This window comes from Natrinema sp. HArc-T2 (genome assembly GCF_041821085.1).
Classification (GTDB): Archaea; Halobacteriota; Halobacteria; order Halobacteriales; family Natrialbaceae; genus Natrinema.
This window is the reverse complement of record NZ_JBGUAZ010000007.1, coordinates 1-115,343: the sequence shown is the minus strand read 5'-3', so window position 1 is coordinate 115,343 and position 115,343 is coordinate 1. Positions and strand designations below refer to the sequence as shown.

The following is a 115,343-nucleotide window of genomic DNA, read 5'->3' as shown; positions in this document are numbered from 1 at the left end:
CGATGACGACACTGAACTGAAAAAGGAGTACCGGGAAGAGTGCGAAGCCATCCTCCAGCGGCTCAACAAACTGGGGACAACACAGTGGCGTCCGTTCGTCATGTACGTCTATCAGGCCGTGACCGAGGCCCCTGGGAAGGATGCGTTTCTGCGAGACATCCTGAAGACGGTCGAGAACATCACGTTCCGTGTCGCGATTTCCGATCTTGTGGCGACCGTCGTGGATGACACTTACCCGAAGACCTGTCAGGCTTTCCGCGAACTCGAACAGTCCGGGAATCAGTTTAATATCGATACGATCAGTGAAACGCTTATCGAGAACATCGACAGCTCGGCGCGGCAGCTCTTCGGGGAATCGTTCATTGATGTCCTCATCACTAGCGAAAACTGGCGGAACAATCAGACGAAGCAGTTGTTCCTGAAGTTGGCGGACGAAGACTTCCGGCGCCGGAATCAGACCGGGATCACGAAGTCCGAACTCAGTGAGGATCCGAGCGAGGTCCACATCGAGCACATCCTCCCGCTCTCATACTTCCTCCCCGGCAAGGAGAATCCGTACGCCTGGCTAGAATGCTTCTTCGATGACGGGGAACGCAACATGATTGAAACGCAGATAGACTATCTGCGGAACCGCGATGCCCACCTTCTCTCCTCTGCCGACCCTGGATACGATGAAATCGAGCAGATCATCGACGGGATTGAGGAGCGGTTTGTCCGCGACCTCGGTAACATGATGCTCCTCGATGAAGAAGTTAATACGCCGATAAAGAATCGGTTGTTCTCGGTGAAGCTCCGTGAATACCATCTCCGGCACAGTAAGGACATGGACAATCTCGTCAACCAGTACTTCTCGACCTCGGACAATGTCTCGAGTGATAAACTCGAGGAGCTAATTGCTTTGGACCTGCCAGAGGATGAAACCCAGTTTTCAGAGGTTCATCCCACGGTCCAGTACTTCAATGAGTGGTGGACCTACGAACAGTTGATCGACCGGAAAGCGCAGCTCGTCACGGCCATTCTGGAATCACTGAAATTCAGAACGGAGGCTGACGAATTCGAACCGTACATGGATGACATCGAAGACTACGTCGAGGAAGACATCGAAAAACGTCTGGCAGTGCTGACTGCGTAATACCCGTTGAGCCTATTCTTCTGGGTACTTCTTCTAATCGCTGCCTCAGTTACTAATCGCGTATCTATATTCCCACATGTTCAGATACCATTTTATACCGAAATCATATGTCCGCTCACTTTATTATGTCCCCGACACATCGGACCGCTATGGCACCTTTCAGCTCTGACGTGGAGGTCATCGAGTCTACGAGTGGTGATGAGTACCAGGTCCTGAAGACGCCGGCGACCGTCTCGTTAGATTATATTGAGAGTGGATAATACGTTAGGCAAATCTAACACCGTATGGCGATTCACCACGGCCGAATTAGATGACCGTGTGTTTCGGTAATCAACTACTTACTCAGAGAATATTTAGAAAGCCGCCATACTAAAATACCCGCCAAGCAATTTGGAAGAAGTATAAATAATATGAATCTTTTTATGCTCATGTTGTGAACGAATCCCTATGCCTTCAGCGAATTTTATTCCTGATTCGCCGTCTGAGAAGACTGTTGAAGACCTAGGGTGTCTCCATCCTCAGACAGACGATGCTGAGTATCTGAACGCCATCTCTGAGAGGCAACTCCACGATTTCACGTATCGGGTGAACGAAGACATCACTAACGTCGGAAATGGAAATATCTTAGTTCCGTCTGACGTTGCAGAGATAGACAGTGAAGAATATGCGACCCAGCACTTTCCTGCGGGGCAGTCGGTTACGTTTTTTGTTGAGGCAGACAATCTGTCAGATGCAACGGCGACGGTAATACTGCAAGGATTTCAGGCAGCTACAGTGAGCGCCGAGTCCGATCGCCACCAGTTTCGCGACATTCCACGGAATGTACCGCCGGAATTCTTCGACGTGACGGTGGGAAGTGAGCAACTCACTATCAACAGTAGGGGTCGACCCGATGTTACCAGTGCTCCACCTATCGGCTTCGAATATACAGAGGAGTCGATCAACTTGGAGCCGGTTGATGACGAGACGTTCACGGAAACGATCACCGTCCCAGGTGAATCGACGCTGGCTCAGACCACGGAAGGAGGAAGCGCTGGATCCGTAACTTCCGCCGAGCTTAATAGAAATGGAACTCCGAGGAACAGTATTACGCCCTCTGATGACACTGTCGCAGAAATAGCCTACGAGCGGCAGGATTTACAGCTCGAGCTCGAGGTACAAGTTCGTGACACGCCAGACCGAGAGTTCAAGCGGATTACGTTTGAGTATAGAAATGAAACGTCAGTGCCGGATGATCCGTACCTATTCCAAAAGTACCAAAATCATGTCTACTACCCAACGATGGATATCCGGTTTGACGGACTGGAGGCCAATGTCATCCCGCAGCAGCACGCAACATCTCTCGCCGAGGAATTAGGCGAAACCGACGATTCATCTTCACCAGCCGGTCTGTCTTCACCATCTCTTCCTCAGGAAGGATACGTACAACGAAACTGTGTGCTTACTCGCTGTACTCAGGAAAACGACGACGAACACTACCTCACTACAGCGTATGGTATTATGGACTTTATCGAACAACAGCCGATTCCCGAAGACTCAGTAGCCATCGACTTGCTGGTTGAGTCGACCGAGACGCTGAAGTCTGAACTCAGAACAACGCTGAGTGATGAGGAACTCGAGAGGGCCGAGGAGGAAGGGTTAGTAGAACTTCTCAGAGGGGTGCTTCGAGCAGTACCGGATGGGCTGGACTTGCCAGGTGATCAGCCAAAACTCTACTCCTGGCAGTGGGAAGTTATCAAGCGACGCGTCAAGTACCTCAGCAACGACGAGGACAAGGCGCTCATCATGAACGTTCACACATCTGGTGGGAAGACGTTAGCGTATTTTGTTAGCGCCGCTCTTGTGACTCTCCACAAGGACACCCGTGCAATTCTCCCATTCCCAACTCGCGTTCTGAATGACGACATGATCGAGCGGGTCATCGGCTTTATGTACCATCTTCGTCAGCAACCAGAAATTGACGAAGACGACTGCAGTTGTGGGATTTGTATCGGGAAAGGTAGTCACAACGATTACGACATTCGCAAATATTTACAAGTATCGGACATGGACGCGTACATCCCTAAGTGCCACCAATGTGGGGGGAATGTTGATGATGTCCATGAATGCGTCGGCTGTGGGGGCACGAGTGTCAACACTTGGACTCAAAGTAACGGGTGGCGGGGATCAGAATGCAACACCTGTGAGTCAAACAGCGCATTCCACTTCTTGGCCTGTGATGACTGCGGCTACGAATACAGGTGGGTTCACGACGTCGCTGGAACATCACAGTATCTACCGCGGTTCACGGTCGGAACGCCCGATAAATTTGTTCACATGGCTACGCTCCAAACCCATTCGGACCACTCCACCTATTCTCGGCTTCCGTTCTTTGGTGCCCCATACGTAGAATGTGAGAGTTGTGGGCGCGCACTCACTGAAATAAATAGTTATCGACGCTATAACCGCGGGACACCTTTTGGACGGGAACCACATGAGCTAGATATCGACCCGGAATCGCTCGGTGGCATCCACTGTTCGAAATGTGACCATCGTACGGAGGCAAATTGGGAATACTCACAAGAACAACGTGATGGCGCCAAGCACGACCCAATCGGACACATCGTACTCGATGAAACGCATATGTATACCGGCTACTTTGGGACTGGGATCTCCATTGCGCTCTCTCTCTTCAAAGCCATCGCATCACGGTTCAAGTACCCAACTGACCACGAGAACATCACCCACTCCATCTCCGTTGATGCTGGAACAGCAACAAGTTCGAATCAACAGGAGCATCTGACTACACTGCTTCGTGATGCCGATACTGCCATCGTCCCAGAACCAGGTGATGAAGGTGATTATTTCGAACCACTGCCTGACCGTGCTCGGTATCGAGTACTGGGGTTGATGCCTGCCAGTTCGACGACTCTCGGTTCGTTCAGGCAGAGTATGGTACGTACCCATCAGGCACTAGAATACGACACTGCTTTCGAGACTGAATTAACTGGTCGGATTAGCCGTTCGTCCGTAGATACAGAGTATGAGGATTACACGCTCCTCCTTGGATATCTCTACAAAAAGAGTATCGGGAACAATCTGCAGATGAGTATTCGAGACCTCACCGAGTCACTTCTCGACCGTCCCTTTCAGCCACGATTTCTCTCTGGCGAATCGAGTAAAGCTGACCTCCAAGAAGCGATGAGGGATGCTCGGAGTGGAGATCTCTCGATGTTGCTCGCGAATCTCGTAATCTCGTTAGGTATCGATATCGATAAACTCAACAATATGATCCTATTCGGGGCACCTCGATCGACTTCTGAACAAATGCAAACGATAGGGAGAACTGGTAGGCGAGAAGGTGCGGGTCACGCGACGATTCACCTATTCCCGACTCGTTCCCGTGACACACATCTGTACAGGAAGTGGCATTCGATGATGTCGAACATCGGAGAATATTATAAAGAGTCGATCATCCAACCGACAAATCCCTTTGTCGCTGATCGAATGTTCGACACTGTTCTCAGTCCGTTTGTAACGTCTCTGTTAGCGGCAGAGAACAGACAACATCGAATGGATGATCTTGTCGAGCTCACTGACTGTGGCAATGATACAATCAGAGATGTCGGTGAGGAGCACGCAATCCCACAGCTGCTCAAGGACGTCTGGACTGTAATGATTCCGGACGATGATGTCTATTCGGGTCCAACTGCCGAGAAGGTAAGAAGACTCATCAAAAGTGAGACACTCAAACAGATGGGGACATACGTAAACCAGAACGGGACAGATGGCGAATGGCAGCACTACGTGAACGAAGCAGAAGACAGTACTGACGAGCAAGCTATGAATCCAAACGTCTGGTTCAGCGACCGTGCCGACCTTAATCTCCGCCATTCAGAGTCGGGCGGTGTCACAACAACGTTGGTCTCTCGGACGGAGGAGTGAACTATGACAGAGTATTCACCATTCTACACGATATTGAACCGCTATCCGGACAAGGTCGTCACTGAAAAGGGAACTAGGGCTAGGGTATTTCGAATCGAGAATGCAGATCCGTATGATCAGCCTGCGTTACGACAGACGATTGCCGACCGAATCGATGAGGAAGTTCGCTCCTGGCATCGACACAAACGAGAGATCAGAGAGCGAGAACGGGACATCCGTGAGGAACGGCGAGAATTAGACACCGATTCGACAGGGGGTGATGACGAGGGAGAGTCAGACTCTTCCGCAAATGATGGAATTTCATGGCTTGATGCCGAGGAGGTGACTCTCACCGAATCAGAAACTCCCAGTATTGAACGCGACCCAGAGGACGTAGTCGTTAACCCAAGTGATATTGAATTGGTTGAAGTAAACGAAGGCACAGAAGTCAAGCTCGAACCGTTTCCTCGGACAGCACGCTGTGAAGATGGCCACTTCGAATTAGTCGACCCAAACGATGCATTGGCCCACAGTTCAAACGAGGCATCGGCCGGCAATTTGCGCTGCCACTGTGATCGGCTCCATGATCACCAGGCGACCATCTACCCAATCATTCTAGTCTGTCCTCGATGTGCATATATCGAACACGCTGGGCCTGCTTTCGAAGCTGAAGACGAGACTGACACGCTAGGGATTCACCTCCCCGACGTACCGGGCTGGAACGAATCATCCTACGATGGGCTCACAATGCGAGACATTTCTTGTCCGGGATCGGATTGTGATGGCCATCTCCACATCCAGAATTACGATGACGTCTCCAGCACGGAATTCGTGTGCCAGGCTGATAACACCCATCGATGGGAACTTGAGGCGCACTGTCCCCGCTGTCATTTGTATGGGACGGCCGACGAACCGGAAATCACCTCAGAACTGAAACCGAAAGTATCTGATGCGACAAACACTCGACCACGGTTAATTAAGAATATCTACTCGGACAGGGGCGAAGGCTACGAGCAGTTGGATTTAGCGAATCAGGATCAACGGGGCTCCGACCCGTACCACTGGCGAATGGACGATCTCGATGAGGTTCCAGATGAAATTTTCCAAACGAACTATGCTGTTGAGGAGATATTCACTGTGAAAGATGTCGATACTGTGGCCGCGGTCTATGGATACGAGTCAGTGGTCGAATCGAGAGGAACATCCCTCGACGAGAAGGGGCGATTCATGCGGACGTTCTCAGGTGATTCTGCGCGATACCGTGCCTTCGCTGTTCCTCAGAGTGGTCGAGGGCTCGTTTTCAAGCTTGACCAAGATCAGTTATTGGATGCGGCGTACGACGGGGCGCCACCGGGAGACTACGAAGCGGTTGCAAAGGGGGAGATCCGGTATCTTCACTGGATCGACGAAGACCTCACTGACGAAACGCACGAACTCAGACTCATCCCGCTGTTGCATGCATACCTACATGCGCTCTATGAACGAGCGTTGGACGTAACCGGGCTGGAAGAGTTCTTGACAGCCAAGATTCTCATCGAGGATGGTGCGCTGGTACTGGTCGAACAACAGGACATCGGAACCGGTGGCCTAACACAACTCACGCTTGATTCGAATGGGCTCACTTTAGTTCGCGCACTCCGTGGTGTCGAAGATGCGCTGACCGAGTGTGTTCGACACTGTGAGAATGGCTGTCCTGCCTGTGTGTACGTCGATGACGCACACTGTCATCCCTTCACGACGGAGATTGAACGATACGTTCCATCGAATGCACTGCTCAACCGCGAAACCGCAAGGGAGCTGGTTCGCCGATGACGAATCCTGCGTCGTTCCCCTGGATTATTGCAGAGCTCTCACAGAGTGGGACAGTCTCGATTGAAGACCTGCACAACGAATTCGACGATGAGTACGATCTCACGTATGGCGAGGAGTATCTGAAGACGCTCAAACGGGAAGGCATCATCGAACGACTCCCGACCGCTGACGGGAGATATCAGGTCACAAGTGAAGATGCATTCGCAGCGGAGCGCGAAAAGTTTGACGAGGCGAGCGAGTACGACACCCAAGATTTCGATCGAGCCCTCGTTATCAGTGTTCCTTCTCCGCTGTTAGCTCAATTTTCCGAGGACGACTTTGATTATCCGATCCCGATGCTTCAACTCGATCAGGCTCTGCAACGAGTCCTGATAGATACGGAGGATGTCATCAGACTCGGCGTGCCGTACTTAGAAGGTGATGGACTTGATCGGTTTGCCGACGAACTGTATGCGCTCGCCGAACAGGGCGTATCGTTGCGAGTACTGACACGAGAACTCCTTGTCGACAATCCAGCCGACCGTGATCTGAAGGCCGCCCGCGATCTACTCGACAAATACGAAGACCGAATAGATAATGGCGGTACGATCGAGATCCGAGATTTCTACCATGCAATGCCAAGTGGCCGCCGCCTCGATATGAGTGTCCACTTCAAGATGGCGATTGCCGATCAAACGTCTGCGTACGTTGGCAGTGGTGAGTTCAGGCGGAGTTCGATGTATAAGAACGGCGAAGCAGGCTACTTGGTTCGGTCCACCGATGAAGCACGCTTCTGGGCACAGTTTTTTGATTTCTTTTGGGAGCAAGCAGATCAGGTGACACGAACGCGTCTTGAATCCTGATTAAGAGCCGTGATTACGAAACAGGAACAGACTAAGCATGGCGACAGCCATTGAAGTACTCCCTAGGACGAACAGTGTGGGACCAATGATGGCTACAGGAGGAATCTTCGATCCCGTTGGGAAGAGGATCACGGCAATTGAGAGACCGATGATCAGGATGAGATTCAACCGACCATAGTCATCACGACTTTCCGGTAATCCTTCGTTAGTTCGCTCATTAGGGGGACGCTCGTCGCGAAAATATAGCGCGGACGTGGTATAACCCGCCATGAGGCAGATCAGAAGAAATCTGGCGAGTCCATTGATCGTCGATCCTGTTGCGAATACAGTCGCGAACAAACAGAATCCACCCGTAACAATGCTAATGTCGCTAAATTCCAGACCATCTGCTAACGCCTTGAAATACCCACGAGTAATATAGGTAGTTCCTACGAGTCCACCAATGAAAAACAGTAGATGCGTGGGATAACTCATCGCTTCGAGGTGCTGTTGGAGGGGTAATATCTTTTGCTGAATCGAAGGAAACGATAATATGCGTCACTCTGCTATACACTAGATAGAGAGCAGTCCCTGATCAGACCAATGAGTACTATCAAGGCGAAAGACCTGATTCCGCTCGCGATCCTGTCCAACATCGACTCTGGTCGGGTCGAAGGACGAACGCGCCTCCAGAAGCTTGCATTCCTCACGCAGAAGGAACTGCAGGGCCGGCTCGAACTCGACGATGAACTGGAATTTATTCACTACAAGTATGGTCCATTCTCCCAGGAGCTCATTGAGACGGTAGAGATGCTACAGGAGAGGGGACTACTTCAGCGACGAAAAGAGACGAACCTTAGTGGTGATGAAAAGTACATCTATACCATCACCCGAAAGGGCAGGGGTGCCTTCGAGTATAACCTTGAAAACAGTAGTGACAGTGACGACATTCAAGCTATCAGTGAATCCGCTGAGAAGGTCATAAACAGTTATAACGAGCTCTCACTATCCAATCTTATCGAGACAGTCTACGACGAATATCCGGAGACTGCGGAAAACAGTGAGTGGGACAAGGCCTCTCTCACGTAATTCATTCCTCTTGATCTTCAGTTTCGGCGCTGATTTCGTCGGCAACCTCGAATTCGAGTCCACCCGCTTCATTATTAGACTCGGTCTTTGAGTCCTCTTCTGCCTTGAGTTCTGACTGTCTATAGTCGTCGTCCTGCGGTCCTTTCGCGTCAAAATCTCGTTCGAGACGGTTCATTTGAACCTGCGAAATGTCTTGATAGTGATGATAAGAGTAATCACCCAAATCACGACGTTTGATTACGTTGTCGTTTCGATCTCTGAGAATCTTCGTCGGTGAGGCCAGTAGGATATCATAGTCCTCGGACGGGGTCCCAAGCCGATGCACTGTTCCTTTGATTTCCTCTCCTTCTACCGTAATGACCGTCGCTGATTCCTCCTCTCTAAAGGTGTTTTTCGAAACAAATTCCCAGGGTTGTTCGATGTATTTCGATTCACGTGACGGTCCATCTTCGATGTGGTTCAGATACCACCCTGCTAGACCGCCACCTACCGAGGCGATTATTGACTGGACCCCGATCATCCCAATGATGGCGACGATGGGGAGTGATTCGATTGTTGTGAGGGTGACCACTGCCTCTCCATCGCACCAGTATTCGTCATTACTCCATTGGGTGACCGTACCTGTCTGGATGCCTCCGAGCAATTCAGGGAGTCGTGTCGACCAGCAGTCCCAGTTCAAAAAGAGGAGCACGAGCCCTAGTGTCCCCCCACCGAGGACACCTGATAGCGCGAGTTTGTCGACCCGCGACAGATCGTCAAGCTGAACGTAGGTTCGCAGAAATGTCTTTAGTCCAGCTAGTCCGGGAATCAAGAGAAAGAATAGCGCTCCGAGGCTAATCCCCAGCGTGCTGGCCATATACCATCTGTGGCCAGATATCCCTTAATGTATTCGTATCTAGCCCTTTCGTTTCACGATCGGTTCCGATCACTAACAGAGGGAAATGTCCGAGATAAGTTCCATGAGATCTATACCAATATTTGGCCAATTTCTTTCGACTTACTGCGATTGTTCCACCAGTTATCTCAGAGTCAGTCTTTATTGTGTTTGCTGCCCTCGGTTTGGATGTGAAAGTTGGAACATGAAGAGATTGTGAGTGTGTTCCGACTCCGACCTAACTGGACCGATGCAACACTCCCAAACTACGGCACGACGATGACAGATGGAGGATCAGTAAGTACCTAATAGGAACTGACTGAACAAACTAATTCTATTTAATTCGGCTACATCTGGACCCGTCGCGTGTTCGGCTGGCAACAGTACACAAAGCGAAAGAGAATGTCACAGCAAACGACCAGCATTCGCTCTATCGAACATGACGCTTTCCTAACAACTGTGACTGAATTTGGAGATTGACCTCAAAGACACCGATGCCCTTGCTCAGTGCAAGATCATGGACGCGTTGCAGTTTCGTCCGATCGGCGGCCAGATACGCGTGGTCGACACCTCGTTGGTAACTGATCGCTTGGCCGAGCCCCTTTCGGAGATTCTCGGTTCCTTTTACTTCGATCGCGAAGACGCGATTTGAGGGAGTGTACCCCAAGACGTCAGGTTTGTACGGGCCGATGGAAACAGAGTGTGACGAATACTGGTTGTAGAGTCGGGCATATCCTTCGTGAGACTGATGTGCATCTGGGACATGGACAAAGAAGTCATATCCGCGACTGTCGAGCCACTCTGCGAGAGACAAGAAGATCTCGGCCTCTGCCGTCAAATTTCCCATATCGAATATGGAAAAGTGTTTGATGAGAAAATTCCTTCGGCTGAGAACTATTGATTAAGCATAGAACCGTATTTATGTTCAGTAACTTGGATCGTACTCTCACCTCGGAATCGCCGGTATCGGATCAAAATCGATTTCATTAGCACTTGTTAACCGTCTTCTTTTTCCCTTCCAAGAATACGCGGCCACTATCGGTGACAACTACTGTCTTCGCACGTCCCTCAGTGTGAGTTTTTACAAAACCTTCCTGTTCTAAGCTATTAACATGGCGTGCAATCGTGCTCTTTGACTTGTCAAGCTCATCAGCAATTTTGGTTATTGATAAAGGTGTATTCAGGTTGGTTAACTCCAAGAGCAATTTTGCTTCAGCATCCGTCGTGCTACCTTGAAGATTCAGTTTAGGAAGGCGGCGTACACTACTATCTATATCACCCACCTGAAGTATTGTATCAATATGCTCCTCGCTTGAGAAGGTCGCGACTACCAAGGGAAAGAGAAGTTCACGAGCACCCCCACCGAGAATAACAACCGTTTCACCCTCTGCTGCTTGGATAAGATCAACGCAGTATAGTACGGTTTCTACAAAGTCAGTATAGGGGAGATATTCTGTACTTAGGCAGAGGTCTGGAACGACCTGTGTCAGAACTTCCTCGACCTCCTTGAAGGCGTCTTCTCCGCGACTAGAACTATTCGATGGTTGTAATAGTACTACCACGTCCTCAGCGTCAAGACCTTCACTCAGAACTGGCCGAACCACTCGCCGACTATCGAATCCCAATGGCGCAAGATATGTTCGCATACCACTGGTTACGGATTGATGTCTCGTTACTGTTCCGGAATAGTGCAACAGTGACTGCGAAAGTCGTACAGATTTGGGTCAGTATGTGGTTTGAGGAGGCAGGTAGGCGATAGTCCCCCCAACAACGTTCCAGAATACCGCAACAGTGCTTGAACTGTTGCAGAATAGATAGCTATTTCAGAATGTATTATAAATTTACTACTCGCTCGCGCATACCGCTGCCGGGTGGCACCTGCCCCTGGCACGGATAGTGACATCCATATTGAAATATAAACTGGCCGATAATTTTATGTTGTCCGGCGAAATAGAGTAATTCGATCGCATCCTCTGAGGAGGCCTGAAGCGGCCAATTCAGGTAGCTACGGCTACCCTAGTGATGTGACAATCGGCGTCCATCCCACACTCGGCGCCGAGACCGATTCCCAAGCAAACCCATGCAAGACCCACCCGACTCAAACGAACCCACGCTTGCGAACTTCATCGGTACACGGGATTCATTTCTCGTGATCCGAGACCCGCAACTCGCGAAAACAGGTTCACAAGCGCGTGCACAACTACGATCATTACCGCTCCTTTCGGAGTTCGGCCTCGACCGAGTCGCCCATCCTGGGATCTACGATAACGGGTTACGACTCATCGAGTACGAACTCATACCAAACGAAGACCTTCGAGCGGGCGGCGTGAACGAGGTCGAGTTCCCGTTGGTTCACTACGTTAGTCAAGAGATGCTGACGGGCGAATTACGGGACGAAGAGAACGTATACGACGACCAGGATGTTGTTCGGCGACTCCTCCGTAAGCGACCCGAAAACATCCCATACGTACTCGTTACCGACACGAGTACGCCTCGGATGCCGCGTCACACGCAGAAGCCAGGGAAATCGTTCGTCGACGAGTTCGAGTGCACCGTCACCGACTATAAGGGCCTGCTGAAGCGGTATCTCCAGCACAATCTTGACTCAGAGTTGCCTCTGTCGTCGACGCAGAACCTGTACTTCCACCAGATTTCGTCCAATCACAAGCAAGCCGGACTCGAGGCGGGGTCGATCCCCGATCTCTTCGACTACACGCAGATTCCGGCAGACAGTCCGGCGTGGGCTCCGCTCTACTACATCGTCCGTGAGGACGTCGATCAGGTGCTCGAGGATTACTCTGAGCGCATTCGAGAAGCCCTGCGTTCGTGGACCGAACGCGGGCCGACCCAGAAAATCGCGAACAGCATGCTCGACATGCTAGAGCGGGTGGATTTCGAAAAAGACCGACTCGACAACTACCGCTATCGCCACCAGGAGAATACATGAGCACAACGTACACACCGGCAAATACGAAGCCGGACAAGCTACTAACCGGGTTCATCTCGGTTCGAGCACCGGAACTCAAACACATTTACAATGCCATTCAAGGCGCGACAAGCGTCGACGAGCTGACCAGTAAGTTTGGACGTCCGACCGCCGACGGACTCGAGACTGACCACGTCGAGGACACAGTGCGGTTCCTGAACGCTGTCGATCTAGTCGAGAGCCCGTCGGGAGACATCAAGAGCACGGTCGAGCGAATCAACGAGCATCAGTTCAAGGGGCTTCCCTTTGAAGCGCGTCTCCTGTATCACTGTAACCAACAGGAAGGGCGACAGACGCACTTTGCTGCGGTCTATGGTGCGCTGCTAACCGAGGAGAGCAGGACAGTGAGCGTTGACCGAGACGACTTGCGTACCATCCTGAAGCGCGAAACGGACTACGACTTTAGCTGGACTGACGAGAAAATCGACATGTGGGTAACGCTGTGCGAGCAACTGGGCCTGATATCTGAGTCAGAGGACGACCTCGTCCTGAGTCCTTGCCGTGCCTTACTCCACGATGCGCTTGTGCTCGCCCCGACCGATACCAGTGAAGAGCCCAACTACGGCGATTTCGAGGTCGAAAACGGCGAATTCCGCCGTGCGCTCGACTGGATTGACGATAATCTATTCCGCGTGTACGAGGAACGAGCCGGCACCGCTCGTGTTCATCCGGTCATTGCTGACGTCCTGCGCAACATGGAGGATGACGGCATAATCTCGCTGTCGAGTCCCGGTGACTCACAGAATGCGGTCGAAATTCCACCTGAAAACCTTGACGACGACGTGCGCGGGAACCGACGCGACGCAACGCGTGTCTCGATTCACTCGCGTCCGGACGAAACGGCTTATCAGTACCCTCTCACTCAGCTCCTCACTCGATAATGAGCAAAAGCATTCAGCAACCCTCGACCGACGGCGAGATGGACCGCTACTGGGACGACGACGAGGTCGACCACTTCATCACTTCGGAAGCACACACGGCCAAAAAGACTCCTGAGCAATTTAAAGAGACCCACGTCGACATCGACCGGATCTACGCGGACACGCTCACTCCTCTCGGTGTTTCAGGTGACTTCGTCACCCAAGAAGACATCCTCGAATCTATCACAGCGTCGAATCTCGAGGATCCAAATCGGATCTTCATCGTGCGTGGGGAACCCGGCTCCGGGAAGAGCCAACTCTGTGAGTGGACGAAGTACCAGATCAATGGTTTCGGTGAGGACGACAACGGTGTTGAGGACTACGTGGCGCTTCACGTGTCCCGCAGTCAGACTCGGATGGATCAGATTATCGATGTCCTCACCGAACCACTGGATGTCGATCCCGACGTCCAGAACATCGACGATCTCGACCCGGACGACGCCGCAAGCGCTATCGTCGAGTATATGCGCGGTATCTGGTCTACTGAACACCTCACTGACCAGGAGGTTCGAGAACTCACCGACAAACGAGGCGATAAGAGCGATCTTCGCGAAATCTTCGCGAAGAACATACAGGAGTATCAGGACGCACTCGAGTCCCGTGATGAGAATCCTGACTTCAACCTCCTCACTCGCTCCGACTTTCGGGACCTCCGACTCCGACTCAGCTTCGGCAACAAACTCACGGAGAACAAAGACCTGCTCTACTCGGTTCTCAAGAACGAAGCCCACGAATATCTCTCTCGAAACCTCGTCGGTGACTTCAAGGAACAGCTCCAAGAATACTCCCAGCGGTATCAGGAGAGGGGCATTAGGCCAGTACTCATCTGTGAGGACCTCACAACGTTTAGCGTCCTGAAAGAACAACTCCTCGACCACATCTTCGAACTCAGCAGTAGCCACTACGACATCGTCCTCGGGTGGACGATCGGTTGGGAGCAGGACAACATCGACGACGCGATGACTCGCTCAGACGCGGCCACGTACATGAAAGGCCGTTCTGAGGGGTACCTGACGATGACCGACGAGAACGGCGAGGCCTACTTCCTTGACGACGAGGCCTCCGTCGAACTCACTCGATCGTACCTCAACGCCATCAAGCGCCACTCCGATATAAACAGCACCCCGGACGACGTTGAGGAAGCGTTCGACAAACTATATCCCTTCAGTGAGCGGTTCGTCCACATCGCCTATCGTCAGCTAAACGACGAGGGTAGTGATCGCAAGACGCCGCGGCTGCTACTGCTGCGGGTTGTGAAGCATTGCTTGAAGTCGACCTGGGCACCCTACGAGGCGATGAAATCGAACTCGTTCGTGGATACACCCACGTTCGAGGTCGACATGAAGTACGATCAGATCTACCAGGACGTCAGTCGTTGGTACGGTGTCCCCGTCGAGGGCGGCATCGGAGTCAAGACCGGCATCCTCGACGCCTTCGGGATCGAACTTCCCGACAGCGACGAGGCACCTGTGAAAGGTGACTACGTCGTGTTCGATAAGGGTAAAGGAAGTGCCGTTCTCGACAAGATCAAGAATCCGCCTGCGCCTAAGCACGAAGTCGAGGAGGAAGATGATGAAGAAGATGAGGTGCAAGAGGGTAGTGAAGACGAGCAAGGAGACGACAACGAAGAGGAAGACGAGATCGAGGTTATCGACGAGCCCGAACTATCGGAAGAGGAGCGCGAGCGCCAGCGCAAGTTCCAGGAGTTCCAGGATTGGGTGACTAACGGCGAAGAGTATCCGAGTTCCGACACACTCCACGATGGGGCCGTCGAGGCGCTTGAACGCTGGCACGACCCGACCCGTCTCGGGAACCCAAATGCTTCGACGCGCTCTGCGAGTGCAATCTACTACGCTCGCGGTGACAATATTCCGGTGTCCATCCAGGGGGACCAACAGCGGCAGGCGAGTATCGACATCGAACTCGAGTGGGGTGCAGAACACGCAGACCTATACACCCCGATGCTCGAGTACGGGCTCTTCGGAATGTTCGATACAACCGACACTAACTTCGATCAGCTGCGGGCGTGGGCAGACACCAACGTCGCGCAGTTCAAGCAAGAGATGCGCGCAGAGGTCGAAGACTGTCTCCCCGAGGGGCTCACCATCGAGAAGACGCTGATCTTGGGGCAGTTCTTCCTTATTAACGCCGCAAAGGGAACGAAGATCGAAGAAGACGGCCTCTCCGCAGAATTGGTCTTCGAGGACTACAAACAGGACCAGGCGTACGGAAAGCCGATCCTTGAGGAGTTCGACGACGACAGCGCGTTCGGGGAGGCATTTAACAACCTGACTAAGTCCTCGAGCCACATCAGCGACCTCATCGAGGGGTTCTTCCTGCTCAAGTCGAACGTCGTCGACCACGAGCGCCTGGCGAAAGCGCGGCGTGAGATCGCGGCCGACTTCGAAGCCCACGTTGACGACGCAATGATGATTGATGCCGGTGATCTCCCTGATGCGTACAAAATCGGTTCAACTCACAAGCAGGCGAACACCAAGGTCTCGACGGTATTCAGCCGTATCTCAGACTACGCGGCCGAACTTCAGCGTCTCACCGCCGAAGAAGATGCGTCACACATCCAAGAGGCTCTAAAGCCGGTCGAACGATGGTACGACAGCAGCCATACAGTTACGGACCTCACCGAGTGGTTTGAGACGCTAGAAAAGTGTCGCGGTGTGTTTAACCTCGGTGACAAGCAGAGTTACGAGAAGGCCCGGGAACTTCTCGGAGTTGATTCTGGCGACTCACCAGAAAACATCCAACTCGCGTCGTTCAGAGAAGATATCAAACGGTTCCAGAACATGAACGACGCGACTGGAACGACGCTCGTCACACGGTTACACGATTTCGCTCGCAGTCGTCACGAACAGGATGCTTGGAAGATATACCAAGCATTCGACTCGCTCATCGACGAACTTCAGGGTCAGGAGCACTCTACCGGTGTCGATCTCGAACACCGTATCCAGCAACTCAACGAGTATACCGAGTACGAACAGAAGCGACAGGAAGTCATCGGAATCACGGAGGACCTGTAAATGTCCAATACTCAATCGCTACCCACAGTCGTGGAAGCCCTCGAAGACAAGGCCAAGAAGCACAAGCAGGCAAAAAATACCCAGTTCTACGTCTCAGTCGCACGGCACAACATCCGCGAAGTCAACAGCGAACTTGACGACCTCGTGAAGAGCCTCGAGGACCTTCGGTACTATAAAACGGTCCTCGAGGAGGCCTTCGGCACCTCGGCGCCAACAATGACTAGCAGTGCCGTACAGACCGCTGAGAAGGCAATCGAGACAACACAAGAGGAACTGCTGGAGAACGCTCAAAGCGACGACTTCGACGATGACGAAGCCAGTCTCGGCTCGGACGATGGCAGTGGCGACCCGGAGGTTGAGCTCACCCCGGCGGTACAGAAACAGATCACACAGATTCAGTCGGCGAAGCGCCAAGTCGACAACGTCACCGAGAACATCGAGAGCCAGCTCAAATCCAAACGAGAGCAGTGGAGCACGAAGGTCAGCGCAGCCGAGGAACTCCAGAAGATTCTCGGTGGTCAGAACGGGGACTTCGCACGCACACTCAACCATATGCATCAGCTCCTGACCCGAGAGTTGATGGATCCGAGCGGATCGGCATCGAACTTCGTCTCTAAGTGGAAGAACGCAGTGGGCAACTGGGAGAGGCATCAGTCTCTCCAGAGCTTCGACGACTTCCAGAAGAAGCATAACCTCTCCGATTCGACCGTCGAGGACGTAAAGACGCTCAGCGAGTCTCGACAACTCACGTTGGCTGACATCTCGCTCGACACCCTCGAGGAGATGAAGCGCGTCGACGGATTCGCGTCAGCAGTCAAACTGAGTCTCTAACGATGAGAGACCCCGTCACCCGCGCGGAGCAGATGCAAGAAGCCTACCACGACTACTTTATCGGTCGTGGTGGACGAGCAGCGCGCAGCGTCGCCAATCGCCTCGTCGACGGTGAAGACGACCTCACGGGAATGCGCGGCCCGTACCTCCAGGCGCTTGACATTCCGAACTGGAGCAGCCGTTCGTGGGATGCCTTCGCCCGGTCAGCACATCTCGAACCCCACATCCGTCGTGCCTTCACGAAAATCGGTTTCGAGCGGCTCTACGACTTCCAAGAGCGCAGCATCGAAGCCATCCTTAACGGCGACGACACCGTCATCACAGCCGCAACGGGACGGGGGAAGACCGAAGCGTGGCTCATCCCGATCCTCAATCGCATCCTCGAGGATAAGCGGTACGGCGAGAACAGCGACGATACGAGCGTCAAGGCCACGCTCATCTACCCGACGAAGGCGCTCGCACAGGACCAGCTGAAGCGCCTCCTGCAGTACATCTACCTCATCAACAAGCAGTTGACGTCCGAACAGCAGATCACGGTCGGCATTTACGACGGTGACACGCCACGGAACGTCGGCGAGTCAGGTGCCGAGGGGTACCTCAATGCGACCTTCCGTCACTTCGAGTGCCCGGGGTACAATGATGAACTCGCCAAGTGTCAGGACTGTGGTGGCGGCGTCCGCATCCGGAACACTGGCGCTCGGTTCAAACTCATCCCTGAGAAGGCACATTGTGAAGACGACGATCCGAATGACGTCCCACTCGACTTCCTGCGCCTGACCAAAAATGACATCCTCGAGGGCGGCGTCGACATCCTGCTCACCAACCCCGACACGATAAACTACCGCCTCATCAATACCAACGCCGAAGACGAACACGAACGTTTCATCTACGAACCCGAATTCCTCGTCTTCGACGAGGTGCATACCTACGACGGCCTGTTCGGGAGTTATACGTCGACACTGATGAAGCGAATTCAGTCGCTCCGCGAGGCGCGTGACGCCGACGACCTGCAACTCATCGCAAGTAGTGCGACTGTCGAGAACGACATCGAACTGTTCCAGAAGGTCAGTGGTGCCGTTGACGCCAACCGAGTAAGCGAGTCTCCTCGCGACCTTGATGGCGACGTTCCGGAAGAGGTTCCGGAAGCATTGACGTCGCACAGCCTGTCCGTCGACCGCATTCTGCGTGCAACGGCCGCGCCGGACGACGTGGTCCCGGGTCTCGACGCGTTCGACTTCACACTTGAGGATGCGTCGAGTTACGACCGCGATCGTCGGGAGACGTTGGTGAGTGATGCACTCTTCGACTACCTCACGGAAGTCGAGGACGACCCTGGTTCACAGGTTGTCCGCTACGTCCACCAGTTGCTGTACGACGCACCGCTCACGCGGTCACAACTGCACGACGAGTTGGCGACGGCACTGGATCTCGACGCTAATGAGGCGTCTACGCTGGTATCGAACGTCCGGACCCTCGGTGAATTCTCCGGCATGCTGGAGAACCGGAGTCACGTGTTTTCCTGGCCGATTGACGGCTTTTACACGTGTCCGTCGTGCGATGTGACGTATCACTCGCCGCAGGACAACTGCCGCGAGTGTGGGTTTGACTTCGTCACGCGATCCACCTACTGTCGGCACTGTAGCGACGAGCACCTCATCGCGTGGTACTGTCCGAGTTGCGACCAACTAGAACCGTACACGCCGACCGAGCACGGGACGATCGACCAGGACGAGGAACACGTCTGCCGCCGATGTGAGAAAGCGCGCGACGACGTCGTCCAAATGGTGCGGACGACGTTCCAGCCGTTCCTCGAGTGTCTCGACTGTGGACACCAACACGAGAGAACGACAGTCCGTGACTGCCCCGAGTGCGGTTCCAAGACAGTCAGGACGGGCGATAAGACGTTCACCTGCGTTAATCCGCAGTGTGAGGCGACTCGCGAGGTGGAGCGTGTCTGCGACAACTGCGACGGAACTGACTTCGGACTCGCTACCGTCGACGGGCGATTCGATTGCCCAGACTGTGGTGCGACCTACGAACGACCTGAACAGGCTCCTGATCAGTGTGTTGATTGTGGTTCCTCACTCACCTCGACAAGATTCCTTCCGTGGGTCTGTGGGGACGACGACTGTAGCACTATCCACTTCGAGGACACTCCAGATCGATGCGACTGCGGGTCGCCTACGTTCGTAAAGCGTGGACTCCTCGAGATCCGCCACGACCAGCACTGTCAGTCATGTGAGACTGCGTTCCTCGGCGATGAAGGGTGTGACTGCGACGCACCAGACGTCCACCCGCGGACTGGCCACCACCAGGCCTACAAAACGATCGGCATTAACGGGGGGATTCACACGATGAGCTCGCAGCCGTCGGCTGTCCCGTGTCCACACCCGTACGCACGGTACGAGATCGGTCGTCGGTTTGATGAACTGATGCGGGGTCCGAGCAACCTCGCAGTGACGACCTCACAGTACATGCTGCGCCGAGTCGCCGATGACGAGGGCCAACAGGCGGCGAAACTCCTGTCGTTTGCCGACTCCCATCGCGACATGAAGGAGCTCAGTCGGGACTTCTCGGAACCCGAGGTCGAGACGCTCCTCGATCAACTGTTGATCGAGAGTGCGTCATCCCGTGATGACGGAAACCACTGGACTCCGTTCAGTCAAGTCCTCAAAGACGCGGCGGACATCGTCGACGAAGTCAACGATGCGCTGGAACCGCCGCAAGTCGCGAGGAGTGTCGAGTTCGATCTGAAGTCGCGATTGAAAGACCAGCCCCGGAAGCGCTGGGACGACGACGACGCACTTCGGGACCGACTAACTAGACGCGCACTCGAGCACACTTACAGCCAGCGCTTAGGCGAGCGGGACGGATCCCTCACCGAGGAAGGCCTGATCGACGTTCGCCTTGCCCCCGGTCTCGACGAACTCACGAGCGACGAGCGTGCTATCGTCCGCGAACTTGTCGATGAGGGCAACGACTATGGGGTTGCAAACTTCGACCACCCGAGTCCCGGCCAGTCCGCCGAAACGGTCGTCGAAGAGTTAGTCGATCGCAATATCCTCAGATACGGGCACTCGGAGGACTACGTCTCGTTCGATCCATCGGCGCTCGCGATCACGGTCGCGGGCAACGGGGACGGCATCCGGTTTGATCCAGAAACGGAGCGATACTACACGACGCTCCACCACCAGTTCGGCCTGGATACGCGGTCTGCTGTCTCGTCAGGAACGTCGCTCGCCAAGCGAGCATCGATCTCTCACCCACGGTTCACACAGCGTGCCCACCGTGCCGAATACTCGCAGACGCGAATCCTCATCTCTGAGGAGTATCTCGGGGCGACGAACAAGCGCAAGCGCCGGGAGTTGGAGTACCTCTTTCGCGAGGAGAACTATCCCCACCACCTCTCCTCGGGACCGACGATGGAGCTTGGGGTCGACATCGGCGACCTCGACGCGCTCCTGCTGTACGGGACGCCGCCGAATATGAACGCGTACCTTCAGCGAGTCGGGCGTGCGGGACGCAGCTCTCACTCCTCGATGGTCCACTCGGTCAGCCAGCGCAACCCTATCGACTACTACTACTATGACCATCCGGACGAACTCATCGACACCGACCCAACTCCCGTCCCGCTCAACGAACACAACGAGGAGGTCCTCCGCGTTTCCCTGTCGTGGGGGGTCTTGGACTACGTGGCGGCCAACTTCACCATCCCGTGGGATGTCAGCCACCACGGTCGCGCGCGGTCGATCGATGGCGGGGACACCTATCACCGTCGGAGCATGCTCGATGAGAGCGAACGCGAAGATGCCAGTAAGCTGACTCACGTGATGTCCCTCAGCGCCGACACGCTGTCCCTCGGCGCCGACGACTCGAAGCTCGACGTGCTCAGTGAAGTCGTCGACGACCACGAACGAGACATCGCCGACTACCTCGAGTCGCTTCTCGACTACCGATACTGTGAGGAGTGTGAGCGACGGTACGCTACCGATGACGACCGCGAAACGTGTGCACAAAGCGACTGTGACGGAGAAATTCGGTACGCAAAGAACGAGTTCGATCATCTCGTCAACGACGTTCTCGCGAACTTTGACGAGCGCTATATCACCGGATACCGTGAATACAAACGGGCGCTCGAAGGTGAGTTGTCCGACCTGAAACGACGTAACTCTCGGTTGCGTCGCGACCAGCAGCGGGCTGGATCAGACGAGCGGGCACGTATTATGCGTGAACGTCGTGGCCTCAAGGACCGTATTGAGGTTCTCGAAGACTATCTATCTGATCTGGGAGATGCAAGTTACTTCGACTTCCTCAGTGAGTCTCGTGAGAGCAAGTACGACTTCTCGATGCGGAGTGTTGCCACAACGGCCGGTCTAACCCTGGTCGAAGAAGGGTACAACCGGCGAAACGTCGGCGACCAGGAGAGTGGACGCGCGATGCAGATGGCGCTCTCGGAACTCCATCCCGGCGCTGCCTACCTTGACAGTGGCGAGACGTACACCGTCTCGCGTGTCCGACTCGACGACAAAGCCAGTTCAGACCTCCGCGAAACGGTGAACGAAACCGTTGGTGGAGACCGTCTAGCCGAGGAACTCGTCTGTCCGGCGTGCCACGCCTCATACGACCTCGATGCCGATGGATGCGACTGCGAAACCGATGCACCACTCAAGCAACGCCGGCTCGCGATGCTTGACTCAGTCGACGCTTACCATGACAACCTCAAACTGACCGCGGAGGGCGACGAGGCGCGCTACCTCCACAACGAGCCGAACAAACCGATACAGAACACATACGCCGAACGCGAGACGTCGATACTCGAGTTTGACCCTGAACGAACGTTCGAACTCCAGGACGCCAACGGGGAACAACTCGGGACGCTCGAGTACGGTGACTACTCGGTTCTGCTGCACACAAAGAGCTACAAGACGAAGTACAAGTCCGGTGAGGTGGATCCGAGGGATACACTCTTCGAGGTCTGTGGCGAAGAGAACTGTCCTGGCGTCATCTACCGCGACGACGATGATGAGCGTCGATGCAGTGCCGACCCCGATCACTTCCCTGATGGCCGTGGTGTTGATTCCGAGTTCATTCGCCTTGGATACCAGTACGACACTCAAGGGATTCGCGTCGACCTTGACGACCGTGACCTGTCGCACACACTATCACACGGTCTTCGGGTCGCATTGCAGTACCTCGGCGGCGTCAGCATCCGTGGCCTCGCCGAGTACGTCGGCGACGAGCGTGTCGACGTTTTCGAGTCCCAGGAGGGAGGGTCCGATGTCGCGCGACTCCTCTTCGAACGAACGGACGGTGAGTTCCGGGCGTTCGACCGTGCAATCGGACTCATGCGTGACCAGTTCGACTGTGACTGTGAGAACGGATGTCCGTCCTGTCTGTATCAGTACGGCTGCGACGTCAGAAACGATCAGCGCTCGTTCGACCGGGAACGCCTTCGCGACATCCTTGCCCGCGGTGACGTGACTATTCGGCCGGTCACGAATCACGAAATCGACGAACAGCTCACCGACTGACCAATATCCCACACAACTGCCACCAATGGACTTCGACCCACTCGAACTCGCGAACTCAATGCGCGAATCGTACGCCGAACACTACGCCGGTTCTCAGCCCCACCGAGCCGTCAAGAACCTCGTCTCGCGGTACCACGACGGGTCGGGCGAGTCGCTTGAGAGCGATCTCCCCGAGTTCATCCGGACGAAAGGACCCTATCTTCAAGTGCTCGACCTCCCCCGGATGAGCGACACCCACTGGGAGACGTTCGCCAGTAACCACGACCTCCACAACGACGTCACCGAGACGTTCTCTGAGGCGGGTTTCCGCTCGCTATACGAGTTTCAGGAGTCAGCGGTAGAATCAGTTCTCGAGGACCACCATACGCTGCTGACCGCAAGTACGGGTCGAGGGAAGACCGAGGGATGGCTCATTCCCATCCTCCAGTTCATTACCGAGGCGAAGGCAGGCCAGCACAACGATCACCCGCCAGACAGCGTTAAGTGCGTCCTCACATACCCGACAAAGGCGCTTGCGCAGGACCAGCTGAAGCGGTTGATCGACTACCTCTTCACGCTCAACCGGGGACGCTCGCCGGACGAACAGGTGACTGTCGGGATCTATGACGGTGATACGAAGCGGCGCGACCCCGACGAGCTCGCGTACCTCCAGACTACGTTCCAATACTTTGACTGCCCGTGCGATGAGTGTGACTCGTCGCTGACGGTCAGCCAGCGAGACGATGGTTCGTTCGTAGTGGAACCGATGGTGGAACACGAGGATGATCTCACTTTCGACTTTATCAAGGTCACGCGGGACGCCATCATCGAATCACCAGCCGACATTCTGTTGACGAACCCCGACACGATCAACTACCGACTATTCAACGTCAACAGCGATGATGAACAGCAGCGCTTCGTTGCTGAACCGAAATACTTCGTGTTCGATGAAATCCACGAGTATTCCGAACTCTTTGGTTCATTCACATCGACGCTCATGCGCCGGTATATTCGAGAGCGTCAGCAACTCAACGGGTACGACAGCGAGGCCGACGACGATCTCACTATCGTTGGCGCGTCGGCGACCGTGGAGAACAAGCGGACGGTCTTCCAACGTATCAATCCCTTCGTTGACCCCGACGTAATGGTTATCGAGGAAGACGAGCGCACCCTCGATGCACCGTTCCCCGTCGACATCCCTGACGACTTCGCCTCGGCAGAGTTGACCGAAGAGGAGTTGCGCAACGGAGACACAAACGCCGCGAGACGAGCACTCGATGCCGCCGGCGTAGAGGGCGGCAGCGAGGACGTCGACAATTCACTCTACGAACATTTAGTCGAAGATGAAGGAGGTCCCTTGGAATTCGTCCGTGGGATCTATGCGGCGCTTCGCGAGACCCCACTTCGACCAGTCGGCCTTCGCGACCGCCTGATCGACGAGGCTGGACTCTCCGAGTTCCAAGCAGAGACGGTAGTAACGAACTTCATGACTATCGGCGAGGTGTCGGACATTCTTGAACGTCGTGCACACCTGTTCAGTTGGCCGCTTGATGGCTACTACACGTGTATCAACTGCGGGACGGTCTACGACACTCCGCAGTCATCCTGCACCGAGTGTGGCCATCACTTCGTGACGAAGCTCTCGCTGTGTAACGAGTGTGGAGAAGAGTCGCTTGAGTCGTGGTTCTGTCCGAACTGTGAGCGCCTCGAACCACACACCGTCACGTCTGAAGAGGGGCGTTTTGAGTATTTCCAACGGCGGGAATGCCAGTGTGAGACCGTCGACGGCGAAACACCCGAGATGGTTCGAGTCTACTGGCGACCGTACTACGAGTGTACAGACTGTGGCGAGCGCCAGAAGATCGACCGCCAGCACGACTGTCCCGACTGCGGTGCTGCAATGGCCCTTGACGATTCGATGGAGAAGCATGTCTGCACCAAGCCCGACTGTGACGGGGAACTCACTGTCGATGAAGCACGGGCGCCCGAGTGTCACTCCTGTCACTCTACCGCGCTAGAGCCACTCACAGACGAGGATGTTCAGTATTGCATCGAATGTGGCGAGGTCTACGAAGACCCGGAGGGACAGGAGTGTACTACTAACGATTGTGACGGTAATCTCACTCCTAAACGGTTCCTTGGATGGACGTGCAGCGATCCCGAGTGCGACGAGGTGTACTTCGGTAATCCACCAGCATCGTGTAGCTGTGGTAAACAGAAACTCGTTCGGTCAGCGCTGTTCGACATCAGCATGGTCGACGAGTGTCAGTCCTGTGGATACGAGTTCCTTCCCAACGGCCCACGCGATTGTAACTGCGACAACCCCGAAATCAGTCGCCGGGCGAAGGGGTACAGCAACTTCCGGATGGTCGACGACAACGGTCGAGTCCGAGAGGCGAGTCAGTTCCCCGGAGGACTGCCGTGTTACCACGAAGACCGGCGTGAGACCTATGCGAAGAACCGACGATACGACTCGATGCTCCGGGGGCCAGCCAACGCCGCGGTGACTACTGGGCGCTATTTGCTTCGTTCACTAGCAGATCGTGACGATCCCGGTACCTTCGGTGAATCAAAGATGCTCTCGTTTGCGGACAGCCAGGCCGACATGAAGGAACTGGAACGGAACTTCCGTGAGCCCGAAGAGTCGTTCTTCTTCGACCAGTTGTTCATCGAGAGTGTCAGATCGGAGGCCGACGCATCGGGTTGGGCAGCGCTCTCCGACGTCGTAGAGTGTGGAGTAGACGACGCCCACCAGTACGAGGAGGAATTAGCAGGCAAGGGCGGTAATACACCGCGGATGTACGAACTCCTGACCGGCTACGACCAGTCGGTCGATGAATACCTGACGGAAGAATTGCTGTCTCGTGTCTTGGAAGGCAAGTACAGCCAGCGTTACCGTAGTAACCAGCTTAGCGACGAGGGGCTGATCGACGTTCGGTCGGACGCCGATCTCGACGACCTCAGCGAAGGTGAGCGTGAGTTGCTCATAGAGGCAATCAGTCAGAACCACCATTATGAGCCGAATCTGATCGACGACATTGAGGACGGACACGACCACCTCGATTCCCTCATCGACCGCGGTATTCTGCGTCGCCTCGAAGAGGAGGGAAGTCGGTACGTGATGGTCAACGAAGACGCAGTCAAATGCGCTGTCGTTGACGACGCGACGCCGACGAACTACAGCCCAAGCCAAGAGGCGTACGCAACCTCGCTCGAAGTCGCTCTCGGGGCGGCACCCGATGACATCGTCGAGTTCACGGCGACAATAGAGGACCGCTCGGACTTCTCACACCCACACTACTCCCTGACTGCTCAGAAGGTTTCGACATCCGACCCGATGATGCTGCTCGCACGGGCGTATTACGGCGAGACCGACCGTGACGAGCGACGAAAACTGGAGTACCAATTCCGACAAGGACGGTACCCGCACTTCCTCTCGTCCGGGCCGGCGATGGAGTTGGGTGTCGATATCGGAGATCTCAATACGCTACTCCTCTATGGAACCCCGCCGAACGCCAACTCATACCTACAGCGAATCGGCCGCGCAGGACGGTCATCAGGCAACTCCCTCATCCACTCGGTCAGCCAACGCAACCCCATCGACTACTACTACCACGAACATCCGGAGGAACTTATCGCAGCCGATCCACAGCAGGTTCCGCTCAACGAGGTGAACCGCGAAGTTCTCCACCAGTCGCTTTCCTGGGCTGTCCTCGATTGGGCCGCAACGACCCAGTGGGTACCGTGGCGCCGCGAACAGAGCGGCCTCGAAGACCTCATCGTCTGTAAGGACGAACCGATGCCGCGCACGGAACCTCGACCGAACGACATAATGACGTTCACTGGGGTGCTGTCATCTACGAACTTCCAAGTCCAGAGTTGGAACGACGATGCACCGCTCGAAGCACTTCGATCTCTCCTCGAGGAGAACCAAGACGAAATCGAGCAGTGGTTGGAAGATCTCCTATCCTTCAGTGTTTGTTCAGCGTGTGGCAGAAAGCACGCCGCAGGCTACGGAGGAGAATGCCAGCGCGATGACTGCGATGGCGTCGTCGACCCAGTTCTCGGTAAGCATGGGGACATCGTCGAAAGCGTCCTTGACGGAACCAAGGACGAACCGAGCTTCGAAGAGACGATCGTCGATCTCTATCGCGATCAGCAAGACGAAATCTACGACGACATCGACGAACTTGACGAAGAGGTGAGTGATCTGAGACGGAAAGAACGGAACACTCGTGACCGCGATGAAAAGCGACGCCTACGGGAACAGCGAGAGCAGGTCGAGCGCCAACTCGACCAACTGAACGACTATCTCGACCGACTCGAGAGCATGGACTTCGGTAGCTACCTGAATCGGGAGAGTTCCGCTGCATTCGGGTTGCGGTCGGTCGGGAGTTCGGTCGATTATCAGCTCGTCGGTGAAGACTTCGAGAACGTCAGCGACGGGTCACGCGAGCGCCGCATCGCTCTCTCTGAACTCCATCCTGGCGCCGCATATCTCTACGACAGCGAGACCTACGTCGTGACACAGGTGTACTGGGAACCGCTAGAATCTGCACGAATCACTGACGACCTGGAAGATGCGGCTATCTGTCCGACTTGTGCCACCGAGTATGATAGCGACACCCCCAACTGTGAGTCGTGCGGGACACGACTGAAGCCGCTCGTCACCAAGGTCCCGGAGAGGGTGATCGCGTACCAGCACGATCTCCCGCTCAGTTCGACGCCGAGCACAGAGCAGCTTCAGCCGTCGACAGTCTACCAGAACGACACGGAACCTCGGGGCACGTACGCACCCGTCGAGACCGACGCCGGCGACTCGTTCGAGGCGACGTTCTCCCGAGACATCGTCGACGAGAACGGGACCGTTCATGGGCAGTTCGAGTACGGTGACGTCACGCTACTCGCATCGACGAACAAATACTGGGCGACTTATAAGGACGGAGGAGCGGACCCGCTCCCGAACGTGTTCGAGATGTGTGGTGTCGACGGGTGTAACGGAGCGATCGCGAAAACCGGAGACTCGGCATACTGTACGAACAACGTCCAACATCCCGTCGATAAGAGCGAGGCAGTCCGGCCTGCAACGAAGTTCTCCACGAAGGCGGTCCGTGTCCGTTTCGATAGTGAAGAACTCGAACACGGCTTCGCTCACGGCCTCCGAGTCGCACTTCAGTACATCGGCGGCGTTAGCGTCAGACAGGTTCCTGAGTCCATCGAGGACGATGGAACGCTAGTATACGACTCCGACGAGGGTGGGAGCGGAATCACCGTCCTGTTGACGCAGGATGACGGGGAGAAATTCGAACGCGCTGTCGAACTCATGCGTGAGGCGTTTTCGCCCGACGAGTCGAAATGTAACTGCGAGAATGGGTGTCCGTTCTGTATCTACCAGTACGGGTGTGTAGAGCAGAACGATCCAGAATCATTCGACAAGGACGAACTGCTCGAGCTCCTGTCCCACGACCTCCACCTCAAACCACGGAACGATGAGTGACCCACTCCACGTCGCGGCTGACCTCCGAACACAATCACCTGAGCACCTTTGGGCGCTATCACCGGAAAGTATCTACTCTTCCCTCGCCGCAAAAGCCGCCGAAGAGCCGATACAGGGACGACTTGAACCACACATCCGAGCAGAGACCATCAGAACGAACGACGAACGAGATAGCGATCTCGTCGTCTCGATACACGAGTGGCTACTCGGCGAACTCGGCCTTATCGAAAACGGCGACATCTCACTACTGGGGATGGTGATGCTCTCCTCGGACGAGCCACAACCATTCATCCGAGCAGTCACTGTCGCTAAGCTCCAGTCCGCTGAGATGGTGCTGCGCTCGTGCAGTGAGATCGACGAGAACGTCCCGCGGCGCGAGCTTGACAGCCTACTTGCCGATGAGTGGGACGAGACCGTCCTCGCCCCTCTCTTGGGATCTCTTGGGTTCATGACCATCTACCCCGATAGCGTCGATCTCGATCACGAACGGATCGATACCTCGCTATCGGCACAGCAGACGACGTCTACCGAGACGGCTGTCGCAGAAGCTTACCGGGAAGTCCTCTCTCACGCCGCAAAATCTGCGGATGAAGCCTGTCTAGAGGACCTTGTGCAGCGATTGACTGGGACAGTTCCGAGGAGGCAAGAACTGGGGATGACGGAGATAGCGACTCTCGCCAGTACGCGGGTAATCATCGTCAATGAAACCGACGTCGAAGACGCAGTCCGTGACCAACAGCAGGAGTACGAGGACGAATCCGACAAGGTACGATCACTGCTGGTACCGTCAACTGAGTCGGACGTAGAGAGAGTCGAGTTGGACCAGCCAGTCGTGTTCGATGACCTGTCGGAGAATGTCGATCTGAGCGCCGATGAATGGGAGGCTGCTCTTACGCTCGTCGCTACTGTCGCAGCATATCCCGACCTTGCGACGTTTGACGTGCGTTTCGTCACAGAACGATGGCCGAGCGTAACGCCGTATACTCTCTACCAAGCACTTTCATCGGTTCCCGGAGTCGAGTGTGAGGTCAGCGGCGGCCTTGTCGAATTTGAGACCGTCCCGAAAACTGTTGACAGCGAGACTGTGCGCGATGAATACACGAAACACCTCGTCGAGCGCTATTCGGATATTCAGGGCCGCATAGACACACTCTCTCGAGAGACGGTGTCACTCCCACCTGCGCCTGTCGCGACCGAATCGATGGTGGCACAGGACTACGAATCGATCGACAGTGGGGCAATCGCGCCGACCTATTTCACCTACACGCTCGTCGATCCGGACGCTCTCGGGGAGAAGAAGATGGACGCCTACGTCGGAGATTCACGAGGCGTCGGTAGAGAACGTGCGCGTCTCCGCCGCTGGCACGAAAGGCGGTCGTCGGGACTTGAGCCGTACACTGCGATGACCGACCGCTTGTTCAGCCTCGGCCTCGAGCGTGACATGGAGGACAAAGTTTTGCGGATCATGACGCCATTCGACGATGACACGTTCAACGAGTATGTGGCCCAGATTCGGCGTCTCCTTGAGCACGGCTTCGAACTGCGCCTACTCACCCGTCACACGAAGGAGCCCTGGGAGTGGCGACGACTTCAGCGAAACCTACTGAGCGAAATCAAAGAGCATCGAGACCGGGTGACGGTTCGAACCTACTCGCGGTTCAAAGAACATCAGCGCGTGACGCCTGATATGGACTTTCTCGATCTCGGTGAAATCGGGATTCATGGCAAACTACAGACGGTAGGCGCATCTACGGAGGGAGCAGCACTCCTCGGGTCAGCGAACTTCATGGAAAACAGTTACGACTGGAACCCTGAATGTGGGGTCTACACCGAACGAACACAGTTTGTCGATGCTGCGATCGAATTCTTCGATATCGTCTGGGATATTTCGGCAGCAGATGAGATATCGATCGAACGACTACAAGAAATACCAGATCACCAGTTAATCCCGACCTACTACAGCTAACTCAGCCTCTCGGACTACAATTAACGTTTCCTCTCGAAAGGGAAGTCTTGATGCCACCAATGGAGGATGGCGATTCCCAAGCTTCCCAGGTGGACGACGATTCATCTGGAACCGCCGCGCATCCCACAACGCGGCAGGTTTGCCGTCCAGATACCCAAAGGAGATGGGTAGACAAAGATATTCTGCCCCTAGAACGAATAGGACATTCACATGCTGAGGGTTCGACACAAATCAGGCTATTAGTCAAGAACCCCTCACGAAGGGCAGTTCGACGGGATGGGGAGATTCATATGCGAGAGCGAGCAACCATGTCGTGGTGAATATCATCTGTGAGATTCTACGTCCCTGAATGGGATGATAACGTCGACGCTCACTACGATTTCGAGCACGACGAACATTCTGAACTCGGAAAGGACGAGCGAGAGTTGCAGTATATCTGGGACATCTTTGACTACGAAACGACCCCGATAGACGGCGTTCTCATTTCACGCGAACAAGTTGAAGAAAGTGCGACGAAGTTCGACCAACTCACATCTCACGGTGTCTACTCCGAACAATCGGGGCTCAACGTACCCGACTGGCTCCCAACAATCAGCGACTGCGGCGCCTGGGGTTACAAATCGCTCCCGTTCCCCCCCTACGGGAACGACGAGATGCTGGCGTTCTACGACGAACTCGATGTTACAGTCGGCGTGACGATTGATCACCTCGTGCTTAGCTCTGATCACGAAACCCGACTCTATCTGGATAAGCGTGCGTTCGCTGACTCTACTCTCACACCGAGTGACCTTCCCGAAGAGTTAACTGACGAAGTCGACGTTATGATCGACGAATGGCCGACGGAGTGGCCGGAATACGTCGACGATCACGATTCGACGATTTTCGATGTCTCGTCGGTCGCCCCGTTTGAGCCAGAAGACTTCGAAGGCGATCCAGCCGCCGTACTTGAACGACTACGAGACGATCCGCGGGCCGTCTACCGAGAAGACGACACGGAGTTCCGGTACCAGCTAACCCTCGAAAACGCCGCGGAGATGAAGGAACTCTACGACGCAAACGACTATTCCTTCCGTCTCATGGTTGCGATCCAGGGCTGGGATCCGATGTCGTACGCACAAGCCGCAGATCAAGTACTCGACCTCGGATACCAATATCTTGGAATCGGTGGCGTCGCGGGCACCAATGCCAGCAGGATTCGTGATATCGTTACTGGCGTCGGGAACGCAGTAAAAGAGCACGAGCGAGCCCGCAAGACGAGAGTCGACACACACGTGTTCGGCTTCGCAAAAACCGATGCGTTCGACACAGTCGGGCGAACCGGGATGTCGAGTTTCGACAGTGCGAGCATGCTTCGGGCAGCCTGGACCGGCGGCGACAACTACCATCTCGACAGCGAGCAGCGCTACGACGCGCTTCGTGTTCGGTTCGGATCGAACAGGGATCCGCTTGACAAGCGACTCCAAACTGCACTCCGTGGACAAGAGCTGCTTCACTCGCTGCGTGCCTTCGACGAGAATGAATTTATCTCACAAGCGATTCGAGAGTGGGCCGCTGAAGCAGAGCAGGCGCTCAACGACCTATCTCCCTATCTAGAAGCCCATCGACACGACGACGAGTATGATCAACGTCTCCTCCGCGATATCGAGGAGCACTTCCGCGATGACTACGACCACGGCCGCGAGCTGCGGGCAAGTTTCAGCCGCCCCTTCCGGAAAAAGATAATCAAACTACTCCGAGAAGACGATCCTGAATCGCCGGTCGATTTTGAAGAGTACCAAACATTGATCGACACTGCTCGAGAGCATTTCGAGGGAACGTTCCCGAGAAAGGCGGACAAGATCGAGCAGCGTGAGGAGTATTCAGGAGAAGTTGCGACATTCGATCAGGTTTGGCAACTCGTCGAGGATTACGCGTCGTGGATCGGCGACGAGAACTTACTCGAGGAGTACAAGACACTGCTTCGAGAGAAGCCGTGGCGAGACTGCGATTGCCGAATCTGTGAGGAATTCGGGATCGAAGTCGCGATCTTCCGTGCGAACAATCGCAACCGGCGCCGCGGCTTCCATAACACGAAACGGTTCTACGATCAGTTCCGAGAAGCACTGCCGAAAACACTCGTCATAACGCCGGCGACCGATGCGATCACGAAGAACAGTACGGTCGAAACCCACCTCCTCACGGAACGAACGGATTTCTGGTCCGATGTCCACGATCTACCGGTAGCGGAAGTAGGCGTAATAAGCGGAACTGGCGTTCACGAGTGGTGGGCCGAGCCGACAGAAACCGTTTCATACGACTCGGAAGCTATGGCAACATCCGTCGGCGAGTTCTGCGCACGTTACCAGAACGCATTCCTGTACGACCCCGAGGAGACGGTTTCGCAGGACGTGATTGAGGCGATTGAAGACAATGGATGCGTTGTCGAATCGTATGCGAACACGGAGGAACTCCGAACGGCTGTTCTCGACCGCCTCGGATACGACAGCGAGTTCCTGCCGGAGTTTATGGTACAAAAAGGGCTAATGGAGTTCTGATCATGGATATACTCGTTATCGACCAATGTTCGAACAGCAAATCATACCCGGACGAAAGCGCCGTCTTCGACGCGGCCGAGATCGACGACACAGGTCTCGATGCGCTTCGTGCTCGTGATGAAGCCGTCAGTGTACCGGCACGAAAACTCTACGATGGCCGACAGCAGCAGTACATCAGTGAAGCGGTCGACTCGCTTCGAGCCGATGGCCACACCGTCGATCGATATTTCATCAGTGCCGGATTCGGGCTCGTTGCAGAGCGTGAGGACCTCCCACCGTACAACGCCACTTTTGCAGAGATGACTGCAAGTGAGATTGACTCATGGTCGGCCTCCCTCGAGATTTCGGAGCGAACACGTGACGCAATCACATCTTCCTCTTATGATATCGTCTTCTTCGCACTCGGGAGCGATTACTATCGTGCCTTGGATTTGTCCGACATACTGTCTGCGTTGCCGGCCGACACATTCGGCGTGACGTTCAATCAAGAAGAGGTGGCAGATCAATACGAGAACGTCATCTCGATCCCAGCACGCACCGAACAAGCGAAGGAACAAGGGACGATCGTCGTCGCGCTCAAGGGGAACTACCTGAAAAACTTCGCGAACAATCTCGCTTACGACAATGAACCTGATTCACTCGACGATGTGGAATCGGCGTGCCTCTCTGAGCCGACATCGCAGCAAGACTTGACCGATTTCTAGATCCCGTATCTAGTTCTAATATATCATTTCGTGTCATAGTATGACCATTACCTTGAGGCGACCAGCTGAGCTAAAACCCGATGCTGTACCGGCAACGGGTGCTCGATCTTCCCCATGGAGAACTGCAGACTCCAGTTCTCTTTCCCGTCCGAAATCTCGGGAAGCGATCGAGTGACAACACACCAGAATACGTAGGGACGATTCCGGATCTCCCGACCGCGATGATCAACGCCCGGGCGATCAGGAACCGGGACCCAATGTGGAATCGGCTAACCAATGGAGTATCACTCCGAGAGGAGATGGATGTCCCGGAGCATACGATCGTCTACGCCGATAGCGGCGGATACGATTTCAGTCAAACAGAACCAGACACGACGCCTCGAGAAACACTCGAGACCCAACGGTTGTTCGACGCAGATATCTTCGGGACGGTGGATATCCCCCTCTCGCGGGAAAATCGAGCAGCGGAGAACCAACGCCGAATCGAACAGAGTATCGAACTCGCGTTAGAGGCAAGTGATCACCACGACGGTGACGAACTTCTGCTCGCAAGTGTCCATGGGTATGACCCCAAGACGCTTCGAAACAGCATCCAGTATCTAGAAAGTCGTGGTGATTTTGATGGCTACGCGCTTGGGAGTCTTGTTCCTGTTCGGTCAGATTACGAAAAAGTCACGAAGCTAGTATTGGCCGCGCGCACTGCGACGGACAAACACCTCCACGTCTACGGGCTTGGCGGCCTGGTCTATCAACCGCTCTTGCTGTATCTCGGTGTCGACAGTTTCGACTCATCCGCCTTCATTCGAAGCGCCGGGAATCGAAACTACCTGCTTCCCGGATTCGGCGGCGAAGAACTGTGGAATATCGACGATCTCGAATACCTTCCTTGTCCCTGTCCCGTCTGCGGTTCTCGAACGCTTGATGATATCAGAGACGATCGCGATGCATTGGTCAGACACAATCTCTGGGCCCTGGCAGCGGAGTTACGTCGGTTTCGGTACGTCGCGGCTGCTGGCAAGGATATCGAGAATTATCTCGATCTCAGATTCCAGGGCAACGAGGTGACACAACGGGCGTACAGAATCGCCAAGCAGCAAGTTCGGAGGTTAGCGTGACGTCTGAACGTCCGACAGTCCGTCCCGTTACGCTTGGCCGGCTCACAGAACTGACCCATCTCTGTGAGACAGCAGGGAAAACGACTGACGAGGTCGAAGAGGCGCTGGATATTACACATCGCCGAGCGCGTGAGACGATCCTCGAGACGACTCGAATTGGGCTTCTTGAAGAATACGATGGAGAAGGTGATGAGGACGCGATCTATCGGACGACCCCTGTCGGTGAGGAGTTTCTGAACGCAGTCCGCAACGAAGACTGGGCGAAAGCGGATGAAATCTTAGCCGTTCGAAGCCCGCATTATGGTGCCTTCACCGAGTCGTTGTCCGAACTCGAGCCGGTTGGTCCCGATGAACTGCTCGAACACCTCGAAGAGGCACACGAGTTCTCGCCCTATTCGTTCAACCAGACCGGAATCGAGGTCGTTGGCAGTTGGGGCGAACGACTCGGCGGGATTCAACGAAACGCCTTCACGGGCGACTATTACACCGTCGATCGAGAGACCGTGCCGCCGAATTTCCAGTACGTCCTCCTCGAGGTCTACGATGATCTCGAAGAGACAGCTGGTGTCGACCTGCGACAGCGCTATCTCTCGATTCCTCGGCTCCGAGAGCGAACCTGTGAACGGCTTGGATGTCCTCGAGAGGCGTTTGATCGAGGCCTCTCGAAACTCTGCCGGGAGAACGTTGGCAAACTCGAGCTCTCGGGGGCGCCACTAGACACGGAGGCCAAAGATTCAGCACTCGGCATCAAGCAAATCGAGCTCACAGACGGCGAGTCACTCGTCTCGACCTCGCAATCGACGCAACAGGTAATGGCCGGTCTCGAACAGTTCGACAAACAGTACTACTACCTCGCAGTGTACGACCGCGACATCACATTCACACCAGACCCATGAGCGAAGCCTTCGACATCACCGACGAGACGCAAGACTACGACCAGTTCGGACTCACAGGGAACCCGTTCCCGTATAGTCCCGTCCCTGCGGAAGATCCAGAAATTTACTGTGGCCAAGAGCAAGCGACGAACACGATCAGCTCGACAGTCTCAACGACCCTCTCAACGGGGAAGTCGAAACACCTCGTCGTCACTGGAAAGTACGGCAACGGCAAATCGCATACGCTCAAGTACACCCGGTCGCTCCTTCGGGATCAAGACGATGTCGTCGTTGGCTACGTTGCTCAGCCGGGAGAGGGGTTCGTCGATATCTACCACGAATTCATGTACGACCTCGGCTTCGCTGAGGTACAAAATATCGCGTACGAGTATCTCGCGTCGATCGCTCAGGACGTTACCGAGACGAACCCAGTTGGAGCGAGTGCAATGCGTTCGCTGATCGACGATGGAGATGTGCTTCTCTCCGAGATCGTTCCTGTAGCCATCAAGCGATTGAGTGACGTGACGCAGTTCGCAGACTTTGCTCGAGCGATCGTTCACATGGTGTACGAGGATACGAATCTGTACGCCTGGCAGTGGCTCACAGCTGAAGGGATTCGATACGAGCAGCGAAAAGAGATGGAGATCCATACTGCCCTTGACGACGATACAATGGGCGTGCGGGCGTTTACGGCGCTGAAGAACTTGCTGCTCGAGTTAGGGTATACGGCTGTGTTTGTCTTCATCGACGAATTCGAGAGTATCGCCCGACTTTCGTCCAAAGACGAGCAGGCGACGCTGAACAGCATTCGCCATCTGATGGATCAGAACAGCGATGGACTCTGTCTATTGTTTGGGTGTGCGCCAGAGGTGTGGCAGGATGTGATGAGTGAGTATCACGCGTTTAGCGAACGAATCGGTCAGGAAGTCGCACTTCGGCCGCTGACGAACGAGCATCTCCATGAGTTGGTCGAGGAGTATCTCAATCAAGAACGTAGACGGGAAGAATCCGGAGTCCAGCCGTTCACGGAGGACGGCTTGGACATGATTTTGCAGCGATCCCAAGGGAATATCCGTCAGGTTCTCTCCGTGTGTAGCCGACTTCTTGACGCAGCAGCACGAGAACAGCGGTCAGAGATCACCGCTGAGTTCGTCGAAGAATCGATCTGATTGGTGTCTTTGAGGTCGTACCCCGAGATCACATAGTATTCTTAGTTTCGTAATTTCCTCTCAGGCTTTCTGTTCAACAACTTCCGTCACCGCGTAGAACGGAACGGTGTCAAGGAGTGCAACAAGCAACTTGACTAGATACTGACCGACGATGATCGAGAGCAGTGCCCATCCCCACGTTGGTTCACCACCGAGTCCGAGAGCAGGGAAGATCGCAAATCCGAGTGCGATAAACACGACTGTGTCGACACCCTGACTGACAGCTGTCGAGCCACAGTTTCGGATCCATCGATGTCGACCGCCTGTTCGTGACTTGAGATTCGAGAACAGTCGGACATCCAGGTGCTGAGCAATTGCTAACGCTACAACGGACGCTAGGATGATCGATGCCGAGTCACCAAGCGTCGCCACAAATGCCGTTTGTCCATCGTAGAACGGTGCTGTCGGCATCCAAATTGCGACGAAGACCAGCGTATACGCTACAACGAGCGTGATAACAGTCCCGTTGACGACCGACGCCGCGTACTCGCGTCCGTGGTACTCGACAAGCAAGTCTGACGCTAGATAGGCGACACCAAACGCGACGAACCCTGCTGGGACCGCGACGCCACCGATCACAGGCAATTCGACCCATGTCAGTTTCGCTGCTAGTATATTGGCGAGGACGATCGAGCCCGCGAAAATAGCGGTGAAAATCGCTCGCGTGCCCTCAGTTTGCATGTAGAACCACCTTCCCAATCTGGAACATCGGTTCGCTCTCGAGTATCTGGATGCTATTCGAAGGAGCTTTTGATATTCCCTGGATCATATTTGTAGAATAGGGCTGGAGGGTATAGTCTTATTGGTTGATCAGTTAAAGAGACGGTCATTAGGACTCTGTCTCGATCTGGACGAATTCTCTGTCAGATATTCCTATCAATCTGCGAGTCCAGCAACCTCAAGCGCCGCTGAAAGAATCAAATTCATTTTGACGGAGGAGAGTCATATCTTTCCCGACCGAATCAAAGAGACGAAATGCGCGAAAAATTCTATGACACCCTGATCATATATCATCGTGTTCGATTTTCTGGCCCCAGTAGCCTGGGTGTTTCTGGACGACGAGGTCATCCTTGATCGGGATTTGACACGCTAACCGGAGTCCGGAGTCGGGACTGTGAGGTGGGAGTTTGAGACGACGGAGTTCTTTCTCCGCGGGATCAGCGACCTTGCCCTCTACAATTTCGACAGCACACGTTCCACAGATCCCGTTGCCGCGGCAGTTCGTGTATTGTGCTTTCCCGTTGTGAGGGGTGAGCTCGGCATCGAGGAGTGTTTGACGGAGGTTGTCGCCGGTGTTGGCCTCGATCGTGTCACCCTCGAATTCAATTGTGGGCATACAGAACGCTGCCACCCCTACGCACAAATACGTTTGACCATTTGATAGCGACTCGGCAGCTCAGCGATCAGAGATCATTCCCAGACTGTTTCATACTCGCAAACAGCGGGAAAATAACTCGGGTCGTCAACGACGGCACGAGGGATCGTGCCACCATCAAAGAGTGAATTTCTATGTTATCCTCAAGTCAGTAATCTGAAAGTGATCCCCTCTGTTTGGCCTTGTATCCAAGAATATCATCATATCCCTCTTTCGCGAGTAAAACGGGCCAAAATACCTCATTAGAGGAGAATTGTTCACCATCATGCCTGTAAATACCATCACCGGGCTCTAACCTTGTAAAATTCTCAGCAATGATCTCTATTTCACCACAAGTTGGTCGAGGGATAGAGTCATATACTTGATATACTGTTGGATTCGAAGTTGTAGTGTCTCCCGAAAATATATCAAAATTAGTCAATATTTGTTTAGTGATTTCATAGGCATTATCAGATGCATCCTCGTCGTTTACTTGTCCACACTCAACCGAGATCCCGTCTACGTGCTGGACCAATCCACCTGATGCATAGATACTTTGGTCTACAACCTTATCTAATCCTGTCGCTGAGGCTAATGTTTTAACAGTGGAATTTACTTGACCAATAACAGCAAATGGTTCTTGGCCAGAATGAGTCGTATGTAGATCGATCACTTTAGTCCCGCGAACTTCATTTAATATCTTTTGTGCTAATTGAGATTCGTATGAACTTTCATCTCCGCCTGGGAATGCCCTATTTAGGTCGTTTTCAATATATCTTACGTCTTTATCAATTGCTCTTTCATTAGCAACTATATATTTAAGCGGAAGATCATTTATTCCTTCTTTTTCCCATAATCTCTCAACGCCTGCTTTTGGGCCTGTCTCGTCTCCATGAAGACAAACTACAATTGAGAATTCCGCTGGTTTGGTAGCAGTCTCTCTCACTTGCATACTCGTCTGCTGCATGTAATCTCCCAGAACACTTAAAACACTAATCCAGGGATCAAGAGTTTTACTGGGATTCCCTACATAGTAGGAACATGTCCCTATCACAGTCCAGTGTATTTGATAAATTCACCTTCTTTGGAGTTCTAATCCCTGGTGTCTTTGCCTCTGCTCTTCTCTACCCTTTTCTTCCTACAGGGATAGCACCACAGCTAACCGGCTTTGTTATCTATCTGACTGTAGTCTCCTTTACTCTCGGAATGTTTTTTAACGGCCTTGGAGAACTGATAGGAGGTTCAGCAGGGCTAACTGATTCAGTAGATGTCTTCACAAAAATAATTCGAAATGAAGAGATTCTGTGGGCTAGAAACAAATCTGATATTGACAGGGCAATAGTGGATAAATCCCTTTCGCATTTGGACACTGCTTTGGATTTAGACCATGGACAAACATATAGAATGAAGCAGGGGGACGATTTTGATAAAGGAGCGATGAATGCGGCATATCAATATATGCTAAATCAAGTATGGGCAGGTGGTAATTCTCCAGCAAAAATCCATCACAGCGTTCGCATGTTATGCAGAAGCCTAGTGACGGCATGTTTTTTTGTTGGGTTCTCTACACTCATCATAATATTACTTCAACAAACTGGATTACTCCCATACGATCCAATATATATATCAGAGTCAAATTGGGTTAATAGTTGTATTATAGCTATCTTCTACGCGATTGGGTTATCGCTTGTTGTTATTGTATCTGTATATATACACAAACAGTACACATACTATCTCTGTATATACATGTTGTCTGAGTTTGTAAGGCTAAACAATTGAGGTTGAATATCACTCTCTTAATATATTATTTCAAACTAAAACAGCACGAGAAACGTGACGACATGACAGTCTGGCTCAGCCAAGAAGAAGTGAACGGTTGCTCGACTGCCGACCAAACACAGTAGCGGATCGAATTCGTACTCAGTGCGCGCTGACGGCTCTGCTCTCACGAAGTCCTTGACGTTGCTCAACGAGCCAATCCGCTACCAGTAGTCGTTCGACCAAGCATGACAAACCAGTTTTTCTGCGCCTGAGAGGGTGAGGCGCACACTCGTGTGCCTCGAGGCCACGAATGAGTACAGATCGACCACTCCAGAGCGACTCGCATCGAGACCGACCGACAAACGAGTATACGAGCGACCGAGACCGCAGCTATCCAGGAGACGTTGCCCGACTGAACGGACACGAACTCGTCGCGATCGACGAGTGCCTGCCAGGTATGGAACCAACACCGTACGAACTCAATCCCACAGATGGCTACGAGTATCGGACACGCTACTGGCGTTGCAGAAAGTGCGGCCAAGAGCGCAACCATCGCGACGAGTTCACCACCCCCTGTGACAACCCCCAGCCACCGACCGCACTCGAGGCAAGTGGATACTCGATCGACGACCCACGAACGCGCCGTGCACTGAACGAGAAGTTGGACGTCCGCTTTGCGACAATGGGCCCGATCTACGAGGTCGAGAGTGAGAGTGGTGCTACCTACGAGGTCGATATCGAGGCAACAACGTGTACCTGTCCTGATTTCGAGCAGCGCCAGCCAGACAACGGCTGCAAACATCTTCGGCGTGTCGACCTCGAGATCCGCACGGGACTTGTCCCTGCGCCGGATGGCACGTTCAGCCGCTGACTGTCGAGTGATCTCGGCACTCGAGACGGTTTCTACCCCCCGAAAGGGGTGCGGGGCCTCGAAAGGAGTCCGCCGCAGCAACCCATGAGACAAAGAGAGATAGCAATCACATCGACAGCCACTGAAACGACTCAGGTCCTGAACCGAGGAATCGCCAGATGACTGACCGCGACGAGTGCCGGATGCCGACGTGTTCGGAACCTGCTCGTGATCGTGCAGGATATGCTGGTCGGTTCTGTTCGGACAGCTGCGAGGTCCGCTACGAGCACCTCCAAGCGGACGCTCGAGATGCTGCAGTGGACGAAGCCGAGGATCGGTACTGATGCTCGAGCAGATCGATCACCGTGGCAAGCGTTTCACGATCGGTGGCGAGGACGTCGTCGACGACGTGGCTCGTGAACGATGTCGGCGGAACGAACTGCTCGAACGACAGGCTCAGCGAGAGATCCGTGAACTCGAGCGTGCGAAAGCGGTCGCCGGATCAACGGGTACAAATCCAGATGTTGAGGTACTCGAACGATGATATCGAACATTTCGGGTCTACAGGTAGTATAGAAGAAAGCCCAGAACATGGACTCAGAGCCGATATAATGCCATTTGAAGCACTGGAAGGCGGTTCGTTCAGCGTGGTTCACGTTTGATGCTTGGCGAACTATCAATGAACTGGATTAGTGCTCATCACACCACTGCGAAGGGCTGCCGACAACCACGGTCAAGCTTCGGAACTTGTAACGAGGTTGAAAAATCCGTCTATAGCTTCGGAAACGGTGGAGGGGGTATTTGGACGAAACAACAGTCGCCGATGCAATCTGTTTATTCAATAGTCACGAGACTGACCAATATCAGTGATGGTTGAGTTTTTCCGAGCAGAATTATTACTAGAGTTTTTTATGAACCACCGCAATTCGTAATGGAGCTCTCTCCGCGATCTCCAGAACTCTTGAGCGAGCCCGGACCCTCCGTCGTTTCCGGAGCTTTCAGCGACTACCGAACTGTTCCAATCACCGAAGCTCCAGACTCAATAATCAGAGATATCTGACTGAAGAAGATTGTTGTCATTAGCCATCGACTGAATGATGTCTGCCACCTCTTCAAACCGGTTCGTCGAGAGAAGAACCTCGAGAACTGCGTTTAACGGGACATCAAGCTCATACTCGTGATAACGACCGGCTGAGAGCCCTTCGTTCCGTTCATAGACGTTGATGAGGCCAAGCATATTCATATCTGAAAGGTGATCGCGAACACGCCGTTCGCTCACACTATCAGCATCAAGTCTATCACAGATCTTCACATACCGTTCGTAAAGATCGCGAGATCGGACAGGAACTTCGTTGAGCGCCTGGCGATAAGCGAGTGCACAGAGGACTGCATGCCCCTGTGTCGTGAGTTCTTGCATCCCTTCATAGAGTTGGTTCTTCTCGAGTTCGTCTTGAGCATCCCGGACGTGCTCCTCGGTCACGATATCGGCATCTTCAGCCTGAGCCAGTTCTCCAGCTTCACGAAGCAGACGGATCGCCTGTCGGGCCGATCCAGTGTCCTGAGCGGCAAAGGCTGCACAAAGCGGAACCACGTCTCCATCGAGGATGTCATCATAGAACGCTTTTTCAGCGCGTGGTTCGAGAATCGAGCGCAACTGGTTCGCGTCGTATGGCGGAAAGAGGATTTCCTTTTCAGCGAGTGTGTCCTTGACCTTCGGCGAGAGATTATCCCGGAACTGGAAGTCATTGCTGATACCGACGATCACAGGGCGAACGTTGCCGACATAACCGTTCGACCGCGCTCGAGGAAGTCCATAGAGTATATCATCGGAGTTTCCAATGTTGTCGATCTCGTCGAGGACAATGACAACGGTACCACCGAGTGCATCGAGTTCTTCGTAGAGGATATCAAAGACACGTTGCTGGGAATAGCCGGTAGTACTGATGCGGTCTCTGTTCTGGCTTGTACGAAGCTCGTTTACGAGTGCGACTGCGACCTGGTAAGACGAGGACAGGTTCTCACAGCTGACCCAGACGGTTGAGAGATCAACATCATCGTACTCGGCAGCATCGTTCTCCAAGTGCGATAGCATAAATTTCGTCGCGACGGTTTTTCCCGTTCCCGTCTTTCCGTACAGGAAGATGTTCGATGTCGGACGGTTATCGATGATCGGTTGGAGAGCTCGTTGGTATTTCTCGAGTTCCTCGTCTCGTTCACGGATATCCTCAGGCTCATACGAGTCGTCAAGCGGTTCGGCATCCGCGAACACTTGACGATCTCGCTGGAACATCCCCATGAGAGATTACAATACAACATGACATGATAAAGCCACTGCTTCCTTAGCTTCCGAAGCGTCCTAAGCTCAGATACTTATAAAACAGCCCTACACCACCATTTCCTAAGCCCTTGTACTTTATAATACACCCTCACTCCACTGTTTCCGGAGCTTTCGTTTGAAAAGGGACCCCCTCTTTCCGAGAGGGTCTATTAGAAGAACAAGATTTAAATGAAAGTGAGTAAAACAGTAACCGCACTGCCGGATCAACTACACTATAGATATATTATATGTTGCTTTCTAGTAGTTCACGATATGTGGATCATAGGATCTTCCGGTAATATAAACCTCTTTTCTAGTACTACCACCTCCTTTGTTTGAGATAGCTTCGGAAACGGTGGAGTGAGGGTTCTCGGAACGCTCCCTTAGCAAAAGCTCCGGAAACGGTGGAGGGTTGTCCTCCTTTCACTCACTGCGGATCTGTTCCGGTCTTCTCAATGAGTATCCCCAGGTGAACTACCCTGCCCTACTCACTGTCTTCCACAGCTTCTTGAGATCGGGGATACAGCACCCTCACCGTCACCGCTAACATTCGACTTACAGATTCTCACGACAACTTACGCGAAGCTTCGGAACTGGTGGAGGGGTTGAGGCTCCTCTGTCTATAGCTTCGGAAACAATGGTGTGTATTATAGATAAACCACCATCTCCGATGCAATCAGATTCTCCAATACTCTCTGTCTTGAGGTGTTCTCAGTGGCGATTGCTTCGGAAATAGTGGAGGGGACAAACGCAGTCTTACCAAACATTTATTCTGATACTGCCTCTGTTGTTTGGTAAGACAATGCCAACTCGTCCTGATGCTCCCGATTCCCTTCCACAGTACCTCGCCGAGGGTGTCCCAAAGCAAGACGACGAGAGTTTGCAGGCTCTCCAAGACTGGATCAACGAACTGCTCGCATATCGACGGGACATCGCCACCGAGGACATTGACGCTGGAGAGGACGAGTCAATCGAAACCGTCAAAGAATCGAGCGAAGGGACCGTAGTGATCAAGAAGGTAAGTTGTGGCAAAGACAACTGCAAATGTCAGCGTGGCAAACTGCATGGTCCGTACAAGTACGTTGTCAGTCGTAAGGGTGGTAGCCTCAAGTGGGATTACAGAGGTCCAATATCCGAATGAAAATCCGTATGGGTTTCACTATGGCTGCTCCTAGGATCGGCTACTGATTCGTGCGGCGTCGAACTCGTGAACTCGAGGTGCTCCCTCTGGGTCTTCAAAGGTTGTTGGACTGACAAACAATACGCGAATCTTGAGAGCACGAAAATAGGATAACGATGGCTTGATCCGTCGCGAAAAACTAACGCTGCGCTGACTGACTCTCCAAATCTTCACTCGGTCTCGAAGCCCCAGCGTTCGAGTTCTTTAGCGACGATTTCTGGCCGCCGCATCGCAGCGACATACGCAGCCTCTCGAACGTCTGTCTTCGAGACGCTGGTCCCGAGTTCGTCTTCGACCGCGTCAACGAGTTCTCCCTCAACATCCTGGACGCCGCTACGAAGATAGAACTGGACCATATCTCGCTCCTGCTTGACGTTGTCCCGCGTATAGACCCAAGGTACACCGCCATCATCACGGCCTGATTGAGGGAGCTCTGGCACGACTTCGTCGTTAGCAGCCTCGACTACTTCCTCGATAGCGGCATCGTCAGTGACCGTTTCATCCTCGGATTCCTCTTCGAGGGCATTATCGACAACGTCGTCGACGTCCTCCTTCTCGTTCTGGTCATCCGTGTTGTCGACGTTATCGCTAAACGGATCGCTGCCAGCACCTTTCTTCATCGTTCACCGACCTCTGTGATCTCTGCAGCCAGTTGCTCTAACTTCTCGAGCGTCTCCATCTCATGGTCGCGTTTCCGACCACGGTGGTGCTCAACGTAGTAGCGAGGAGTACACTGCTCTTTCCAGCAGCCTTGGAATAGCGACTCCCGAGTACGAATCGCGACCGGTGCTGGATAGCCGCGGTTACGGATTTCCTCGAGGTACTCCTGTTGGTCACTTGTTCGACCGATGCCGTTCGGGACTCCCGCGAGGACTCCGATCTCGACCTGCTCATCGCCGTTCGAGATGGTGCCTTCAAGGCCGTCGACGAGCTCTTCGAGGCCGTAGATACTTTGCATCCCTTTCCCCGTCGGTTCGATCGGGATCACTAGCGATCGCGTCGCGTTCACTGCGTTGTAGAGGTGAGGTCCCGCAGTTGCTGGCGGATCGATGATGATTGTGTCATACTCGCTGGGGACGCCAGCTTCGAGGAGCGCACGTCGCAACTGGTCGGTTGGATCAAAGTCTTCGTCGAGATCGGCGGCCATCTGCTCGGCTCGAGTCAGGAGATCACCGAGTCGCTCCATCATGTTGTGGCTTGGGACGACATCGAACCCGAAATCAGTCTCGAGGATGAGTTCGTTGAAGTCTCCTTTCGGCCGGTCGATCAAATGGCGAGCCAAGTTGTCTGCGTCGCCATCGTCGCGTGGGGCATCGACGCCGAGTAAGTGAGTCAGCGATCCGTACTGTGGATCAAGGTCGACTGTTAGGACGTTGCGACCGACGCGGGTGTGTTCGTCAGCGAGTGATGCAGCAAGTGTTGTCTTTCCAACGCCGCCAGCCTCCGAATACGTGGCATAAGTAAGCATGTATTATCGGATGAACTGATTGATTATAGTTTTTCGCTAGTCCTCCCAGGTGGGTTTATTGATTGGCCTAACCGATTAGTCTACCTAAATACACCTCTTTACCTAGACGCCGGCATAGATCATGGTGGCTTCAATTGACCGGTCTCTGTCCAACTGACTTCCCGAATACTGTTCCAAGACTGCTTCTGCTGCCTCTTTGAGCACTCATATGTAGAACAGACCGCGTCTGAAACTGACTAACACGCCTCTCGTAAAATGAAGTTTTATAGATGGGCTACTGAGTTGGCCTAACCGATTATCCTATCTGAATGGTTTGGTTCTATGTCGCGATAATCCTAAAAGAGAAAAAACCATCTGGATGGTCTAATGAAATGGCCTAACCAACTAGTCTAATCGAATACCTTCCTGAGAACACGATTAGGAAATCATTCATACAGGGAAGGGGCACTGCTAGATTGAGGTTGAACTGAGCGGAGTTCTTCGAGGGAAGTGGGAACATGCTGTTCGAAGAACTCCAAGTCGATGTAACGGGTTCTTCTGATGTGGAATTTTTGGATAGTGATCGGACGCGCACGCCAGCCTGGCTGATCAGGCCGGCGTGCGCTGCCCATGCTGGAGCAGCCTCGTTAGCGGAGTGTCGAGACCTCTGTGAGTGGTTCGGCGTCGAACGACGCCGAGCCACGATTCAGCACTGGTACCAAGCCTACGCTGATTATTACGAGCAAGACTTCACAGCACAGCCAGACCGTGTCGCGGTCGATGAGAAACAGATTCAACTCGGGAACGAAGAGAAAGCGTGGCTCTACGCTGCGATTGATGTCGATTCGAAAGTCGTACTCCATGCACGACTTTCGAAGCACAGGGGCCGAGATCCCGCTGAACAGTTCTTAGAGGAACTGAAAGAGAAACACCGCGTCGCAGACGCGGTGTTTCTCGTTGATGGCATGGGCTACCTGACTGCACTTGCCCGAACTAATCTCAGCGGCAATCTCAACTATACTGACCGCAACATCGTTGAAAAGCTCTTTCAGACCTATACGATGCGAATCGAGCGGTTCCACGAAACATGGAACGGCAGTCAGGCCAGCGCCGAGCGCTGGCTGACTGCCTACACAGCCTACTACAATCACCACCGCAGTCATCAAGCACTCGACAATCAGCAGCCAGTTGAAGCACTCAAACAGGAGGGTTCAATCTAGCAGTGTCTAGATTTCTTTAATTCCACTACTTTCACCACTACCGTTCTTCTCACTGGGTGTTGTCCGTTCCCTCAAGATGTCCGTCAATAGAGAACGTCTGACCCCTCGAGTGAGGACGAACTTGAGGATCTCTTTCCCAAATCAAAGGACGTTCTCATATTCTTCCTCAGTTAGCAAAAAGAGGTGACTTAGAACGACGAAAACGAATCCGACCGTCCCAAAGAATAGCACCTCGTGGAGTATCCACTGTTGAGGAAAGGCGTCTTTGAGTCTGAGAAGACTGAACCCTAAAGTCACGAGCCAGACAACACCACTCGCTACAAACATTGCTGTCGTTGAGAGGCTCACTTTGTCTGCCTGATCAACGGGAATCCCGTCCAGTATATTATAAACAACAGCTGATGAAGCGACGGCTAGCAGACAGAGAACAAACTCATAGCTCCGGCTCGTCGTGGCTACCAGCAGTGTGTGGTTGACTGCTGGCAGGAAAAGAAACAGCTTTGGGGTATTGAGAAGGTCGTTGAGATCGCTTGCGGACATATCTCAAAGGGGCTCCGCACTTTTTGGATCGATACGATAGACCAACTCTCGATTGTCTTCGATTGTTTCGACTGGAAGGGTTGCAAATTCCTCTTCAAGCCGTTCCAGTGCTTGCTCCGCAGTCTGTCTATTATCGCGTCCTTGAGCGCGTATATCGATGTATGGGATTGTGTATACGTGTGAATCGTACTCATATATGCGTGTTCGGGCTTGCTCTTTTACTCTTTCTGGAGTATCGTATCTTCCAACATAGATGACGAAGGGATGTTCTAGTACGATCTCCTCGTATTCTTCTTGTATCTGTTCGGGGTCCTCGTATTCAGAGGAGAGGTCGTCCATAATGTGCCGAAGAACTCCTCCTTCATCGTAGTAACCAGAGCTACAGAAGTTTGAGACAATATTAGCGGAGTCGCCAAATTGTTGCTTCAGATCGTTCTTCCATTTTTGCATCGTTCGCCGGGGAGTATATCGATCTTCTCTTTCCCAGGCAATACGGATACTTTGGCTTCTACGCAGTAGCTTCAGTTGGCGAGAAGAGAGATACGATGAGAAGTAGTCCAAAATCTCGTTGGTCTTCTCATCTTTTCGGGCCTGTTCGGCGACCTCAAATTCTTGCTCCTGTTCGTGTTTGAGAAAACGTCCCTGGTCAGCTTCCGTTGGTATGACCTCGTCCAGAATTTCTCGCTTGCCTTCCTCACTAAAGGCGTCGAGATTGAGCTCGATGACCGTTTCACCATCGACCTCAATTTCTTGGAAGGGTTCGATGCTCTCACCCTTCTCGACGATCTTTATCTCTTGCTCTGGATGTTCTAGAACATCCTGATTGTAGATCGTCTTCGGCCCCTCGTCAGCGGAGATTGTGTGTGAAAATACAGCCCTGAATCCTCTCGTAGCAACCTCGAAGACTCGGTCCTTGACTGCGATAACCTGTTCAGATCGTACCAGCCGGATGGCTGTCTCAACGAGATTCGCGTTTTCTTCTTCTCCGCTATCCGCCATCTTAGATGTCAGAACGGTGCTCTTCGACGTATTCTGAGACGGAGTTGAAATCGCCCTTTATGAATACCCGAGAACCAACACCCGTCCCGGCAAACTCCTCGAGAGTCATCGGCTCATCGCTCCCACTAGGGATGACGGGATCGCCTTCTTCATCGACGAGATAGCCATCTTCTCCGACCTCAAGTCCGAATTCACTGGCCACTGTTTCAGCCGCACTTTGGCCAAATGTGATAGTGGGGGACATAGTGTGATCTCTCTGCTCCTGTTGCTACAGGCTAATTTGGCACGGGTAATATTCTTATTGGTCTGTGGAATTGATGCAGCAGGGAGATCAGACCATATACTGGTTCACTTTCCCCTGTCCCAACAAACCATATATCGGTATACGTTACATGGCTCTATTGAATCGCTATACGGCGTTGGTATCACGGGGTTACGTACTGTTTGATATTGTAGACGAGACACATCAGGACAATCTCACGGAACTCACGATACCACTCACGCGCTCGGACGGCGGAGCCGTACGAGCGCTTGACCGAGGAATTCGTCGTTTCAGTCATTGATCGCTGGTTGTAGAGTTCGTCGTTGATGCGGGCGTTGTGAGCATGATCGTACGGAGCAAACACACGATGTTTCACGGGAGGGCGTATACCCGGTTCTCGAAGAGCATCACGCAGAGGCTGGCTGTCATAGCCCTTGTCGGCAGCAAGCATTCGCAACTCGCCCGCGTATCGGCGGGCGAGTTGCAAACACACCTCCGCATCGCTTCCTTCTCGTGTGGTTGTACAGTGAACGTCTAAGATTGCTTGCGTCTCAGTATCAACGAGTTTCGTCGCTTCGATGGTCTGAACGCAGTAGTTCGTACGGTCGCATTAGTGCTTGCTCGCCGGAGACCGCTCGTAGTAGGTTGTATCGACGGCGACGTGTGGCGATGGATCGTGCAGCTGCGCCGAGTGGCGCAGCAGCACTCGCCACACCTCCATGACGATCCTGTCGAACCACTTATTCAACGTCGATGGATGCGGCAGTTCGTCGGGATCAAGGCCGACGATCTCCAGAATTGGCAGCATTACCTCTAACCGCTCAATGATCACCTCGTAGGTCTCATCGAGGAAAATTCGCAGCCCGTGGAGGGAAATAATCGCATATTCGGCGAAACTGCCGCGCCGGAAAGCGGCGGCAGTTTCGTCCCGATCGTCGCAATAACTTTTGGCCAGCGACACCATTTCTCCAGTGAAGCGGGTAGTGACGTTCATCCAAACTGCCACTCACCCGCTTCAACTCCTTCGATTTACCGACTTATCCTGACGCCGTCTAGTGATTCAATAGAGCCGAGCAAATAGAACGGCTGCTTCGACAATCGGCTCGAAATCAAGCTGAGTGGGTGAGTCTTGTTTCGGAGGATACGCTGTACGACGAGCGGACTATTGAACGAGCGCTTGAGCTGATCGACGATTACTACGATCCCAGAGCCGTGAATTGACTGCCCCGGACTCCAGTAACGTCTTATACCAGCCAACTCGCAATTGAACTGAATGCGTAACGAGACGTTCTATAAACTCCGCTATCCCCTCGTCTTGGCGCTACTGATCCCGCCTGTCTATGCGTACTATTTGAATATGGATCTCTCAGCCGTCGGGACGTCGATCTTCTCTACCTTGGCAGGGATTCAGGCCTCGATCTTCGCGATCGTCTTTTCGGTGGTGATCTTAGGCGTTCAGCTGTCTACCTCACAGTATTCTCCCCGCCTCCCCGACCTCTTCCGTTCGGACACGATTTATCTGCGAACAGTCGGGGTATTCGCTGTCTCGATCGGCATCAGTCTCTTGGGATTGTTCGCTTACGGGTATGTAGACGACTTCTGGATAGAGCTGTGGATGTATTTTTCCGGACTTCTGGCGATTGTCTCGTTTGTTTCACTCTTCGACTTTGTCGACCGCACCCTGGAACAGAGTACTCCTGAGGGAATTCTAGATCGACTGGAGGACGATTTGACTGCTTCTCAGATTATCGATCAAGCAGAGGCGTCAAGTGATGATCATTGTGAACCGGATCCGTTCCTTGTTGTATTGTCCGTCATCAATTCACAGATCAATGAACGAGATGCTGCCGCCGTCTATCTTGGGTTAGATATCATCAGCCGACGGGTGAGCGAACTCTTAGCGGAGTGTTCTGTAGAGATGCTTGAGGAGGCCGCACCTGTCGGCGACTCATTAGAGGACCTCTGTACGAATCGACTCACGAGTACCGGTGAGACCGCTGTTGCGACGGAATTAGAGGAGGGCGCGACCGAGGTAGTGAGTTCCCTGGAGACAATCGGGCAGGCTGGTGTTGACGAATCGCTGGATCGACCCGTTCTCCTCCCTGTGCGAGGGCTCTCGGATCTCGTTCTCGATTTGGATTATGACGGTATCGATGAACGAGTGCGGGGAGAGGCGATCGAGTCATCGAAGGATGTGTTACAAAACGCTGCTGAGGCTGGTCTGTGGAAGGGGACAGGTAAGGCGACGCGCTACTTGGGATGGCAGCTGGCGAACTCGGTTCACGTCCGAGACGAGAATCAAAACTACGATCGAAGGTACACAAGCGCGGTCATCAACTACTTCCCCGGAACTTTGCGGGAACTCGTGGACTCGACAGCTGATGCGATTGATGACGACACTACAAACTGGAGTTCACCTTATCCAGGACGTGCCCACGATTCGTATTCGGAAGCTCGCGCTCTCCAAGCGGTCTATATTTCCGTTGCCGAGCTCACAGGTGCATTTCTCCGCTATGAATTGAAAACTGGTGTGAATTTCCCCGACTGGGGGCATGTCGGCTACGGCTGGGTGAAAGCTATCTCGGAGCTTTCTGATAGTGGATTAAACTCATTCAAACAGCTGTGGATCGGTACCACTCTCTATCTCGAGTACCTGTCGAACGAAACTCCAGACGGCGTCATGGAGGAGTTTAATCCGGTGTTGCGTCGTGAGGTCTCGGACGACGAGATCATCTCCGTGATTGAACAACTCTTAGCAGAGGAGATAGACCCGACCCAGTGGCTGAATTTCAGACAGACGGTTGACCCGGTTGAGATGCCCCAGACTGGGTATCAATACACATTCAATACCGATACAGATAAGTCGTTCGAGGATTGGCTCAGTCATCGGCAGGATGTCTTAGCAGCCGGTATCGGTGGTGGATTTGTCGGTCAATCTGAGTTCGCGGAGATGCTCCAAGAGGAAGCCGAATCGGCTGAGCAGGATACAGCCGAGGACGAAGATTCAGAATAAGTCAACGCACATCCCGAGAGACCGTAATGCGGTTATGGCTATTCCCGTTGATCCTCTGGTCGTTCACGCATAGCGCTGAGACGTGAGTTCTGGGCTATCGCTCCTTGACATCTCGCGATGTTGCAACCTACCGTGAAGAGCGAGATGCGGTAGAAGAACAAATGAGTAAATGCCGCACCGAGTAGATGGTGCTGGTCGCGAGACCGTCTACCCCCTGATCGCACCTCTAGTGCTATCATAGACATTACCAGAAAACACTCTTTGGTGATGAATACCGTGAAGCGTGTACACGGATATTACTATGTATTTATATATCAAGTCGTTGCCGGTTTTGCTGGCTATGATGTTCACGAGTTCACAAGACATCGGGGTATCCGAACAGAAGTTCACAGCAGTATCCAAGCTCGATCATTTCAAGCTAAACTCTCCTATCTGGCGCTCCTCGTGACAGAGGAGGCAACAACGACCGAACTCCAGCAGATGCTGGTCCTGCCGAAACTTATGCTGCTGCCGATTCTTACCTCGCTCGTACACCAGGATCTTGCGCAGCGCACGGAGGATGGCTATGCCTGCCAGTAAAACCGTAGCGCCGCTATCAACCCTCGATCTGTCCTGCTGAATCTCGATACGGCTGTTTTCGGCGGATTCGACACACAAGCCGCCCGTTCAGATTTGACGGAGATTTATGTAGCGATATGTGGTTTACACCACTTAGTCGACTTTCTCGGCTATAGAGTGTAGATTAGTTGTCCAGTGGCGACAACTAAATACATGATAACTATTAGTGACTGTCACGAAAACAGAGACGTACAGAAATGGCAGTCTTAGAATCACCAGACCCCGGAGCAAACGGCCTTCTCGAGTGGAGAACCGATGAGTAGCGAACGAATCCGCTGGTCGCACAAATCCCCCGACGAACTCCGCTCGTTTTGGAACAAGCAAATCGAACCCGACCTCCGACGGGCCGGCGTCGATCTTTCCGAGCGACCCTCGTACAGTGACCTCCTCGAGGCGGGCTACGGCGGCCTCCAAGACGCCCTGCGCGAACAACACGACATGACGCTTACGGAGTTCCTTCGCTCCGTCGGCTACTTCGAGGACGACAGCGAGGGCTACCAGTGGGGTATCGACGATGAGACGTCTATCGACGAACTCGAGTCGTATATCCGCACGCTGTCTCGGCGACGCAATCTCGCGGACAGCACAGTCGAGACGAAACGCTCGCGGCTTGCCACCTATGCGCGCCTGTATCGAGACGTGCATGGCAGCGCCGATCTTGCCGATCGCCTTGACGACCTCGAGCACCGAGCCGATGAAATCGAACACGTGCTTGCAGTCTTTGACGAGCTAGATCTGGACTTAAACAGCGAGGCGTCGAAGCTCCGCTATCTCGGGGACGTCTCGCAGTTCTACGAACATCTCCAGCGCCGTGGGAAAGCCGCGTACAATCCTGCCGAGACCATCGACATGGAGTATGGGTGGGAACGATCAGAACCCGACAACCCCACGCTGTCGAGTACGCAGGTACGGCGGCTGTACGACGTCGTCGAGAGTCCCGACGAGGAACTGTTGGTACTGGCCCTCTGTGGGTGGGGCTTGCGTCGCAACGAAGTTGCATCGTTGCACGTCTCCCAGTTCGTCCTCGAGGGTGACGATCCACACATCTATTTCGAGGAACGTAAGAACGGACCCGGGACAGTCGCGTTGCTCTACGGGCGTGAGACGCTGGCCGATCGAACCGATGCGCTTGGCAGCGCCAACCGTGAATGGTCGGGCCACTTGTTCCCCTCGAAGCGGGCCGACAGCGGTCACGTCGTCGGTGAGACAATACAGGCACGCTTTCAGCGCGTCGCCGAGCGAGCAGAGGTTCGGGTGCGTGGCGAGACGCCAACCTCGAAAATGGGCCGGCGGTTCTGGTATACGGCGTATGCGAATGCCCAAAAGCAGTTGCTCGAGAATCTCGACGCGATCGCAGCGGATCAGGGCAGCTCGGACGCGAGTGTCGTACTGAAAAACTATCTCTCGGAGACCGAACGGCGACAGTATCGCCGTGAGTACATGCGTGATCGGCTTGCGGAAGCATTCGATTCAAAATAGCCACCTGCTTCAATAGATCCAACGTATTAATATTAGAATATTAATTAGTGGTCGATCTCATACTTGATTTCGACGACGAACTGATCGCTGTCGACGATCACGATCGTCAACAGTGGCTCGTGGCTGCCCACGACGGCGACGAGTGGACTGTCTTCGAGGGGCCGATCGATGGCAAAATAGCGGCACCGTTTATCAATGTTCTACCGAGTGAATTTTATGTATGTGATTCGTGATATACATAAATGAATCCACGAGTCGAAGAACAGTTATCTCATGTTGTCGACTTATGTGAGAGGCACAATATTTCTGGAACCAATTTACTTTGGGACGATTATGTGCCGGAAAAAGTTGACCAAGAATACAATGAATTAAAACAACTCGTAGAAGATGATCCATCAGTTCATGCATCCCAATTAGAGCAGATGGTTGACAAACGGGTGGATTTAGACTTCGACGAGTTGCAGAAACTGGGCCTTTGGGATATTGATGTAGAGATCAAGCGAAATAGAGCTATCGAAGAGTATCCAGAGTTAGAAGAACATCTAGATACTGGACTCGTACAAGTTGAATACCCAGTGGAGTATAACAAAAATGGTTGGGAATACAAAAATCATTATTTAATTATGCCTCATTCTCTTTACTATAACTTTCGATTCACTCAAAACCTTTTCTCAAAGTGGAACGGAGATTTTGAACTCAGGGTAGCATTTGATCCACATTCTATAGGATTGCGCGATACCGCTCAAGAGATGTTCTTGGCAGGTCATTGGTTTGGGCCGAAGAGTTTAGAGGCAGTTCGTTCCTCATTTGAGCCAGAAGTATTGATCGTCCATGGATCTAAAAGTTATGACGAAGGTATTCAAGACAAGACAGAATTTTTATTCAAGAACCGAGGTGATGAATGGATTTTAGAAATTGAGGAACTTCTCCCGCGACGAGGAATCGGCTATAGTGTCGGAACAGAATTGCGAAACGACTACTTAGACTACTACACTCGTTACACTCATGCCGTTCTTTCTGAAGACCTTCGTAAGTGTATACATCTTGATGGTGCACTACGTGAATATCCTAGTCGGGAATCATTTATTCAACGACACACAAATAGCTCTAAACGACTTGATTGTGATTGGCCAACACGAGTTACGAATCGATATAAGTTGTTCCAATTAGATGCTTCCGACGACACGATACCAGATTTCCAAGAGCTGATCGGTCTATTCCACTACTTCTGTCCGCATATCATCGAATTCTTTGAGGGTGAAAACGAGAAAACACGTAAGATCGAACAGGACCGCGCTAGGTTTTTCCAGCGTGACCTGGATCAATTACCATAGTGTTTAGACTAGACATCTACAGTACTGTGACTCACTTTCTATACAAATTGGAGATGTTTAGCGATCCTATAGTGGTGACAACATCTTAACTTATTTTCAATCATTCTTCTAATGGCGGGTCCTGTGAGGGGATATAGACCTGCTTCAACGGGACTGTCGCCTGATATTTGGATTCGAGGTCGTCGTAGTGCTGGATCAGGAGATCAATGAACTCATCCCGGTCAATGAGCGTGACCCGCTGTTCAGCGTTCCGTGCAGCATCCTGCGCCTCACTCGTGTATCCCCCAGTCGAGACGAACAGTCCCCGCTCACCATTCCCAAGGGCTCCTGTGAACGCTCGCATGTCCGGGGAACCGACCTTCGACTGTTGGCGTTTGACCTGAACCTTGATATATGGTTCTTCGAATCCCAACGAGTCGGGGTGAGCGACTACGTCGATACCGCGGTCCTGACTGTCTCGCGTCTTTTTCGCGTGGTACCCCATCGCTCGCAAGACTGCGGCGACCAGTCCCTCGAAGACGAACGGGTCCATGTTCGCCAGAATGTCGGAGATGAGTTCATCTGCCTGATTCTCCACCTCGTCGACGAATGGTACGGTGTCCTCCTCGTCCTCGCTCTCATCAGGTGTCTCTCCACTTAGAACGCCCGTGATTTCATCAACGCAGTCGTCAAGCGAGAACACCGTGAGCGTGCTTCCGAGCGTGTTCTTCGTTGAGGTCGTGAACTCGTCGCGCGAAACGGTGTCCTTCCATTCGACACGCCTGACGTGTGGATATCCCGGTGGGTGGTCGCCTGGTTTCCACTCGTACCCGCTCGTGACCTCTCCGATGAGATACTCGCGCTCCGTCTTGTCGTAACTCAGAACCAGATGCTCCTCCTTCATCTCAAGCGCGAACCGGTTCACCTGCCCAGCGTTCTGGGCGATACGTCGACTATTGTGCTCGGAATACTCGTCAGTCGAGTTGAACCGGGCTTTCATCTCCTCGTATGACCGGACATCAGAAACATCCCCCAACTCCTCCCATCCGATAGCGACCAGAGAACGAGACTCGAATTCCCCGACTAACTCGTTGTCATTCCCGGCGCGAACCATGAACGCTCGCTCAGCCATATTATCCGAACTATTCCGAACCTCGAAATATCAAGGTTCGCACGTTCTACCACCTACGACGAGTCCGAGATTACTATACACGGAAGTTCTCGCCGCAGTTTCAGCAAGTCGCCCAGTCACTTTGCTTTACTTTCTGTTTCTCACCGCGCTCCGGGCACTCACGCCATACTGACCGATTTCGATGGGACATCGCCAGCTCACTCGCTTGCTTCTTTGACAACCCGCTCTAGTCCGCTCATTTCCGGCTGTTCGACATCCCATTCTACCAACGCGAACTCGATTATCTCCTCTTCGCGTTCTTCGATTTCATCTTTTCCGAACCCATCGTATTCGGATAGAACCCGCTGAACCCGGAGGCTGGATGATTCGTATGCCTTCTCCCTATCGCCTTCTGCAGTCTTCTTGTCCTCAAACGGGAGGTTCCCATATGTCTTGTTCCAGTATTCGCTGGCTGTCGTGAGGTTTCCAAGTCGATGGACGTAATCAACGAATTCTTCGCGTAGGTCTGCGGGAACATCTTCTTCATCAAGCTTCCGTGCGAGGATATGCTCCACCTCGAAATCTGATGAGAGGATTTGCGAGAGGTTGTGCTCAACGTGCTCATCAACCGCTGCTTCCAAACTCTGCCCGTAGTGATACAGCAGGTATCGGGTGTCTTGACTGGTAACTGAGTCGTAAAATTCTGGGTCACGTAGTTTCCGGACGAACCGTTCGTTCGCCGTGTAGTTTCTGGTAATGGAGTCAAGTCGTTCGATAGCGTCCTCAAAGTCGTATTCATCGTCTGTATGGATGCTGTGGGCGAGACGAACTAGTTTCCCGCGTCCTGTATCCGAACGGCGTCCGTCTATTGCATATACCCTGAACGCGAGGGTTTCACATGCTTCAATAATCTTGACCATCTTCTCGGGGTCGTCGTCACCGTACTCCATCTGTGCCGCTATCAGTACCGGGAGGACGTTGGCGACCCGACCCAATTCGAGAAGACGTTTGAGCGGTGCCCGGACTGGTTCGGGACGCTGTGGTGGTCGGAATAGTGCTGAGAAGGCAGACGAGGCTTCCCGGAGGTCTTGTGTGTACTCGTCTATTTCAGACTGAACCTGTTCATAGTCTCCCTGCCGATAGTCGTTCCGTAGGCGGGTTTTCAGGGTGTCGAGGCTATTGTAGTACTCGTCTGAATCGTAACCATCGTAGATTCCCCAGTGAAATCGCTGGAAACTGTCTTCATCGAAATCGTTGACTCGTTCGTGACCGTTTGATAGGACGAATAGCTCGCGGTAGATGCCTCCAAACCGCTGTTTGATTTTGGTCTCAAGTGCGCCCCGGTTACTCGACCGGTCGTCCATATACATCAGGAAACTCTTCGTCTTGTCCAGCGAGGAAAGAGGCTTACCACGGTCGTTCAGACTTTCGAAGATAGATGCTGCCTCGGAATCGTCATCCAGTTCTACGATATTGATTTTGCAATCGTAGCGCAACCGTTCAGATAGCTCCCGGACGGACATATCCGATGGGGGGTCCTCAAATTGGAATTTAAAGAACTCGTATGCGAATTCGAGACGCTCCTGTGAGGGCGTTTTCGTTTCAAGATTTGAATCCCCGAACAGGCTGTCTCGGAAGAACTCCTCATCTTGGTCCTGTGGCAATAGACGAGGTCGTTCTTCAACAGGGTAAACCAGGCTATCCTCTGACACAGTTTCATCAACCACGTCGTCAAACTGTGTGGCGACGTGGAGAAGTATGAGGGCGGTCGTAAGGCGCTGTTGACCGTCAACAACATCGTATTTATCAAAACGTCTACCCTTGTCTGTCCTGTATTCGTCATCCTGCTCGTCAAGGATGATGTTTCCAAAGAAGTGGGAGGAGTCCTCTGGGAGATATCGAAGGTCATCAATCAAGTCCTCTAATTGTGACTTTTCCCAGGAGTAGCTCCGTTGATACGAGGGAACATCGAAAAGGCCGTCCTGATACAGGGACGCAAGTGTCTCGGTACGGGTCTTCATGATTCTGCTATCAGACGATATACAGATATTTCTTACGACGCTACAGTCACTATATCCACGGTCAAAATATGAGACCTATCTATCCATACGTCTAGGTGTCTTCAGTTGTGATTGTCTGTTGTGAGACACGAATGAGTGACGAAGAACCACAGCAGACCGAGTGGGAGACCGAAGTCGGCTTGTCAGAGGAGACGACCTACGTCGCCATCTACCTGAGTCGCAAGCACGCAGAACAGTGGATGGAAGAGGCAGAAGAGCAAGGCTATGGAGTCGGTCGAAGTACCTCTACGAATTGATTCAGGAGGCACGTGCGTTTCATCAAGAGGGATTCCTTGCCTACGACAAGAACGAGTCGGAAGTCGAAGAGCTGCAACTACAGATCGAGCAGCTCGAGGAGTTCGTCACCGCATTCCTCACTGATCGTTATCAACCATTCGAGCGCCTATTGAACGAGATCACCAGCAGCGGAGTGCTCGTGGGCGTTGTCAAGGATGCTGTCGAGGAGCAGTTATTCGATCTCGCCGATCAGGGGAAAGTCGAATACAAGCAGGGCTACGGATCGCGACTCGCATCCGACCTCGATGACGGGCAAGAGGTGAGTGCATGACTGGCGACACGCGAGAAGATTTATGAAAACAAGCACGACGCAGTCAATGACTTTATCGAGCGCAAGCAGGCAATGGGACGTAGTCGCCGGACACTCAATGCCTACTCTCGCACCCTATGTGCGTTCTTCCACGAGGAGTTCCCAGATGTTGCGCTCGAAGACGTCGAAGTGCGCCACATCGAGGACTATATCAGTTCGCCCGCCGCCCGCGATCTCTCACAGAACACGAAGCGTCGATACCTAGAGTCGCTGAGGTCCTTTTTCGGCTGGGCAATGAAGCGTCCTCGGTACGAGGGGATCACCGGCAATCCCGCCGCCGTCGTACTCGAAGAGATCCCGCAGGTGTCTCGCGAGCGCCCGGACTGCGCAATGGGGGAGAATGCGAAGAAAATCTCCCACAATATCGCTGACCCGCGGAACAAGGCGATTGCAGTCGTGCTGGCGAAAACGGGTTGTCGGATTCACGAGGCACTCTCAATCGAACTGGGCGATCTAATGCTCGATGACGGCCGTGTGCGCAAGGGTGCCGGCCAGACGGTCGTCCCGATCGACGAGGAGGTGAAACACGCCATCAAACAATATCAGTTCATTCATCCGGACACCGATTCGGAATATTTGTTCCTGAGTGTTCGAGGCAACCGTGTTTCCAGCACACAGGTTCAGCGGGCAGTGCGCAAAGCAGCAGTCAAAGCGAACGTGATGACCGAGGGCGAAACCTGCTTTCACCGTAAGTCCACGCCTCAAACCTTCCGTACGGTGTTCACGACGCTCATACAGAACCAGGGAATGAGCGATCGCGTTCTCCAATACATCCGCGGGGACGCCAACAACCGGACGATGAATAACCTTCAAACGATGCGTAGCAGCCACCTATCGTTCTTTTTAGCACCTCTTGAGAGTGATAGCGGGTTTTGAAGATTGAACCCTCTCCATTAGTAAGTTCCACCGGAAATTTTTATATAGTATATTCAATAAGTGTTCTGTGTGTTCAACTCCCATGGTGAATGAACCATGCAAAATGCAGACACTATGAGTGGCTTGGTCCAACTGATCGACGCAGTATCAGTCCTCCCACAACCCGAGCCACATCCGCCTACTAGGTCCCAAGACGGACTGGTCAAGCAGACGCCCTTCGACGAGACTCGTTCTCGGAGTCCTCGAGGTGAGGTGAGCGATCGAACTGAAGCAGCCCCCGTTAGTGTGGCTCTCGAGGCGCTGTTCGAAACATTCCATACAGACCGTTACACTAATGAATACTAATTCACCGCGTAAGTCGTCAGATGCGTCGACTGAATGCCCTGATTTGTTGGCTGGGTTCCGACAAGCGTGTAGGCGAGTCGTGCCGGCAGTGACCTCACTCACAGTCTGGCTGGCCTTCATCGCCCTCGCTTCCGGGTCAGCAGCTGCCCAGTCGAATGTGGGTGACGTCTACTGTGGAACCGGTGTCGAGACCGGCATTGGCATCGTTTTCGGAGCTGTTGCTGGTCTCGGTCTTCCAGCAACGGGATTCTACGTCGGTCGAGCTGGCCTCTCGTACATGCGTGCCGGTGGGAATCCCGAAAAGAAGAATCAGGCCAAAGAGAGACTCGTGATGTCGGGTGTCGGGTTCGGGATCATCGTCCTCGCGCTGATCTCACCTGAACTGATTGACAAGGTTGGAAGTCAGATGGGATTCGGCTTCTCAGACTGTGTCAAACCATTCTGACCCATCAGAACAGAGCCTGCGGTTGCCTGCATCCCAATGACCACACCACGTGTGATCGACGTTGCCCTCATGCTTCTCGTCGCAAGCGGAGGCGCTGTGTTCTTGGCTGTCGGTGTCGCTGTTGCCGAGCCGAATTCGAGTCCAGCGATCCCTGCGGATGGGCCAGATTACGGCGTGAACGAGACACGATTCCCGCTGTTGTGGTCAGACGACCTCGATCAGCAAAACCGCTCGAGCGAGGAATTCGGGGACACAATTTCCTCTGCGCCGGAGTTTTCGACCCGGCTTGCAGGGTCGACGGACGTCCCGTTCGAGAAACCAATCGACGATGTCGAGAGGTGGAACAGCGGTGATCTCCAAGACTTTGACCCTGGTGGTGAGAAAACCTCTGTCCATCCAGAACGGGCACACCTCGAGGATGGGCTCTACATCCGGGATGCGTACACGAGCATCGTTGCAGTCCAGCCGTCGACGGTGCTGCACTCGGGGAACACGTCGGCGCGGTACATTATGCCAGACGGCGAGGTCCTTGCGATAGCCGATTACCGGGTCCGTGTCCCAGACGATGACACGAGCGGCTCTGTCCGCCATCACTGGTCAATTGCTGACACTGCCGTTGACACGGTTGTCCTACAGACAGATAGTTGGGTACTCGACGCTGATCGTGGCCATCGCTCCACGCTCGAGTATCGGGGACTGTCGGGAGCGCAGAATCTGACCGTTGAAGCGACAGTTACCGCTCGCCTTCGGCATGAAACCCGGACGTGCACGAATTACAATAGCACGATCGGATCTTGTGAGGGGTCATGGGAGACAGAGGTCGACTATCCAACCGAACAGGTAACAGCGACTGACTCCCGCCACGCAGTTGTCACACAGATCAACGACAGAGGCGGGAAGCGTGTTGCATTCGAGAGCGATGCGACTCACACTGGTGTTGTTATCCATCCGGGAACTCGCTGGTCGGCAATCGATGTTAGCAGTGATGCGCGCTTGCGTGGAAACTGGCGGTTCTATTCGGCGGGAGTCGACGGCTGGCGGACGATGGTGTCTCGGACGGAAACAGAGACGACTCGGACGAATTCGTCCGTTCGTCCGGCACAACTCCATGCTATCCCCACGCAGAAACAACCGGATATGCCGAGCAAGGCAACAGAGGATGCCGAGCCACCGCTAGTGATCGAAGAGGCGTGGGGGAGCAAACACGCTGGCCCGTCCCTTCCAAGCGAGATCGCCATTCCGACGGTTGACAACTATACGAATGCGACGTCGATCGCTGTCCGATCAGAGACGCTTCCAGCAGCGACCTTCGACGAGGTGACTGTCCACGGAATCGTTCGTGGCCAGTCAGAGACGATTTCGGTCACCGACAACGGAACCGTTCGTGACACAACCCTCGAGTTGACGGTTCTCGAGGCAAACTCGTCGGGAACGCTCGTTCAGGCAACCGTCACGGAGACGACGACCGGTGATCCGATCACGACTGGGAGAGTCAAAATCGGAAGCCAATCGGCTGCACTGAACGCGAGTGGAATTGCCGTTCTTGAGCTCGAGAAGCAGCCGTCGTCGCTCATCGATGGCCAGTACGTTCCCGCAGACTGGTGGCGTGCCGATCAGTTGTACTCAGCAGCCGAGGATCGGGCGACGGTTCCTCCGAACTACCCCAAGTTCCAGAAGCTTGTCCAGCTGTTCCTCGTGACGCTGCTCTGGTTCCTCCCGGTCGCTCTGGCTGTCTACGGCTTTGACTACCTGACTGGCGGTGCGGTCCTTGGACTACGAGACCATCCATGACAGAAAATACCAATCGAGACGACAGTGGTATCGCTCGCCGAGCAGTCCTTGCTAGCCTTGGTGTGAGCACAGCCGCCCTTGCCGGCTGTACGTCGGACACGTCCACAGACCCATCAAACAGCAGTAACAGCACGGATGGCAACGGAATTAGCGCGGAAGGAAGTGACGTCTTCGCCTCTGTCGAGATGGGTGACACAACTCTCAAGATCGAGGTTGCCGATGATGCGTCAGTTGAGTTCATCAACCTCATCGATCCGAACGGCGAGTTGTTTGATCAACAACGCCTCGCGACCGGTGAGACCACGACATCATTCGAAATTCTCGGTCGCTATGAGGACAGTGTGCCCACTGGGGACTACGAACTGGTTGCTCTCGATGGAGACGAGCAGGTCGATACGACAACAATCACGCTCGAGGCTGAGTGTACGATTACGGATGTGCTGTGGGCAGCAGAGAATCCCGACATGGATTGGGACAAGAATTCGCCTGTCTGGGACAAAAATGCAGCCGTCTTAATTGAGAATAAGGGGAATATCCCGTCGCTGCTCACTGAGATCCAATGGACAGGAGCGCCAATCAATAATCTCCTTTCGACTGAGACCAAATCGTACTACCACGAAACGCTCTTACCGCCCGGTGAGACTACCACGGTATATTCCGGTGGGAGAATTTATCGAACCGAGAGTCCACATAGCTCTGTTGATTGTGGAGAACTTGGGATTGAATCTCTAACTGTGACGGCTATCGTCCAAGTTGGTGAGAATCACTCGTATTCTCAACAGATTAGATATGGTGGTACAGACCAGTCGTGCGATCTCACTATTATCGATAACAGTTCAGACGACTCCTTGTCAGAGGATGGTGATCTCTGATGGCATGGCTAAGAGAAGAGGTCAAGGGAGCAATCGAGGATGTCGTCGAGGATATGACAGAGATGCTCCTTGGACTCATGAACACCATTTATGAGGGCATCCTATCTCCGATCGTTGGTGTTCCAGCACCGACATCTGATTCGGGATATATGGTTATCGGAACGCCAGATAATGAGCCTTGGGCTAGTATATACCAAGATGTCTATCTGAAGTATGTGATGCCTCTGACTATTATGATTCTAATCGTTGCCTTCGCATTTATCGGGCTTCGGGCAGGCTCGATTAGCGAGTATCGGCGGAAACGACTCCTGCGGCGGCTAGGGCTTGTATTTATGGCGACATTCGTCTGGTTCCCTCTAGTCTCTATCCCGTTGCAATTTATCGACGCAGTCGGAATGACAATTGCTCCAATTGACGACATGACTGCAAATTTCGAGGGGCTGATCAAAGGAGCACTGGGAGGAATCTTCGCCATTCTTGCGATGGTCGTATTGTCCAATGTGGCACTCGTCGTAGCTGGATTTATTGTTGCTTTCCGAGAAATTGGGATCCTTGTCCTGACACCAGTTATGCCATTGTTGGGTGTTCTCTGGGCGCTCGAGATTTGGCCATTCACTCCAGCATCCAACATGGCACGTCGTGTCGCTGGGATTTATCCAGGGCTGGTGCTTGCGGGGCTTCCAGCAGCGGTCTTATTTCGAATCGGCTGGGCAATTGACCTGAACACTACGTTTGAAGGGATTTACTCCGTGTTTGTCGGACTTGCACTGATTCCTGCAGCGATTATTGCGATGGTCATGACGGTCTACTGGAGTAGCCCAGCTATGCGGACGATCGCCCAGAAAGGGGCTACTGCAACGAATCCTGCAGCGGCCAAAGCTGGCGCTGCAAAGGCAAAACGGACCTCTGGAAAAGCTGTCCGTGGAGCCCGAAACGTCCACCGTGGATACGCAGATAACCAGATTGGTGCCATCACGAAAAGCGGCCAGACGACGCTCCAGAGCGGCAATTCGAAAGCGTACAAGCTTGGCTCCTCGGCTCGCTCAACGAAGGATCACGCCGGCCGCTACAACAACTTGCGGAAGTCGAAGACAGGACGGATGCGCGATAAGGCCGCTGATGACGCTCGCAAAGCTACACAGAAGGCGTCGACTCGAGCGAAGCGTGGGCTCAAAAACACGAAAGAGAAGGTCTCGAGGTGGTGAGTTTGATGAGTACGAACACTGAGGATCACGAGTATGATGCGCGAAAGATCCACCAGTCATTAGGTGGCACAACGGCCTTTTTCCAGGGCTATACGATCGGCGAACTCATGCTGTTTCTCGCAGTCGCGTTCGTCACGGTCGTTGTAGCGACGTTCATCCCATCAGCACTGACAATCCCGGTCCTGGGATTCGGACTTATGCTTACGACGCTGCTGTTCTTGCTCCACAAGGTCAAGCCCGGATATTTGTGGCTCACCGAGTGGCTCGCTGCTCGTCTTAGCTGGGCGATCAAGAACAAGGAGTACACGCACGGCGGCGAAGACAATAGCGAAGTACGGTATCTGACTCGCCTACAGCGAGTGTACCCGCATGCCATCGAACGAACGGATGGCGCACTCGTTGGGGCGATGAAAGTCGAGCCCGCGAACATGGCTCTTGAGGACGACGACGCGTGGGCGAAGGCTGTTCAGTCACTCTCGGAGTTCGCCAACTCGACTGTCGACTTTCCAGTGAAGATCTACGTCACTAGCCGCGAGGTCGATGACGACGAGATCGTCCGTGCACATCAGAACCGACTCGCTGACGCTGATGTTCGCTCACGCCCCGTGTTGAAACGGCTTCTCGAGAAATACGTTGCGGCGAATACGACTGACAACGGTGAAATCGACTCTGAGACGACCACGATCCGCGAGTACTACCTTATTACCGCGGTGAACGACGATGATATCGAGCACTTCGATAAAACGGACGACAGTGTCCTCGCCTATCTTGCTGACCTTCCTGCTATTGGACGGCTCTTCGGTCGGTTCCAAACTGACGACCTGACCGACGCTGAGCGAGAGCAATTCAAGGAAGAACATCTCGAGTCACGACTCACACAACTCCGTCGTGGTGGGTCGTCGCTCTATCGGTGTTCGATCAGCCCCCTCGATGCCTACGATCTCGCTCGGATCACGAAGGAGTACTGGACGTGCCATCCCGAAGAGTACGCCGATATCACGAATGCACTCGGGACGTTCCCAGTCGTTTCCCACGGGATAAGCGACGGTGTCCCAGCAACGCCCGATCCCGATGATGTCCTCGATGCGATGGCTGAGTACGACAGTCCGTCAGATACGGCCTCGAGCGATCGTGGTGAAGACACTATCGACGACTCGTCCGCCGGAACTGGCGATCAGCTGCCAGACACGTCGACGATGCACCAGTCGGTGGTCGCACCGTCGACGGTCGATTGGGAGACGACTTACGCAGTGATCAACGACGAGACGTACGTTCGCACGTTCTGGATTGAACAGTTCCCCGAAGAACCCCCGGATGGCCTTCTCGAGCGACTGTTACTCGATACGGAGTTGCAGACCGACATCAGCATCCATCTCGATCCGTTCGATAGCCAGTCGGCTCAGGACATGATGGCAGACTGGATCTCGGATTTGAAGATCAACCAGCATGACTCGAATAGCCTCAAATCCGAGGATCTCCAGGCAGACATCGATCAGGCGAAGTATATGCGGTCGCTCGTCCGTGCGAACAAAGCATCGTTCTATCGCGGTGGTGTGTTCATTCGCCTCGCCGCTGATAGTCAACAGGAACTCGATAATCACACGACGCGCCTGCGGTCGATAATCAAGGATGCGCCGGCGAATTGTACGCTCAAGGTTGCGAGTCGCTGGCAGGAACGCGGGCTCGCAACAGTGTCACCGCTTGGCGCGAACGAACTTGGCCGTGACCGCATGTCGACGCTGACGAACCAAGCCGTCGGCGCGATGTTCCCGTTCTCGTCGAACTACCTGATGATGGACGAGGGTATCGAGTACGGCTATCACGGCCACAACAGCTCTCCAATCCGGATCAACCCGTGGGCGCTCGAGACGGGTCACAGTGAACTCGTCGTCGGAATGCCGGGCGCTGGGAAGACGTTCGGCGACATCATGCGCCACCTTCGGATGATGAAACGCCGCACCGATACCATGCTCGTTCTCGTCGATCCAGTTGGTGGCTTCCGCGGGATCGCAGACGCGCTGAACGCAAAGACGATCACTGTCGGTGGCGATACGAAGCTCAACCCACTCGAAATCCGCGAGACGCCCCAACACGTCCTCGACTCTAGTGACGGGATTTCGCCCCTTTCAGCGAAGAAAGACGAGGTCTACGCTGTCCTCGAGAACTTCCTCGACGCTCGCGATATCGAACTCGGAACCGAGACGGGCGTCCTCTCATACGTCATCGACGAAGCCTACCGGCAAGCAGGGATCGTCGAGGACGATGTCTCGACGCACACATCGGCGAATTCACCGACAATGCAGGATGTCCACCGGATCCTCTGTGATATCGCTGAGAACCCGGACGAGCACAATATCGCGAAATCCGACTCCGCTCGCGAGCGTGCCGCACAGTATGCAGATGAACTCGCGATTGCGTTCCAGCCATTCCGTGAGGGCGGGTCCTACGAAAACCTCTCTCACCATTCAGAGATCGATATCCTTGAGGGCGACAACAAGGTCGTCTATATTGACCTCGGTCAAATCGAAGGGAGTGCATCGGGGATCGATCGCCAGACATTCCTGATGCAACTGCTGCTGTCAACGATATATCAGCAGGCGAAAAACACTCAGCGAAACGTCGAACTCGCGATCGACGAAGCCCACTATCTCTTCGAGGACCAAGCGAATCTCGATTTCCTCGAGACAGCGTTCCGGCACCAACGCCATGCAGGGCTTCGGATGGTATTACTCTCCCAAACTGCTCAGGAATTTTACGAGACCGAGCAGGCGGAGAAGATCATCGGCATGTGTCCGATCAAGGTCCTCCACAAGCTCCCTGAATTAGATGATCGGACAGCGGACAAGATCGGGCTAACCGAAGAGCAGCGCCGGTACGTCAGGGGTGCCGACGCTGGGAACGAAGACCTTGGCTACAGTCAGGCACTCGTTCGCGTCGAAGAACACGGAACGTACCCGCTGCATATCGTTGCTGACGACTTCGAGAAACGGGTTATCGACTACGAGCCTGAGGATCAGGCCTTTATCGAGCAGGCAATTCGTGACGAGCCAGCGGAGTTGCTCGCCTTCGAAGAGTTCGTCGAGAACGAAGCCCAGCGCAACGCGCTTGCAACCCGTCTCGATCTCAGTGCAGATGCGGTCAGACACCTTCTCGAGGCAGATCTCACGAAAGAGGAGGTTCTCGATGCAGTCGTCGAGCATTTCCTCGAGACAGACGGTGAGAAATCGTCTGTCCGGCCTGATGGTGGAGAATCGGGGGAGTCAGCTACTGCAGAGGATACGACTGAAACCAAGTGTGGTACGAAAGACCATGACTAGGCTCAACCAAATCAAGACGATCATAGACTCGTCGCCACGGTACGAGGCGACGCAACTCAACTTCGGAGAACACGATTCGTTCGTCCAACGGCAAGCGGATACGCCAGGCACGCTGCTTCGGATCCGACCCTACAAAGAGAACAACGGTATCGCGGATGGGGCTGGAGTCCTACAGTCGGTCCACGATGTGACGACGAACTTCCGTGGGAAGAATACGAGTGACCATCACTCGTTCGAGGTCTGGTTCGACGAAGGCAAAATCAAGTTCTACATGCACGCTGCCACCGAGGCAGCTGCGGACAAGTTCCGCCGTCGTGTCGGGAACAACTACGCCAACAGTGAGGTCTTCCCGGTCGAGGAGGGCTATGCGTTCCCCGTCATCCACTCTGATGAGCACGTTGCCGGTGCGTGGCTCGAGATGGAGAAGATCCCCTACTATCCGATTCGTCATCACAACAGCGAGGGCTTCGAGACGGATCCCTACGGCGAGATTACGAGCGAGATGCTATCGCTCGATGAGAGTACCGTCGTTACGCAGGTCGTCTTCCGACCTGCGAAACAGTCGTGGACCGACGGCGACCGGTTCAAGCACAATAGCGTCGACGAACTCGCCCATGCGCTTCGGCAGGGGACATCCGTCGGCTGGCTCAACCCTCGTACGCGACCGCCAAGCGAGAAGGACAAACAGGCCGCGAAAACCATCGAACAGCAACGTGGTCAACAGGCGTTCCACGTAAACATTCGCGTCCTCGCTATCTCGAGCGAACAGGCCGAAGCCGAGGCCCGTGCTCGTGGCGTCGCGGGGATGTTCAGGAAGTACTACAACGCCATCACTGAACAGGGCCTTGACGACAACCCTGTTTGGCATCGGCGAGAGCGCAAACGTGCCACGCAGCTTCGACAGTTCGTTCAGCGAATGTGTGATCGCGAGTGGATCGACCGGCACATGATTATGACAGTCGACGAACTCGCCGGCGTCGCACACATCCCCAATGCGGAGATTGAGACGCCGAATATCGACTGGCGATATACCCGACGTGGTGACCGTGCCCCTGCCGATCTCGGCCAATACGAACAGTCCACCAGTAGCAGCGCTTCCACTGAACACAACGTTACTAACAGAGGACACGATGGTGTTTGATCGATTCTTTGACCGCAGCAAATCCGAAGAGGGTATGAAGACCGAGCCAGCGACACAAGCTACTGGTGACGGTGACTCTCCGCTCGATTCACCACCGGCTCCCCAATCCCAACTCGGCGAGACATACGATATCGGTGAGCAGAAGACCAGTTCCATCGGAGGGAAGCAAGCTATCACCGAAACGGCTCAGGAGGGCACTGTTGCAGGACCATTTGTCCGCGAGATGTTCGAAGCAGGTGTTGAGACACCGTCTGCACCACTCTGGGTCGGCTACGATAAGGACCCACAGCGGGGCTTCCGTGAAGTTCCGCTCCGCTTTGACTCGCTTTTCCGCCATATCTGGATTACGGGCACCACTGGCTACGGGAAAACCACAGCGCTACTGAATATGATGGTCCAGTGGGCCTACTCCGGCTATGGCTTCACGTACTTCGATCCGAAAGGCCGAGACTCTCGAGAGCTCCTGCGCAAACTCCCTGAACATCGACTCGAGGACGTGGTCTGGATTGAGCCCGGTTCGACCACCCATGAGAAGACGATCGGGATGAACTTCCTCGAGGTGCCCGAGTGCGAGACAACCGAAGAACTCGAGAACGAGATCGAAAACCGAGTCGAGAACCTGAAAGCGGTCTTCGACACCTCCGACTACTGGGGCATCAACATGGAGGCGATCACCGAGTCAATGGCTCGGGCGATGATGAAATCGGAGAAACCGTTCTCGATCATCGATATGTACTTCACGTTGCTCAACGCCGAGCGGCGCGAAGATTTCGCCCTCGACGTTAAGGATCCCTACATCAGGGAGTTCTGCCTCGAGATTGCGAATATGGAGGAGGAGACGATCCGTCCCCTCCTGAAACGGATCAAGTCATGGGTTGAGAATTCGGTGATTCGTCGGATCATTGCCCATCGTGAGAGTACGATCGATTTCCGAGACATCATCGACAACGATCGGATCGTTATCGTTCGAACGCCCGTCGAGAATACAGATATCAAGAAGATGGTCACGCTCGGTGTGATGCGCAACCTCTGGAGTGCCATTCAGCACCGGTCGTACGAACGCGATACCGATCCAGACCCCTATTTTGTCCTGTGTGACGAGTTCGACGACATTGCTAGCGACAATCTTGATATCGAGTCGATGCTGGCCCGTGCTCGCTCGATGCGACTATCGGTGACGCTCGCTTCCCAGTACCCCTCGCAGTTTGATGAGGATACGCTGAAAGCGATGCAGAACAACTGTGATAACCTTCTTGCCTTCTCGGTCAACGACGTCGACGACGCCCAACTGCTGATGAAGCGGTTTCAGGGTTACACGGCAGAGAATTTGATCTCGACTGATCAGTACAAGGCCTGGACGAAACTTCCGCTCGAGGGTGGGCGCTATTCTGAGCCGGTCCTCATCAACTCGTTCCCGCCGTATCCACCGCTTCGGTCGACTGAGACTGTCGATGATATCATCGAACAGAGTTTAGAGCGCTACGGAACTGACCCGCTAACGGACGCAGAGATCCTCCAGAACCTCATCTACAGCGATGCCAATGAAGCCGCCAACCCGACGAAGATACTGGGTGAGACAATGGCCGAAGCGGTTCGAGCGATGCAGCTACGGGAGGGCGTTCGAGACGAGAATGGCTGGGTGGATGTCACCGCCGTCGACGAGGAACTCTTGATCCGCCTCGAGAATAGCCAAGCAGACATCGACTACGAGTACGAGGACCTCCCCGATGTACGTGACGCGTCGCGGTTGATCGAGGTCGAGCTACAGGATGACGACATCGTGACGCGGCTCTCCGACCATGGGGAAACGGAGGTACAGCCCGAAACGGGGGCTGTCGAATCGGCAGGCGGATCCGACCACGATGCGGTGCTTATGGATACCGAGCGGGCACTCACCGAGCGCGGATTCAGCGTCGATGTTCTCGAACAGGATGGGAGCGAACAACCCGACGCCACCGCGACGCACCCAGACCACGACGTCGTGTTCAACATCGAGGCCGAGACGACGACGCCTGACCGACCTGCAAAAGTCTTGCAGAACCTCACACGAGCGCACGAAGCTGATCGCGTCCCGCTCTTCGTCGTCCGGCCCGGTGACCCCGAGACAGAGTGGGCGACGCGACTCGAGAATATTCTCTCGCCGCCACTACGAGAGCGAGCAGACGGCACCGAGCAGTTCTATAACTGCGACGAGGTCGTGACCTTCGGCGGTGGGGCGACCGCCCACGGTGGGGTAACCGCCGTTCGCCCCCGGACGGCCGACACGAATCGGACAGTCTGGACGCGTGACGACGGTGAGCGTGTACTCTCAGACGGTGAAACGGAGTTCGCCCGTGTTCCAGACGAGGGGCCGCTCTCGAAAGACGGCGTCCCGGCCTACTACAGCTACGACCACGAAACCGGACAGTACACCGTCCACAAACCCGGCGAGACTCGCGTCTACGACTCGAAAGACGAGTTCGAGACGGAGTGGACGCCGATCAAGCGACCGTTCATTCCCGATATCGAACTCCCAGATGCGGACTATTCGCGCGACAGCTACATTGTGCTAGTGCTCCCGGAGGACGGTGCTCCCAAAATATTCCAGCAGGGGGAACTGTATACACTCTCCGAGAACCCAGACGAGGAGGACTTGTGGCCGGACGCCGCCACTAGTGAGCACGCACAGGCTACAATATCGATGGATGCCGATGAGGAGACACCATCGACGGGGTCTAGCCCACCAACGGATGGGTCGGAGGGGATCGATCCGAGTGGTGACGGTATCGAGGCGTTCGCAGCGATGTACATCAGAGAAGCTGATGGAGCGCAAGTCCCAAAGGAAACGCTGTTTCAGGCGTACTCGGTCTGGACTGATCAGCACGATATTGACGGACTAAACTCAGTCTGGTTCAGTCGGAAGCTCGGGAACGTCGTCGAATATGAAAGTGGCCGTGTCAGAGAAAACGGCGATGATTTGGTGACAGTCTACACCGGTATCGACCTGACACCAGGGGGCTCCCAGCTGCTTGATCAATGAGTTATATCAGAACTATGAACAAATATGGGTCAAGTGAATCACATGAGCAACTGACTCAGAAATCAAATCACAAATCAGGCGCGTATAGTCATCAGGGCCTTGGTTTGGGCTTCATACTACACTCTGTTCAGGGTAAAACAAATGTTCAGAGTAAACCCTCCACCCGTGTTCAGGGTAAAAACCGCATCACGGGAGCAGTGTTCAGGGTAAATCCCGGGTCAAAACCAACTAGTATAGAAGGGGTAGCCCCCGTTGGACAGGGTAGCGAACAGCCCACTGGATGTCGGTGTGTTTGTCAGCATCGTGATAGTGGATGCACGATGTCCAACTGGACGCATATTACGAGGTCGATCGATGATGTCTGAGAGCACTGTCTCGGTACTCCCCGAGGAACTACGTGAGCGCGACCAGTGGGTCTGCTGGAAAGAAGAACCTCGAGATGGGAAGCCGACGAAGATACCAGTGACGCCAGGGAGTGGTGCGTTCGCGTCATCGACGGATCCCGAAACATGGGCGTCGTTCGAGACAGCCCTCGAGTACGCCGGCACGGAGAACGCCGATGGCATCGGCTTCGTCTTTACCGACGACGATCCCATCGTCGGCGTGGATCTGGATGACTGTCGAGATCCCGAAAGCGATGACGTCGACGACACAGCACTGGACATCATCGAGCGACTCGATTCTTATACGGAGATCTCTCCGTCGGGTACTGGGTTCCATGTACTCATCAGGGGAGAACTCCCAGATGGACGGAACCGCCGTGGCAGCATCGAACTATACGACACTGCTCGGTTTTTCACCGTGACTTGCGACCGCCTCGAGGACACACCACCTCGCGTTGCACGTCGGCAGGACGCGCTGGTAGCGATCCATCGTGAGTACGTCCAAGATTCTAAGCCGGACTCAGAGCACAAATCCGGGACCTATAGCACCACTGATGAGCAGACAACAACGACGATCAGCGCAGCCGATACCAACGTCGACCTCGAGGACCAAGAGCTGCTTGAGCGAGCGCAGAATGCGTCAAACGGTGAGAAGTTCGAGCGGTTGTGGCGTGGCTCGACTGCTGGTTATGAGAGTCAGTCGGAAGCAGATATGGCGCTGTGTTGTTTGTTGGCGTTCTGGACTGGCGGGGATCAGCAGCAGATGGACCGGCTCTTCCGCCAATCGGGACTGCTTCGAGACAAGTGGGACGAAGTCCACTATGCAGATGGCTCTACATATGGCGAAAAGACCATCGAACGAGCGATTTCGAGTACCTCCGAGTTCTACGACCCGGACACTCGAGAGACAGCAACCGAATCTGTTCCCAGAACGAGCGAGTCGTCGACCACTGCCAGCCGTGGCGAATCGGAACGGAATAGGAACCGTGCGTATCTGGTCGAGAAGAACCGACTGTTGACCGACCGTGTCGACGAACTGGAGACCACGCTCGAACAGAAAAATGAGCGTATCGAGCAGCTCGAGGCCACGATCGACGATCTCAAAACCGAACTTGCAGAGCGTGACCGAGAGATCAAGCAGACTCGAGAAGAACAAGCCGGGACGACGTCCGATTGTGATACCGCTTCAGAGACATCCTCTCTGTGGGGACGATTATTCGGCGATAGCTCCAAATAACAATCGTTGGGAGGATCGTTTCTTCAATTCAGAGTAAGCTATGATAGGGACACCCGATTGGTAAGTAAGTCTGCGAACTGAACAATTTTCTCTATTGAAAATGCGGTACGGCGGCGGGGCCAGTAGACTTTGAGCCAACGAATTCCGCATTCTGGCCGATCGAGTGAACGCGGGGTTGAGCCGGTGCTAAGTGACAGCTTGTTTGCGTTCTAACACAATGCCACCTCAAAAATTTGAAAGTCGGGAAAGGATCTAGGATTCGCGGTGGTACGCGAGATCTGGGTCGGTCCCTGTTGGGAGGTCGAACGCATCGCCCATCCCAAGATGATTACTCTTTGTCCGTCCACACGAGTCCTTGCACTCTTCTGTCGGACCCCACTCCATTAACCCGGTACGGGGGAAATGCCGTTGAACGCCGACGACGCGTTCAGTGACACCGAGGGCAAGTCCCTTTAGCCGGTACTCTATCATTCCGGCGACTGTCGCGTTCGCCCCGATGACTGACGGGGCGCGAGGTTGGTCGTCCGGGTCCACGCCACCCCGGACGTAGGCGCCGTCGCCTCGAACATCAGGCGGCCGCATGGCAGTCGATACGTCGTCCTGATTGTAGACGTACGCGCACTCCATGCAGACGTGACCCGGTCCAGTGACCATCACTTCCGATTTTGCGCTCTGGGATAGCGTCCCGCCGTCGTCCATCCGAAGAATGGTGCCACCCGTGATGACGGGGATGAGGTGTGCGTAGGCGAGGTCGTCGAGGACGGTCCGTGCCCATGCGTTATCTGCTGCGTTGATGATGATGTCGCAGTCAAGGAGGGCCGGAACTACAGCGTCCTCAGGGTTTTCTTCGATGATGCTCCCTTCAACGACGCGGACCTCGAAGTCGTCCGCGGTCGCGCTCTCCATGGCGAGTTCGCCTGCGACTTCAGCCTTCGAGCGTTCGAGTCGAGCGTCCGTTTCGGTCGCTCCTTGCGCCCGGTTCAAGTTCCCATACTCGATGTTGTCGAAGTCGGCAACGACCATCTCGCCAGCACCGAGACGGGCGATGTGTTCAGAGAGTATCGACCCGACACCGCCACAGCCGACGAGGCCGACTCGGAGGCCTGCAAGGATTCGCTGGCCTGGTTCGCCCCACAGTTGCTCCGTTGAGTTCTGCGTGGCGTATTGGGGTGTCCCTCCGGCACCTGCTGGCCCGTCAGGACGGGTATCAGTTGAATGTTTTTCGACGCGTGGACCAACGACTCGAACTGCACCAGCGCGCACGGGTTCGTCAGGCTCGTCCGGCCGGAACGAACGGACATGCCAGCGAAGCTGGTTAGCTTCCGGGAGGTAGGCTTCCTCGTCGGTCCGGTCGATTGTACCGCTACTTGCCGAGACGATGGCCTTCAGCATAGGGCTGTCATCGTGAAAGTGGCGGCGGTGGAGTCGGTAGTCACGTTCGGCCCCATCGATATCGGGTTGACTCGGTTCGACACCGACGCCCGGCCCGTGGGTGTGGAAGTACACGAGACCAGCTCGGTCGGATTCGAGCGCAGCCGCCTCATCGGTCGCTCGACTTCGGTAGGAGGTGTCGAACCAAAACCGTTTGTCGAACCCGGTTCCTTCCTCGTAGATATCGCACGGGTCGTCGTGGCCACGATCTCCGACCTCAAACTCTGGGTCGGGGATAACGAGTTCGCGGAGGACGAACGTGGTTCGGTTTCGGCCCGTACTCGGCACGATTATTCCGATGACCCCGCGTTCGCCAAGTTCAGCGTGGGGGTGCTCGGGGTGCGGGTATAGAATCTCGCGGAGTTCCCGGCACCGCTCACGAGTCATCGACAGGTGTACTTCATCAGCGCCGACCGTTGCATTCACCGTTTCACGGCCATGTAATGCGGCGAGTCGGTCGGGTTCTGGTTTCCGGGTTTTGCCCTCAGTGCCGGTCTTGTCGGAGATGGCTTCGCCACCCTCTTCGTTTGTGTAGTTACCCCCGAAGGAGGATGCGCCGTCACCTCCGTTCGCGGTTGAATCGTCACCACTCATGCGTTATGGCCCTCCTTTTCGGAGAGGCGGCGGCGGATGATGCCGATGCCTTTGGTCATGTCCGTGCCGTCGCTGACAGTCATACCCTTCCACTTGTAGGACCACCACGAGAGGTCACTGTTGGATACGCCGAGGGCGTCCGCCAGCGGTTGAGCATCGGGTCTCCCGCGATGCTGACGGCTCACTGGCTTGCCGTCCGTACGGTTCACGGGCGGGTGTGTGACGAACCCATAGGGTATCCCGGTTCCGAAGTTTACGGGGACGCTCATGTAAACGTCCGTCGTGTCCTCCTTCCAGAGGTCGGCATCGAGCTCGACTTCGTTGAGCACGATGTAGACTGTGTTCTGGTTCCGGCCGAACGCCACCGGACGGACCATCGGGTCTTCCAAGCGATTCTGGAGGTGGCGCAGTCCGTTTCGGAACTTGTCGTTGAACTTCTCGTGGTTCGCGGGAATATAGGGGTCCGGCCACTCGTCGTTCAGGGGTTGGTCCGCTTCCGTTCTGTCAGGGTTGTCGTTCACTGAGCTCACGAATTGCCCCCGCCACGGGCCATCACTCGGAAATGGCTCCGGTGCTTTTCGGTGAGGTCCACAGGGTCGTCAGGTCCCCACTCTTCAACGGTAGAGTTACCATTACGTGCTTCTAGGGTGAACTCGTCAGCGTCGGGTTCAACCAGTGAGATAATTTCGCGGGCTTTCACCGTGTCAGCGTTGAACTTCTCCTTTTCGCTGCCGATGTGGACGACGTGGATGCCTTCACCCTCGTCGCCGGGGTTATGGCCGTTGTCCGCGTTCTTGTTCTTCTGCGATTCATCGGTCGGATTTGAGTTATCGTCACTCATGTGTATCACTGCCAAGATGCCCTCCCGGCAGGGGGCGACACGGAGCCACGACTAGCACACCGTTTCTACCTCCGAAGGTAGTCATAGTCCGACCGCTTGACAGCCGGAAACACGGCGGGCATACTGCGACCGAACCCCGCTCGCGCGGGCATTGACTCCGGTCGTAGTTTTTCAACCCACCGACCGCCTTGTCCGAACCGTTAGGATCCGGGGTGGTTAGTGAGACGGCGAGGCGGGGGTCGTTACGGACCTGTCTGAATTTGGACCGATAGGATATTTAAATTTCCGTGATATAAATGAACGCGAATGATGTTACCAATACACACAGAGATAACTCTACCAGAGTGCGTCCGTAAAATTACTGATTGGCGAGAACAGCGTGAACTGCCTCGCCGTCTCACTAACCAAGCGAATACACAATAGTCCCACATATAAGCTTGCCGGTAAACAGGCAGTTAAGCCTCTCTCGCTGCAAATTTCTAATGTAACGCACGCGCGTACGCGAGGGCTACTCAGAGAACGTCCACCTAATTTGGCTAGAATAGACACTAATCGTTGATTTCTGTACGCTGAGTGCATCAGCCGCCTCACTCAGTGAGTGTGATTTCATCGCATACCAGTACGCCGCTTGTGCCTTCCGCCCGGCGGTGATAATCTCGTCCGGAGTACTGCCTTCAACAGGGTGGAAGGGGCCGAATTTGTCCCAGAGGCCGAGCAGGAGACGCGCACGCATTCCCTTATTGAATTCACGTGTCCATGGTTCCCCGCTCGAGTAGTGAAACGTGATATGGACCGGAATTCGGTCGAAGGTATCTAGTGAGACAGGTGGGTCAACCGTTGCAGTGGTCGTTATAGTAGTCCCTGCGGGGCTAGGGCCGATTTCCGTATCCGTTCCTCCGTACACTTGGCCGATATGTAACACTAATTGATAATATGGCTTTCGCTCCCGAGTTTACTACGGCCTACCTACGTGAGTACTTGGAACCCCATTGCATAACGGGGACTCGTCAGCAGAGATCAGCCGCTAAGATCTGTCATCCTCCAGTTTAGAAATCCGCATGAGCGAGTGTGCCTCGCAGAAATAGTGAACATGCTGACCGCCGCGATCGATATCCGTTCAGCCGTTTTCAGGTTGCACCATACCTCCGAACTTGTCGGCAAAGAATGAGCACACAGATGGCTACGTTCACAGCCACCAACCAGATGTACGCCCTACTATATCACACGAACCTCCCGAAACTCGTTGACGAGGGCATCGTCACGTTCGACAGCGAGGACAAGACTATCGCCCGGGCGGAACACGTCGAGCAGGCCATCGCAGTGCTTGCGGGCGCAGGCGGCGGTCTCGACTTCGAGTACCGTGGGTATCGTATCACCGTCTGCGGCGACGGCTGGGTTCAGGTCGCCGAACCAGCCGACCGATAACTGTCCTGTACTTACCGTTCGTCGGGTAAGCGCAGAGAGGGTATGTGAACCGTTCTGTAACATCCTCGAACGAACAGTACAGCAAGTACAGGGAGGCGTTGAGCACGTCCGATTCTTTGTTCGTCAACTCACTCCTCGCGATCACATAACCGCTCGGACAACCGATCCAACTTCTCCTGAACAGATTCACGGCGCTCTCGCGTTGCGTCCGGTCGGTACTCCATCGACACGACCTCACTATCCTCGAGCGTCACCGACAGCACGCCACCGTCCGTTCGGGCGGGCTCTGGGAGTCGATCAGCAGGGATATCCACTTGCTCGATCACCTGCTCGTCCTCCTCGAGCAAGATGACAGCAATCTCACCGTCTTCAATTCGATCGACAACACCAGTGTAGGTCCCATCCATCTCTCTCATCCCATAGCAGGAGCGACAGCTCCATCAATCCCACTGGCCACACTGCCTGCGACAAGCGGAGGGGGTGCCAGTGCATTCATCTCGTCGTCGGAATCAGGTGTCTCCGCGAGGATATCCGCTGGGTTCGTCGAGAACGACTCACTCGTCTCGACAGCGATCGACGTCCCATCAGTCCGCACTACGATATCGCCGTGGACCCCAGTCCAGTACGTTTCGATATCCCGATCGGCAAACCGTTCGAGTACCTCGTCACTCGGATGCCCGTACTGTGAGTCGTAGGCACTCGAGATGATGGCTGTCTCAGGAGCGATGGCATCTACGAAGGCTTCACTCGAGGAGGTCGATGAGCCGTGATGGCCGGCTTTGTAGATGGCGCTCTCGAGGTTGCTTCCCCACTCGTCGACCAGCCGCTGCTCGACGCCAGTATCGACATCGCCGGGCGCTAAATACTGGAAGTCGCCAAACTCGAACGCCAGCACCACACTGTTATCGTTAACGTCACTCCCAGCGTCCCCAACAGGCGGGTTCATCACCTGGGCAGAGATGTCGCCCTCAAGCGGTAGCTCATCGCCGCTTTCGACGATGAGCAGCTCGACGTCGTACTCGTCGACGGTATCGAGATAGTTCTCATAGGTCGCTGAATCCGATGGGACACCCGAATCGTACGCAGCCCCAACGCCCTCACCAGTCGTCTCGAAGTGCTCGATCACAGCGGCGTGGCCACCGATGTGATCGGCATCGGCATGCGTCGCGACCAGGTGGTCGATCCGATCGATCCCCTGGGCCTCGAGATAGGCGATGACCTCACTGCCGTCCTGTCGCCAGTCACCAGTATCGATCAGGATCGTCTCATTGGCTGGCGTGATGATGAGAGTCGAATCGCCTTGTCCAACGTCGATGTGGTGAATCTCGAGTTCGCCCTCGACAGCACTCTCGCCGTCTCCATCGCTCTCGTCACCAGTGCCGCCATCTACATCGCCGTCCGACTCAGACTCATCGAGATTGATATCGCCGTAAGCGTGCTCGAGCACGACTTGGCCATTGGCGTCGACGAACCGAACCACATCGCCATCGCCTCGCCAGATATTCACGTTGTACCCCCAGTACAGTTCGGTCTCCGTTGAGTCGCCTTCACCGGTCGTTATCTTCACAGTCTCCCCGGACTCGAGGATAAACTCACTTGGAAACGAAAACGGTGAGAGGCCGCCATCGACCTGCCCATCCTCTCGGTCTCGGAGTTCAAACCCGGACAAATCAACGGGCTCATCGGCGGTGTTCTGGAGGACAATGTACTCCTCATCGGGTGATACGTCCGCAACGTTCAACTCGACGACTTCGATAGCATCCCCAACCGACTGCGAGTCGCCGATCGCGTCCTCGGCTCCTTCGGTGCCGCCCGCACATCCTGCAAGAACGACGAGGAGCGTCACGAAGACTACGAGGATCGCTCGGTCCATACCTGTTCATGTCAAAGGAGCTGTTTGAGTGTTCCGTCCAGTAGAATAGTACCGTCAACGCCCGACTGGAAGCCACGTTACCGAACGAAGCGTCCGTGATTTCGGTAGAACATCCCACTCTTTTTATCCAAAGCCGCGGCCAACGACAGCGATGCTCTCCAATCGACAGGAGGACCTCCTGATTGCGGTCGCTTTGGCAGAGTTCAGCTACGAGACCGAAGATGTCGATCCCGACCTTGCCAACCATGCGTGGCAACTGGCTGCGGACCGACTCGTCGCGTGGGATGTCACCCCGGCTGAGGCCGTCAGAGCACTCAATATTGGAAACCACTGATACTGAACGACAGTAGTATCGTGTTTTCTACCTTCTGCAATTTATGGTGGGAAGATACTAATCACTCCTTCCCTGTACTTGTCATGAGTTTCGTGAGCAGTTCAGAATAAGTCGTGAAAATCACAGAGGATACTGAAGAAATGATACGGACACCCGACCTCATCCACCCAGGAAACTATTCCTCGAAGTAAGAATTATATCGGTAGCCGCGCAAGATCGAGTATGTCCAATACAGAGTCTCCAGACGGCCCCCCATCCTTTGAGGATGCGTTTCGTGACGATGATGTCGAACAACGCATCTACGGGACAATCCTTCAGACCCGCGAACCTGCAACGGCGAGCGCTATCGCAGAGCAGGCCGAATGCGACCCGAAGACAGCTCGAAAATATCTGGGCTGGTTCAGCGACCTCGGAATCGTCACGCACCACGATGGCCATCCGACGACCTACGAGCGCAATGATGCATACTTCCAGTGGCGGCGCATCAATCAGCTCGCTGCCGAGCACACCATCGACGAACTCCAAGAGCACGTCCGCACGCTCACGACACGGATTACAGATTACGAAGAAACGTACGATGCCACAACGCCGGCAGCCGTCGACGCTGTCGATGCTGCAGAGACAAGCGACGAACGGACGATCGACGATGTGTATAGCGACCTTGCCGACTGGGCGACCGCTCGAGATGAGCGCAAGCGCTACGAACGTGCTCGTCAGCAACGTGCTGGCGCTGAGACCGACCAAGCATCTGGGTAATCTCATCGATGACGCCGCCTGCAGGAGATGGACGTAGCCCCGCGCCTATCGACCGCCCAGTGCTCGAGTTTCTTCAGGCACGCCTCCAAGCCACGGCACAGGTCGCTCGAGCGACGATCACGGATTCGAGTGGACATCTTGAACTCTATGTAACACTCGCACCATCGTACTATCCTGAAACCGTGGAAGAGGCGAGTCTCACTGTTCGCTGGTACACGAACGACGACTTCAAAATCCATTACCGAGAGGTGCATCCAGACCACGCCTGGGAGTGCCGGTGGGACCGGCATCCGAACCCTCACAATACGCGAGACCACTTTCATCCTCCGCCCACTGCCCCGACACCCGGTGAGGACAGTTCGTGGCCAAGCGATCATCGGGATGTACTGCGGGTCGTCCTTGACAAGATCGAAGAACGAATTACCAGGTTGTGGGACGAGTAAGCCATCAGTGATGGCAGTTTTTCTGCGCCAAAGTGGATTCATCCGCTTCCAACGTTGGCATCTCGTACGTGATCACCGGCCGGGACGGTCCTCAGGGCCTCTCGATCAAAGGTGAACTCGAGGAGTACTACGAGAACGAGATCCACCCTGGGCGGCTTTATCCGAATCGTGATACGGTCATCGACAAAGGGCTCGTCTACAAAGGCGAGGCCGACAAGCGAACGAACCACTACACGATCACAGTGCGTGGTCAACGCGAACTCGAGGACCGTCGGGAGTGAGAAGATCAGTATGTGGTGAGGGACTCTCAGATTTGGAGTGAGACGGCCCTGACCACTGAGCGTGCGCGCTGGATCTGATCTCTCGAGCGTTCCATCATGACCACAGTCTCAGGATGGCGTGAATGGAACGAGAATCAGCTAGTGGTATAAAGAATCGACTAGTTGGATTACCTTACATCTACGTACGTGTGGAATAACAAATATCATCTCGCCTGAATGGCTGGGCCATGGACGACCTCACAGGATTCCAACGAGACCTGCTGTACGTGATCGCGGGCGCTGACCAGCCATCTGGACAGGATGTCAAAGACGAGATCGAGCAGTACTATGGTTCAGAGATCAATCACGGGCGGTTGTATCCCAATCTCGATACGGTTGTGAATAAGGACCTTGTCGAAAAAGGACAGCTCGACAGACGCACAAACTACTACGCGATTACAGACGAGGGAGAACAAGCGATTGAGGATCGCCGTGAGTGGAAATCCCAGTACATCGATTAAATGGAGATCAGAAGTGGTCTGAATTCTTGCTTTGTTCTCTTGAGTCGGTAAGTACAGAACATAGAATTATCATGCAGTGAGACACAGGTCCCTACTATGACAGAGGGAAAAGAGCCGAATGAAGGCATGCTCCCCTGCATGGTATGTGGGGAACCACTGAACTACCTCAATACGCCCGATATGGAGACTCACACCCCCGAGAAGCCTCAGAACGTATCTGAGTACCGAGATTGGGTAGCAGAACACTCTGGTCTTGATCGAGATCATCCAGCAGTTGATTCAAACCAGTTACTCAAACCCCAACTCTGGCGGAAAAACAACCACCTCTTCGAAGGCTGGCGGGATTGGGAATAAGAGATCCGAAAAAGCGAGAGGTTTGCAACTGTAGTGTGTGGAGGAGTCACTGAACCAGCTGTGATGGAGTAGATCTCACTGAGCGGCTTGCAATCACCGCTTTCGATAATAGGTGAAAGCCCCTGGCACGCTCGAGTCCCGCGCCTCGCTGCGCTCCTCACAGGTTGCGGTGCTTGCGTCGGTGGGGTTCCTCGAGCGCGCCAGCCCCTTTTGATCCCACCCACGTGGATTGATCGGGCTGCTGTTGCGTTGGTTGCCCGCTCTTAGTATTCGGCCCGCCCCGCTCGCCGCGTGCCGCCCTCCGCGTCGCTCGCGACCGACCATTCCGGGCTGCGGTTCGCTCCTGACGTCGCTCACCGTTCCGGGCTACAGTGAATCTGGTCTCGACGCCAGCATTAAGCGCGTTTTCGGTTGCGCCCCTCGCGGGCTTTCGCGTTCCAGCGCTTGGTGCCGCCTGCGCTGTCGCGCGCCACACCGCGGCGCGCGTTCTCGTCGACAGTCGCGCTGGACACGGATCCGCAGTCCGGGCCGGACACGAGAAACGGCTTAAAGCTGGCCGCTCGCTCCGGGCGGGTCGCCGAGGCGCTCACACCGTTCGCGCCTCGAGCCCTGCCTCGCTTCGCTCGGCAGGACGCCGCGCGGTGCTGGTTGGAACACCGCATTCAGGCGCGCTCTCGCTCGCGCCCAGATGGGCGCTCGCGAAGGCGCGAGCGCGAGCGCGCAGATGGATCTAGTCGTCGGTGTCGTCGGAAAACCGCGATGTAGTGGCATCGCGGTGGCAGGCGCGTGAGCGCCTTCAGAGTATACTGCAATGTCTAGTAACAACTCGAGTAGCAAGGTCGTTACGGTCGATGAACAGGCATTCAAACAGGCGGATGAGCAGGCAGTCGATGAAGACGGCTTCCCGGTCGTCGACGAGACGCCGGAATTCGAGGCAACAGTCAAGCAAGGGGTCCAAGCAAAGGTGGATGCGAACCACCCAGACGGCATCGTCGATACGAGCGATGAGCGGATTCACGGCGCGACCCTCGAGCAGGAAGAGCGGATTCGAGCACGAGAGGACGAACTCGAACGAATCAGTGCCCAGGCCGAGATAGGAACACAAGAAGGTCGAGAGAAGCGGACACGAACGATCGCTGCGAACCAGAACAAAGCGCGGCGTCTCGAGTTCCAAAAACGGGCGGCAAGCGTGGACCCAATGGCGGACCCGGAGCGGGCGGATCCCCGGACAGAACTCACCCAGGAGCAGTTGGCGGCCGTGAACAAGCAGTCGATGCGACTCGCGAAGCAGTTGGATAGCTGGTCTCGAGCGGCGATCAGCCGTCGGTTGAGTGAAGCCGTCGTCGGTGGCCAAGACCTGACAAGTGCGGTCGTCAACGTGTTCGAGGAACTGCAGACGGCGCCCGGACACGTCATCCCCATTGGAAAACTCGAGGAGGTTTCTCGAAAAGAGGTGAGCATCGAAGGGCGTGTCGAAACCCTGTGGGATCCCTCGCATCCAAGCATCGCACAGGTCGGGCTCATCGCAGATGACAGTGGACAGACACGCGTGACGATCTGGAAGTCATCAGACGCGCCGTGGATTGAGGAAGGTGAGCAAGTGCGCATTCACAAGGCTGCCCGAAACTGGCACGAAGGCCGTGTTTCACTGGCCGTGACCGGGTGGTCGACGATCCACTTCCCCGAGCGCGGCCGCTGGTGGGAATAGCCGGGGTGAAGCCCCTTTTTTGCTGGTGTGAACGCAGTCACCGCCACCCCCCACCACCTCCACGGTCCGGGCTGCTTACGGCCAATGGCCGTTGCGCTGCCGGGCTTTCGCCACAGCATCAATCTGCTCCACACTTTGCCATCACCTAGTAGTTAGTAACACGACTTCTCTATCAGAAATATGACTGAAACTGAGTCGAGCAATTCGGTAACTACATCTGCGTATTGACCGAAAGGTCTCTCCTCGATTAGGTCTGCGAGTGAGTCCGCTTCGAAACAATAAAATATACCAGCCCAGAGGGCACTGCAAGTAGGCCAATAGTAAACCAGACACCCTCATCGGACAAAATTGAGAATAGCGGACGAGATGGCTGCATTATTGCTATCCCCACGATACTGCCACTAACAAACATCAGTAGAAAAAACGCTGTGCCAAGAACAGGCCGTTTCCGTAGATACTCGTTCACTCTATTGGTCATGTTTATAGTCATATGTGTGTTGTTTGCGTAGTAAAACGTTATGCCGTACTGAGCGCTAACTCTTCGCGCTGTACTTACCGCCGGTTCACGGTTTCCTGTCCGACTCTCTCCGAGTTCTCGGACACAACCCCGCGGTAACTACATGTGCGAATAAAATATTGCCACAGAAAACATATATAGATCGGTTACAGTAAATGATTGGAAGATGATGAAGAGGACTACTATTGTCACCCCACTTGATATCGTCACCTTTCTCGCAACTACCGTTTTGATCTGGGGGATAGAGTCTGTACGCACAGTCCCGCTACATCTTACGGGGTTTACTCTGGACCTCATTTTCTCTGTTTTCTCATTTCGATTCTCTTCCAGTGGGGCTGCTATGTTACTCTTCATCGTTGTGGGGATCATCTACAGTGCTCTCCTTTCGGCAGTTGTGGTGTTTCTCTTCCGAAAAACCAGAAAGTCATTCATGTAGTATCTGATCAAATTTCTGTACTGAACAATACATACTGCACTGAACGGTAGGTACTTCGCCTGTACTTACCGCGAGTTTCGCAAGGAATCCTGAATAAAGGAACCATGCTACGGTCTACTTCGAGATAGGTTTCTCCACCCCACGAGCAGGTGAGGGGCAGTCGGAGTTACTCATTGCCCCTCGTGAACACCATGACTCTCAGAGAGATCTACCAGACAACGTTCGACGAAGACATCCAACCCGACTCAAGAACCAGTCCATGTCCCAAGTGCAATGGCCGAGTCACCACCAACGCAGTCGAAACTCGTTGTGAGGACTGTGGACACCTTATTGAACCGCAACAATACCAGACCCAGAAAAGAGTCAATCCTACTTAAATAGAATGCTATTGAGAAAAACTACACAAGTATTGGAACAAGATATTTACTGGAGCAACAACATAGATTTGGATAATGCCAGAATGTGATGGCTGTGGATCTCATGTCACAGAGAACTACTACCGGGTTTTCGCCGTTGATGGAGATCTGCCAGCGTGTATCCATTGTGCCAGCAACCGTGAAGCCCGAGAAGCAGGACTCCGCCAGCAATAGCGTCTCAGTAATCTCATTTTCAGATCGTCTCTATCGAACTGGACCTGATCAAGACGTGAGACCATACAACCCACTACCCAATCAATGACTGATCGCGATTCTGACTTTGAAGAGCTTCGTCCGACCGGCGAAGCGTCGCATATTCCAGATGAGACACTCAGCAGGGATGATGACCGCGAACCTGATCGACAGCGAATTGCGACGGCGACGACTGGATATCCGGACACTCCAACGGAAACGGATACCGAGTGTCGCTCCTGTGGCTCACCGATTCCTGCTGATCAGACCAAATGCTTGTTCTGTCTCACCAACCATCTCGAGGACTCCTCTTCTGAGACAGACGCACCAGCAACAGAGTGGACACTGCTTGGCGTCGTTCACATGCTTGTCGAGTCGTCTACGTTCTACGGTGCCGTCGCGAAAGGCGCGGCCGCCGCGACACTCCTTGCCTCGAATGCGACCGAACAGGCTGTCGACGACTGCACAATCATCTACGATCTCGAGGACGAGCCCGCAGCCCAATTAACCGATCGGTGGCCCGTGCTTCCTGCTGCAACACAGATTACGTCCACTGGCGGTGAGCAACTTCTCGCGGCTGCCCGCGATCGAACAGCGTGGACTGACCAATCAGCGGTGGAGAGCGACTGTGAACCAACAACCTATCTCTACGACGAGGGTGGGTCCGGAATTCGCGATGAGCAGCGACTTGCGACGCTGCTCGACAACGCCGGTGATGATGCGTGGCTAGTTCCTGCGATTGCCCTCCAGCAGGCACCTCAAGAACGTGAACCTGAGCATCAGGATAGTGGCATTCCAACCAAACAACACCTCGAGTGTCACCAGTGCGGACGCACAACCGAGCATCGATTCAGCGAGCATGAATCAGTTCCCGACGAAACCTGGACCGGCCACGCAATCTGGGAGTGCCAGGTCTGCGGGACGCCGTGCTATGGGCCGAGTCCAGAGTGAATGAGATGTGGAACATGATCGCTTAGCAGTAGATAGTAGCACTGTTTCTTTATTCAGAGTGAGGCGTGAAAATCGCGGTAAGTACAGGGTGTGTCTTGTTTGCAGAGAGACGCGACAAAGGGCGGCACAATAGCATATTCTGTAAGGAAAATTATTATAATCTTACAACACCAATCATTGATTGAAATACTATGCCTGAAGCTGGTTCTCCTCTACAGCCCGGAATGACCCAATGGAAGTACGCTCTCATCGGTGGGTTGTGCTCTCTTCCATTCACCACCTTCAGTTACTGGCAAACAGGATCCGAACTCTCGCTTGGAGCGGTGTTTTTCGGTGGTATTCTTGCCGGCTATCTGATCGGGCGTGTGAACGGTGAAATTAGCGGAGTTGGGGTTCGGGTCGGGATTGTTGGCGGACTTCCAGTATTCTGGGTTGTTTTCGATCTTCTTACAACCACATTCCACTTAGCCGGCCCAGTATGGTTTGTGGCGAGCGCGATCGGTGCCACGATTGTGTTTGCAGTCCTTGGATTCGGAATTTCAGCGCTCACCGGTGAAGTGGGAGTACGGGTTGGGCGTTGGCTGGCTGGTAACCAATATGACTAATCGACTACTGTGGGAGATGGTTGAGACGGCGGGGTTCAAGAAACACCGTCCGATGACATCGGTCAAGAGATAGTTGGGGTGCAGGAATTCACTACATGCTATCAGATCATATTTATCTGCGCCGCGATCGGCTGAGGCGCATCCAATGGATCCACGCAACACACCAGGATACAGACTGCATCGTGCACTCAGCCAACTCAACGATCTCGAGAGAGATCAGCTGACTGACGCAGACAGAGAACGAATCGAGACAGCAACGGCGCTCTTGGAGGAAGTGAGTCTTCTCACTCGACCAGAGCGTGGTGGACCTACTGATATCCACAGTAAATCCTAACCGAGCGGGTCATAGAATCGGTCACGGACCCATTTGACGCTGTAGTGAACAGTCAGTGAAGGTAGATCATGACCGATCGGTAGCCAATCTTTGTTAGTCGTATAGGCTCCGGAAGTGCCAGCCAGAAGCGGCGACTAATCCACTACCGATCAGAAAGAGGATGGCTCTGGCTATGGCGAGGCCACCATCTGCGGTCCAGTGGCTACCTACTCCTTCGTATTTTTTGTGCATATAGTAGTCTCCCTCATATTCGAGAACCTCGTGCCGTTCGAACGGCTCAATCACCTCGCCGTAGACTGTGACCGATCCAGTTTCGATGGCTTTCTGAGTCTCTTCTGGTTGTTCACCTGCAGGGACAGCGAGCTGTTCAACTGCCGTCATCGCACTCACCTCCTCAAGTGTAAGTATAGTCGTATTGTTTTCAGCACTTTGTTTGGGAATATAGGTTCCATTTGCAGTCCTAACAACGGAGTACCACGGTGGATCATCATTATATACGGGAACAGTAGATTCTACAGAATCCTCTTCAAGGATCTGTTCCTCTAATACACATGGTCTGTTACCAGGACAGTCCAAGACCTTCTCCGAGAGGCCGAACGCTTGATTCGCCATTGACTTGTTTTCAATCTGTTCAACATGATATGTTCGCTTAGCCCCACCACCATCTGGATGGAGATAAAATGGATTGAAGATTAATCCAATACCTATAAGGAAAACACTAAAAATTGTTATAACATACAATCCACGTATATAATCCATGAGAAGAATGTCAAAGCGACTTAATATAACTCTTGATGTTCAGTACTCACATCTACTCACCAGCTGATTCAGTCAAAAGGTGTTGAAACAAATCACTTGTAAGTCATTTTATGATGGTATACTAACTGGTACTCAAACTCGAGTTGAGGATCCAAGTTTCCGAAGGCACTCGCGGTCATTTCGAAGCTATCGACGAGTCGAGCGGCCTGACGACCACTGTCAATGCCACTACCGATCCGGATCGCTCTACTCCATGAGACAGACGCGTTGCACCGTGATTTTGTGCGCCGATAATGGCTGCCGGCGCACTGAGTAAGGACAGACGAGTACTGACCAGAGCGTCGGCACAGTGAGGTATCCCAGATGCATATGATCATTTATTCGTTGGTAGAGGCATCGACAGCAGACGAGGCACTGTCAACCGGAAAGACCGTGTTCGATCGACTGGTTGGCGCGGAGCCGCATTCCTGTGCGGTGTTCGACTACTACGTCACTTTCGACCAAGAGGAGACGACAGTGGCTGGAAAAGCACGGCGGGGCGACCTGCCGACGGCTGCGCCCGTTACGTCCGACGAAGGTGAAGAACTCCTCGAGCGGGCCTGGGAGACCACGACGGAAACGTTCCAACGAAATCTGAATCGGGTGAAGCAAGCACTCGAGGAACACAGCGACGGCGAGATCATGCGCGACGAAGGCCTCGCTCGGCACGCTTTCCAGCAGGTCGGTGCCTCCCGTGGCCCGTCGATCTGTCTGTATGATCAGCACGCGACTGGGATCCGCCATCGCAGACACCTCGATCGCCTCCTCGAGGACACTGACGAGCGCGAGACGTGCTGGATCGTGCCGGCAGACGTCCATTTCTGAGTACTCATGCCCCGAATCACCAACTGGACACGAGAGAGTCGAACACCCACGCTGGCATATCGAAACACGGAGACTGGAGCGCGAGCAGTCCTGCATCGTGCCCCGGACTCCTACGCGTACAAGTGGCGGGCAGCGATCCTCGTCGACGGCTATCCAGTGTGGTCGCACGGCTTCGAGACAAAAGAAGCGACCAGCGTTCGGGATGAACTCCGGAACCGCCCAGCCCCTGAACTCGCTTGTCCTGAGTGTCCAAACAACGACGTCATCGTCGGCCAGAAATCTGCCACTGGTGCGAAGGTCAAACGATGGTTCGACTGTCCAGACTGTGGCTACGAAGCCCCCTCGAAAATCGTCTACGGTGCAGAACGCTAACAGCAGGTGGGAGCGAGAGCGCAAGCTAATCGCTCAGAATCGAGTTCGTCACTGACTGCAGCGGATTTCACGATTGCTTTATAGTAGGAGTCGAGTCGATCAACTAGGTGCATTCCCTGTGAGTGCCGGTTCTGCATTAATTTCCCTCGTCGTGATCATCTTAGGGCTGGGCGTCGCTTCCCAAGTGTTAGCCGATCGCTTGGAGATTCCCAGTGTCCTCTTTCTGATTCTCGCAGGGGTCGCTGTTGGGCCTGAAGGACTCGACATTATCGGATTAGAATCACTCGGCGGACCTGGACCCCTCTCAGCGATCGTTGGACTGTCAGTCGCGATTATCGTCTTTGAGGGTGCCTTCCATCTGAAACTCACGAAGCTCCGACAGACACCGCGTGAAGCGATTCGGTTGATCACGGTAGGCGCACTTATCGCTCTCGTCGGGACAGCTGTTGTTGTCCGATTCGCACTCAATGTCTCATGGGAGCTGTCGTTTCTCGTCGGTTCACTCCTCATCGCGACCGGGCCGACGGTGATTACACCGATTTTAGATGTGGTGCCGGTTCGAGACCGCGTGGCGGCAGCGCTCGAGACGGAAGGGATCGTCAACGACGTCACGGCTGCGATCTTAGCAGTCGCCGTCTTCGAGATGGTCGTCTCCGAGGAGAGCGAACTGCAGGTTCTGGTCGAAGAGTTCGTGTCTCGGCTCGGGATCGGTCTCCTCATCGGTGTCCTGACAGCAGGCGTTCTTTGGTATCTGCTCACCCACGTCGATCTCTCGCCGTCGAACGCCGTCCGAAACTCGCGCCTCATCGTTCTTGTCGGAGCACTTGCCACCTACGGAATCGCAAACGCGATTATCACGGAGGCAGGCATCGCGGCAGTTGCGACAGCCGGGCTGCTCCTCGGGAACGCTGGCGTCCCGTATGAGGAGGAAATTGCGGCGTTCAAGGGCGATATCACGCTGATCGTCCTCTCATTTGTGTTCATATCTCTCACGACACTTCTTTCGTTTGAGGACCTTCTCTCACTCGGGGTCGGTGGTATCGTGGTTGTCTTCGTTGTGGTAGCGGTCATCCGACCTGTCGCAGTCCTCCTCTGTACGTACGGCGAGCACTTTTCGTTCCGCGAGCAACTATTTATGAGTGGAGTTGGTCCTCGCGGTATTATCCCAGCAAGCGTGGCAACACTCTTCGCACTCGAGCTCCGGTCGTCGAACCCCGAAGCAGCGACCGTTCTCGTCGGGACCGTGTTTCTGGTGATTCTGACAACGGTCGTTTTCGAAGGAGGGTTTGCCAGGCACATCGCACAAGCACTCAAGGTACTACCAATGCGCGTAATCGTTGTCGGCGGCGGTCGTGTCGGTCGCGGCCTCGCCGAACGGCTGGAGGATCGTGGTGAAAACGTGATCATTATCGACAATGACCAAGAAAAAGTCGAGGCAGCACGGAACGCTGGATTCACCGTCCACCATGGCGATGGAACGGACACGTCCGTCCTGCAATCTGCGGGCGCGGCGAACGCGAAGATCGTCGCCGCAGCGACGGGTGACGACGATGCAAATCTCCTCATCGCCCAGCTCGCAAACTCGAAGTTCGACAATGAGACGGTCATCGCTCGAGTGAACACACCAGGGAATGCCGACGCGTTCGAAGACCTGGGTGTTCGAGCGATTGCAGCTGATGAATCGATCGCTCAGTCGATGGATAATGCGATCGAACGACCAGCCCTCTCGGAGTGGATGACTGAACTCGGACGAACCGGTGACGTTCAAGAAATCGAGGTGACGGCCGAAAAACTGGTCGGAAAATCGATCCGCGAACTCGACCAAGAGCTCCCAGATGGCGTCTTAGTCGCACTCGTTAGTCGCAATGGTGAGTCGGAGGTCCCTGATGCAGACTTGACGCTTCAACACGGAGACCACCTCACGTTCGTTGGCCGCCGAAACGCGGTTCACGAGGCACTCGAGCAGTGCCACCCGCATCTCCGTACCTAACCGTGGACTCAACACCCAGTGAGAGAACAGGACTTTAGCCAGGTATGACAATTTGAATGATATTCAGCGTGTCCAGAAGCCACCAGTGAACAGCACAAGCACAGGAATGATCTCGAGGCGGCCAATCCACATGAGAAAGACCATCACGAGCTTCGAGCTATCCGGAAACTCGAGGTAGCTCCCAAACGGGCCGAGCGAGCCGAACCCAGGACCAATATTGCCAATCGTCGCGAGACTGGCGCTGAATGCTTCGAGCGGCGTCAACGTGTAGCCGATACGGCTGGCATCGAGCGCGATGAACAGCGTTGCGATGGCGAAGATGAGGAGATACATGAACGTGAAGCCGAGGACGCCGCGGATCGCGTCCTCGTCGACGACGTTACCGCCGAGACGGACTGGTCGAACGACTTCGGGGTGAGAGGCTGTCAACAGTTCCCGTCGGAGGACCTTGAAAATGATCACCCATCGAACCACTTTGACGCCACCGCCGGTCGACCCGGCGCAGCCGCCGACTAACATGGCAAACAGGAGGACGATCTTCCCCGTCGAGGTCCACTCGACGAAGTCGCTGGTCGCGTAACCGGTTGAGGTCAGCAGCGATCCGATCTGGAAGGCGCTCTGGCGTAGCGAGTTCCCGAGGACGCCCTCGGTCACGCCGCCGAGGCCCGATAGCGCTGGCGCGGCACCGGCATAGAGCATTCCAGCGAGGAGGACGGTCAGCCCGGCGATCGCGGCGATGTAGGCGCGAAACTCGGTGTTTCGAACGAAGCGATGACCGTCACCGCTGAAGACGTGCCAGAACAGGGCGAAGTTCGTCCCGGCGATGATCATGAAGGGGATTGCCGTCCACTGGACGATCGCAGAAAAGGCCGCGACGCTGTCGGCCTCTGGGGAGAACCCGCCCGTCGGGAGCGTTGTGAACCCGTGGGCGATGGCGTTGTACAGCCCCATGTTCGGTGCCATCCCTGCAAGATGAAAGCCATAGAGCAGCGCGATATAGATAGCAGTAAAAGCGAAGTAGACGAGCCAGAGGATCCGTGCCGTCTCGGCGATCCGCGGGGTCAGTTTCTGTAGCTCCGGACCCGGCGCCTCCGACTCGATGAGTTGGGCACCGCTGACGGCGATCTCTGGCAGGATCGCGACCATCAAGACGATGATCCCCATCCCGCCGAGCCACTGCGTGAGCTGTCGCCACATCATCACGGCGTGAGAGTGGCGCTCAAGAGAGATCTCCCCGAGGACGGTGGCCCCAGTGGTCGTAAAGCCAGACATCGACTCAAACAGCGCGTTGACTGGGTCGGCAAGCGTCGATTCGGTTCCCCAGCCAGCGAGCACATACGGGACCGCGCCGACGGCGGCGACGGCGAGCCACGAGATCGCGACGAACAGCATCGCCTCCCGGATCTGCAGGTCCGGATCGAGGTCGAGTTGCTCGAGGCCGTGGCCAACGGCGATCGTCAGTGCGATCGTCGCGACGAACGGGAACACCGGGTCGCCGTAAATGAGCGCCACGACGATTGGGATCACTAACGGAACGGAGAGATACTTGAGGACGGTCCCGACGAGCGCGAAGCTGGCGCGCCACTCAGTTCGGAGCCGCATAGAACCCCCCACTCACGGAGTCACGTCTGGACACGGTTGTAACGGCATTTCGCTAAGGCCGTAATGAATCCATCGTGACCGACGCGCTGCCCGGCGTCCTCAATCCGGCCGCCGCTCGCTCCGTGCGGCGGGATGGTATCCGACAGTATCACCACCGCGAGCGCCGATTCTGAGCTCGTGGCACCGACGCGAGACGGGTACAGGTACTTTATACGAACCGTGCGTAGTGTGACCTATGAACGTACAATTGCCAAGTGTTCGCCACCCACACTCGTTTTACGACGTGTTCGGTGTCGTCGCTACAGCGGTGGCAATCATGGCACTTGTCCTCACGGTTCGACATGGATCGGTCGTCCGGATCGAGATGGTCGTATTCATGGCGATCGTCTTTCTGTGGGCTGGGTGGGCGATCGAGCGAATCCTGGCTGAATCGGAGGAACAGTCGAAGCGACGACGACAGCGACCTCCCTGGGATCAGTAAGTGGTGACGGCCGTCCGCCGAACGAATTCAGCTGACTGTCGCTCGAGGCCGGGAGATGGGGGCGAGCAGTGCCGAAGCGGTATGTTTTCATCCGAGACGCGACAAGCTTAGCACAATGTATATCATCGTCGTCGGTGCGGGCGATATCGGGATTCCGCTGATCGATATCGCGACTCGATCGGGAAACGAGGTCGTCGTCATCGAGAAAGATCCCGAACGCGCGGATCGGGCCGCCGGTGAGTACGACTGCCTGATCTTAAACGACGACGCCACGGCCCATGAAGCGCTCATCGACGCTGGAATCGGGAAGGCTGACGCCCTGATCAGCACGACCGACCGGGACGCGACCAATATCATGGTCTGTCTGCTCGCGCAGGAACACGAGGTACCGTCGATCGTCTCAGTCGTGCACGACCCCGAGCACATGAACGTGTTTCGCCAGATCGGCGTCAACACCATGGAGAACCCCCAGGAACTCATCGCGGAGTACCTGTATCGGTCGGTTGCTCGCCCCGCTATCGTCGACTACATGCGAATCGGCGAGGAGGCGGAGGTCTTCGAGATCCGAGTCACTGAAAACGCGCCGATTATCGGAAAAACGATCCTCGAGGCCGCGAATGAAGAAATAATTCCCGACGATGTGCTGATCGTTGCCATCGAACGTGAAGGACAGGAGCCGCCGATTACTCCAAAGGGAAGCACGACCATCCAGACCGGCGATCTGTTAACCGTCTACTCAGGATTTGGTGCCGAACCCGAACTGACAAACGTGTTCGGCCATTACGAGGACCGGGTGAAATGACGCCTGAACCGAACGACGATGGACTCGTGACTTTCGACAACTCCCCTCATTGAGGACATAAATTCAAACGAATTACTATTTAGACGTGTATATCAACCGAAACCGGGGGAAAATAGACAAGGCGACGGAAACAGTCGGCTGAGACTTGCGGCTGATGTTTCGGCGCTAACTGAATCTTGTACGTCTCGCTGCTCAAATCCCTTGATCTGGAGCGCGTACTACGCGATTCCAGAAGTGCTTATACTACGGTAAATTATGTATGAGATGAATGATAATATATAGATGATTGCACCAGCAGATGTGAGAATCGACCGTCCCACGACAGCGATGAAAAGAATCATCAGTGGACCAATAAGCAGCAGTACATCGAAGACCCGATCCTCAGCACCTGCCCCAAGGAGTTCTCCAACGACCGGGAGGTCGCGAAGATTCATTGGTATATTCCACCCCGGCGGAAGATTGCCCGAAGCGTCACTAGCACGGGGATGATCTCGAGGCGACCGATCCACATATTGAACAAGAACATGAGTTTCCCAAGCGTCGGAAGCGACTCCGGCCCGGTGATGCCCGCGGAGAGGCCGACGTTGCCCTGTGCGCTTGCGACCTCGAAGATGACGTTTTCGAGGGTGTACTCCCCCTGTGGAAGTATTAGGAGAAGCACAAACATCCCAATGCCAAGGAAGACAAACCAGAGAAAGCCGATAATGGCCGCTTCCTCGAACTCTTGGCGGACTTCCTGTTCGTTGAGACGGCGACCGTTGATTTCCAGCCGGCGGACGGCTGTCTTTGGATAAAAGACATCCATGATACGGAAGCGAATTCCTTTTAATAGCGTGAGCGCCCGGATGAGCTTGATTCCGCCGACTGTCGACCCAGCTGCACCGCCAACAATCATCCCGAAGACCACCGTGAGTTGGGCCTGTGCTGGCCACCGGCCAAGCGCGACATTCGTCGAATCGACTGCAGTTTGGAAGCCAGCGCAGGTCGCCGCCGAGACGAATTGGAAGGAGCTGTACCGAAACGCCGTAAACAGGGTATCATACGTTTCGGTGACGTAGACGAGCGCGGTAAGAGCGAGCGTGCCAGCGCTCATGTAGATGAATACCCATCGAGTCTGGAGATCCGTATAGAGATTTCGGAGGTCGCCTTGCAGGATGAGATAGTGCACTGGGAAGGCGATACTACCGAGCAGCATGATCGGCAGGAGTGCGAAGTCGATAGCGGCGCTGTCGTAGGTGGCGATCGAGTTGTCGGTAATCGAGAATCCACCAGTTGAGAGTCCTGTCATCGCGTGGTTGATTGCGCCCCAGAGAGGCATCCCGACAACCCAGAGTAACAGGATCGAGACGAACGTAAAGAGGAGGAAGATCCACCAGATCGTCTGCACCGTGGAGACGATACTCGGATGAATCCGTTCGGATCGCGCTTCGCTCTCATAGAGCGTCAGTGATCCACTGCCAGGGCGGGCGAGGATCGCCGTCGTCAGGACGATCACGCCGACGCCACCGACCCACTCGATGAACGATCGCCACCACTGCAGCGTCCGTGGTAAGACCTCCTCGTTGTCGGTCATCGTCAGGCCAGTCCCGGTAAAGCCGCTCATACTCTCGAAGACGGCGTTGAGTGGATTGGTAAACGCCGCGAGTGTCTCCGTCTGTGCCGGCGTCTCGAGGACTGGTAGTCCAAGCTCAACGGTCCACGCAATGAGGAGGAACGGGACCGATCCGAAGAGCGCGACACAGAACCAGCCCGTCGCGGCGATGATCATCCCGTGTAACTTCCCAGGCTGGGTCGCCTCCCGAAACGTCGATGTCAAGAGGTAGCCGATCCCAAGCGGGAGTAACCCGGAGACGATGAGAGCCGGCATCGCCCAGTACTCTCCCCAGACAAGCGGGATGAGCAGCGAGACAAACAGTAACCCGGCCAGCGCTTGAAATATGCGCCCCAAGTCTCGGCTGATTGTTTCCATCGCATCGTTCATACACATCCCACCTTCATCGTCGAATTTTTATTTGCATCGATGTACTGGCCATCCATTTTAAGCGATATTTCTGACATAAATGGTTTAGAAAGTACAGATTACCGCTTCGACTCCTCATTTCGGTTGTCATTTAACTCGGTCTTCAGGATGACCGAACACGTCAGTCAGTTCGGGGTCAGCGCCGAACGCCGAATAGACGGTCAGCAGATCACCGGCTTGGATCTCCATCCCTCCTTTCGGAGTAAGTGGTGGGTCCTGTCCTTCGCGTTCGATCGCGACGATCAGGACGTCGTCGGGGAGGACCCTTTCCTCCGCTGCCTCGACGATCGTTTTGCCGGCGATCGGGGCATTTTCGGTGACAGTGATCTCGAAGACCTCCGCCTCGTCGCCGATTCGCATGTAGTCGACGATCGCGGGACGAGCAATCGCCCGGTAGAGATATTCGGCGATGAGTTCTTGCGGATTTTCCATCGTATTGACGCCGATCTGGCGAAACACGTTCATGTGTTCTGGATCGTGCACGACTGAGACGACTGCTGGAACCTCGTGTTCTTGGGCGAGCAGACAGACCATGATGTTGGTCGCGTCTCGGTCGGTCGTGCTGATTAGGGCGTCTGCCTCTTCGATCCCGGCATCCATGAGTGTCCCATGGGCCGTCGCATCGGCATTGAGAATCAGACAATCGTACTCACCGGCAACTCGATCAGCCCGTTCTTCGTCGTTCTCGATGACGACGACTTCGTTGCCCGACCGAGTCGCGATATTGATCAATGGCGTTCCGATATCGCCTGCTCCAACGATGATAATATACATGTATACTCACACCTTGAGTCGCTGCACGATTGCTTCCCGAATCGACATGGGAGACTCCGCTGGCCCACGTGCCATCATGACTGTTCCGTCCGTTTGTTCGCCAATGCTCTCCACAAGGGAGCCATCGCCTTTTCTACGGCATGGATACCTGTGACGCGGTAGAACTGATAGCGTTCGAAGATAGCTGCCATGTCCCGTGCGTTCGCCTCGGTGGAAACTAGAACAACGTGGAACAACAATAGATTCTACAGGAGATTGCATTAGCAGATCACTCTTCCAGATCGCCGAGAAATGACCAGTTGAGGGCTTCTTCTCCATCTGGATGTCTCTCTCGAGTCACGTGGTAGAGGGAAACAGGGGGTGAGTCACTGTCCGAATCACCCGTATCAGGAGACCGCATTTTGACTAATGTGTATACTTCCTCATCCTCAATGGCGAGAACATCACCTTTCGCTTCTTCGCGGATCTGTTTCTCTATCGGCGGATGAGCTTCTTCAAGAATCTGTTCGACGTATTCGTGTACTGTGCGAAGTTCTGGCGGCTCAAGGGTGTCAAGTTGCTCAACAAGGGCATCTGGGAGCCGCTCTGAGAGAGATCGTTCGTCGTCTGAATTGCTCATACATGGACCGCTATTCTGGAAAGCAAAATAACTTCCGCTAGATTTACGGATGCGTTTCTTCAACCCCAGAATTCTTTCCTATCGTTTATCGGCCTTGAGATACCGTGTCCGCCGTGAAATCCCTACTTCTCCATCAAACAGTATCACGTATGTGGGATGGTTGATGCTGTTTCCAATCGAGAACAAAGGTCAAGTTAAAAGCCAAAAGGGAACCAATTATCTCATATAAGTATGTCCAAAGGTATCGATGAGATAGACGAGGAGATACTGTATTATCTTACGCAGGAGGGGCGTCATACGTCTGCACCTGATATCGCTGAGAAAGTAGATGTCTCTGCTCCGACTGTTCGTAATCGGATTCGCCGTCTCGAAGAAGATGGAATTATTCAGGGCTATCATGCTCATGTGGACTACGAACAAGCCGACGGTCGATTAACAAATCTATTCACCTGTACCACGCCAGCGACTGATCGGCAGGAACAGGCCCAGCGGGTTCTCGATGTTCCAGGCGTTATCAACGTCAGAGAGATCATGACTGGCAAAGGAGATCTCCAAATCAAGGTAGTTGGTATGGATACTGATGACCTCACACGCATCGCACAGGATATTACAGCTCTTGGTATCGAAATTGATGATGAGGGCCTTATTCATCGAGAATATGTCCGCCCATACGCTCAGTTCGGTCCCCGGGAAAAGGAACCAATTTCGCCAGTAACCGGTGTTGCAGGTCTTGCTGGAGATGCAGATGTAATCGAAGTCATTGTGAAGGAGGGTGCACCAATCACTGGCAAAACGCTTCAACAGGCCAACAAAGAGAACCTTATCCCCGCAAGTGTACTGGTAGTGAGAATTGATCGAGGCGATCAAGCCATTACTCCAACAGGAGAGACCACAATCAGGGAGGATGACTTCGTTACGATTCATTCGCGATCGGGAATCACTGATGATACCTTAGAGGTATTCACTGGGTGAACTATCCCACCCTACCGCTCGCCTGACGGCTCGCGCTTGAAGGAAGTGCTTCCTGCTTCCAAGACGCGCTTTGCAGGGGTCGTTCCAGACGGATCAACAGCGACGAAGTGCGTACCTCGGTTCGTACTTGTATTCGAGCATTGGAGAAACGTACCCCACGCTGCACTAACACGGTTGTGGCTGTTCGATGGGAGCTCCATCAACCTATTCGCGTTGAGATCTTCGACCGCCACGAGTCGTACTCTCGAGCGTAGTGATGCGACAGTTTGTGCAGGAAATCGTGCCACTTCCCTTCGGTCGGCGCTTGCTGAGAAAAAGGCATTAGCGCCTTGATTAAGGTTATTGGGGTACCCAACTGTTATGCTGTGTGTTGTCTTCCTTCTCTTGTATGGGCAGTACACCTGATTCCTCCCATGGTAATCTTCTTGCACACGTTCTTGTTCCGGTCGCAAACGAGAACGATGCCGAGAAGACAGCGCTGGCGCTTGAACCGTACGATCCAGACAAGGTGACAGTACTTCACGTCGTCGAAAAGGGAGAGGGCGTTCCGGATAAGACGCCTGTCGAGCAATCCGAAAACATCGCTGCAGAATCATACGCCGCTGTCCGCAGGGTCTTTCCTGATGCGAACGACCACACTGCCTACGCTCGCGATGTCGTCGCTGCTATTTTCGAGGCTGCTGATGAGGTAGATGCGAGCGCTATCGCGTATCGTTCCCGTGGTGGAAACCGACTCATGCAGTTTCTATCGGGTGACCACTCGCTCAAACTCGTTACCCAAGCCAATCGGCCCGTCATCGCACTACCGCGGACAGATGGAGACGAATCAGCTGAGTGATTACACGCTAAGTGTCTCAACGGCGGCCAAACAGCCGATCGCGGAGCGAACGCGACGATGGGCGTTCGGTCAACAGAACCGGTGTGTCGAGTTCCTCGATGACATCAAACACGAGTGAACCCTGAACAATACGTGACAGGAGTCCACGCTCTGTCGCGCCGAGTATGACGAGATCGTGATCGGCACTGATGCGTTCGATCACGGTCTCGGTATCACCAGTCTCGATGTGTAAGTCGGCATCCGACAACTGATGGCTGTCGGCCCAGTCACGCAGGAATTCACGCCCTTCCGCTTCTTCTCCCTCGTTGACGACGTGTAACAACGACACTTCGGTATCGAGCGTTTCCTGCAGTGCGAGGGCTGCCTCTGCGGAGAGATCCGACGACGCTCCGCCGGCAGTGGGGACGACTATATCGGTCGGATCGAACTCCGTTGCGTCTAGGACGAGAAAATCACACGGCAAGTCGTGTGTTAGTTCATCAAGGGTACGTTCGGCACGCCCACCCGCAAACTGCGTGCCGCCATAGCCCATCACGACTCTGTCAGCATCGTTCGATTGCGCTGCATCGTACACTTCTTCGAGACTGCGATGGGACAGGATCGTCTTCGTCTCAATGGGCACATCGAATGCCGCTGCGTCTTGTTTGGCGGCGTCGAGAAGCGTCTCCGAGGCAGCGTTAAGATCGCCGTTCTCGGCGGCAGCGGTAAGCGTTGTCTGGTCTGGCACGGTGACGATGTGTGTTGCGAGCACACGCCCGCCTTCGTGTTCAGCGATCGCACTGGCAAGTGTGATAAGCGCGCTCTCTGTTCGCGGGTTGGCCAGTGCGACCATGATCGTCGGCCCGTCCGATCCACTCGGCGCAACTGCGTCGGCAGCCCCGACAACGCGATCCGGCAGTTCTTCTTCACGGCTTCGAATGTAGTGCGAGAGTACACCCTGTTGTGACGTTTTATTGCGGGCGTAGAGGAAGTACCAGAGAACAGCAACGACGACGAACGCTGCAGACAGTGCAATCTCCAGATTGTCCATAAACGCGACGAGTCCGAGCGATAATACCGCGCCGAGGATCGGCGTGATGGGATAGAACGGAACCCGGAAATCGGGATCGTACTCCGGGACGTCCGCCTCTCGGAACACGATGAGCGCGACGTTCATCAGCGCGTAGACGATGAGGTGGAGGACGCTTGCTGCTTTTGCGAGTACCTCGAGGTCTTTCCCTAAAAATGCAATAAATACGATGATGAGCCCACCAGTGACGAGAATCGACCGATAGGGCGTCGCAAAGTTCGGATGAATCTCGTTGAGCCAGTTCGTGACGATCTTGTCACGGCCCATCGCGAAGTTGATGCGCGCTGAGGCGAGGATTGAGGCGTTCGCCGACGATGCCGTCGCCAACAGCGCACCAACGGTCATCAGGGCTGCTGCCGCAGCAGCGACACCCCCGACGGGGCCGATAGAGGCGGGAAACGCGACCTCAGCAGCCTGTGCGACCGGTGCATCTTGACTGAGGTCTGGCCACGAGATAACCCCGAGCATCGTCGTCACGAGGATCGCGTAGATGACGGTCACGATCCCGACACTCCCGATAATGGCGATGGGGAGGTTCCGTCCCGGATTTTTCAATTCCTCGGCGACAGTTGCGATCTTCGCGTAGCCGAGAAACGACACGAACACCAGTGCAGTCGCCGGCAGAATCGCACCTGTCCCGAACGGTGCAAGGCCGCCCTCGTTAGCCAGTGTCGCGTACTCGAACGAGGAAAAGCCCGCGAGTGAGAACGCAGTGAGAATCGCAAGCAACGTGAACACAATGATCGTCTGGATGCTCCCGGTCTCCTTGGCTCCAATATAGTTGACGCCAACAAAAACACCGCCGGCAAGGAGCGCCCCGAGCTGGATCGGGCTGAGGAACGCAACCTCGGGTAACGGGACAAAAACGGCGAGATACTGCCCGAATCCAATACAGTAGAACGCGGAGGCGAAGGCAAGCCCCATCCAATCACCCATGCCCGCGATCGATCCGAACATCGGCCCGAGTGACTTGTTGATGTAGTAATATCCACCACCCGCTTTCGGCATCGCAGTCCCGAGTTCAGAGATGGACAGTGCGTTTACCATCGCAATCAGTCCGCCGACGACGAACGACACGACGACGATCGGCCCTGCTGCGTTGGCGGCAACACCGGGTAAGACGAAAATCCCGGCACCGATCATCGTTCCAATACCGATTGTCATCGCAGAAATGAGGCCGAGGTCCTTTGCCAGTTCCTCGTCACCCTCGCCGTGGCTCATACCGAGCAATTGAGCACCACTCATATAAGAACCCCGGTATGATTTCTCTATCAGTAATATATACCCCATGTGATTACTGATTAAGTAATTCACATTCAGAGCATTGATATAAAGTACCACAATACTAGACGGGTATCATGGACTATCGGCTTGATGAAATCGACCGGCGCATTATTTACGAATTGATGCATGATGCCCGGAATACGTCCTCGCCAACGATCGCTGACCAAGTGAACGTCTCTCCTGCAACGATCCGAAATCGAATCAGCCAACTCGAGGAAAACAATATCATCCGTAAGTATACCGCTGAGATTGACTTCGAACGAGCAGATAGCCACTTGACAAACCTCTATATTTGCAACGCACCAGTCTCCGAACGCAAAGCACTTGCACAGAAGGCGAGTGCTGTCCCAGGTGTCATCAATGTCCGTCAATTAATGACTGGCCGTCGAAACCTACATATCATGGCTGTTGGTGAAAATACAGAACACCTTAGACGAATCACTCGCGCACTCTCCCACCTGGGTATTGAGATTGAAGATGAAACGCTCGTGGAGTCTGAAAATCATAGTCCTTATACATTATTTGGCCCTGACGAGGAAATTTCGGCCAAGACGGCAGCAGATTTTATTAGCCTTACTGGAGATGCAAACATTGTTGATGTGACTGTGCAGGCTGATGCCCCTATTGTCGATCATACACTTGAAGAGGCAGTCCAAAACGATATTCTTGATGATGACTCACTGGTCATCGCTATTGAACGCGGAGATCGCGTATTGACACCTCACGGAACAACCGTTATTCAATCAAATGATATCGTCACAGTGCTATCCCATAGCGGTGACACTGAACACACACTTGACGCATTCATCGCTGAAGAAGCCACTTGAAAATTGACTACAGAAATCCGGTGCTTGCTACGGGTAGCACGCCTCTGGGAAAGGTGTCTGCCTCTAGTGGATTGCTCGATCAAAAAACGGGGACGGTTGGAACTGTACTACGACGAACACTCGGAGCAATGCAGGGCCCTCCAACAGCCACTACGATAATGCTGAAGACATCTTTTTGAATATACGACGAATCTATCTCGTATGCCCGAACAAACTGACAAACACTCCGAGTCAAATCATCGTTGGCTAGTATACACTATGTTTTGTGGCATTCTTCTCATCACTATCTCAATAGTTTTACAAATTGTTGGGTATCCATATTCAATATCAACCTCTACTTCAAATGGGATTGGATACATAGGTATCTTTTTATTTCTCATTTCATTTCTTATTCAAATTACCCTCGAGTGACCCCATTATCCAGATAGAACAATCTTAGTGCTCGGTGTGGTTTCCCTCACCCTATAATCCAATATATTCAAAAATGCCGTGTGAATATTTATTATAAGTTATAAAGAACAGATTTTGTGTGAAATTGTTAGACTTCTATAGTATGAACAGAGCAGGGATGTTTAGTACAAGTGTGTTTAACTAGATCTCATGAAGTGTGAACGGTGTGGGAAAGATACCTCCGTTGAATGCCACGACGTAGACGGATTTTCTGGGTATCTTTGTGAGGAGTGTGAAGAAGTATGGAAAACTCTTTTAGATGAGTGAGATTCTATGGTAGTAGAAACAAAGGACGATAATGTGTGATATATTTTTGAGGTTTATGTCTGATACCCTTATAGTTTATTTTAGAACACTGAACCCTATGTCTGTCCTTCGTTGATTTATGTGAATTTCCTGTACATACCGCAGAGAATAGCTATTCTCTCGCTCACAGAGATTCTCAACAGAGCAGCACAGTTTTTCGTGCCTCAACAGGAGTAGAGGCAACATCCAATGAGCGACACGCCAGAACACACACAAGACTCGAGCAGACTCTCACCAGCACAGCGGCTTGAGGCACCGAACACGCGACTCATCGATGCCGGCATCGAAACGATCAACGAGATGGATACGCTGCGAGCTTGCATCGCCTACGAAAACAAACATCAGCAACGTGTTCCGATCCTCCGCCGACTCGAGAGACGGGCCAACGAACTCCGCTCACAGGACGACGATGACTAACTCAACGCTATTGTTAACAGATTACAGGACGTCCGGCAACACCCCGTCAACCCCTTACTCTGTACATGATGCCACAAAAGCCATCAGTAGTCATCCTTGTACCTCCGTCCCTGCCCGGAAGCTTGTGAGGTCGTCAATACGCTCTTCGAGTGCTTCGATTTCCTGTCGCAGTTCCTCGGCTTCTGTCTCCTCGCTGGCGGCAAGTCGGTCCTTCAAGCCCTGGAGGCGCGACTCCTTGACGTCGTCGTCGACCTCCGCCTTGCGAACGTACTCGCTCTCATTGATCTCGTAGACATCCGACTCGGTGAGTGTCGTCACCTCGAGTGCTTCATCGATCTTCTGGCGATCAACGCTCATAATGTGCTCACGGTCGATCCCTTCCGCCTCGAGCAGGGAGATGACTTCTTCGTCATCTTTGAGCGAGCGGTTACGGCGACTCGTACGCTGGACGGAGCCGTACTGACCGGCAACAGGACGGTCGTGATGAAGCCGTGAGAGAAGCACATCGGCGACTTCCTGCCGAAAGTCGTTGGCATCACGCTGGACATCCGACAGCAGCGTATAGAGATTTACCAGTGTGGCCGTCTCCAACTCAGGCAGGTCGGTTACATCGTGGCGCTCGAGTGCATCGATCAGTAGCAGCGCATCTGAGTAGACGTCCAGACCGTCTGGTTCGGTGCGGTCGTCGTCGGTATCTGGTTCATGTGCTGTGTCGGCCAGTTGGGTCGTCGTCGGTCCGTCTGTCTCGGTGATCACACCCGCGTCTTCGTCGATCTCGAATCGGGGATGAACGCTCAACACCGCTGGATACGGGTCAGCATCTGGCGGCAGCCGGTCGAGATCGAACCCATCGTGCGCAGTCTGTATCTGATGATACAGCGACTCGAACTGATCGCGTTGGAGCGGGCGCTTCTCGCTGGACTCGTCGAACTGGACGATAATGCGGTGTTCCTGGATATCTGTGATGTGAATGTGGGAGTGCGACAATGGTGTGATCAGTGTCGCGTCCGCCGGCAGCTCATCCAGATGCTCGAGAAGCGTGTGCCAACTGACGCTGAATGGCATACATGATAGTTGCGTGCCGTCCCGACTAAACCTTGTTCTCGACGGGTATCAGAGAACTCTCTCACTGGTTTGATCCACCGACTGCTGCGGTGAATTAGCCGGTAAGTAGATGTGCATAGATAGTGGTCCATATTATGTTATAAAAACACACAAAAATTAGTTCGCCGTTATGTTATAAGTCGGTTGAATATTCATTACTTGACTATGGGAAGCGATGCGGAGGAATTCAAGGAGAACCTGAACTCGTTCAAAGAATTCAGCGACGGTAATGGTGGCCACTACCTGATGATGCAGTTTGAGGACGACAGTGGCCTCGTATTTGAGAAACAATCAAGCGATGGCGGCCTTGCAATAGCGGAAGTTTCACCGGTATATCGAGGGTTGATGGATTCAATGAGAAGTATCGCAGAAGGAACCGACTTTGAGGTCAATGAGGATAGAAACACTCAGCAAAACCTGCGGGAGTTGATGCAGGAGTAGTAATCGTCTTTCCACGCTCTCTTCTTCCACATAATCGGGTCTCTTCCTTTCTAGAAGTTCGTATGTTAATATTCTCAGTCGCTAGTATAGCTGTTGAGTTTTGTCATCACACTATCGAAATTCAAAGCCAATCGCCGTCTTCGAAAGGATGCCGTGATGTATTCTACAGTTACTGTACTTGTCGATTCAGGAGACTCAATATGGGCCGTGTGAACAGTTCGGTGGCTCACTCTACGGAGAGAACTTCTCGAGCAGGGCGAGTCCAACACCATGGACGAACCCGTGGACGTATCCCACCCGGTACGGAGAGTCGACATAGCCGTAATTAGACGCCAGAGCGTCCACAGGATTGTTTGTGCGCCGGTGATGGGTGCCGGCGCACTCGCGCCGAAGAGGAGAGATCGATGTCAACCCGAAGTCAACTCCGATTCGTTCACCGAAACGAGTCTGCAGCAGAACAAGATTCAACCAATCGCATCGCACAGGTCTACCGGCATTCCGATGGCTATCCTGAAAGCGTCCTCCGTGACCTTGCCCAGCTCAAGTACCTGCTCGAGAAGACACGAACCGAACGTGGACCCAGCTACGCCGCCGCGCAGTTCATCTTCCTCGAGATGCTTTCGAGTATGAGCCTCTACGTGGACGAGGGACGTGAGCGACGCATTCGCGCTGATCAGCCGGATGATTTGCTGGACCCGTCGAACATGGCGCATCTCGAGCAACCGCTGTTCCTGCTCGGCCACGGTGTCGAAAATCCCGTCAACGGCATTCATGGAGATGAGGAGTACCTCTACGTCGTCGAACTGCCAACGCGAACCCCATTCAATGATCCGGCAGAGTGGACCGTCAAGGTGAGCGACCACGCCGGCTTTCCGCGGTGGGACGGGCCGACAGACGAGGCGTTCAAGCGAGCGTCCTGGCAGTTTCATGGACCGCTGGAAACTGCTCTCGAGGAGCTATAGATCGAATTTGCAGAACGATTGATTGGCTCAGATTACGCCACTGACAGCGAGGAGCACGACGATCACGAAGAGCGACACGAGAAGAGCGCCGGCCAGCGGCTTGTTCTCCATCGCCTTCTCGTGGAGTGGCATCGCTGCATATTTTGTGCGGAACGCCTCGAGGTTGTGGTCGTCGTAGAAGTATTTCGTCTTGAGCGCGAACCGTTCGGTGACCGCACAGCCTGTACAGACCGGTTCACCCTCGAGTCGCTCAGTTCTGATGTGACTGCCACAGGCAATCGCGCCACAGTTAGCACAGTAGGTGTATGTCTCGTCGCTGCCGCTCGTCTCACAGTGGACACAGCGGTGGATATCGTTCTCGAGAGTTACTCGTGACGGTCCCGCTGCATAGTACTCGTAAGGGTACGTGTACGCCTGCAGTTCGGTTGTCTGTCGGACTTCAGGCAGATACACTGGTTCGATCGATTGAACCGAGATATCCGAGAGGGTCGGCTCGCAGGTCTTGTTGTATGTGACGTTGTTATCACCGGTGTAGGTCACTCTCGTCGTGTGATAGTCTTGCAGTCGGTCGACGGCCCACTCCTTGTACTCGGTCTGGGTCTGTCCGAACCGGCGTTCGGTGACGTGATCAAAGACCTTCTCAAATCGATCCTCGTCAAGGTCGACTGTCGTATGAAGATTCTCGGTGACGAGCGACGTGACATTGTCATCGGCTACCTGTGGATAGCCGCGTTCCGCATGGACGACGAACCGTGTTCGCTCGTTGATCTGGTGGATGACACCCACCGATGTCTCGAAGACCGCATTCGTATCGGCAGTAATCGAGACGACTGGACGGAACGTCACTTGCGAATGTGGCTCCGGAAGGTCGGATGCCGCGATGTTCTCGATGTCGCGGAATGCCTCTCGAACAGGTGCATCGACAGTCGCCGCCGAGTCGTAGGGACGTAGCGTCTCGTCACAGAGGATCTCGATGCGGCCGTTATAGAGGTCAAGGCCGATTTCATCAGCAATCTCGCGGAGTTCCGTGCCGTCGATCAACTCGATAGGATATGGATCGCCGTTCTGCTCAAGGCGGGTAGCGTACTCGTGGGCAGGACTGGTAAACCGACCTGGCGTGACGACCATTCCGCGCTTGGGTCCGTCGAAGTCAAACGTCGCAATGGCCGAATGCAGTTTCTGGACGACCGGCCGTCCGACAGTCCCTGTATGCTTACACTCGACAACAATCGCTCGCCGAGTCCCGTCGACAACCTCTTCCATCAGAATGTCCCGCCCCTCATCAGCCGTTTTTGCGGCCTGCCGGACGTTTTCGTAACCGAGGTTTCGGAAGACGTCCTCCATCAGATCCTCGAATTCGAACCCAGAGAAATTATCCAAGACTGCCATTTCAGAGATATCCAGAACACATTACTCAATTATTAAATATGTTCTGAGTCGCTCGAGTGTATCAGATAGCTAGGAGAGGTGTTGGGTATTTACCCAACATGCTTTTGATGTTGGGGAACATCCCAACAGATGAGGGATGGGTCATGAACTCACGCATCGGTATACCCACGTCGAAGCCGGACTTGTCGAAAATGTCGTCATACGACGTACGACCGATACAAACACCTACCCGTCCGGTTGGAAATACACACTTCACTTGGGCACGCTACAAGACCTGACGCTTATCCGCTACGACAACGCCCACGAAGATACCAAAGGCCATGAACTCCACACCGCTGCTGGCGATACTGATCTCGAGTTTCCTGGAATGGAGGAACTCCTCGTTGAGTTCTGGGCCAATGCTGACGAATACTGGGACACCACTGGTGGCAATCCACCACGTCCCTATTGAAAACCGCATACACCACACAACCGATGACCACACTTCACATCACCGTCGGCGATCGAGCACAGGTTCGTAAAGACACTCTCCAGTTCATCCAAGACGCCGAAGCTGATGAACTAGATCAGAGTGATGAGCAGGCAGTCCTCCAGTTCGGTACCTACGACGATCTCGTTGACAGTCTCACACCACTGCGTCTAACTCTCATCCAAGCAATCGCCAAAGAGCACCCCTCGAGTATGCGTGAAGCTGCACGGCTCGTCGATCGCGATGTCTCTGATGTCCATGCAGACCTGAAGCACCTCGAGGTGCTGGGTATTCTCGAACTTGAAGAAGGCGGCCCTGGTGGCGCAATACAACCAATCGTCCCCTTCGATAAAATCGAGATGCATATCGACTACCCCCTCCTTGACGACGGCGACGTCGACAGTACTCCCGCCAGCGCAGATTAGTCGCCCGGTTCTCTCATTTGCCAAGCGATATGAAACCATCGCAGAAGTTGGATAGCGGCGGATCAGGACGGCGTACGATGCATACCCGGCGCGTCGCTCTTGAACAAGAGTGGAACGCCAGACGATGCGCTGATCAAAGTGGAGACTCCGGCGTCCGCTGACTGACGACTCTCTAGCTGCTCGAGTCCAGCGTCTTTTTGAGACCCCCTGAGGGGCGGCGGTCTTCTCGAGTTCAGTTCGATTCGATCCGATTCGACTCGAGAAACAGTGATCAAACATGGCTACAAGCAGCAGCCCCCGGGAAACGTTCGACGATTCGGACACCCGGCACGATGAGATGCACAGCACGATCGAAGCATGGATCCAAGACCTCGTCGACGAGGTCGATAACGCCGTCTCGAGCGAGCAGTTCACAGAGTGGTTAGATGTCCAGAGTCGCTTCCATGACTACTCGCACCGAAACACGCTGTTGATCAAACTTCAGTGTCCAGAGGCAACGCGCGTTGCCGGCTATCGAACGTGGCAAAACGAGTTTGACCGACACGTCAAAGAAGGGGAGACGGCGATCTGGATCTGGGCACCCATCATCGCAAAGCAGTGCCCCGACTGCGGAAACTCGCCGTCGTACCACGAGCGCAGTGACTGTGAGTATAACGAGACATCGCCGGACAGTTGGGAGAAAGGACTTGTCGGCTTTCGGCCAGCGCCTGTCTTCGATGTTTCGCAGACTGACGGCGAGCCACTGCCCGACCTCGAGACGGAAGCGAGAGGTGACGCTGACAAGTTGGTTTCCGCACTCCTCGAAGCAGCAGACCCACTCGAAGTAGATGTAGAGATCGTGCCACCCCAGGACTGGTCGCACGGGAGTGCCAAGGGCGTCTGTGAGTACCGCCCTCAAGAGCAGCCACGCGTCACCGTCCGTGATCGCGAGAACGACGCTGACCTCGCCGTCACGCTCGTTCACGAGTACGCCCACGCGCTGTTACACAGTGGTGTCGACGACGAGGCTGAGCGATCGAAACGTGAACTCGAAGCCGAAGCGGTCGGCTACATCGTTGGGCGGTACTTCGGGTTGGATACGAGCGGTTCAGCGTTTTACCTTGCCGCGTGGCACGGTGACGAACCCGAAACGATCCTCGATCGGCTTGAGCGAATCAGTTCGACCGCCCAGGAGATCATCGATATCGTCAGCGAGGTGGTCGACGATGAGTGATCGACCGCTTCTGCTCGAGATCATCACTGCACTCGAGGAACAGGGCCTCGACCGAGACGAGTACCAACTACAGCGGATGATCGACGCCGAAGCCCTCGAGCGGCTTGTAGACTCGACGGGCCCACAGACCGATACTGATCTCGAGGTTTGATTCTCGATTGATGAACTCCGTGTGATAGTAACACCATCCGATATGGCCGTGCTCAAAACTTCGTAGAACAGGCTACCAAGACAAGAACGTCAAAGGATTCCCAGATTCCACGTGGACTATTGGCTACTCCGCAAGCGAATAGAGCTTCTGACGGGCGTCTCGAAAGGACACTCGTTGCTCAACTAACTCCTGTTCCTCAAGCCGAGAGATCGCATATCGAACAGTCCGAGATGAAAGTCTGGTTTCCGTGACCAGTTCTTTTTGTGTGCCCTCGCTCTCGTATTCCAGCGTCTTGTAGACCAACTTCGCACTCGGTGGCAAGTCCTCGAGCCGTTCTTTTGCGCTGCTCACTGTCTGTGGTACTTCTTCGAAGTAGATGCTATAGGTCGTTTCGCTTCGACAGTTCGACTCGCTCCTGGAGAGCACCGGGAGACTACGCCAAGTCGAACCGGAGTTCATTCCTGTTCCCAAGTGACCGCACGGTGTGATTTCTGTGGTGCCAGATGGGTGGACACCATGACAGATCATCCGACGTTATCGGAGTTCGCGACGAACGAGACAACCGACTCGAGGCCGGCCAGTCAGCCATCGACAGACGAGACCGTAACGATGACCGCTGACGAGCGGGTCGCAACGTACCTCATCGAGGATCAGATGGCGGATCTCACAGACGCGATTCGCGAAGCTGTCCAAAACGGCATCGACAGTCCTGGGTCATCCCGTGTGTTGGTCAGCATCTCACCCGAGCGATCGATCATCCTCGACGACGGTGCTGGCGTTGACCTCGAGTCGACTGAGGGACGACGCAACTTGTCGGTGCTCGGCGCAGGAAGCAAGCAACGGTCGGACGACGAGACAATCGGCGAGTGGGGGATCGGCAAGGGTGCGATCATCGCGAAGGGTGCCGTTCGTATCTGGAGTCACGACACCGCACTGTGCTTTGACTACCGAGATCGACGCAACTCTGGGCAGTGGGCAGACGTCAGCGGGCGCGATGGCCAGCTTGTGGACGCTGAGCATCATCTCGAGGGGATGCTCGTCGAGATCGATCACTACGAAGACGAAGTGCCAGACCCGGACAGCTACCGCTGGCGGCGCTACGTTCGCGACCTTCGCAAGCGCTTCGCGTATGTGCAGTCTCGAACGAGCGTCTCGGTCGTGATCAACGGCAAGCCAGTCGACAACGGCGATCCACTCGAGGTAGTGGCGGACTCTCCACATCCGTCGCTCACTCGTGAAACTGAGGATGTAATCCTCGCACTCGAGTACACACCCCACGACGGGCTCGACATATACAGCAACGGACTGTACGTGACGACAAAGCGCGAGTACGGACTCGGCGGGATCGTCGTCTCGAAAGGGAACTTGACGCTGAACTTTGCGCGTAACGACATCCAGTCCGGCTGTGATCGATGGCAACGGATCGACGACGCACTCGAGCAGGCACGTAACGACCTGTACGCGGACGTCTCGGACGACCGGCTGACTGCTGAGAGTCGGGAAGTGATGATCGAGGCGATGGCGTCCGACGGCGATGATGCATCGGACGTGCAGTGGACCGATCGCAAGCTGTTCCAACTGGCAACGGAGTCCCGCATCAGCCTCGAAGAGATCCAGGCGGCCCCAAAGATTGGATGGGCTGACGGTGCCCAGAAAGGTGCAGACAAACTCGTCGAGCGTGGTTACGTCGTCCTCGATACGAGTGATGCGGCGACGCAGCGGCTTCGCGATCTCGCCACTGACGAGGACACATCGATAACGGTGCCAGAGACGTTCGATGTTGGCGAGCAAGCAGAGTCAAAGGGCGTCTGGACTGGCTATCATCGCATCGAGGATGAGTCGCAGTTGAACGCTGATCAGCAGCGGTATCTCCGCTTCGCTCGAGTGCTCGCACGAGAGCTTGGGATTGAGCGGGACGTGTACTACGGCGAGGCGAGTGCCGATGCTTGGACTGACGGCAGGACGTACATCGTGATCACCGACTCGGCGGTGACGAGCCGCCAGCGTGCCGTCTGGATGCACGACCTGTATCTCGTGATGTTGCACGAAGCAGCTCACGAAACCTCGAGTCGTGATCGTCCCTCGCATGGACATCACTTCGAGAGTACGTTTCGGTCGCTCGTGGAGGATCCAGATAATCGAAGTTCGTTCGCGAAGCTTGTCCAGCAGGTCGTCGACGAAGGATTCGAGTCCGTGTTTGATGAGTATGGGGTGGGGCTCTAGCAGAACGTAGCCATCGCTTCTGGACAATTCCGGTAATGGAGCGGCGAGATGGAGGATCGATTTTGAAGAGACTGCAGTGGCTCGAGATCAGTATAGTGAGCTGATCTATCGAGATACAGGATGGCTCTTCGAAGAGTTGTTAACACTGCTCTTCCGGGGATGTGACCCGAAGTTCGTCTTCGACTTCGTAGAAGTAGCCTCGTTCGAGGAGGCGCGTAAGTGCGTGCTCGACATCCCGTTGCTCGAGTGCTAACTCTGTATCGGCGATCAGCATATTGGTGGCGTCGTCGTAGTCGATCAATGGCACACTGTCTTCTCCATGGTCTGGCCGACATGCGTGCGTACACAGCCGGTCGTAGCACTCAAGAATCCACTCCAGAAGTGGTGGCCGTGGATCTGTAACGCGAGCCATTGCAATTCTGTATGGTTGGTTCGACAGTCATCCGCTTAACAGTACCTGTCAAATCTGTTTCTCTCGCAGGTACAGACTGATCCCCTGTCAGATTGGAGTGACCGCTCGAGAATCTCATGCGGTTTCTCATCAACCGGTTTTCGTTCGAGAGACAATCCACCACAACCTGTGAAGCGGCTACAGGTGCCCTCGTTCATTGGGTCAGTGAGCGATGTGATGCGATTTTCTATCGCCCATAGGGGTGGAGGCGATTCTAAATGGAAAATTCAATTCAAGTGATAAGAGAAGACGGAACTACGAAAGAAATTGTAGGCGTTGATCGAGATGACTGGGATGGACTCAGTGATCCTTGCCCAGTCTGTGGGAGTTGTGAATTTGATCATTTTGCTACTACTGGTGGGCATTTTGGCCGGCAAGGCACCGCAGTCATCGAGCGGACCGATTACTGGGACACCAAGCGTCAGTTATTCACCCGGTGTCGTGGGTGCGATGAAGTGTTGTACAAACACCCTGCCTTTGACCTCCTCTTTGAATACAGTGGCAATTGCCCCGCTAAATAGCGGCAATCGAATCCGACCACCACTGCAGACAGACCGGTTCATGGCTTCTCGACGCTGATCCTCAACTCGATTTCGCAGAGTTCACTCTCAGAGGGTGCTAGTCAACAAAGCAGAATATCCCCGTCGTAAAGCGTCTTTTTTTGCGCCAGCGATGGGTGCAGGCGCAGTTCAGAACGCAACGCGCCTGTGGATGCTACGATGAAAGATCCAGAGACAGCTACGGTCTTCGCAGGCCTTGATGGACGTACCGACGCAAAACTTCCTGAGTGGTATGCCGACCGACACGGCGTCACCGACCCACTCAGTTTCAGTGAAGCCGTTCGAGATCTGCCACAGGCAATCGATACGGCAGTCGCATACCGGAATCCCTACACTGACGAGTGGGTCGAGACAGAGCGGTTTAATGCAATCGTCGAGCCATCACGGTTACAAGCAGAAGAGGGTGATGCGGAGGCAGAGCCGTTATTCCATATCCCCACAGATAGTTACGCGATCATCAATCCGGTTGATGTCTACGGTCCGTTGGAGGAGGTCCTCCGCGAGGAGACCATCGACGGGACGCCGCTGGGCGACGTGATGTTCGGCGAGATCCGACGCTACCGGGGTGGTGGCGAGGTCCACATGGACATTATGTTCGACGGCCTCGAGGTCCGGTTGCCCGGGCGGGTGGATCCAATCACGATGGGTGTGACCTCCGGCTACGACTTCTTCGGCGAACACGCCGTCTACGTGGAGGGATTCGCCCAGGATGGCCACTGCTCGAACTCGATGCGGTCGCTCACCGACAAAGAGGTCATCAAGCACGTCGGCGATGTCCAGAGCTTTCGGACGTGGTGGGAGGAGATTCTCGCACAGGTCGAACTCGTCGCCGACGACCTCTTCGAGTTTATTAGAGATGCTCGGGAGATCGACCTCGACTTCTCTGAGCTCCCATTCACCGTGACAGAGTTCTACAGCCTGCTCGGCTTCCCAGACTACCTGGCCGAACGTGCTGCAAGCGATGCAGAGGCCAACGCCGCCTCACCCATCGAGATCGACATGTGGACGCTGCACTCTGGCGCGACGTACGCTCTGACCCACTTCTTCCAAGGCAAGGAGGGGACATCACTCGATCAGTACGTCCGTCTCGCAAATGACATTCTGTTCAACCCCGAGGAGACGATCAAGCGCGTCGAACAGGCGTATGAACAACAGTTGGAGGGTGATGGTGACGACGGGTCGCAGGCGTCACTCGCCGGCGAGCGCGCCCTCGCCAGCATCGAACGCGTCAACTCTGACATACAGGAAAAGGTCGACCAGTTCGAAGAGCGCGAGGAAGCGCTTCGCGAGCGGTTCCAAGAGGCGATGAATTAACAACCCAGTTCGCACTCGAGTAGGAGCTCACCCTTTCAGACCTTCCTCAAGTGTTTCCTGATAGAGTTCGTCGATACGCTCGACTAACTCGTGGTTTGATACGATGTGCTCGTCGACGGCAGTCGCTAGCGCAGCGACATAGCCGGTGAACAAGTCGCCATGTTCCTCGAGGTCAATTTCGTACGTGGCCTCCAGGACATTCGATTTCCGACCACGCCTCTCCGACTGGTCCGGAAGCGCGGCCAGGATCTCGTCATCGCCGTTAAATCGCTGGGCGAATCCTGGGTAGAAGTCATCGTTTCCGGACGGCGCATTTCGGAGATAGAACGTGAGCTCGTGGTTTTCGAGAATGGTGTCTCGGTCGAACGCCGGACGGTGAAGGAATCCGACGCGTGCGTTGGGCTTCTCATTCCGGTAGACCGGTTCATCACGCTCGAGGTGCGTCCACCAGTCAGTCGGGAACAGCCACGACCATTTCCCGTTCGCCTGCCGACACAGCCAGTATCGGTGGCGATCTTCACCGTCGGGGAGTTCTAGCAGGACGTCCTCCCCAAGTACAGGTGGGACGCCCGCTGGATCTTCGACAAGGCGAACAGCATCAAGTGTTGCCGCAAGTCGGCGGCCCCAATT

General features: G+C 54.4%; 97 protein-coding genes and 4 pseudogenes (1 of these 101 running past the window's edge). 67 read left to right on the top strand and 34 right to left on the bottom strand.

Translation table 11 applies throughout. The features are described from left to right. The 4 genes from ACERI1_RS16090 to ACERI1_RS16075 all read left to right on the top strand — a co-directional run. Positions 1 to 1,132, top strand: partial view of a DUF262 domain-containing protein gene (locus tag ACERI1_RS16090; RefSeq protein ID WP_373619479.1) — the 3' end only. It extends 1,358 nt beyond the left edge of the window; 1,132 of the gene's 2,490 nt are visible here — the last part of the coding sequence; its start codon lies off the left edge, out of view; its stop codon occupies positions 1,130 to 1,132. A gap of 447 nt (positions 1,133 to 1,579) precedes the next feature. Next, the gene (locus ACERI1_RS16085) at positions 1,580 to 5,056 is read left to right on the top strand and encodes a helicase C-terminal domain-containing protein (RefSeq protein ID WP_373619478.1); all 3,477 of its coding nucleotides are present in this window, start codon (positions 1,580 to 1,582) and stop codon (positions 5,054 to 5,056) included. Between the two features lie 3 nt (positions 5,057 to 5,059). Further along, positions 5,060 to 6,847 (top strand): hypothetical protein, encoded by a 1,788-nt coding sequence (locus ACERI1_RS16080; RefSeq protein ID WP_373619477.1) that lies wholly within the window; start codon positions 5,060 to 5,062, stop codon positions 6,845 to 6,847. Then, positions 6,844 to 7,689, top strand: coding sequence for a phospholipase D-like domain-containing protein (locus tag ACERI1_RS16075; protein ID WP_373619476.1), 846 nt, complete (start codon positions 6,844 to 6,846; stop codon positions 7,687 to 7,689). Before ACERI1_RS16080 ends, ACERI1_RS16075 begins: the two co-directional genes overlap by 4 nt. Here ACERI1_RS16075 and ACERI1_RS16070 read toward each other — a convergent pair whose 3' ends face one another. After that, positions 7,690 to 8,163: a hypothetical protein gene (locus tag ACERI1_RS16070; protein ID WP_373619475.1), complete on the bottom strand. Its 474-nt coding sequence runs from the start codon at positions 8,161 to 8,163 to the stop codon at positions 7,690 to 7,692. A gap of 108 nt (positions 8,164 to 8,271) precedes the next feature. Here ACERI1_RS16070 and ACERI1_RS16065 point away from each other — a divergent pair, with 108 nt between their 5' ends. Further along, a complete protein-coding gene (locus ACERI1_RS16065) occupies positions 8,272 to 8,757 on the top strand; it encodes a PadR family transcriptional regulator (protein ID WP_373619474.1) in 486 nt (161 codons plus the stop codon). 1 nt (position 8,758) lies between these two features. On the opposite strand, the gene ACERI1_RS16060 is transcribed toward ACERI1_RS16065, so the two are convergent. The 3 genes from ACERI1_RS16060 to csa3 form a co-directional block, all read right to left on the bottom strand. Beyond that, entirely contained in the window at positions 8,759 to 9,613 is an 855-nt protein-coding gene (locus ACERI1_RS16060; RefSeq protein WP_373619473.1) for a hypothetical protein, read from the bottom strand. A gap of 448 nt (positions 9,614 to 10,061) precedes the next feature. Continuing rightward, a complete protein-coding gene (locus tag ACERI1_RS16055; protein WP_373619472.1) occupies positions 10,062 to 10,478 on the bottom strand; it encodes a hypothetical protein in 417 nt (138 codons plus the stop codon). 139 nt (positions 10,479 to 10,617) lie between these two features. Continuing rightward, positions 10,618 to 11,277 (bottom strand): CRISPR-associated CARF protein Csa3, encoded by a 660-nt coding sequence (csa3, locus tag ACERI1_RS16050; RefSeq protein ID WP_373619471.1) that lies wholly within the window; start codon positions 11,275 to 11,277, stop codon positions 10,618 to 10,620. A gap of 434 nt (positions 11,278 to 11,711) precedes the next feature. Between csa3 and ACERI1_RS16045 the strand changes: the two genes are divergently transcribed. From ACERI1_RS16045 to ACERI1_RS15990, 12 genes are all read left to right on the top strand, one after another. After that, positions 11,712 to 12,578 (top strand): hypothetical protein, encoded by an 867-nt coding sequence (locus ACERI1_RS16045; protein WP_373619470.1) that lies wholly within the window; start codon positions 11,712 to 11,714, stop codon positions 12,576 to 12,578. After that, positions 12,575 to 13,498, top strand: a complete 924-nt coding sequence (locus ACERI1_RS16040; RefSeq protein WP_373619469.1) for a hypothetical protein — start codon at positions 12,575 to 12,577, stop codon at positions 13,496 to 13,498. Before ACERI1_RS16045 ends, ACERI1_RS16040 begins: the two co-directional genes overlap by 4 nt. Then, positions 13,498 to 16,572: a hypothetical protein gene (locus ACERI1_RS16035; RefSeq protein WP_373619468.1), complete on the top strand. Its 3,075-nt coding sequence runs from the start codon at positions 13,498 to 13,500 to the stop codon at positions 16,570 to 16,572. Before ACERI1_RS16040 ends, ACERI1_RS16035 begins: the two co-directional genes overlap by 1 nt. Further along, positions 16,573 to 17,403 (top strand): hypothetical protein, encoded by an 831-nt coding sequence (locus ACERI1_RS16030; RefSeq protein WP_373619467.1) that lies wholly within the window; start codon positions 16,573 to 16,575, stop codon positions 17,401 to 17,403. It abuts the gene before it with no gap. Between the two features lie 2 nt (positions 17,404 to 17,405). Beyond that, positions 17,406 to 22,934 (top strand): DEAD/DEAH box helicase, encoded by a 5,529-nt coding sequence (locus ACERI1_RS16025; protein ID WP_373619466.1) that lies wholly within the window; start codon positions 17,406 to 17,408, stop codon positions 22,932 to 22,934. Positions 22,935 to 22,959: 25 nt separating this feature from the next. Then, positions 22,960 to 28,410, top strand: a complete 5,451-nt coding sequence (locus tag ACERI1_RS16020) for a DEAD/DEAH box helicase (RefSeq protein ID WP_373619465.1) — start codon at positions 22,960 to 22,962, stop codon at positions 28,408 to 28,410. After that, entirely contained in the window at positions 28,403 to 30,376 is a 1,974-nt protein-coding gene (locus ACERI1_RS16015; RefSeq protein WP_373619464.1) for a hypothetical protein, read from the top strand. Before ACERI1_RS16020 ends, ACERI1_RS16015 begins: the two co-directional genes overlap by 8 nt. 329 nt (positions 30,377 to 30,705) lie before the next feature. Next, positions 30,706 to 32,910, top strand: a complete 2,205-nt coding sequence (locus ACERI1_RS16010) for a queuine tRNA-ribosyltransferase tRNA-guanine transglycosylase (protein ID WP_373619463.1) — start codon at positions 30,706 to 30,708, stop codon at positions 32,908 to 32,910. Between the two features lie 2 nt (positions 32,911 to 32,912). Next, complete coding sequence (locus ACERI1_RS16005) at positions 32,913 to 33,614, top strand: DUF6884 domain-containing protein (RefSeq protein WP_373619462.1); 702 nt, start codon at positions 32,913 to 32,915, stop codon at positions 33,612 to 33,614. 80 nt (positions 33,615 to 33,694) lie between these two features. Next, positions 33,695 to 34,729, top strand: coding sequence for a tRNA-guanine transglycosylase (locus tag ACERI1_RS16000; protein WP_373619461.1), 1,035 nt, complete (start codon positions 33,695 to 33,697; stop codon positions 34,727 to 34,729). Then, complete coding sequence (locus tag ACERI1_RS15995) at positions 34,726 to 35,625, top strand: hypothetical protein (protein WP_373619460.1); 900 nt, start codon at positions 34,726 to 34,728, stop codon at positions 35,623 to 35,625. Before ACERI1_RS16000 ends, ACERI1_RS15995 begins: the two co-directional genes overlap by 4 nt. Then, positions 35,622 to 36,773: a BREX system ATP-binding domain-containing protein gene (locus ACERI1_RS15990; protein WP_373619459.1), complete on the top strand. Its 1,152-nt coding sequence runs from the start codon at positions 35,622 to 35,624 to the stop codon at positions 36,771 to 36,773. The genes ACERI1_RS15995 and ACERI1_RS15990 overlap by 4 nt, the downstream gene beginning before the upstream one ends. A 60-nt stretch (positions 36,774 to 36,833) precedes the next feature. Here the strand turns inward: ACERI1_RS15990 and ACERI1_RS15985 are convergent, their stop codons facing one another. The 3 genes from ACERI1_RS15985 to ACERI1_RS15975 all read right to left on the bottom strand — a co-directional run bounded on the left by ACERI1_RS15985 (position 36,834) and on the right by ACERI1_RS15975 (position 39,133). Beyond that, positions 36,834 to 37,493, bottom strand: coding sequence for a queuosine precursor transporter (locus tag ACERI1_RS15985; protein WP_373619458.1), 660 nt, complete (start codon positions 37,491 to 37,493; stop codon positions 36,834 to 36,836). Between the two features lie 322 nt (positions 37,494 to 37,815). Then, the gene (locus tag ACERI1_RS15980) at positions 37,816 to 38,148 is read right to left on the bottom strand and encodes a 2Fe-2S iron-sulfur cluster-binding protein (RefSeq protein WP_373619457.1); all 333 of its coding nucleotides are present in this window, start codon (positions 38,146 to 38,148) and stop codon (positions 37,816 to 37,818) included. A 187-nt stretch (positions 38,149 to 38,335) separates the two neighbouring features. Further along, the gene (locus tag ACERI1_RS15975; protein WP_373619456.1) at positions 38,336 to 39,133 is read right to left on the bottom strand and encodes a succinylglutamate desuccinylase/aspartoacylase family protein; all 798 of its coding nucleotides are present in this window, start codon (positions 39,131 to 39,133) and stop codon (positions 38,336 to 38,338) included. A gap of 74 nt (positions 39,134 to 39,207) precedes the next feature. On the opposite strand from ACERI1_RS15975, the gene ACERI1_RS15970 reads away from it, so the two are divergent. The 4 genes from ACERI1_RS15970 to ACERI1_RS15955 all read left to right on the top strand — a co-directional run bounded on the left by ACERI1_RS15970 (position 39,208) and on the right by ACERI1_RS15955 (position 41,321). Then, positions 39,208 to 39,945, top strand: a complete 738-nt coding sequence (locus ACERI1_RS15970; protein WP_373619455.1) for a hypothetical protein — start codon at positions 39,208 to 39,210, stop codon at positions 39,943 to 39,945. A gap of 292 nt (positions 39,946 to 40,237) precedes the next feature. Continuing rightward, positions 40,238 to 40,798, top strand: coding sequence for a hypothetical protein (locus ACERI1_RS15965; protein WP_373619454.1), 561 nt, complete (start codon positions 40,238 to 40,240; stop codon positions 40,796 to 40,798). A gap of 158 nt (positions 40,799 to 40,956) precedes the next feature. Then, positions 40,957 to 41,121, top strand: coding sequence for a hypothetical protein (locus tag ACERI1_RS15960; protein ID WP_175542248.1), 165 nt, complete (start codon positions 40,957 to 40,959; stop codon positions 41,119 to 41,121). Next, entirely contained in the window at positions 41,121 to 41,321 is a 201-nt protein-coding gene (locus ACERI1_RS15955) for a hypothetical protein (RefSeq protein ID WP_092935398.1), read from the top strand. Before ACERI1_RS15960 ends, ACERI1_RS15955 begins: the two co-directional genes overlap by 1 nt. A gap of 495 nt (positions 41,322 to 41,816) precedes the next feature. Here ACERI1_RS15955 and ACERI1_RS15950 read toward each other — a convergent pair whose 3' ends face one another. Then, on the bottom strand, positions 41,817 to 43,073 hold the full coding sequence (locus ACERI1_RS15950) for an orc1/cdc6 family replication initiation protein (RefSeq protein WP_092935400.1): 1,257 nt from the start codon (positions 43,071 to 43,073) through the stop codon (positions 41,817 to 41,819). An 823-nt stretch (positions 43,074 to 43,896) separates the two neighbouring features. Between ACERI1_RS15950 and ACERI1_RS15945 the strand changes: the two genes are divergently transcribed. Next, positions 43,897 to 44,235 carry a DUF6788 family protein gene (locus tag ACERI1_RS15945; protein WP_373619453.1) on the top strand — a complete coding sequence of 113 codons (339 nt, stop codon included), beginning with the start codon at positions 43,897 to 43,899 and terminating at the stop codon, positions 44,233 to 44,235. A gap of 209 nt (positions 44,236 to 44,444) precedes the next feature. On the opposite strand, the gene ACERI1_RS15940 is transcribed toward ACERI1_RS15945, so the two are convergent. Together ACERI1_RS15940 and ACERI1_RS15935 are read right to left on the bottom strand one after the other, a co-directional pair. After that, the gene (locus tag ACERI1_RS15940) at positions 44,445 to 44,894 is read right to left on the bottom strand and encodes a hypothetical protein (RefSeq protein WP_373619452.1); all 450 of its coding nucleotides are present in this window, start codon (positions 44,892 to 44,894) and stop codon (positions 44,445 to 44,447) included. After that, positions 44,891 to 45,742 carry a ParA family protein gene (locus ACERI1_RS15935; protein ID WP_373619451.1) on the bottom strand — a complete coding sequence of 284 codons (852 nt, stop codon included), beginning with the start codon at positions 45,740 to 45,742 and terminating at the stop codon, positions 44,891 to 44,893. Before ACERI1_RS15935 ends, ACERI1_RS15940 begins: the two co-directional genes overlap by 4 nt. Positions 45,743 to 46,239: 497 nt before the next feature. On the opposite strand from ACERI1_RS15935, the gene ACERI1_RS15930 reads away from it, so the two are divergent. Next, positions 46,240 to 46,941, top strand: a complete 702-nt coding sequence (locus ACERI1_RS15930; RefSeq protein ID WP_373619450.1) for an IS6 family transposase — start codon at positions 46,240 to 46,242, stop codon at positions 46,939 to 46,941. 141 nt (positions 46,942 to 47,082) lie between these two features. On the opposite strand, the gene ACERI1_RS15925 is transcribed toward ACERI1_RS15930, so the two are convergent. The 4 genes and pseudogenes from ACERI1_RS15925 to ACERI1_RS15910 form a co-directional block, all read right to left on the bottom strand. Beyond that, positions 47,083 to 47,481 carry a hypothetical protein gene (locus ACERI1_RS15925; RefSeq protein WP_373619449.1) on the bottom strand — a complete coding sequence of 133 codons (399 nt, stop codon included), beginning with the start codon at positions 47,479 to 47,481 and terminating at the stop codon, positions 47,083 to 47,085. A 3-nt stretch (positions 47,482 to 47,484) separates the two neighbouring features. After that, on the bottom strand, positions 47,485 to 48,480 hold the full coding sequence (locus ACERI1_RS15920) for a hypothetical protein (protein WP_373619448.1): 996 nt from the start codon (positions 48,478 to 48,480) through the stop codon (positions 47,485 to 47,487). Between the two features lies 1 nt (position 48,481). Continuing rightward, on the bottom strand, positions 48,482 to 48,682 hold the full coding sequence (locus ACERI1_RS15915; RefSeq protein ID WP_373619447.1) for a hypothetical protein: 201 nt from the start codon (positions 48,680 to 48,682) through the stop codon (positions 48,482 to 48,484). Positions 48,683 to 48,905: 223 nt separating this feature from the next. Next, a pseudogene (locus ACERI1_RS15910) lies at positions 48,906 to 49,736 on the bottom strand (IS5 family transposase). 83 nt (positions 49,737 to 49,819) lie between these two features. Here ACERI1_RS15910 and ACERI1_RS15905 point away from each other — a divergent pair. The 4 genes from ACERI1_RS15905 to ACERI1_RS15890 all read left to right on the top strand — a co-directional run bounded on the left by ACERI1_RS15905 (position 49,820) and on the right by ACERI1_RS15890 (position 55,186). After that, positions 49,820 to 49,963 (top strand): hypothetical protein, encoded by a 144-nt coding sequence (locus ACERI1_RS15905; protein WP_373619487.1) that lies wholly within the window; start codon positions 49,820 to 49,822, stop codon positions 49,961 to 49,963. 52 nt (positions 49,964 to 50,015) lie between these two features. After that, positions 50,016 to 51,755, top strand: coding sequence for a DUF2254 family protein (locus ACERI1_RS15900; RefSeq protein ID WP_373619446.1), 1,740 nt, complete (start codon positions 50,016 to 50,018; stop codon positions 51,753 to 51,755). An 873-nt stretch (positions 51,756 to 52,628) separates the two neighbouring features. Then, entirely contained in the window at positions 52,629 to 53,852 is a 1,224-nt protein-coding gene (locus tag ACERI1_RS15895; RefSeq protein WP_373619445.1) for a tyrosine-type recombinase/integrase, read from the top strand. Positions 53,853 to 54,094: 242 nt separating this feature from the next. Next, positions 54,095 to 55,186: a hypothetical protein gene (locus ACERI1_RS15890; RefSeq protein WP_373619444.1), complete on the top strand. Its 1,092-nt coding sequence runs from the start codon at positions 54,095 to 54,097 to the stop codon at positions 55,184 to 55,186. A 100-nt stretch (positions 55,187 to 55,286) separates the two neighbouring features. Here ACERI1_RS15890 and ACERI1_RS15885 read toward each other — a convergent pair whose 3' ends face one another. Together ACERI1_RS15885 and ACERI1_RS15880 are read right to left on the bottom strand one after the other, a co-directional pair. Further along, a complete protein-coding gene (locus ACERI1_RS15885) occupies positions 55,287 to 56,297 on the bottom strand; it encodes a restriction endonuclease (protein ID WP_373619443.1) in 1,011 nt (336 codons plus the stop codon). Between the two features lie 197 nt (positions 56,298 to 56,494). Further along, the gene (locus ACERI1_RS15880; protein WP_373619442.1) at positions 56,495 to 58,297 is read right to left on the bottom strand and encodes a DUF262 domain-containing protein; all 1,803 of its coding nucleotides are present in this window, start codon (positions 58,295 to 58,297) and stop codon (positions 56,495 to 56,497) included. Positions 58,298 to 58,428: 131 nt separating this feature from the next. On the opposite strand from ACERI1_RS15880, the gene ACERI1_RS15875 reads away from it, so the two are divergent. The 11 genes from ACERI1_RS15875 to ACERI1_RS15825 all read left to right on the top strand — a co-directional run bounded on the left by ACERI1_RS15875 (position 58,429) and on the right by ACERI1_RS15825 (position 73,574). Continuing rightward, complete coding sequence (locus ACERI1_RS15875; RefSeq protein WP_373619440.1) at positions 58,429 to 58,593, top strand: hypothetical protein; 165 nt, start codon at positions 58,429 to 58,431, stop codon at positions 58,591 to 58,593. Next, a complete protein-coding gene (locus ACERI1_RS15870) occupies positions 58,590 to 58,904 on the top strand; it encodes a hypothetical protein (protein WP_373619437.1) in 315 nt (104 codons plus the stop codon). The genes ACERI1_RS15875 and ACERI1_RS15870 overlap by 4 nt, the downstream gene beginning before the upstream one ends. Before the next feature lie 72 nt (positions 58,905 to 58,976). Continuing rightward, on the top strand, positions 58,977 to 59,819 hold the full coding sequence (locus ACERI1_RS15865) for a tyrosine-type recombinase/integrase (protein WP_373619436.1): 843 nt from the start codon (positions 58,977 to 58,979) through the stop codon (positions 59,817 to 59,819). Between the two features lie 334 nt (positions 59,820 to 60,153). Next, entirely contained in the window at positions 60,154 to 60,609 is a 456-nt protein-coding gene (locus ACERI1_RS15860; RefSeq protein ID WP_373619435.1) for a pilin, read from the top strand. Between the two features lie 36 nt (positions 60,610 to 60,645). After that, positions 60,646 to 62,400: a hypothetical protein gene (locus tag ACERI1_RS15855; RefSeq protein WP_373619434.1), complete on the top strand. Its 1,755-nt coding sequence runs from the start codon at positions 60,646 to 60,648 to the stop codon at positions 62,398 to 62,400. Next, a complete protein-coding gene (locus ACERI1_RS15850) occupies positions 62,397 to 63,272 on the top strand; it encodes a hypothetical protein (protein WP_373619433.1) in 876 nt (291 codons plus the stop codon). Before ACERI1_RS15855 ends, ACERI1_RS15850 begins: the two co-directional genes overlap by 4 nt. Continuing rightward, positions 63,272 to 64,477 carry a hypothetical protein gene (locus ACERI1_RS15845; protein WP_373619432.1) on the top strand — a complete coding sequence of 402 codons (1,206 nt, stop codon included), beginning with the start codon at positions 63,272 to 63,274 and terminating at the stop codon, positions 64,475 to 64,477. The genes ACERI1_RS15850 and ACERI1_RS15845 overlap by 1 nt, the downstream gene beginning before the upstream one ends. A gap of 5 nt (positions 64,478 to 64,482) precedes the next feature. Continuing rightward, positions 64,483 to 67,794, top strand: a complete 3,312-nt coding sequence (locus ACERI1_RS15840) for a VirB4 family type IV secretion system protein (protein ID WP_373619431.1) — start codon at positions 64,483 to 64,485, stop codon at positions 67,792 to 67,794. Further along, positions 67,787 to 68,935 carry a hypothetical protein gene (locus ACERI1_RS15835; RefSeq protein WP_373619430.1) on the top strand — a complete coding sequence of 383 codons (1,149 nt, stop codon included), beginning with the start codon at positions 67,787 to 67,789 and terminating at the stop codon, positions 68,933 to 68,935. The genes ACERI1_RS15840 and ACERI1_RS15835 overlap by 8 nt, the downstream gene beginning before the upstream one ends. A 34-nt stretch (positions 68,936 to 68,969) precedes the next feature. Further along, positions 68,970 to 71,954, top strand: a complete 2,985-nt coding sequence (locus tag ACERI1_RS15830; RefSeq protein WP_373619429.1) for a TraM recognition domain-containing protein — start codon at positions 68,970 to 68,972, stop codon at positions 71,952 to 71,954. Between the two features lie 354 nt (positions 71,955 to 72,308). Further along, the gene (locus ACERI1_RS15825; protein WP_373619428.1) at positions 72,309 to 73,574 is read left to right on the top strand and encodes a hypothetical protein; all 1,266 of its coding nucleotides are present in this window, start codon (positions 72,309 to 72,311) and stop codon (positions 73,572 to 73,574) included. Between the two features lie 252 nt (positions 73,575 to 73,826). Here ACERI1_RS15825 and ACERI1_RS15820 read toward each other — a convergent pair whose 3' ends face one another. The 3 genes from ACERI1_RS15820 to ACERI1_RS15810 are packed head-to-tail and all read right to left on the bottom strand — an operon-like array spanning position 73,827 to position 76,440. Then, the gene (locus ACERI1_RS15820; RefSeq protein ID WP_373619427.1) at positions 73,827 to 75,599 is read right to left on the bottom strand and encodes a ThiF family adenylyltransferase; all 1,773 of its coding nucleotides are present in this window, start codon (positions 75,597 to 75,599) and stop codon (positions 73,827 to 73,829) included. Next, entirely contained in the window at positions 75,596 to 76,120 is a 525-nt protein-coding gene (locus ACERI1_RS15815) for a hypothetical protein (RefSeq protein WP_373619426.1), read from the bottom strand. The genes ACERI1_RS15820 and ACERI1_RS15815 overlap by 4 nt, the downstream gene beginning before the upstream one ends. A gap of 5 nt (positions 76,121 to 76,125) precedes the next feature. After that, positions 76,126 to 76,440 carry a hypothetical protein gene (locus ACERI1_RS15810; protein ID WP_373619425.1) on the bottom strand — a complete coding sequence of 105 codons (315 nt, stop codon included), beginning with the start codon at positions 76,438 to 76,440 and terminating at the stop codon, positions 76,126 to 76,128. Positions 76,441 to 77,616: 1,176 nt separating this feature from the next. Here ACERI1_RS15810 and ACERI1_RS15805 point away from each other — a divergent pair. After that, a complete protein-coding gene (locus ACERI1_RS15805; protein ID WP_373619424.1) occupies positions 77,617 to 77,865 on the top strand; it encodes a hypothetical protein in 249 nt (82 codons plus the stop codon). Positions 77,866 to 77,993: 128 nt separating this feature from the next. Here ACERI1_RS15805 and ACERI1_RS15800 read toward each other — a convergent pair whose 3' ends face one another. After that, complete coding sequence (locus ACERI1_RS15800) at positions 77,994 to 78,272, bottom strand: DUF3006 domain-containing protein (RefSeq protein WP_373619423.1); 279 nt, start codon at positions 78,270 to 78,272, stop codon at positions 77,994 to 77,996. Between the two features lie 5 nt (positions 78,273 to 78,277). Beyond that, positions 78,278 to 79,738, bottom strand: coding sequence for an MBL fold metallo-hydrolase (locus tag ACERI1_RS15795; RefSeq protein ID WP_373619422.1), 1,461 nt, complete (start codon positions 79,736 to 79,738; stop codon positions 78,278 to 78,280). Between the two features lie 151 nt (positions 79,739 to 79,889). Here ACERI1_RS15795 and ACERI1_RS15790 point away from each other — a divergent pair, with 151 nt between their 5' ends. The 10 genes from ACERI1_RS15790 to ACERI1_RS15745 all read left to right on the top strand — a co-directional run bounded on the left by ACERI1_RS15790 (position 79,890) and on the right by ACERI1_RS15745 (position 87,565). Continuing rightward, entirely contained in the window at positions 79,890 to 80,072 is a 183-nt protein-coding gene (locus ACERI1_RS15790; RefSeq protein WP_373619421.1) for a hypothetical protein, read from the top strand. Positions 80,073 to 80,294: 222 nt separating this feature from the next. Then, positions 80,295 to 80,828 carry a sugar-specific transcriptional regulator TrmB gene (locus tag ACERI1_RS15785; RefSeq protein ID WP_373619420.1) on the top strand — a complete coding sequence of 178 codons (534 nt, stop codon included), beginning with the start codon at positions 80,295 to 80,297 and terminating at the stop codon, positions 80,826 to 80,828. A gap of 8 nt (positions 80,829 to 80,836) precedes the next feature. Beyond that, positions 80,837 to 81,271 carry a hypothetical protein gene (locus ACERI1_RS15780; RefSeq protein ID WP_373619419.1) on the top strand — a complete coding sequence of 145 codons (435 nt, stop codon included), beginning with the start codon at positions 80,837 to 80,839 and terminating at the stop codon, positions 81,269 to 81,271. Positions 81,272 to 81,303: 32 nt separating this feature from the next. Then, the gene (locus ACERI1_RS15775) at positions 81,304 to 81,552 is read left to right on the top strand and encodes a helix-turn-helix transcriptional regulator (RefSeq protein WP_373619418.1); all 249 of its coding nucleotides are present in this window, start codon (positions 81,304 to 81,306) and stop codon (positions 81,550 to 81,552) included. 227 nt (positions 81,553 to 81,779) lie between these two features. Further along, entirely contained in the window at positions 81,780 to 82,052 is a 273-nt protein-coding gene (locus ACERI1_RS15770; RefSeq protein WP_373619417.1) for a PadR family transcriptional regulator, read from the top strand. Between the two features lie 96 nt (positions 82,053 to 82,148). Then, the gene (locus tag ACERI1_RS15765; RefSeq protein WP_373619416.1) at positions 82,149 to 82,406 is read left to right on the top strand and encodes a hypothetical protein; all 258 of its coding nucleotides are present in this window, start codon (positions 82,149 to 82,151) and stop codon (positions 82,404 to 82,406) included. A gap of 811 nt (positions 82,407 to 83,217) precedes the next feature. Then, the gene (locus tag ACERI1_RS15760; RefSeq protein WP_373619415.1) at positions 83,218 to 84,114 is read left to right on the top strand and encodes a DNA-binding protein; all 897 of its coding nucleotides are present in this window, start codon (positions 83,218 to 83,220) and stop codon (positions 84,112 to 84,114) included. Between the two features lie 1,627 nt (positions 84,115 to 85,741). After that, on the top strand, positions 85,742 to 86,626 hold the full coding sequence (locus tag ACERI1_RS15755; protein ID WP_373619414.1) for a hypothetical protein: 885 nt from the start codon (positions 85,742 to 85,744) through the stop codon (positions 86,624 to 86,626). A 191-nt stretch (positions 86,627 to 86,817) separates the two neighbouring features. Further along, positions 86,818 to 87,231, top strand: coding sequence for a DUF5518 domain-containing protein (locus ACERI1_RS15750; protein ID WP_373619413.1), 414 nt, complete (start codon positions 86,818 to 86,820; stop codon positions 87,229 to 87,231). A gap of 145 nt (positions 87,232 to 87,376) precedes the next feature. Continuing rightward, entirely contained in the window at positions 87,377 to 87,565 is a 189-nt protein-coding gene (locus tag ACERI1_RS15745; RefSeq protein WP_373619412.1) for a hypothetical protein, read from the top strand. A 93-nt stretch (positions 87,566 to 87,658) separates the two neighbouring features. On the opposite strand, the gene ACERI1_RS15740 is transcribed toward ACERI1_RS15745, so the two are convergent. Next, positions 87,659 to 88,324 carry a hypothetical protein gene (locus ACERI1_RS15740; protein WP_373619411.1) on the bottom strand — a complete coding sequence of 222 codons (666 nt, stop codon included), beginning with the start codon at positions 88,322 to 88,324 and terminating at the stop codon, positions 87,659 to 87,661. Positions 88,325 to 88,687: 363 nt separating this feature from the next. Between ACERI1_RS15740 and ACERI1_RS15735 the strand changes: the two genes are divergently transcribed. The 3 genes from ACERI1_RS15735 to ACERI1_RS15725 all read left to right on the top strand — a co-directional run bounded on the left by ACERI1_RS15735 (position 88,688) and on the right by ACERI1_RS15725 (position 91,550). Then, complete coding sequence (locus ACERI1_RS15735) at positions 88,688 to 89,188, top strand: hypothetical protein (RefSeq protein WP_373619410.1); 501 nt, start codon at positions 88,688 to 88,690, stop codon at positions 89,186 to 89,188. Positions 89,189 to 89,194: 6 nt separating this feature from the next. Further along, positions 89,195 to 89,560: a hypothetical protein gene (locus ACERI1_RS15730; protein WP_130501954.1), complete on the top strand. Its 366-nt coding sequence runs from the start codon at positions 89,195 to 89,197 to the stop codon at positions 89,558 to 89,560. A gap of 118 nt (positions 89,561 to 89,678) precedes the next feature. Then, complete coding sequence (locus ACERI1_RS15725; RefSeq protein ID WP_130501953.1) at positions 89,679 to 91,550, top strand: cation:proton antiporter; 1,872 nt, start codon at positions 89,679 to 89,681, stop codon at positions 91,548 to 91,550. 63 nt (positions 91,551 to 91,613) lie between these two features. Here ACERI1_RS15725 and ACERI1_RS15720 read toward each other — a convergent pair whose 3' ends face one another. Further along, positions 91,614 to 93,152 carry a TrkH family potassium uptake protein gene (locus ACERI1_RS15720; RefSeq protein ID WP_373619409.1) on the bottom strand — a complete coding sequence of 513 codons (1,539 nt, stop codon included), beginning with the start codon at positions 93,150 to 93,152 and terminating at the stop codon, positions 91,614 to 91,616. Positions 93,153 to 93,387: 235 nt separating this feature from the next. Between ACERI1_RS15720 and ACERI1_RS15715 the strand changes: the two genes are divergently transcribed. Further along, positions 93,388 to 93,633: a hypothetical protein gene (locus ACERI1_RS15715; RefSeq protein WP_373619408.1), complete on the top strand. Its 246-nt coding sequence runs from the start codon at positions 93,388 to 93,390 to the stop codon at positions 93,631 to 93,633. Between the two features lie 115 nt (positions 93,634 to 93,748). Then, the gene (locus ACERI1_RS15710; protein WP_130501950.1) at positions 93,749 to 94,435 is read left to right on the top strand and encodes a TrkA family potassium uptake protein; all 687 of its coding nucleotides are present in this window, start codon (positions 93,749 to 93,751) and stop codon (positions 94,433 to 94,435) included. 218 nt (positions 94,436 to 94,653) lie between these two features. Here the strand turns inward: ACERI1_RS15710 and ACERI1_RS15705 are convergent, their stop codons facing one another. The 4 genes from ACERI1_RS15705 to ACERI1_RS15690 form a co-directional block, all read right to left on the bottom strand. Beyond that, a complete protein-coding gene (locus ACERI1_RS15705) occupies positions 94,654 to 94,869 on the bottom strand; it encodes a hypothetical protein (RefSeq protein WP_373619407.1) in 216 nt (71 codons plus the stop codon). Next, positions 94,866 to 96,416 (bottom strand): TrkH family potassium uptake protein, encoded by a 1,551-nt coding sequence (locus tag ACERI1_RS15700; protein WP_373619405.1) that lies wholly within the window; start codon positions 96,414 to 96,416, stop codon positions 94,866 to 94,868. The genes ACERI1_RS15705 and ACERI1_RS15700 overlap by 4 nt, the downstream gene beginning before the upstream one ends. 126 nt (positions 96,417 to 96,542) lie before the next feature. Next, on the bottom strand, positions 96,543 to 97,229 hold the full coding sequence (locus tag ACERI1_RS15695) for a TrkA family potassium uptake protein (protein ID WP_373619404.1): 687 nt from the start codon (positions 97,227 to 97,229) through the stop codon (positions 96,543 to 96,545). Between the two features lie 268 nt (positions 97,230 to 97,497). Further along, positions 97,498 to 97,848 carry a hypothetical protein gene (locus tag ACERI1_RS15690; RefSeq protein ID WP_373619403.1) on the bottom strand — a complete coding sequence of 117 codons (351 nt, stop codon included), beginning with the start codon at positions 97,846 to 97,848 and terminating at the stop codon, positions 97,498 to 97,500. A 231-nt stretch (positions 97,849 to 98,079) separates the two neighbouring features. On the opposite strand from ACERI1_RS15690, the gene ACERI1_RS15685 reads away from it, so the two are divergent. Then, on the top strand, positions 98,080 to 98,820 hold the full coding sequence (locus ACERI1_RS15685) for a winged helix-turn-helix transcriptional regulator (RefSeq protein WP_373619402.1): 741 nt from the start codon (positions 98,080 to 98,082) through the stop codon (positions 98,818 to 98,820). A gap of 77 nt (positions 98,821 to 98,897) precedes the next feature. Here ACERI1_RS15685 and ACERI1_RS15680 read toward each other — a convergent pair. After that, a pseudogene (locus tag ACERI1_RS15680) lies at positions 98,898 to 99,109 on the bottom strand (RNA-guided endonuclease TnpB family protein); the annotation flags it as partial. 99 nt (positions 99,110 to 99,208) lie between these two features. Here ACERI1_RS15680 and ACERI1_RS15675 point away from each other — a divergent pair. Beyond that, positions 99,209 to 99,658, top strand: a complete 450-nt coding sequence (locus ACERI1_RS15675; RefSeq protein WP_373619401.1) for a universal stress protein — start codon at positions 99,209 to 99,211, stop codon at positions 99,656 to 99,658. Between the two features lie 16 nt (positions 99,659 to 99,674). On the opposite strand, the gene ACERI1_RS15670 is transcribed toward ACERI1_RS15675, so the two are convergent. Continuing rightward, positions 99,675 to 101,972, bottom strand: a complete 2,298-nt coding sequence (locus ACERI1_RS15670) for an amino acid permease (protein WP_373619400.1) — start codon at positions 101,970 to 101,972, stop codon at positions 99,675 to 99,677. 113 nt (positions 101,973 to 102,085) lie between these two features. Here ACERI1_RS15670 and ACERI1_RS15665 point away from each other — a divergent pair, with 113 nt between their 5' ends. The 3 genes from ACERI1_RS15665 (at position 102,086) to ACERI1_RS15655 (ending at position 104,011) form a co-directional block, all read left to right on the top strand. Beyond that, positions 102,086 to 102,838 carry an Lrp/AsnC family transcriptional regulator gene (locus ACERI1_RS15665; RefSeq protein ID WP_130501943.1) on the top strand — a complete coding sequence of 251 codons (753 nt, stop codon included), beginning with the start codon at positions 102,086 to 102,088 and terminating at the stop codon, positions 102,836 to 102,838. Positions 102,839 to 103,039: 201 nt separating this feature from the next. Further along, on the top strand, positions 103,040 to 103,249 hold the full coding sequence (locus ACERI1_RS15660; protein WP_373619399.1) for a hypothetical protein: 210 nt from the start codon (positions 103,040 to 103,042) through the stop codon (positions 103,247 to 103,249). Between the two features lie 534 nt (positions 103,250 to 103,783). Further along, entirely contained in the window at positions 103,784 to 104,011 is a 228-nt protein-coding gene (locus ACERI1_RS15655) for a hypothetical protein (RefSeq protein ID WP_373619398.1), read from the top strand. Between the two features lie 90 nt (positions 104,012 to 104,101). Here ACERI1_RS15655 and ACERI1_RS15650 read toward each other — a convergent pair whose 3' ends face one another. Next, on the bottom strand, positions 104,102 to 105,076 hold the full coding sequence (locus ACERI1_RS15650; protein ID WP_373619396.1) for a hypothetical protein: 975 nt from the start codon (positions 105,074 to 105,076) through the stop codon (positions 104,102 to 104,104). Between the two features lie 204 nt (positions 105,077 to 105,280). On the opposite strand from ACERI1_RS15650, the gene ACERI1_RS15645 reads away from it, so the two are divergent. After that, positions 105,281 to 105,556, top strand: a complete 276-nt coding sequence (locus ACERI1_RS15645; protein ID WP_373619393.1) for a hypothetical protein — start codon at positions 105,281 to 105,283, stop codon at positions 105,554 to 105,556. A gap of 404 nt (positions 105,557 to 105,960) precedes the next feature. Then, positions 105,961 to 106,518 (top strand): hypothetical protein, encoded by a 558-nt coding sequence (locus ACERI1_RS15640; protein WP_373619391.1) that lies wholly within the window; start codon positions 105,961 to 105,963, stop codon positions 106,516 to 106,518. A gap of 27 nt (positions 106,519 to 106,545) precedes the next feature. On the opposite strand, the gene ACERI1_RS15635 is transcribed toward ACERI1_RS15640, so the two are convergent. Next, positions 106,546 to 107,907 carry a restriction endonuclease gene (locus ACERI1_RS15635; protein ID WP_373619389.1) on the bottom strand — a complete coding sequence of 454 codons (1,362 nt, stop codon included), beginning with the start codon at positions 107,905 to 107,907 and terminating at the stop codon, positions 106,546 to 106,548. 136 nt (positions 107,908 to 108,043) lie between these two features. Between ACERI1_RS15635 and ACERI1_RS15630 the strand changes: the two genes are divergently transcribed. The 4 genes and pseudogenes from ACERI1_RS15630 (at position 108,044) to ACERI1_RS15615 (ending at position 110,231) form a co-directional block, all read left to right on the top strand. Then, entirely contained in the window at positions 108,044 to 108,358 is a 315-nt protein-coding gene (locus tag ACERI1_RS15630) for a DUF6516 family protein (protein ID WP_373619387.1), read from the top strand. A gap of 23 nt (positions 108,359 to 108,381) precedes the next feature. Continuing rightward, on the top strand, positions 108,382 to 108,801 hold the full coding sequence (locus tag ACERI1_RS15625; protein ID WP_138782675.1) for a transcriptional regulator: 420 nt from the start codon (positions 108,382 to 108,384) through the stop codon (positions 108,799 to 108,801). A 277-nt stretch (positions 108,802 to 109,078) separates the two neighbouring features. After that, positions 109,079 to 110,014 carry an ArdC-like ssDNA-binding domain-containing protein gene (locus ACERI1_RS15620; protein ID WP_373619385.1) on the top strand — a complete coding sequence of 312 codons (936 nt, stop codon included), beginning with the start codon at positions 109,079 to 109,081 and terminating at the stop codon, positions 110,012 to 110,014. Beyond that, positions 110,007 to 110,231 (top strand): annotated as a pseudogene (locus ACERI1_RS15615) (HalOD1 output domain-containing protein). Before ACERI1_RS15620 ends, ACERI1_RS15615 begins: the two are co-directional and overlap by 8 nt. A 57-nt stretch (positions 110,232 to 110,288) precedes the next feature. Here the strand turns inward: ACERI1_RS15615 and ACERI1_RS15610 are convergent. Further along, on the bottom strand, positions 110,289 to 110,516 hold the full coding sequence (locus ACERI1_RS15610) for a MarR family transcriptional regulator (protein WP_373619383.1): 228 nt from the start codon (positions 110,514 to 110,516) through the stop codon (positions 110,289 to 110,291). A 165-nt stretch (positions 110,517 to 110,681) separates the two neighbouring features. Here ACERI1_RS15610 and ACERI1_RS15605 point away from each other — a divergent pair, with 165 nt between their 5' ends. Beyond that, on the top strand, positions 110,682 to 112,388 hold the full coding sequence (locus tag ACERI1_RS15605; protein WP_373619381.1) for an ATP-binding protein: 1,707 nt from the start codon (positions 110,682 to 110,684) through the stop codon (positions 112,386 to 112,388). A gap of 139 nt (positions 112,389 to 112,527) precedes the next feature. Here ACERI1_RS15605 and ACERI1_RS15600 read toward each other — a convergent pair whose 3' ends face one another. Then, entirely contained in the window at positions 112,528 to 112,800 is a 273-nt protein-coding gene (locus ACERI1_RS15600; RefSeq protein ID WP_373619379.1) for a hypothetical protein, read from the bottom strand. 758 nt (positions 112,801 to 113,558) lie between these two features. On the opposite strand from ACERI1_RS15600, the gene ACERI1_RS15595 reads away from it, so the two are divergent. After that, on the top strand, positions 113,559 to 114,713 hold the full coding sequence (locus ACERI1_RS15595) for a hypothetical protein (protein WP_373619377.1): 1,155 nt from the start codon (positions 113,559 to 113,561) through the stop codon (positions 114,711 to 114,713). 27 nt (positions 114,714 to 114,740) lie between these two features. On the opposite strand, the pseudogene ACERI1_RS15590 reads toward ACERI1_RS15595, so the two are convergent. Beyond that, a pseudogene (locus tag ACERI1_RS15590) lies at positions 114,741 to 115,343 on the bottom strand (hypothetical protein); the annotation flags it as partial.

What these genes read in the sequence shown, in the direction of transcription:
- ACERI1_RS16085 (WP_373619478.1), top strand. Translation starts at nt 1,580, where the DNA reads ATGCCTTCAGCGAATTTTATTCCTGATTCGCCGTCTGAGAAGACTGTT.
- ACERI1_RS16080 (WP_373619477.1), top strand. Translation starts at nt 5,060, where the DNA reads ATGACAGAGTATTCACCATTCTACACGATATTGAACCGCTATCCGGAC.
- ACERI1_RS16075 (WP_373619476.1), top strand. Translation starts at nt 6,844, where the DNA reads ATGACGAATCCTGCGTCGTTCCCCTGGATTATTGCAGAGCTCTCACAG.
- ACERI1_RS16070 (WP_373619475.1), bottom strand. Translation starts at nt 8,163, where the DNA reads ATGAGTTATCCCACGCATCTACTGTTTTTCATTGGTGGACTCGTAGGA.
- ACERI1_RS16065 (WP_373619474.1), top strand. Translation starts at nt 8,272, where the DNA reads ATGAGTACTATCAAGGCGAAAGACCTGATTCCGCTCGCGATCCTGTCC.
- ACERI1_RS16060 (WP_373619473.1), bottom strand. Translation starts at nt 9,613, where the DNA reads ATGGCCAGCACGCTGGGGATTAGCCTCGGAGCGCTATTCTTTCTCTTG.
- ACERI1_RS16055 (WP_373619472.1), bottom strand. Translation starts at nt 10,478, where the DNA reads ATGGGAAATTTGACGGCAGAGGCCGAGATCTTCTTGTCTCTCGCAGAG.
- csa3 (WP_373619471.1), bottom strand. Translation starts at nt 11,277, where the DNA reads ATGCGAACATATCTTGCGCCATTGGGATTCGATAGTCGGCGAGTGGTT.
- ACERI1_RS16045 (WP_373619470.1), top strand. Translation starts at nt 11,712, where the DNA reads ATGCAAGACCCACCCGACTCAAACGAACCCACGCTTGCGAACTTCATC.
- ACERI1_RS16040 (WP_373619469.1), top strand. Translation starts at nt 12,575, where the DNA reads ATGAGCACAACGTACACACCGGCAAATACGAAGCCGGACAAGCTACTA.
- ACERI1_RS16035 (WP_373619468.1), top strand. Translation starts at nt 13,498, where the DNA reads ATGAGCAAAAGCATTCAGCAACCCTCGACCGACGGCGAGATGGACCGC.
- ACERI1_RS16030 (WP_373619467.1), top strand. Translation starts at nt 16,573, where the DNA reads ATGTCCAATACTCAATCGCTACCCACAGTCGTGGAAGCCCTCGAAGAC.
- ACERI1_RS16025 (WP_373619466.1), top strand. Translation starts at nt 17,406, where the DNA reads ATGAGAGACCCCGTCACCCGCGCGGAGCAGATGCAAGAAGCCTACCAC.
- ACERI1_RS16020 (WP_373619465.1), top strand. Translation starts at nt 22,960, where the DNA reads ATGGACTTCGACCCACTCGAACTCGCGAACTCAATGCGCGAATCGTAC.
- ACERI1_RS16015 (WP_373619464.1), top strand. Translation starts at nt 28,403, where the DNA reads ATGAGTGACCCACTCCACGTCGCGGCTGACCTCCGAACACAATCACCT.
- ACERI1_RS16005 (WP_373619462.1), top strand. Translation starts at nt 32,913, where the DNA reads ATGGATATACTCGTTATCGACCAATGTTCGAACAGCAAATCATACCCG.
- ACERI1_RS16000 (WP_373619461.1), top strand. Translation starts at nt 33,695, where the DNA reads ATGCTGTACCGGCAACGGGTGCTCGATCTTCCCCATGGAGAACTGCAG.
- ACERI1_RS15990 (WP_373619459.1), top strand. Translation starts at nt 35,622, where the DNA reads ATGAGCGAAGCCTTCGACATCACCGACGAGACGCAAGACTACGACCAG.
- ACERI1_RS15985 (WP_373619458.1), bottom strand. Translation starts at nt 37,493, where the DNA reads ATGCAAACTGAGGGCACGCGAGCGATTTTCACCGCTATTTTCGCGGGC.
- ACERI1_RS15980 (WP_373619457.1), bottom strand. Translation starts at nt 38,148, where the DNA reads ATGCCCACAATTGAATTCGAGGGTGACACGATCGAGGCCAACACCGGC.
- ACERI1_RS15975 (WP_373619456.1), bottom strand. Translation starts at nt 39,133, where the DNA reads ATGCAGCAGACGAGTATGCAAGTGAGAGAGACTGCTACCAAACCAGCG.
- ACERI1_RS15970 (WP_373619455.1), top strand. Translation starts at nt 39,208, where the DNA reads ATGTCCCTATCACAGTCCAGTGTATTTGATAAATTCACCTTCTTTGGA.
- ACERI1_RS15965 (WP_373619454.1), top strand. Translation starts at nt 40,238, where the DNA reads ATGAGTACAGATCGACCACTCCAGAGCGACTCGCATCGAGACCGACCG.
- ACERI1_RS15960 (WP_175542248.1), top strand. Translation starts at nt 40,957, where the DNA reads ATGACTGACCGCGACGAGTGCCGGATGCCGACGTGTTCGGAACCTGCT.
- ACERI1_RS15955 (WP_092935398.1), top strand. Translation starts at nt 41,121, where the DNA reads ATGCTCGAGCAGATCGATCACCGTGGCAAGCGTTTCACGATCGGTGGC.
- ACERI1_RS15950 (WP_092935400.1), bottom strand. Translation starts at nt 43,073, where the DNA reads ATGGGGATGTTCCAGCGAGATCGTCAAGTGTTCGCGGATGCCGAACCG.
- ACERI1_RS15945 (WP_373619453.1), top strand. Translation starts at nt 43,897, where the DNA reads ATGCCAACTCGTCCTGATGCTCCCGATTCCCTTCCACAGTACCTCGCC.
- ACERI1_RS15940 (WP_373619452.1), bottom strand. Translation starts at nt 44,894, where the DNA reads ATGAAGAAAGGTGCTGGCAGCGATCCGTTTAGCGATAACGTCGACAAC.
- ACERI1_RS15935 (WP_373619451.1), bottom strand. Translation starts at nt 45,742, where the DNA reads ATGCTTACTTATGCCACGTATTCGGAGGCTGGCGGCGTTGGAAAGACA.
- ACERI1_RS15930 (WP_373619450.1), top strand. Translation starts at nt 46,240, where the DNA reads ATGCTGTTCGAAGAACTCCAAGTCGATGTAACGGGTTCTTCTGATGTG.
- ACERI1_RS15925 (WP_373619449.1), bottom strand. Translation starts at nt 47,481, where the DNA reads ATGTCCGCAAGCGATCTCAACGACCTTCTCAATACCCCAAAGCTGTTT.
- ACERI1_RS15920 (WP_373619448.1), bottom strand. Translation starts at nt 48,480, where the DNA reads ATGGCGGATAGCGGAGAAGAAGAAAACGCGAATCTCGTTGAGACAGCC.
- ACERI1_RS15900 (WP_373619446.1), top strand. Translation starts at nt 50,016, where the DNA reads ATGCGTAACGAGACGTTCTATAAACTCCGCTATCCCCTCGTCTTGGCG.
- ACERI1_RS15895 (WP_373619445.1), top strand. Translation starts at nt 52,629, where the DNA reads ATGAGTAGCGAACGAATCCGCTGGTCGCACAAATCCCCCGACGAACTC.
- ACERI1_RS15890 (WP_373619444.1), top strand. Translation starts at nt 54,095, where the DNA reads ATGAATCCACGAGTCGAAGAACAGTTATCTCATGTTGTCGACTTATGT.
- ACERI1_RS15885 (WP_373619443.1), bottom strand. Translation starts at nt 56,297, where the DNA reads ATGGCTGAGCGAGCGTTCATGGTTCGCGCCGGGAATGACAACGAGTTA.
- ACERI1_RS15880 (WP_373619442.1), bottom strand. Translation starts at nt 58,297, where the DNA reads ATGAAGACCCGTACCGAGACACTTGCGTCCCTGTATCAGGACGGCCTT.
- ACERI1_RS15875 (WP_373619440.1), top strand. Translation starts at nt 58,429, where the DNA reads ATGAGTGACGAAGAACCACAGCAGACCGAGTGGGAGACCGAAGTCGGC.
- ACERI1_RS15865 (WP_373619436.1), top strand. Translation starts at nt 58,977, where the DNA reads ATGGGACGTAGTCGCCGGACACTCAATGCCTACTCTCGCACCCTATGT.
- ACERI1_RS15860 (WP_373619435.1), top strand. Translation starts at nt 60,154, where the DNA reads ATGAATACTAATTCACCGCGTAAGTCGTCAGATGCGTCGACTGAATGC.
- ACERI1_RS15855 (WP_373619434.1), top strand. Translation starts at nt 60,646, where the DNA reads ATGACCACACCACGTGTGATCGACGTTGCCCTCATGCTTCTCGTCGCA.
- ACERI1_RS15850 (WP_373619433.1), top strand. Translation starts at nt 62,397, where the DNA reads ATGACAGAAAATACCAATCGAGACGACAGTGGTATCGCTCGCCGAGCA.
- ACERI1_RS15845 (WP_373619432.1), top strand. Translation starts at nt 63,272, where the DNA reads ATGGCATGGCTAAGAGAAGAGGTCAAGGGAGCAATCGAGGATGTCGTC.
- ACERI1_RS15840 (WP_373619431.1), top strand. Translation starts at nt 64,483, where the DNA reads ATGAGTACGAACACTGAGGATCACGAGTATGATGCGCGAAAGATCCAC.
- ACERI1_RS15835 (WP_373619430.1), top strand. Translation starts at nt 67,787, where the DNA reads ATGACTAGGCTCAACCAAATCAAGACGATCATAGACTCGTCGCCACGG.
- ACERI1_RS15830 (WP_373619429.1), top strand. Translation starts at nt 68,970, where the DNA reads ATGAAGACCGAGCCAGCGACACAAGCTACTGGTGACGGTGACTCTCCG.
- ACERI1_RS15825 (WP_373619428.1), top strand. Translation starts at nt 72,309, where the DNA reads ATGATGTCTGAGAGCACTGTCTCGGTACTCCCCGAGGAACTACGTGAG.
- ACERI1_RS15820 (WP_373619427.1), bottom strand. Translation starts at nt 75,599, where the DNA reads ATGAGTGGTGACGATTCAACCGCGAACGGAGGTGACGGCGCATCCTCC.
- ACERI1_RS15810 (WP_373619425.1), bottom strand. Translation starts at nt 76,440, where the DNA reads ATGAGTGACGATAACTCAAATCCGACCGATGAATCGCAGAAGAACAAG.
- ACERI1_RS15805 (WP_373619424.1), top strand. Translation starts at nt 77,617, where the DNA reads ATGGCTACGTTCACAGCCACCAACCAGATGTACGCCCTACTATATCAC.
- ACERI1_RS15800 (WP_373619423.1), bottom strand. Translation starts at nt 78,272, where the DNA reads ATGGATGGGACCTACACTGGTGTTGTCGATCGAATTGAAGACGGTGAG.
- ACERI1_RS15795 (WP_373619422.1), bottom strand. Translation starts at nt 79,738, where the DNA reads ATGGACCGAGCGATCCTCGTAGTCTTCGTGACGCTCCTCGTCGTTCTT.
- ACERI1_RS15790 (WP_373619421.1), top strand. Translation starts at nt 79,890, where the DNA reads ATGCTCTCCAATCGACAGGAGGACCTCCTGATTGCGGTCGCTTTGGCA.
- ACERI1_RS15785 (WP_373619420.1), top strand. Translation starts at nt 80,295, where the DNA reads ATGTCCAATACAGAGTCTCCAGACGGCCCCCCATCCTTTGAGGATGCG.
- ACERI1_RS15780 (WP_373619419.1), top strand. Translation starts at nt 80,837, where the DNA reads ATGACGCCGCCTGCAGGAGATGGACGTAGCCCCGCGCCTATCGACCGC.
- ACERI1_RS15770 (WP_373619417.1), top strand. Translation starts at nt 81,780, where the DNA reads ATGGACGACCTCACAGGATTCCAACGAGACCTGCTGTACGTGATCGCG.
- ACERI1_RS15765 (WP_373619416.1), top strand. Translation starts at nt 82,149, where the DNA reads ATGACAGAGGGAAAAGAGCCGAATGAAGGCATGCTCCCCTGCATGGTA.
- ACERI1_RS15760 (WP_373619415.1), top strand. Translation starts at nt 83,218, where the DNA reads ATGTCTAGTAACAACTCGAGTAGCAAGGTCGTTACGGTCGATGAACAG.
- ACERI1_RS15755 (WP_373619414.1), top strand. Translation starts at nt 85,742, where the DNA reads ATGACTGATCGCGATTCTGACTTTGAAGAGCTTCGTCCGACCGGCGAA.
- ACERI1_RS15750 (WP_373619413.1), top strand. Translation starts at nt 86,818, where the DNA reads ATGCCTGAAGCTGGTTCTCCTCTACAGCCCGGAATGACCCAATGGAAG.
- ACERI1_RS15745 (WP_373619412.1), top strand. Translation starts at nt 87,377, where the DNA reads ATGGATCCACGCAACACACCAGGATACAGACTGCATCGTGCACTCAGC.
- ACERI1_RS15740 (WP_373619411.1), bottom strand. Translation starts at nt 88,324, where the DNA reads ATGGATTATATACGTGGATTGTATGTTATAACAATTTTTAGTGTTTTC.
- ACERI1_RS15735 (WP_373619410.1), top strand. Translation starts at nt 88,688, where the DNA reads ATGCATATGATCATTTATTCGTTGGTAGAGGCATCGACAGCAGACGAG.
- ACERI1_RS15730 (WP_130501954.1), top strand. Translation starts at nt 89,195, where the DNA reads ATGCCCCGAATCACCAACTGGACACGAGAGAGTCGAACACCCACGCTG.
- ACERI1_RS15720 (WP_373619409.1), bottom strand. Translation starts at nt 93,152, where the DNA reads ATGCGGCTCCGAACTGAGTGGCGCGCCAGCTTCGCGCTCGTCGGGACC.
- ACERI1_RS15715 (WP_373619408.1), top strand. Translation starts at nt 93,388, where the DNA reads ATGAACGTACAATTGCCAAGTGTTCGCCACCCACACTCGTTTTACGAC.
- ACERI1_RS15710 (WP_130501950.1), top strand. Translation starts at nt 93,749, where the DNA reads ATGTATATCATCGTCGTCGGTGCGGGCGATATCGGGATTCCGCTGATC.
- ACERI1_RS15705 (WP_373619407.1), bottom strand. Translation starts at nt 94,869, where the DNA reads ATGAATCTTCGCGACCTCCCGGTCGTTGGAGAACTCCTTGGGGCAGGT.
- ACERI1_RS15700 (WP_373619405.1), bottom strand. Translation starts at nt 96,416, where the DNA reads ATGAACGATGCGATGGAAACAATCAGCCGAGACTTGGGGCGCATATTT.
- ACERI1_RS15695 (WP_373619404.1), bottom strand. Translation starts at nt 97,229, where the DNA reads ATGTATATTATCATCGTTGGAGCAGGCGATATCGGAACGCCATTGATC.
- ACERI1_RS15690 (WP_373619403.1), bottom strand. Translation starts at nt 97,848, where the DNA reads ATGAGCAATTCAGACGACGAACGATCTCTCTCAGAGCGGCTCCCAGAT.
- ACERI1_RS15685 (WP_373619402.1), top strand. Translation starts at nt 98,080, where the DNA reads ATGTCCAAAGGTATCGATGAGATAGACGAGGAGATACTGTATTATCTT.
- ACERI1_RS15675 (WP_373619401.1), top strand. Translation starts at nt 99,209, where the DNA reads ATGGGCAGTACACCTGATTCCTCCCATGGTAATCTTCTTGCACACGTT.
- ACERI1_RS15670 (WP_373619400.1), bottom strand. Translation starts at nt 101,972, where the DNA reads ATGAGTGGTGCTCAATTGCTCGGTATGAGCCACGGCGAGGGTGACGAG.
- ACERI1_RS15665 (WP_130501943.1), top strand. Translation starts at nt 102,086, where the DNA reads ATGGACTATCGGCTTGATGAAATCGACCGGCGCATTATTTACGAATTG.
- ACERI1_RS15660 (WP_373619399.1), top strand. Translation starts at nt 103,040, where the DNA reads ATGCCCGAACAAACTGACAAACACTCCGAGTCAAATCATCGTTGGCTA.
- ACERI1_RS15655 (WP_373619398.1), top strand. Translation starts at nt 103,784, where the DNA reads ATGAGCGACACGCCAGAACACACACAAGACTCGAGCAGACTCTCACCA.
- ACERI1_RS15650 (WP_373619396.1), bottom strand. Translation starts at nt 105,076, where the DNA reads ATGCCATTCAGCGTCAGTTGGCACACGCTTCTCGAGCATCTGGATGAG.
- ACERI1_RS15645 (WP_373619393.1), top strand. Translation starts at nt 105,281, where the DNA reads ATGGGAAGCGATGCGGAGGAATTCAAGGAGAACCTGAACTCGTTCAAA.
- ACERI1_RS15640 (WP_373619391.1), top strand. Translation starts at nt 105,961, where the DNA reads ATGTCAACCCGAAGTCAACTCCGATTCGTTCACCGAAACGAGTCTGCA.
- ACERI1_RS15635 (WP_373619389.1), bottom strand. Translation starts at nt 107,907, where the DNA reads ATGGCAGTCTTGGATAATTTCTCTGGGTTCGAATTCGAGGATCTGATG.
- ACERI1_RS15630 (WP_373619387.1), top strand. Translation starts at nt 108,044, where the DNA reads ATGGGTCATGAACTCACGCATCGGTATACCCACGTCGAAGCCGGACTT.
- ACERI1_RS15625 (WP_138782675.1), top strand. Translation starts at nt 108,382, where the DNA reads ATGACCACACTTCACATCACCGTCGGCGATCGAGCACAGGTTCGTAAA.
- ACERI1_RS15620 (WP_373619385.1), top strand. Translation starts at nt 109,079, where the DNA reads ATGGCTACAAGCAGCAGCCCCCGGGAAACGTTCGACGATTCGGACACC.
- ACERI1_RS15605 (WP_373619381.1), top strand. Translation starts at nt 110,682, where the DNA reads ATGACAGATCATCCGACGTTATCGGAGTTCGCGACGAACGAGACAACC.
- ACERI1_RS15600 (WP_373619379.1), bottom strand. Translation starts at nt 112,800, where the DNA reads ATGGCTCGCGTTACAGATCCACGGCCACCACTTCTGGAGTGGATTCTT.
- ACERI1_RS15595 (WP_373619377.1), top strand. Translation starts at nt 113,559, where the DNA reads ATGAAAGATCCAGAGACAGCTACGGTCTTCGCAGGCCTTGATGGACGT.